The sequence below is a fragment of the Litoribacterium kuwaitense genome, from assembly GCF_011058155.1.
In the GTDB taxonomy this organism is placed as follows: Bacteria; Bacillota; Bacilli; order Bacillales; family DSM-28697; genus Litoribacterium; species Litoribacterium kuwaitense.
The window spans coordinates 1-115,343 of sequence record NZ_JAALFC010000001.1 but is presented as its reverse complement, the minus strand read 5'-3'; the positions used below and the strand labels follow the sequence as shown (position 1 = coordinate 115,343).

The window sequence follows — 115,343 nt, the reverse complement described above, 5'->3', positions numbered from 1 at the left end:
TTGACCAACCATGCTTAAAAAGCCATTGACGTAACGGTCTTTCTCCATTATTTGGTTGAAGAACCAGCCTTTGAACTGGAAGAACGGCATGGCCTGCCTCAAGAATTGTCGAAATGAGTACGCCCCCCATACCACAGATTGTAATACAATCGACTTCACCTTCACAAATGATTGAAAGCCCGTCTCCTTTTCGTACTGAAATATAATCTGCCAGCCCTAAAGAAGCCACCTGTTGCTTTGCCGATTGATAGGGGCCTTCATTCACTTCTCCAGCAATCGCATATGGAGCCCTCTTGGAAAGGACGAGCGCGCACGGTAAAAATGCATGGTCAGACCCTATATCTGCTACAACGAGCCCGCTCGGCACTTGCTCGGCAACGGCTTGCAAACGATGAGATAACTGAATCGCGTCCATTGACATGTCCCCTTTTTCAACCCTGTTATTATAGGTTCCTTTTAAATAAAAATAGCAAAAAGGCAGTTTTAGCAAACTGCCTTTTTACTCAAATATTACTGTTGTTCGCCAAGCCATTCTGCTAAAGCATCCAGCTCTTCTCCTTGAACGAGATTCGGTGGCATCATCTGACTTGGTGGTTCTTGAACAATTCCTTTGATCTCATCCGCAGAGTATTTACTACCAATCGCCTGAAGCGCTGGCCCGGAAGCCCCTTCAAGATTTTGTCCATGGCAACTAGCACAAGCTTGTGCATAAATTTCTTCAGGTGTCGCTGGAGTAGATTCGCCTTCTCCATCACCAGCTGCTTGTTGCGTCACTCCATATACTGACAATCCAAAGACAAGGATGATGCCTAGAACGGCAATCGTTAAAAATGGCATGAGTGGATTTTTCATTAATGCTCCCCCTTATGTACCCTCGTAACGAGGCGTTATTAAAACGCTCGCACAATAGTTATTTTACTCCAAATGAGCCTGTTTAGAAAGAGCTCATCCGTATGATTTACTTAAAGACACAAGATTGTACGAATTTCGTCGAAGAAAACATTGACAAAAATGTGCTATGGTCATTTGCAAAACAATTTAAGATTCAGTAAAATAAATACAAGATCGAAAAAACCAAACCGAAGAATGGTTTGCTCCTCTTGGAAGCAAACCACCCTTGCCCGTTACTTTACTCTAAAAAGTCTTTTAATCGCTTGCTTCGGCTTGGGTGTCTAAGCTTGCGTAATGCCTTTGCCTCTATTTGGCGGATACGTTCTCTTGTGACTCCAAACACTTTTCCAACTTCTTCAAGCGTTCGAGTCCGTCCATCATCCAAGCCAAAACGAAGTCGCAGTACATTTTCTTCACGATCTGTTAATGTATCTAGTACATCTTCCAGTTGTTCTTTTAGTAATTCATACGCTGCCGCATCGGATGGTGATGTCGCTTCTTGATCTTCAATAAAGTCACCTAAATGTGAATCATCTTCTTCACCAATCGGTGTTTCTAAAGAGACAGGCTCTTGAGCGATTTTTAAAATCTCTCGAACTTTATCCGGAGTCAGCTCCATATCTTTGGCAATCTCTTCAGGTGTCGGTTCACGCCCAAGGTCCTGCAGAAGTTGCCGCTGTACACGAACAAGCTTATTAATGGTTTCCACCATGTGAACTGGAATTCGGATCGTTCTAGCTTGATCGGCAATCGCCCGCGTAATTGCCTGGCGAATCCACCATGTGGCATATGTGCTGAATTTAAAGCCTTTGCGATAGTCAAATTTTTCTACCGCTTTAATTAAGCCCATGTTTCCTTCTTGAATCAAGTCTAAAAAGAGCATTCCACGCCCTACATAGCGCTTCGCGATGGAAACGACCAAACGAAGGTTTGCTTCTGCTAGTCTTCTCTTGGCTTCCTCGTCTCCTTGCTCAATGCGATTAGCCAATTGAATTTCGTCGTCAGCAGATAACAAATCAACCCTGCCGATCTCTTTTAGGTACATCCGTACAGGGTCATTGATTTTGACTCCAGGAGGCACGCTTAAGTCGTTGAGGTCAAATTCTTCTTCCTTGGACAATTGTTGCATATTGGGATCGTCTTCAGTTTCTCCAATCACCTCTATACCTTGATCGCCAAGATACTCGTAGAATTCGTCCATTTGATCGGATTCCATCTCAAAGCCTGCCATTTTTTCAGCAATTTCTTCATAAGTGATGGAACCGCGCTTTTTACCAACTTCAGTGATTTGCTCTTTTGCTTGCTCTAGGGTAAGCTCCCCGTCTACTTCTTTTGAACGAACTGGTTTTTCAGCCATGTGTCCGCCTCCTTCTAAAAAATCAAGCCTCGCCGTCGAAGGGTTAGGCAACGAATTATTCCCCATCTATACGGATCGCAAAGATTTTAGTTTGCGTTTTTGCAAAATGATATCCTGACCAATTTGAGCCGCCATTTTAAAATCATTGCGTTTTTCTGCTTCCTCTTTTTGCTTTTCTTTCTTTCTTATCATTAACCATTCTGGATAATTCAACACCTGTTGTATGCAATCAGAAAGCTCTTTTTCAGAAAGTGCCTCTTGACGCCCTGTCAATGCTAGTTCTGATACAAGGCTTTCCAACCGCGCATCATTTAAACGTGCAATGAACTGGGGAATGTCCATTGTGTCATACTCTTCATAGTATGCGTAAAGATGCGTGGCAATCGCTTGATGCGCTTCTACATAAAAAGACACACCTATTTTTTCGTATACACTTGCGGCATTATTAGCGTCTTTTAGCATATGGGTAAGCAGCAACCGCTCAGCATTTTCAAAAGCAGACCGCAGTGTTGTTTTTTTAGGAGTGACATGGCGTTGTAGCGCTGGCTCTTCAGGGAAAACATCGGTTTCAAGCTTATCTTTACGTAGCCGATTCATTTCTTTTCTTAAAACATCGACTGATATAGAAAATTCTTCTGAAAGCTGAGTTAAATAATGTTCTTTTTCAATTTCGCTATGAAGTTTTAATAAATCCTTTAAAATAGTTTCGATATAATGCAGACGTTCTCCTTCATCACGAAGGTTTTTACCTCTTCTCGCTAACTGCATCTTAAACGCCATCAATGTTTTTGTATTCCCTAGCACATCATGCTGAAAATAGGATGCCCCTTTCTTTCGAATACAATCGTCTGGATCAGTCCCCTCAGGAAGCTCAGCGATGCGCACTTCTACTCCCATTTCCTCGAGTAAGGATGCAGCCCTTATAGCGGCCTTACACCCGGCATCATCACGGTCATAGCAAAGGGTGACTTTTGAAGCAGCACGTTTGATTAGCAAAGCCTGGTGTTTTGTTAATGCAGTGCCTAATGTCGCTATAGCATTTGTAAAGCCAGCTTGATGCGCTGTGACAACATCAATGTTTCCTTCCATGAGCAAGAGGGCTTTCTCTTTCTGAACAGCCGGCCTTGCTAAAGTAAATGAGTAGAGGTTTTTTCCCTTTTCAAACCAAGGGGTTTCAGCTGTATTTAAAAATTTCGGCTCCATCTCCTGCGCAATCGCACGTCCGCCAAACGCAATAATCGTCCCATTCGTGTCAGCGATGGGAAAGATCAGACGGTTTCGGTACTTGTCATAATACCGTTCTTTGTGCTCTGAAAATCCGATCAATCCAGCTTTATGCATTAAAGCTAAATCATACCCTCTTTTCTCCAAAAATTGTACAGTGAGTTGCCACGAGTCGGGAGCATATCCTAAGCGAAACAGGTTGGCTGTTTCGAGATGAATATCGCGTTGCTGCACGTATTCTCTAGCTATAGCCCCTTCTTCTGTATTCATCAATAAATGATGATATAACTTTGTAACAAGCTCATAGGCTTCTTTCACGGCCTGTTGTTCAGGTGATTGTCGAGATGTGGGTACGTGTGACGCGTCAGGCAATGCGACATTTGTCTGTGTTGCTAATGATTGAACGGCTTCAACAAACGAAATGCCTTTATAATCCATTAAGAATTGAAAGGCATTTCCACCTACCCCACAGCCAAAGCAGTGAAAGATTTGCTTGTCTTCTGATACAGAGAATGAAGGCGTATTTTCTCCATGAAACGGGCAGAGTCCGAAATGGTTTTTACCTTGCTTTTTTAGTTGTACATACTCGCCGATGACATCGACAATATCCACCGATTGACGAATCGCCTCCACCGTTTCCTCCGGAATTCGTTGGCTCATCGTACCACCTCCGTTACTGTGGCCATTCATTGTCAATAAGTGAGTGCAACAGAGCTTGTAACCGTTCGACAAACTTCTGTTTATCTTCTTTTTTCAGCGCAGAAGGCCCTTTTGTTCGATAACCAGCATTTCTTGCTTTCTGGGCTAAAAATCGTTGCTCAAGGTAGGTATCAATGTTTCCTTCATGGATTGTTTTCCCTCTTGACGTCAATACATAAACGTTTCTAGGTACTAGCAACGAAGAAAGGCCATAATCATCAGTGATGACAATATCTCCTGTATGCACATGGTTGACAATATAGAGATCTGCGGATTCTTTAGTCGAATCGACGTATTTCCATTTACCTACGCGAGAAGGTGAATAATGAGCGTAAGACGCAACAAGAAATACATCGATTGCAAACGATCGTGCGACTTGCTGTATCTCATGCTTTACTGGGCACGCATCCGCATCCACATAAATTGACAACCTATTTTCGTCATAGTTTTCTATTCTACATCACCCCGAAGAATCCTTCTAGGCATTTTATGTTTTAACTTTCAGAAATTTGTCTTATAGTAAAGAAAATTGCGCTATTTGTCGAATTTTAGCGATTCAACAACCAGACGCAATTTCTTATTATAATACATCGTATCCTTAAAATCTATACATATGCTTACAAAAAAATGTAATGGGAGTGCCTGCTCCCATTATTTATGCTTTATTTGTATGTTCCACAACGGAAAGGATTAAATTTGCTGTTTCTTCAACGGCTTTATTCGTAACGTCTATGACATGGCAGCCAATACGCTGAATGACATCCTCAAAGTAGGCGAGCTCTTCATGGATTCGTCCAGGGTCTGCGTACCCTGCATTTTCTTTTAAGCCGAGCGATCTTAAGCGTTCACGCCGTATATCGTTCAATTTTTCAGGTTGAATCGTTAGTCCAATGCACTTGGCTGGTGATACATGAAATAGCTCTTGTGGAGGCTTTACCTCAGGAATCATTGGCACATTAGCGACCTTCATCTTTTTATGGGCAAGATATTGAGATAACGGTGTTTTACTCGTGCGTGATACACCAATTAAAACAATGTCAGCAAGTAAAACGCCTCGTTTATCACGTCCATCATCATAGCGAACAGCAAACTCAATTGCATCGACTTTTTGAAAATAATCTGCATCTAGTTTATGCACTAGGCCCGGTTGATTTTTAGGGACTTTATTGTACACCGTAGACATTTTTTGAATCAGCGGACCGATTAAGTCGACTACAGGGACATTGTGCACCGAAGCTTCTTTAAGCAGCGTCTCACGCATGCGCGGAATGACAAGTGTAAAACCAATGAGCGCATTTTGCTGTTTTGCAAGCTGGACAATTTCTTTTAGTGTGCCCTCATCTTCCACATAAGGAACACGCTTTAGCTCAAAGTACGAATGCTCAAATTGACTCATCGCTGCTTTAGCAACTAATTCCGCTGTCTCACCTACCGAATCTGAAACGATATAAACGATTGACGTCACAAGTGGCCTCCTTTATCAGCTCTTCGTGATTAAACATGAATATTGCGCATATCCGCATATGACAAAAACGCCGTTTGTAGCGTAGCCATTAAAGCAAGACGGTTCCTTTTAACCTTTTCGTCTTCTGCCATGACCATGACCTTGTCGAAAAACTGGGTAATCACTGGTGTGTAACGGCTTAGCACTTCCAAAGCTCGGGCAGCATCCTGTTGTTCAATCGCAATGGCTAGCTCAGCTTTGAGTGTTTCGTGGGCAGCAAACAATTGCTGCTCGTTCGGATCTTTCAAAAGGGTGGAATTTACTGTATCATCCGTACTTTTTTCCGCTAAATTTGCCACCCGTGCCATCGCTTCTACGTGAAGCTTGAAAGATGGATCATTGTTTCTTGCTTGTGTTAACGCATTTGCTTTAGCGAATGTCCAATGCACGCCTGACTGTATGTCAAGAAGAGATTCGACAATGTCGTGAGCAACCCCTTCATCCAATAGCAACGCCTTTAAGCGTTGAGTTAAAAAGGCAATCATTTCTTGTACTGTCTTTTCCCCAGCCGTTAATCCCCCTGCTTCAAGCCCTTGAACAGCCACCTGAGACAATTGGGCAAATGAAGTGGGCCACGTATAGTGGCGCAGAATTTGAACAACACCGTATGCTTGCCTTCTTAATGCAAATGGATCTTGTGAGCCAGTTGGAATCAACCCTTTCGAGAAGAAAGCGGCAATCGTATCCATTTTATCGGCAAGGGCGACGATGGCTCCTGCTTTTGTTTGAGGCAGTTGGCCTTCGGCGGATCGAGGGTTATATTGTTCATCGATCGCTTTGGCCACCAGCTCATTTTCGCCTTTAGCCAAAGCATATACTTCACCCATTTTACCTTGAAGCTCGCTAAATTCATCGACCATATACGTGACGAGGTCAAACTTTCCAATCTTGGCCGCGCGTGCTGCTGCTTGGGACGTCGCTTCATCAAACGATAGCTCAGTCGTCAACGTTCGAACAAACTTCTCATTACGTTCACTTTTATCAAACATCGTTTTCAAGTTCTCATGAAATACGACGGTTTTTAATTTCTCTTGAGCTTGGCCAATCGTCAGCTTTTGATCTTCATGATAGAAAAATTGGGCGTCTTTTAAACGAGCGTGAAGTACTTTTTCATTTCCGCGTTGAACATTGTCAAGATACGCGCTGTCTCCGTTTCGGACCGTAACAAAATATGGTGCCAACGTATCTTCTTCTGTTTTCACAGCAAAATAACGCTGGTGCTCCTTCATGGTCGTAATTAAAACGACCTCTGGCAACTCAAGAAACTCTGTCGCAAAACGGCCAAATAAAACTGTGGGGTATTCAACAAGATTGATGACTTCTGCAAAAAGGGCTTCGTCCCGTTGAATCTTCCACTGTTGCTTTTCTTCTATTTCTGACATTTGCGCTGTAACCATTTTACGACGCTCGTTCGGGTCTACAATAACGTACGCAGAACGGAGCAATTCTTCGTAATCTGATGCCTTCGCTAACGACACATCATGGCCTAAAAAGCGGTGTCCTCTTGAAATATGACCGCTCTGAACGCCTTCGATCGTAAAAGGAACGACGTTATCACCATACAAAGCAACAAGCCAGCGAATCGGCCGTAAGTACCGAAGTTCACTATTTGCCCAGCGCATACTTTTTGGGAATGACAGTTGCGTAATGACGTCTCGTATACCTGGAAGTAAGTCCTCCGTTGGCTGTCCATGCTCATGCACCTGTGCAAAGATATATTCTTGATCTTTGACAGACCGAACTGTCAAGTCAGCGACAGCCACGCCTTGACCTTTAGCAAACCCTTGAGCAGCCTTTGTCCAATTACCTTCTTCGTCTAAAGCAATTCGCTTTGCCGGACCGCGCATCTCTTTTTGTAAATCGCTCTGCTTTTCACTCAGCCCTTCAACGGCGACAACTAGTCTTCGTGGCGTCGAATATGAAAGGACGGATTGAAACGACAGGCGTTGCTCTTTCAGCCACGCTTCGATCGAATGTCGTAGATCTTGTTCCGCAGGCTGAACAAATTGAGCAGGAAGCTCCTCTAAACCGATTTCAAGTAAGAAGCGTCGTGTCATTCCTGATCCTCTCCTTCCTGTTTCAGCATCGGAAACCTCTTGCTTCTCGGTTATTATAATATGCCCGGGCGACCTTTCTCGCTAAATGACGAACTCTCGCGATATATCCCGTTCTCTCTGTCACAGAAATAGCACCACGAGCATCAAGCAAATTAAAGGTATGTGAGCATTTTAAAACGTAGTCGTATGCTGGAAAAACAAGCTCTAAATCAATAATACGCTCGGCTTCCTTTTCATACATAGAAAACAGATGAAACAACATGTCTGTGTCAGCTTCTTCAAAGGTGTATTTTGAGTGTTCGTATTCTGGCTGTAAAAAGATATCCTTTACAGTGACGCCGTTCGTCCACTCCAAGTCAAATACATTTTCTTTATCTTGAATGTAAGAAGCGAGCCGTTCGAGACCATACGTAATTTCCACGGAGACAGGATTCGCCTCTAAACCGCCGACTTGTTGGAAATAAGTGAACTGGGTAACTTCCATCCCATCTAGCCAGACTTCCCAACCTAAACCTGAAGCACCTAACGTCGGTGACTCCCAGTTGTCTTCAACGAAGCGTATATCATGTGCTAGGGGATTGATCCCCAATGCCTCTAATGATCCAAGATACCTCTCCTGAATATCATCTGGGGACGGCTTCATGACGACTTGAAATTGGTGATGTTGATACAAACGGTTTGGATTTTCACCGTATCGACCATCTGTTGGGCGCCGGGACGGTTCAACATACGCTACATTCCAAGGCTCCGGGCCGATGCTTCGTAAAAATGTCATCGGCGAAAACGTACCTGCACCTTTTTCAACGTCGTACGCCTGTGTCAGAATACAACCATGTTCTGACCAGTACGTTTGTAATGCAAGAATCATTTCCTGCAAGTTCATCAATAATCACCTCTTTTAAAATGACAAAACAAAAATCCGCCTCTATGCCCGAAGACATAGGGACGGATTGTATTCCGCGGTTCCACCCTATTTGCTGAGAAAATGAAACTACCCAGCCGCTTTCATTCCATGGTTCAGGAGCGCCTTTCGTCTGCTGGTCCGTATCTGGCTTCCACTATCCCAGACTCGCTTTATCGCACGCAACAGAGTACTTATTCCTTCATCACCGATATTTACTTACTAAATAAACTACACAAATCATAGCCAATCCACCCGAGCTTGTCAATGGTCGTGTTCATCATTCATGCGATCCAGCTGCTCTAAAAAACGTTTGGCTTTTAAACGGATTCCTGCTGCTTCGTCAAAATAAGTCGTTAAAATCTGACGAAGCATTCGCTTGTTCGCATCAGACACATTCACTTTTCCAAGCCGGTTTAAATCCACTTCCATAAATAAACGCAGCAAGTGTGGAATTGCCGGTGTTACATAAATTGCATATGGTTGTTTGGATGCACAACTGTTGCAGAGCATCCCGCCTTCGCTCGCTGAAAAAGCTGACAGGGGTTTATCCTGACGACAATGTGCACATTGATTTAAAATCAGTGCTATTCCTGCATATGTACTCAATTTTGTTTCATAAATTGCTAGAATCACCATTGGGTCAATCCCCTGTTGCAATAGGTGCAAAGACTTTTTTAACACCTCAAACAAAGCGGGATCCGAAACGTGATCTTCTGTCAAACGATCAGTCAACTCAACCATACACGCTGCAGCTGCCGTTTTTTCAAGATCCTCTCTAACCGCACGAAGTGATGTTGAAATTTCTCCTTGAATGAGTGTTCCCATGCCACGTTCTCCACGAATTGAGAAATGCCCGTGTGTAAATAGCTGAGTGACTGCAGTTAGCTTACTTTTGCTCTTCCTAGCACCGCGAGCCATCACGGCCCATTTGCCTCGTTCACGTGTAAATAACGTACAAATTAAATGAGTTTCGCCATAAGGCGTGCACCGTAAAACAATGCCTTCACACACATGGAGCATAAAGCGCACGCCTCCTATCCTTTTTTAAGACACTGGTTTATTACAGCTAATCATTGAGGCTTCGTCTTTCTTGTTTTGCTCACATTTTAAGCGCTCTGCTTCTTTTAACAAGAGATAAGCGTCTACGCTTCCCGTCTTGGCAAACACTTGCCATGATAATTGTAGCATAAGAACCCCACCTTTTTTAACGATCGCCTTTGTGTCCTTAGCTTAACTCGGATCGTCTCATTTCATGTTGCACAATTTTTGTCAATCCAAATACTCACGCTCATCAAAGCCGTATTCATGAAGATGATGCGGACGATTACGCCAGTCTTCTTTAACTTTGACCCACAGCTCTAAATATATTTTCGACCCAAGCAGACGCTCCATCTCAGTACGAGCGAGCTGCCCTATTTTTTTTAGCATGGCGCCTTCTTTTCCAATCAAAATACCTTTCTGGGATTTACGCTCCACGATAATGGTTGCGGCGGCATAAACCGCCCCACTCTCACGCTGCTTGACTTGGTCCATCACAACCGCGACCGAATGAGGAACTTCTTCTCTTGTGAGATAAAGCACTTGCTCTCGGATTAACTCCTGCATAATGAAGCGCTCAGGATGGTCGGTCACTTGGTCAGCAGGATAATATTGAGGACCCTCTGGTAATTTTTCTTGAATAGAAGATAACAACGCAGAGAAATGATTCCCTTCCTTTGCGGAAATTGGAATGATTTCATTAAAAGCATATAAACTGTTATAAGCGTCAATAAGCGGCAGTAAATCTTCTGGATGCACAAGATCGATTTTATTCATCACTAAAATGACTGGTGTTGATACGGATTGAAAGCGGTCAATGATCATTTGATCGCCTTTCCCAGGCTGCTCAGTTGCATTAACGACGAAAAGAATGACATCTACGCCAGTGAGCGTGTTGACGGCCATTTTTAACATAAAGTCTCCAAGTCGATGCTTCGGCTTGTGGATACCAGGTGTATCAATAAAAACCATTTGACTCTCTTCTGTTGTTCGTACACCTTGAATATTGTTGCGCGTCGTTTGTGGCTTATCACTCATGATGGCAATTTTTTGACCGACAGCGCGATTTAGCAACGTCGACTTTCCTACATTTGGTCGACCGATAATCGAAATAAATCCTGAACGATAACTCACGCTTCCATATCCTCCTTTGAAAAAGAGCCCGGAAGCAACTGACTGACCGTCGTTTCTTTGCACGCTCCTGCAAGATTATATAAATAAACAGGCATATCGGGTGGGCAAAATTCAGCCATGACCTGTCTGCACGCACCACACGGAGGCACTGGCTGCTTTGAATCTGCAACTACAGCTAAAGCTTTAAACGACGAATGACCATTCATTCGAGCCGAAAAAAATGCGGTACGCTCTGCACAGTTTGTCAAACCATACGAAGCATTTTCAATATTTGCACCAAGTACATGTTCTCCTGTTTCCGTTAAAAGAGCTGCACCGACCGGAAAATCCGAATAAGGTGTATACGCTTGCTCACGTGCCTTTAATGCTTTGTCAAACAATGAATCCTTTTTCATCAATAAGCAACCCTTCCTGCCTTTTGGGGGGCGTGTATTTTATTTTAATGGAAACCTTCTCATTCCGCATTAGTTCCCCTAAAACTTCCTAAAAAAACAAGAATTCACGACGATTCTACAAATTGAATGACATAGGGGAAAAAAATGACGAATCCGATGATGACAGAGGCCATCGCAGCGATGAAACAAGCTCCTGCAGCCACATCTTTCGCTTGTCTTGCCAAGACCTTCGTCTCTGTCGTCGTTAAATCAACCGCACGCTCGATGGCCGTGTTTATCAATTCAAGTGATAACACCATTGTGATGGTTAAGAGCAAAAGAAGCCATTCCATTTTCGTCACTTGAAAGAATAAGGCTGCGACGACCACAATGCTTGCCGCCAGTAAATCAACTTTAATGTTTCGCTCGGTTCGTACAGCATGGAATATACCACGACTTGCATCAACAAATGAATACCAAAAAGGCCTACGATTCCCCGGTTCTCTCGATCCCATAGCCACTTAAAAGCGCCTCCTGTAGTTTGAACATTTCACGCTCATCCGCTTCGTTCATATGATCATACCCTAATAAATGCAAAAGTCCGTGAACGGTTAGGAAAGACAGTTCCCTCTCTAAACTATGACCATACTCTTCCGCCTGACGTTTCGCTGTGTCAAGCGAGACGACAACATCACCAAGTAACATCGGTTCATCTATTTGCGCCTCATATGTATCTTCAGGAAGAGTCTCCTGCATAGCAAAAGAAAGAACATCGGTCGGTACATTTTTTTGGCGATACGTAGCATTTAACGATTGGATAGCCTCATCATCCACAAAGCTTAAAGACATTTCACTTTCCGAAGGGACGTTCATCTGTTTCGCACAATAGGTGAGAAGCTCTTCAAACGCCAAAAGCTCTTGCTCACCTAATGCGCCAGTCTCATCAATGACATCAATATTCATTTTCCTTATTTCACCTTTTTCTTTGCCATATCGGGGTATTCAATTCTTGAATGGAATATCCCTTTTAACGTTTCACAAATGGACCGTGCAACTTGATCGAGTTCTTTTAACGTCAAATCACATTCATCAAACTGACCATCCTGTAAGCGATCCGAAATAATAGACCGAACGATGGTCTCGATTTTATTTGGATTCGGCTTCGACAATGAACGAACAGCTGCTTCAACCGAGTCACAAATACCAATGATTGCCACTTCCTTCGTCTGCGCTTTTGGTCCTATATAGCGAAATTCGGCTTCGGAAATTTCTTTATCAGCTTGCTCATTGGCCTGATGGTAAAAATACTTAAGGAGCGTCGTTCCGTGATGCTGAGCTGCAATATCAACAATTTCTTTAGGCATTTTATGCGATCTCAGCATCTCTGCGCCATCGGTCGCATGGGCCGTAATAATTGTTTTACTTAATTGAGGAGCAATTTTATTATGCGGGTTTTCCATTCCCATTTGATTTTCAATAAAAAAGTGTGGACGCTTCGTTTTGCCGATATCATGATAATAGCTTCCTACACGTGCAAGTAATCCATTGGCTCCGACTGCTTCACAAGCTGCTTCGGAAAGATTAGCCACCATCACGCTATGATGATAAGTACCAGGAGTTTCGACTAAAATTTTACGAAGCAGTGGATGGTTCGGACTCGATAGTTCAATGAGTTTAATCGTCGAGAGAACGCCAAATCCTGCTTCAAAAAAAGGTAACAGGCCGAGCGTTAAAATCGATGAAGCGACTCCGGAAATAATCGCAAGTCCGACACCTAGCAATAAATCACTTACCTGATCATAGCCTACGAACGTTAATGCTGTGACGACGACTGCGTTAATAAAAGCAACAATGAGCCCTGCTTGTAAAATTTGCGAACGCTGGTTTCGCTTGCTTAAAAAGAGTGTACCTGCTAATCCGCTGGCTAAGTAATACAAAAATAAGTCATAATTAAAATTCCCTGGCACACTGCCGCTAAATATGAGGCTACCTGTAAATGCAAGTGCGATACTTGTAATGACTGCCATTCGATTGTTAATGAGTAACTTAATTAGCATTGTGCCTGCAGCTACCGGCACAAGGAGCCCAAGCTGATCTTGATTTTCAGGCTGAATAAAACTAATGATTTTCATCATAAGTAGCACGACAGAAAATATAATTAAATAGATGTATTGATACACTTGGACGGATCGCGTAGCATCTTTTAGGTCTTTTGCGTAATACACAATAAGTACAGCAAGAAGAACCGTTAATAAGGCAAGTCCAATAAAAGGGAGTAAATTTGTCGACTGATCAAGAACACCTACGAGCTCTAACATCCGATAGATTTCCCGATCAATGAGCTGACCTTCTTTAACGATCAGCTGACCCATCTGGATCATAACTGGCTCAATATCGTCACGAATTTCCTGCCGTTGTTTCGACGTTTCTTGTGGGTCATACACGTAGTTTGGAATAATCATTCCCGCCGCCAAATCTGAGACAGTCTGTTTTAACGCTTGCGGTAAGCTTGTATAAGATATTTCTCGGCGTACCTCTTCTTTGCGTTCTTCTAAATTTTCAACGGCGATACGTTGCTCCATGACACGATGAACAGATGTGATGCTCGCATCGCGTGCGATTTCTAACTGCTCAGGTGTTGTATCCAACAAACCTTTAATGGTTTCCTGTGAAAATTCGCCATAAACATCAGGTGACAACTGATCCTTGACATCTTTTACTGTTACAGCCTCTTCAGCAGTGGCTTCTGCCTTGTCTTCTTTTTGATGATCAGGATTATCTTTTTTCGACGCTTCGTCTTCCGCCGCTTCCTGTGCTTCCTTCGCCGCTGTGCGCTCATTTTCGATCGCTTGAAACAACTTCGATAACGTATCGACTTGATTTTGTGCATAATCCCTCTTTAGAGTATATTGATTCTCTACTTTAGAAAGTGCTTCTTCAACCTTCGCTTCTGTCGCTTCTTCATCTTCTGTTGTCACAGGCGAATAAATATCTTTTGGTGCAACAGAAAACAAACTGACGTCAAGCTTTTCTGGTTGTATATTTGTAAAAGTAGCTGCATACGTCACGATGGCGAGGATAGCAGCAAACAATACAAATCCGAATCGTTTTTGAAGCTGTTGAACACGTTTTGAAAATAATGGTTTCCATTTTTTCATTTTGTCCGTCCCTCCAAGCACAACAAAAGCACATGGACGCCTGCTTTAGATTCATACGTTGATCGTTACGAGCGCTTAATCTCATGTTGTGTTTCCAACAAATTCTTATACATCAGTCAGACTATCTTTTGAAAAAGAGACCCACGACCCGGGTCTCTTTCACATCAGCGTCAATCATCAAATTGATCATAAGCGTGAATAATCCGCTGTACTAAAGGATGACGAACGACATCTGATTCTTCGAGATAAACAAATGCAATTCCAGGCGTTGATTGTAAAATCTTTTTGGCAACTGTCAGCCCAGACGCCACTCCCTTTGGTAAGTCAATCTGTGTAATGTCACCGGTAATCATCATTTTAGAGCCAAAGCCTAAACGCGTTAAAAACATTTTGATTTGCGCCGAGGTTGTATTTTGCGCTTCATCAAGAATGACAAAGGCATCGTCAAGCGTTCGACCTCTCATATAGGCTAAGGGAGCGACTTCAATCGTACCACGGTCCATCAAACGGACAGTCTGCTCAACACCAAACACATCGTGCAATGCATCGTAAAGCGGGCGAAGGTATGGGTCTACTTTTTCTTTTAAATCCCCTGGTAAAAAACCAAGATTTTCACCAGCTTCGACAGCAGGTCTCGTCAAAATAATTCGTTTGACGTGACCTTCTTTTAATGCTTTCACCGCCATCACGACAGCTAAATACGTTTTTCCTGTTCCTGCAGGACCAATTCCAAAAATTAAATCGTGATTTTTAATTGCAGACACATATCTCTTTTGCCCAAGTGTCTTAACACGAATGGCTTTGCCTTTCGTATTTTTAAGCAACTCTTGTGAGTAGAGCTCTTCCATATGATCAAGCTCATCTTTTTCAGAAAGCTGAATAGCATATACGACATCTCGCTCCGAAAGAGAAGCCCCTTTTTTATTAAACGTTGCAACGTTTTTAAAATATTCTCGGTTTGTTTTGCTTTTTCTAAACTGCCGTTGACGAGAATTGACTCGCCTCGAGTAACCAATGAAATGTGTAGCGCATCTTCAATGAGTTTTAGAAATACGTCGTTTGTCCCAAATAATATTTGAGTTTCGTTAGCATCTAAAAGCTCTAGATGAATACGGTGAAGCTCTTCAGTCATGCGTCAGTCTCCTTGAACAATAGGTTTTGGTTCAGCAATGTTTTCCACCACTCGAAAATGTAAAGACAATTTCACTTTACCATTCTCCGTCTGCTCGTGCAAAACTTTTTCTTCAATGATCTCCGCATCTTTTCCTAAAGTTTGTAAAAGTTCAGTACGCGAACGCTCCAACGCTGCCTCCTTCGCTTCTTTAGCAGCGAGCTCAACCGTCTCTTCTTCCGCCTCATACGCGACGTTTTCTTCCAGAGATATAGGCAACTTCCACGGACCGACATAAACAGGTGTGACCTGTTCCTCTAAAAATTCGCCAGAAAATGGTTCAGTAAAAAACCCTGTGAATTGTACTCGCCACGGTCCTACGTGTAGATACCTTTTTGTGTAATGCTCTCCAGTGAGCGTCGAGATGCTCTTTTGCATCGGTGTCTCTACCGTCGTTCGATACCATGTTTCTGCAAAAATCGCTCCCCTAGCACTCGTCATTGACGCCTTCTCCCCATCACCTACTTGTCCTGAAACGAGAAGTTGTCCCTTTTTAACGTAGTCATGCAAATCGACCACAGCCTTCCCTTTTTCAACGAACATACGGACAATGACACCTTTTTTTGTGGCAACAAGATGTCCAGGTGTATATGTCTCCCGTTCTTTTAACGGTTCTTTCTCCGCAACCTGAATATGAAAAATTGTGCCCTTCCTTTGTACACCAATCCAAACCGCTGTGTCCAAAGCATCTAGCACATTCTTCTGAATCACTTCCGGTGTAGGTATTGAGAAAAAAGAGCTGCCTGTTTCAACACCTAATTCGTCTAACGCGAGTCTAATTTGGTGCTCATTTTCAGGTGAAGCGCCTGAAATCTCAATCCCCCACAACCGATTTGATAAAACAATAAGCAAGGCGATGAAGGCAAATACGCCAATCACAATTCCCCATTGTGCTCGATACCATTGTCTTACATTGGCTGTACCGTGTTTTTGTTGAAAATACACTTTTATGCCTGTCCCGCGAACATGCCTCCGAAAACGGGAAATATCTTTTGTATAGATACGCAAAAGCCAGAATTGCTCCTCTGGCTTTTGAATCCCCCAAACCTTCATGCCATCTCGAACACACTGGTTCACTAAGCGCTCAATTCCTTGTCCTTGCAGCTTTACGGTCACATACCCACGAATTTCGCTCCAATCTTTCACGTTGTCCCTCCTGCCCTTAAAGGGTTTCATGAATATAACGAACATTTTCAATGATGCCTTCTAAGACAAGCTCATCATGAAACATACTTTTAATAACAAATTCTTTTCCTTCGACGAGGAGCTGCCCCTGTGTCAAGCGAAGTCTTAATTCTTGCTCAGAATATACGAGCAGCCCTTTATGATTTTCTATATATAAATGCAGATGTCCGACCATCGTAATCCGGGGCAGATCCAACGTAACATCGGCCGGTAAATCAAGATATCGTGTCGCCCACTTGCGCCATTTCTTTGTTAGACTCAACACTTTTTGCCCCCCTTCCTTGCACTATATGAAAATAGGACTCCTTTTTAGAAGCCTTCTCTGTAAAATGATATGAATTCAAAAATTTTCTTAAATTAACGACACTAAGTGTTTATACATGTTTAGGCTTTCCTTCGACTCGCGTGTTTTTCTTCATCATATGATGATTGCTATCGGGGTAACTCTTCTTTCCGATCAATACTTTTAGTTTGTTATTCGTTTTCTCACAAATCTCATGCCTTGTACAACCCTCCTCACTTGCTCGTTAAAAGCTTCCATAAAAAAAGAGCGTAGACAAAGTCTTTTTCGACTTCACCTACACTCTGATGACTCTTATATCTCTTTAATGGCTAAGCGCCATCTTTCATGACGTTCGTTTATTTCTTGGGTAGACACTGTTTCGCCTCATCGCCTTTGGAGGACCTAGTATTTCTGCCCAGATGACGCCTTTGCTTGCATGCTTCGCAGAAAGATCATCTCTCAGTTTTTGGCTGGCTGCATTAGTTTGCACACGTTTTTGCTTTACAGGCCGTTCCACTTCACCTACAAAACTTTTCCCATCCTGTGACAATGTTTGAAGATGATTTGGCAATTGAAACTCACCGGAATATTTTTTTGCGTCACGCTCATAACGCCCTGTATCGATATCGCTTATCTCTTGTGCATTATCCACTGTGTCCTCTATTTTTCCTATCGGCTTTGCGCCAGTTTCCGCTCTATCCCCTTCGGATTTTTCATGCTGGTTCGCTTTTTTCAGGAAGGAGACAATGAAACCTAAAATAACGATCAGAGGAAGAAAACCTGACAACTCTTCAATTAATGCCTGCATCCTTTAACGTCCTTTCCTCGCGTTATTCTTCTTCCTCTCCTTCTTTATTCAACTTCCCAATTGCATCACGCATATCGGTGTCAGCATCAATATTTTTATAGTTCATGTAGTCCATGACACCTATTTTTCCAGAGCGTAATGCTTCTGCAAGTGCCAGTGGAACCTCAGCTTCAGCTTCGACAACTTTAGCACGCATTTCTTGAACGCTAGCCATCATTTCTTGCTCTTTCGCAACGGCCATCGCACGACGTTCTTCAGCCTTCGCTTGCGCAATATTTTTGTCGGCTTCTGCCTGATCGGTTTGCAGAACAGCACCGATGTTTTTACCAATGTCTAAGTCCGCAATGTCAATGGACAAAATTTCAAATGCTGTACCGGCATCCAGACCTTTTTTCAAAACCGTTTGTGAAATCAAATCAGGATGCTCTAACACTTTCTTATGATTATCACTTGAACCGATTGTAGAAACAATCCCCTCTCCGACACGTGCAATAACGGTATCTTCTCCGGCACCCCCGACTAAGCGGTCAATGTTCGCTCGGACGGTAATACGCGATTTCGCCTTAATTTCAATACCATCCATTGCTACACCGGCAATAAAAGGCGTCTCAATGACTTTTGGGTTAACGCTCATTTGCACAGCTTCTAGGACGTCTCGACCAGCGAGGTCAATAGCTGCACAACGCTCAAAGCTCAGCTCAATATTCGCTCTTTGGGCGGCGATCAAGGCGTTGACGACGCGATCGACATTCCCACCAGCAAGATAATGACTCTCAAGCTGATTTGTATTGACATCAAGTCCTGCTTTTGACGCTTTAATCAACGGATTAACAACACGCCTAGGAATAACGCGACGTAACCGCATTCCGATTAAAGTAAAAATACTAATCCTTACGCCAGCAGCAATAGCAGAAATCCACAGTGTTACCGGCACAAGTGTAAACAAAATAGCGATGACGATAACAGCAACAGCAATTAAAATTAACGGGCCAATTGATTCAAGTCCCATCCTTCTATCCCTCCCTATATTTGTTGCCAGAGTAAGTCATACGAGTCTTCTTACTCCGACTTCTAAAAAAAGATACGATTGACATGGAAAAAAGTTTCATGATTTATCGTAGTATTCAACCATTCTTAGCATTTTATTAATGGATATGTATCTTCTTTTGACCAGCATTGATGCTCGATGTCACCATTGATGCACAGCTTATCTTTAAAAAAGCATCCTACGATACGCAGGATGCTTTTTTAGTTGCTTTATTGCAACTCCTCTTGAACAATAGCACGGACGGCATTTCCGTCTGCCTTTCCTTTTACTTTAGGCATCACAGCGCCCATCACTTTACCCATGTCCGCAGAGGACGAGGCATTGACCTCTTGTACGATATTCTGAATCAGTTCTCGTAATTGTTGTTCAGAAAGCTGTTCCGGCATATATCGCTGCACAATGTCTAGCTCTCGCGCAGTTTGTTCTGCTAAATCAGAACGACCGGCTGCATCAAACTCACGGAGGGAGTCCTTGCGTTGCTTTGCCTCACGGGAAAGAACTTCTAAAGCCTCTTCCTCAGACAACACCGCCTTCCCAAGCTTGATGGCCTCATTTTGATAGCTTGCCTTCAGCATGCGAATAACGGCAAGTGTGTCTTTATCTCGACGCTTCATTGCTTCTTTCATGTGCTGATTCAGTTGTTCTAATAATTCCATGGCTTTCACTTCCTAGAATTTGCGCTTTCTAGCCGCTTCCGATTTCTTCTTACGTTTCACGCTTGGCTTATCGTAATATTCCCGCTTACGAACTTCTGCCATTGTGCCACTTTTAGAAACGTTTTTCTTAAAACGGCGGAGAGCATCCTCTAAAGATTCGTTCGGTTTCACACGAGTTCCGTTTGCCATGCTTATCCCTCCCTCCGAAAAGCCAGCTCTGTCCACTGATTTGGACAGAACCGACATGTATCTCCAAAAAGTATATAATACTCCTTCGATCAGGTCAATAATACCTGCTCTTTTTTATGTCATCGGAGAGAATTCCTTACATAGAATAGTGCAGATGCCCTTTTTGGACAAGGAGATGTGCCATGTACCCTTTAATCATTGAATTTGCTGTCTTTATCTCTTTGTTTTTATTTGGTATGACTTTACTCCGGACAGGCCTTTTATTTGCGGGAGAAAACCGAACAGCAAACTGGCTGGAGTCCGTGACAAACAATCCGATCAATAGTGTTTTTGTAGGAACAATTGCATCTGCCTTGCTACAAAGCAGTTCAGCGCTTCTCGTCATGACTGTTGCTCTCGTCGCAGCAAAACAGCTACGCTTTTCAAATGCTGTCGGTATCGTGCTGGGAGCGAACATCGGAACGACTGTAACCCTTGAAATTTTAGCATTTCGTGCGGATGCAATGACTGTACCGTTGCTTGTCGCAGGTGCATTCTTTTTAATGACCGGGAAAAAACGATGGATGCTGCCCGGTTCAATCGCATTTGGACTTGGTTGTATGCTCGTATCGATGAACGGCTTTGGGCAAATGGCTAATGATCTCCTCGGTTTCATTGACCAAGTGATGAGTATCGAAGAAGCGACCTATGGACAAAGCTTTTTGGCTGGGAATATTGCTACAATCATTATCCAATCGAGTTCGGCAGCGCTCGCCATTGTGATGACGATGCTCGAAACCGACGGCCTTTCCCTCGACCTCGCTTTATCTTTTATGCTCGGAACAAACATTGGCACATGCGCTACAGCATTCCTTGCTTCAATCGGAGCTGGACGGGCAGCCTTTTATGTTGCTTTAAGCCACCTCGCTATTAACGTGCTGGGCGCGATCATCTTTTACCCAATCCTCGGCGCGTTTACCGATATTTCAATGGCCTTGGCAACGGCACCGTCTGCCCAGCTTGCTCATGCCAGTGTCATATACAATATCGTGACGTCAGTTGTAGCTCTTCCGCTATTATGGCCACTGGCAAAAATGATTGAAAAACAGTTTAACTTGAAGTGACAATAGCGACAGATGCGCTTGCTCCGACGCGATCGGCACCGACTTCAACCATTGCCTGCATCGTTTGTCGATCGCGAATGCCACCGGAAGCTTTTACTTTTGCCTGCTCTCTTACAGCACCTTTCATTAATGAGACATGCTTCAAGGTCGCCCCGCCATCAGAAAACCCAGTCGATGTTTTGACAAAATCGGCTCCAGCTTTCACACTTAGCTCGCAGCCCTGCACAATGTCTTCATCAGTTAAATAGGAGGTTTCAAGGATTACTTTGACGATTCGGTCTCCTGCAGCTTCTTTGACAGCCGCAATATGTGTATAGGTCGTGTCATTGTCTCCTGACAGAAAAGCACCAATTGGAATGACCATATCAATCTCATCTGCACCTTCAGCGATCGCTTGCTTCGTCTCGAAAGCTTTGACTGAAGCAGGACTGGCACCTAATGGAAAACCGACAACTGTACAAACGCGCACGTCAGTACCTTCTAACGCTTTTTTGGCTGTCGACACCCAGATTGGATTAACACAAACAGAAAAGAATTGATAATCTGCTGCTTCTTTACAAAGCTTTAAGATATCATCTTTTGTTGCTGTAGCCTTTAGAAGTGTATGGTCAATTTTTTCAGCAAAATTCCGGCTCATCTTTTGCCCTCCAATTCGTTTTATGACGACGCGGTTTGCTCATAAATGTCTTCAACAGTGCGAACATAAACGCCTTCGCTCACTGGATAACCTGCTTTTACGAGCTTAACTTTCACGATATTGCCAATCATGTCTTCGTTCCCTTGAAAGCGGACTTTTAAATAGTTGTCCGTATATCCGACATACCAGCCTTCGGAGCCTTCTTTTTCTCGCTCTTCTGGGATCACTTCAACGACTTCACCTTCATATTGTGAGGCGTACTCTTTTGCCAGCTGATCAGAAAGTGCAATTAAACGACGGACTCGCTCATGCTTGACGTCATCGTCGACCTGATCATCCATACGAGCTGCGGGCGTTCCTGTACGCTGGGAATACGGAAATACGTGAAGCTCCGAAAAACGATGCTCTGCAACGAAGCGATAGGTTTCCATAAACTCTTCTTCAGTCTCTCCTGGGAAACCGACAATGACATCGGATGTAATGGCGAGCCCAGGGAACACTTTTTTAAGCTTTGTAATCGTGTCAGCAAACTGCTGCATCGTATACTTACGACGCATACGTTTTAATACCGAGTCCGACCCTGATTGGATAGGGATGTGTAAGTGAGGGACGACTTTTTCAGACGAATGAAGCACCTCAATGACTTCATCAGTAATTTGGCTCGCTTCAATGGACGAAATGCGGATACGTTTCAACCCAGGCACATCATTTTCAAGCGCCTTTAATAGCATCGCAAAATTATAGTCTTTCATGTCCTCACCGTAGCCGCCTGTATGGATGCCAGTCAGAACAATTTCTTTATAACCGGCTTCGACGAGCTGTTTTGCCTGAGTAATCACTGCTTCTGGCTCCCTTGAACGCAAAAGTCCACGTGCCCACGGAATAATGCAAAACGTACAGAAATTATTGCATCCTTCCTGAATTTTCAACGATGCCCGCGTGCGGTCGGTAAACGCTGGGACGTCCAGCTCTTCGTATACTTTCGCTTTCATAATATTTCCTACGCCATTTATCGGAAGCCTTTCCTGCTTGTATTGCTCAATGTAACCGATCATCTTTTCACGATCTTGCGTACCTACGACAATATCGACCCCAGGGATGGACATCACTTCAGCAGGTGAGGTCTGCGCGTAACACCCAGTCACGCAAATGACTGCATCAGGATTTCTACGAATCGCTTTACGAATCGCTTGACGGCTTTTTTTATCACCTGTATTTGTTACCGTACACGTGTTAATAACGTAAACATCCGCCCGCTTTTCATATTCCGTCCGTTCATAATCGGCAGACTGGAATATTTGCCAGATGGCTTCAGTTTCATAATGGTTTACTTTACAGCCAAGTGTATGAAATGCTACAGAAGGCATTGATTCTCACTCCATTTAAGATTCAAATTGATACGAAAGAGCTCCAAGAATATATAACGGAGCCGTTTCTGCGCGTAAAATTCTCGGTCCCAACCGGCACGTGTCAAAGCCAGCTGCGCGTAATCGGCTTATTTCATCGTCTGAAAAGCCTCCTTCAGGACCAAACATGACAAGAAGACGATCGCCCGGCATGAGAGATTGACATTGTTCTTTCAGTCCACCGTCTCCTTCACGGCGGGCTTCCTCCTCGTAAGCTACCCACTTTTTATCATATTCTTCAGCGTTCGTCAAAATTTGCGTGAATGAGTCAATCCCAGTAATGGAAGGAATCTTTTGCCGTTTACTTTGTTCAGCAGCTTCCTTCACAATCGTTTGCAAACGCACCCTTTTTTTATCCCATTTCTTCTCATCCCATTGCACGACTGCACGTTCAGCTTGAAGCACATGAAAATGCGAGGCGCCCATTTCCGTCGCTTTTTGTATCATCCATTCCATTTTATCACCTTTTAACAACGGATGAACGATCGTTACCTCTATAGACATTTCTGTCACATGTTCAATAAAGTCCAAAAGAACACACGTGACAATTTTGCTTTTGCTCTCGACAGCTTCGATTTCAGCCTTCCAAATAGATTGATTCGCAAAACCAATTTCGATTTGATCCTCAATACTTTGCCGCATGACTTGCAACACATGAAAGCTATCTGCTTCATTTAGCTGTACACGCTTCCCTGATTCCGGAGAGGTGATGTCACTAAAATATCGCTGCATATCATTTGCTTCCTTTCCTGCTAACCAATGCAACCCAGCCTTCTTCAAGTGCTTCTTCGAAGACGTCTAGCCCATTCCCTCGTAAGCTGTCAGCAACCATTTGCTTTTTATCTTCAATAATACCAGAAGCGATAAACACACCATCTGGAGCAAGTATACGAGCGACGTCAGGTGCAAGGTCAACGATGATTTCAGCAAGAATGTTAGCAACGATCAACTGTGCACGATCTTCAATTCCATGGAGCAAATGATTTTTCTCTACCGAAATGAGGCTGTCTACTTTATTTTCAGCAACATTTTGCCGAGCAACCTTGACAGCCACTTCATCAATATCATATGCCCGGACGTCATGTGCTCCTAATTGCGCCGCGGCAATGGCTAATATTCCTGAGCCCGTGCCAACATCTATGACTCGATCTTCTGGCTTTAAAAATCGATCAATCATCTGAACACATAAAGCCGTCGTAGCATGAGTGCCAGTACCAAAAGCCATCCCTGGATCCATGACAATACGGACATCCGCGTCTCCTTGGAAGGCTTCCCACGGTGGCTCTACAATCACTCGATCAGTCAAACGGATCGGATGGTAATACGTTTTCCATGACTCTTCCCAATTTTTTTCAGGAATTCTCTCTACTTTGATGGTCCATGCGCCAGTCGTTAGATGAACCTCTTCATTAACCTGGTGTAAAAATTGCTTGATTCCCTTCTCAATACTCTTTTCATCTCTGTGCTCAGGAAATATGCCTTGACATCAATCATATCGGGATCTTCCATAGGGTCAACGTCTTTAGGCAGCACGCCATACGGACGGTCTTTCGTTTCATACATATCTATAGGATCTTCCATAACGATACCGCTTGCTTCAAGTTCATCAAGTTTATACTGTAGCGCCTCAACGGCTTCACGATGCACATATACATTTAACTCAATCCATTCCAACAGTTGCGTCCTCCTTTTTCGCGACACTTATAGCATACATTTTTTCATAAGAGAAAAAAAGCAAGCGGATCTGCCGCTTGCTTCAGCCTGTTGACAAACGCACGTTTGCGCAGCCCACCCCTCAGTTCGATCGGGGTCCTCGTTCGACTCCGCGCTTAGTCCGTTAAGCGTTTTAAGTCAAACTCGGTAAAGTTGAACGCAAATACTTCTTGATCATAGACACTGCAGCAAGCGCTGCTCGCGCTTCCTTTTTATCAGTCTCCTTTAAACGCACGTTTCATTTGTCAAAGAAATGTCTTCCTGCTCGTCAATCTCTTCACCCTTGCCATGCGCAAAGTCACGTAACAACTGTTTCTGTTCAGACGTTAAATTTGTCGGCGTTACGACGCGAACAGAAATATGCTGATCCCCGTGACCGCGACCGTGCACATTCGGTACACCTTTACCCCGAAGTCGGAATTTCGTGCCTGTCTGTGTTCCAGCAGGCACTTTCAGCTTCACCCGACCATGCGGTGTCGGTACTTCAATTTCATCACCTAACGCTGCCTGTGAAAAAGTGAGCGGAACGTCGCAATAGATGTCGTCTCCATCCCGCTTGAAAAACTCGTGAGGCACAATATGAAAAACGACAAACAAATCACCAGGAGGCCCTCCGTTTTTCCCCGGCTCGCCTTGGCCAGATACACGCATTTGCTGACCATCATCGACACCTGCTGGTACGCGGACATGAATGACTTTGTCCTTCTTTACCCGACCGGCGCCGTGACATGTCGAACACTTCTCTTTAATGATCTTACCGGTTCCTTCACAATAATGACAGACACGGCGATTCACCACTCTCCCGAATGGCGTGTTCTGTGCTTCGTTTAACTGACCGGTTCCTTCACAGTGCGTACACGTGTCTGGTGATGTACCAGGCTTTGCGCCAGAGCCGTGACACGTCTGACATTCTTCATCTTTCGGAATCGTAATGTCAACTTCTTTGCCAAAAATCGCTTCCTCAAATTCAAGCGACAGCGTATATTGTAAATCTGCACCTTGCTGCGGTGCGTTCGGATCTCTTCTTCGACCACCACCGAAAAACATGTCAAAAATATCGCCAAAGCCGCCAAAGTCACCTTGCCCACCGAAGCCACCAAAGCCTTGCTGATTTGGATCTGCATGACCAAACTGGTCGTATTGTGCTCGCTTTTGTTCATCTGACAGAACTTCATAAGCTTCAGAGACTTCTTTAAACTTGTCATCGGCCCCTTCTTCTTTGTTGACATCAGGGTGATATTTCCTTGCCAGCTTTCGGTACGCTTTTTTTATTTCGTCCTTACCTGCGCCTTTTTCGACACCAAGGACTTCATAGTAATCTCGCTTACTCATCACATCCACTCCCAACTTCACTAGCTTTCATCGTATCACTAGTGCATTCGTCCCTGCAACTGTTCTTACAGGCGTTTCTCGTTTTGCATTTCTACTCATTTTTTGCTTAAAAAACAGTGAAAAAGCCAAAGCCGTACGTAGCGCGGTCTTTGGCTTTTTTCTCTGCTAACCTTTATTTATTGCTTACTGTCTTTATTGTCGTCTTTCACTTCTTCGTAATCAGCATCAACGACGTTGTCGTCTTGGCTCTCGCCGTTCTCTTGTTGTGCTTGCGCTTCTTGAGCTGCTTGCTCATAAAGCTTTACAGATAGCTGTTGAACGATCTCCTGAAGAGCGTCTTTCTTTTCTTTAATCGCGTCGTTATCTGTACCTTCAAGCGCTTCTTTCAGAGCGTCTTTTGCCTCATTTGCCTTCGTAACCTCTTCTTCTTCCACTTTACCTTCAAGATCTTTTAATGTCTTCTCTGTTGTAAAGATGAGTTGGTCACTTTCATTACGTAGGTCTACTTCCTCGCGACGCTTTTTATCGGCTTCCGCGTTTTCTTCAGCCTCTTTAACCATTTTTTCAATTTCTTCCTCTTCCAAGCCGGAAGAAGATTGGATCGTAATAGATTGCTCCTTGTTTGTACCTTTATCTACCGCACGAACGTTTACAATTCCGTTCGCATCGATATCAAAAGTGACCTCAATCTGCGGAATGCCACGAGGTGCAGGCGGAATATCAGTTAATTGGAAACGGCCAAGTGTTTTATTGTCCGCAGCCATTTCTCTCTCCCCTTGAAGAACGTGGATGTCAACCGCTGTCTGGTTGTCTGCCGCCGTTGAAAAGATTTGTGATTTACTCGTCGGGATTGTCGTATTACGCTCAATTAATTTTGTAGTAACGGCGCCCATCGTTTCGATCCCAAGAGAAAGTGGCGTTACGTCTAGTAATACTACGTCTTTTACGTCACCGGCAAGCACACCACCTTGGATCGCCGCTCCGACAGAAACAACCTCATCCGGGTTAACGCCTTTATGTGGATCTTTGCCAGTTTCTTTTTTGATGGCTTCTTGAACCGCTGGAATCCGTGTAGACCCACCGACTAAAATCACTTTGTCGATATCACTTGGACTCATTTTTGCGTCACTGAGTGCTTTACGTGTCGGAACCATTGTCCGTTCTACGAGTTCAGAAGACAACTCCTCAAACTTAGCACGTGTTAGATTCAATTCAAGGTGCTTTGGTCCACTTTCATCCGCTGTGATAAATGGTAGAGAAATTTGTGTCTGAGTTACACCAGACAAGTCTTTTTTCGCCTTTTCAGCAGCATCTTTTAAACGTTGCATCGCCATTTTATCTTTGGAAAGGTCAACGCCATTTTCCTTTTTAAACTCGCTGACTAAATGGTTGATGACTACATCATCGAAGTCATCTCCACCAAGACGATTGTCACCAGCTGTAGAAACAACTTCAAACGTACCGTCGCCAATTTCCAAGATAGAAACGTCAAACGTACCACCACCGAGGTCGTAAACTAAAATAGTCTGATCTTCATCTTCTTTATCAATGCCGTAAGCTAGCGCTGCAGCTGTCGGCTCGTTAATGATTCGTTTGACTTCAAGACCGGCAATTTTCCCAGCATCTTTTGTCGCTTGACGCTCTGCGTCGTTAAAATAAGCAGGAACAGTAATGACAGCTTCACTTACCGTTTCGCCAAGATAATCTTCAGCATAGGATTTCAAGCTCTGCAAAATAATAGCAGATACTTCTTGCGGCGTGTATGCTTTTCCCTCAATTTCCACCGTGTAGTCTGTACCCATATGGCGTTTAATTGATTGAATTGTATTTGGGTTCGTAATGCTTTGGCGCTTCGCGACTTCACCAACCTGGCGCTCACCATTTTTAAAGGAGACGACAGATGGTGTTGTTCGGTTACCTTCAGGGTTCGGAATAACCTTCGCTTCTCCGCCTTCCATAACAGCAATACAAGAGTTTGTTGTCCCTAGATCGATCCCAATAATTTTTGACATTGTGCATTTCCTCCTTGAATTCGACTGGTTTTATTATTCGTTAACTTTTACCATAGATGGTCGCAGGACGCGATCCTTTAGTGTATAACCTTTTTGCAATTCCTCGACCACTTCACCTGAAGCGATTCCCTCTTCAGAGACTTGCATCACCGCTTGATGGACATTCGGGTCAAACTGTTGTCCCACTGACTCAATTTCGGTGACACCCTCTTTTTCAAGAGACTGCTTCATTTGTTGATATACCATATCGACGCCTTTTAAAACGTTCGCTACTTCTTCGGATGTGCTGTCAACTGCTAAGGCTCTTTCAAAATTGTCAAGAACCGGCAGCAAATCCGTTACAAGACTTTGCGCACGATATTTTTCTTGCGCAATCGCTTCGTTTTTAGTTCGGCGACGGTAGTTATCATAATCTGCTTGCACTCTCAGCAAGCGTTGCTCGGTTTCTTCGAGCTTTTTTTGAAGTGCTTCGATCTCCACTGCTAGAATGTCTTCAGGTGCGCCTTGCTCGGTTGTTTCCGTTTCATTTTCTGACACATTGTCTATAGTCACACCTTCGTTCATTTCTTCATCAGTGTTATCGTATAGCTCTTCGGTCTCTTGCTCATTTACCACATCTTTCTTCAACTAAAACACCTCCTGAAGATGGCTGTCAGTTATTCTGTCTGCTGACGCTTAATAACATTTTGTAAATCTACTGAAAAGAAATCGAGCAGACTAATCACTCTTCCATATTCCATCCGGGTTGGCCCAAGCATGGCAATTGTGCCTGTTTGCTCGCCATCGATGGAGAAGGTAGCGGTAATTAAACTGCAATATGCCATCTCAGAGAATAGATTCTCACGGCCAATGCGAACACGGATGCCTTCTCCATCACCCTCTGGCTGCTTCATTAGTTCATACAACGGCTCTTCCTTTTCAATCATAGAGTATAACGCCTGCAACTTTTCAATATCATGGAAGTCAGGCTGGGTAAACAGGTTTTCTTTACCGCTGAAATATAACTTTGCATGCAGAGGGAGCCCAAATAGATGCCCAAACAGGTGATAAAGCTCTGTAGAATGCTCTAAGTGATATAAAAGCAGCCGCTCTTTTTCTTTTAAAATCTGGTTATAGAGATTTGTGATCGGCACCCCTGTTAACCGATCGTTTAATAGGTTGACAAGGCGCTCCAAATCATTCAGCTCAATATCTTTTGGAATCGAGACTGTCTGATGTTTGATAAAGCCTGTATCTGTCACCATAATCGCCACTGCGTGCGTGTTTGATACAGGGATGAATTGAATTTGCTTTAATGTAGCTGAATACATCTCTGGCCCACGCACAATTGACGTATAGTTGGTCAACATCGACATAATGCGAGCAGCTTCTTGAATCACCTTTTCAAATTCATAAAAGTCATGATCAAACAGCGCAGAAATGCCTTCTCTTTCTGATGGCTTTAATGATGCAGGTCTTAATAAATAGTCTACGTAAAAACGATAGCCTTTTTCTGAAGGCACACGCCCTGAAGAACTGTGGGTTTTTTCTAAGTAGCCAAGCTCCTCAAGATCTGCCATATCATTACGAATGGTTGCTGCGCTAAAATCGACTAAACCCGATTTTGCTAAAGTTCGTGATCCTACTGGCTGAGCCGTTTCAATATAATTTTCGATGATTGCCTGTAAGATGAACAACTGTCTTTCCGTCATTTCCATACCAGTCATCACCTCTGTTAGCACTCTAAATACTTGAGTGCTAAATCTAATAATAACCTACCAAAATCGATAGTTCATTGTCAACGCTCACGCACGAAAAGTTTTGAACTTTACACAGGAAGGTCCAAGCCTAAGAAGGATTGGAATACTTCATTTCCTAACAGTCGACCTTCATCCGTTAGTTTGACTGAACCATTCACTTCAGTCAGCAGCTTTTTCTCAATAAATGTCTGGATCGTATTCTGAAAAGGATCTGGCATTTCCATACCGAATTTGCCTTTGAATCGTTCATATGAAACACCTTCACTCTTACGAAGACCAAGAAAAAGCTCTTCTTCCATTCGTTCGCGCACGGTCACAGTATGCATTTCAAGATGCGGACTCCCTGCTCGAACCCCTTCAATATATTTAGCCACAGGGCGGATATTCACTGTTCTGACCCCTTGAATATAGCCGTGAGCACCTGCGCCTGCACCTAGATACTCATCGTTATTCCAATACGTCAAGTTGTGCCTGCTTTCACACCCCGGCTGCGCAAAGTTACTGATTTCGTACTGTGCAAAACCTGCTTCTGTCAACCGCTCCGTAAGCAGCTCAAACATATCAGCTTCATCGTCCTCAGGTGGCAACGGTAGCTTTCCACGCATGTGTAAATTGTAAAATACCGTTTTGGGCTCGACCTGTAATGAATAAGCGGAGATATGGTCAACATTTAAAGCAATGGCTTTTTGCAGAGACTCTTCCCAATCTGCGACGGTTTGTCCTGGCAATCCGTACATTAAATCAATGGAAATCTGCTCTATACCTACTTTTCGCGCCCGTTCAACAACATCGACAATATCATGGGCTCGGTGCGTTCGACCAATCGTTTGCAAAATGGCATCTTGAAACGCTTGCTGACCGATACTAAGCCGATTTACTCCCCCTGCTTTCAATTCACGCAGTGTCGCTAAGTTTAGGTCGTTCGGGTTGGCCTCTACAGTAAACTCCGCATCACTTTCACAGATAGGAAGCACGAGCTCCTGTACCGTCGATAAGAGTTTCTTAAGCTGGCTAATTTCGAGCGCAGTCGGTGTTCCTCCACCGATAAAAATAGAATGTAAAGGCGCATCTGGCGGGGAAAGCCGCAATGTGGCTTCGACCTCATCGTGCAGCGCATTGAGATAATCGTCTACCGGCTGATTTTCAATAAACACCTTGCTAAAATCGCAATAGTGACAGATTTGTTGACAAAATGGAACGTGAAGATAAGCTGCCTTCATGATCGACCTCCATTTCTTGAAAATATCGTAGCGTTGTCACTTACAACACTCTAGAAATACATATAAGAAAAAGCCGCAAGCCGAGGCCCGCGACTATTTTTCCTACTGGCTAATAATAAGGAGTTACTCATCGTCCATCTTAAGCACAGCCATAAATGCTTCTTGCGGCACTTCGACAGAGCCGACAGATTTCATTCGTTTTTTACCCTCTTTCTGCTTTTCAAGCAGCTTCCGTTTTCGGGAAATGTCACCGCCGTAACATTTAGCCAAAACATTTTTCCTGATCGCTTTAATCGTCGAACGGGCAATAATTTTATTGCCAATCGCAGCCTGTACAGGCACTTCAAAATGCTGGCGAGGGATGAGATCCTTCAGCTTTTCGACAATCTGCTTTCCACGATGGTAGGCATGGTCTCGATGGACAATAAATGACAACGCATCGACCTGCTCGCCATTCAGCAAGATGTCCATTTTAACGAGCTTAGACATTCTATGGCCTATAGGCTCGTAGTCAAAGGATGCGTAACCTTTTGTACTCGATTTTAGCTGATCAAAGAAATCATATACGATTTCAGAAAGGGGCATTTCATAGATGACATTGACACGAACATCATCAAGGTATTGCATGTCTTTAAATTCGCCTCGCTTCGCTTGGCAAATTTCCATGACAGCACCAACATAATCGTTCGGAACCATTATAGTCGAGCGGACAAAAGGCTCTTCAACTTGGTTGATTTTTTGACTATCTGGCATATTTGCGGGATTGTCGATATCCTGCACTGTGCCATCTGTCAACTCTACAGTATAAACGACGCTTGGTGCTGTTGTAATTAAATCGATTTGAAACTCTCTCTCGATGCGCTCTTGTATGATTTCCATGTGAAGAAGACCTAAAAACCCACAACGAAACCCGAAGCCAAGTGCTTGCGATGTTTCTGCTTCGTATTCTAAAGAAGCATCATTAAGCTCCAGTCTCTCTAAGGCCTCACGCAAATCGTTGTAACGTGAAGAATCAATCGGGTACAAACCACAAAAAACCATTGGCTTTAATTTGCGATACCCAGGTAAAGGCTCAGAAGCAGGTCGTTCTGCGCTTGTGATCGTATCACCAACACGAGAATCACCTACATTTTTAATGGATGCAATTAAAAAACCAACATCTCCGACAGTCAGCTCTTCCTGTGCGACCGGCTTCGGTGTAAACACACCCACCTCAGAAACCTCAAACTCTTTTCCTGTTGCCATCATTCGAATTTTATCTCCGGGACGCACTGTGCCCTCGACGATACGAATATAAGCAATAACACCGCGGTACGAATCGTATAAAGAGTCAAAAATCATTGCTTTTAATGGCGCATCCGGATCTCCTTCAGGTGGCGGAACTTTGTCAACGATTTGCTCTAAAATTTCTTCGATCCCAATGCCCGCTTTTGCAGAGGCCAGAACCGCATCAGAAGCATCTAAGCCAATGACATCTTCGACTTCTTTTTTGACACGTTCAGGCTCTGCACTAGGGAGATCGATTTTGTTGACTACGGTTAATATCTCCAAGTCATTGTCCAGCGCTAAATAGACATTTGCTAGCGTTTGCGCTTCAATCCCTTGGGCTGCGTCCACGACTAATATCGCACCTTCACACGCAGCCAAACTCCGTGATACCTCATATGTAAAGTCAACATGACCTGGCGTATCAATGAGATGGAATATATATGTTTCGCCGTCTTTTGCATCATATTTAAGCTGAACGGAATTCAACTTAATTGTAATGCCTCGTTCTCTTTCTAGATCCATTGCATCAAGCATTTGCTCTTTCATCTCTCGCTGTGTAAGCGCGCTTGTCGTTTCTAATATTCGGTCAGCTAGCGTCGATTTTCCATGATCGATATGGGCAATGATGGAAAAGTTCCGGATGCGCTGCTGCCGCTCTCGCTTATTTTCATAGTTCATTCAGCTTTTCAACTCCTACCTGATCAACAAGGTACACTACTCGTCATTATAACAAAAGGTCATGTCCCTGTCACCAAACGAAGCAGCTGGTTAACAACAGTATAAAAAGCTTCGCCTGCTTTCGCTCCGGCCTCGGATATAAAATGGCCGGAGGTTGCCTCTTCATAAGCTTTTTGTTTTTCCAACAAACGTTCCTCACTCCACTCTTCTCCAAGCACAGTCGCTTCCCACGACTCATCGTTCGCTGACCATTCAAGCGCTTCCTTAAACGATGAATCATCATAGCCTTTGATTTGATTCATCCCTTCATTTGATAGCTGCATTCCTAAAAGAACTCCAAAGAGAAGCAATGTAAGAAGCGCAAAGCATTTCAGCAAAAAACGAGTCATGGTTAGCCTCCTTCCGTTGATACTTTTTCTACTTCCCAATACGTTGATGCAAATACTTCTGCAATGACCTCTGCTGTACGGAACAATTCATCTTTTGTATTGTCAACACCACCAAACTCAATCAGAATAGCATTTGGCGACAAATCTTGATTGAACTTTCCATTAGTTCCTGGACCCGTCTTTGTCATAATGCCTCGTGACAGACCAGGATACTGCTCCTCTAAACGGTCATTAATATTTTTTGCCAACTGCAAGTTTTCTTCATAGCGGGCATGTTTTCCACCGATGACAAAAAAGACCCGAGCATACGTTTCGCCATTGATCGTTACAGTCGTTTTATCTTTTCGTAATGCGTCCCGATGTAAATCGAAGAAAAATGTCAGGTCTTCATTTCCAGCCATTGCTTCCTGGACGATCGACTTTGAATAATCATAAGAAGCGGCGTGCGTTTCACCATTTGCTAAAATGGCTTCTGTGACATCATGCTTATTTACCGAAGTTCCAATCCCTCTTTTTTCAAGCTCTTTACCTAGCTTTTCACCGACGAGCGTGATATTTGCCTCTGTGTGGTAAGCCTCATTAGGCTCAGTTACATCTGGAAGCATCGGCAAAAATGATTCACGTGCATGTGTATGGTAAACAAAAACGACATCACGATCACCTGTCGTCTGTGAAGGGGGCGGAGCTGACGATTCATCATTGTCTTGTTTTAAAGCATCTGCGGCAGCTTGTCTTTCTTGCAATAGCACTTCTAATGGCGGCGGAGATTCCATTGGAAGTGACGTATAATCCGTCCCTTCACCAGCGACCAGTACTTCACCATCAAAAGCTTTAAACCCAGGGAGCTCTTTTCCGAGCAAGCTACGATGGTCCTCAGGTTGTAAAGTCGAGATAGATTGCAACGCCAAGGAGCGGAGATTCGGTGGAGGGACTGGTGCAGCAGAGCGAAAATACTCGTTTTCCATACTTAGAACATGCATCAGTCCCCCGTTAGCCAAGGGATCTATATATTGTTGAAATGCTCGTGAACCAAAGCGCACGTCAGACTGAAAAGCAGTTAATATACTGGCAAAACAAAAGAAACCCCAAAATCCTAATAACATAAAAGCAAACCAACGTCTTCCAAATGTTCTTGCAGGGACAATGGTGCGGTTTGAATACAAAAGGATTCCCTCCCAAAGAAGCTTGTATTGCTAATCTATGACGTTCTTTGAGAGAGTAGAACGCAGAAATCTATGTTTTCTACGATTGATAAGAGGAAAGGTTGTCTTCTGTAATTGCCTCATGCAAGGCTAAATTCAGCCCATTTGCAAGGACATGAGCCGTGTCCTCAGCAAAAGCATCAACCTCTTTTGGGGTTACCATTAAGTTATGCCCCATAGGCGCTAACACTTCGTGAATGAAACGCCGCTTTTCTTGCTCATTTAATTGGCCAATCACTCCTAAGTAAACACCGCGCTCTTCCTCATCAGGCATATGTTCATCGGTCAATTCTTTCTTTTCACCAAATGTCATCGACGCAGGGGCCAGCGAACGACGAGGCGCGTCTCCTTCCTCTGCCTCCCTCCCGAAATGCTTTAGCATAAAGTCAATCGTATTACTCGTAATTGTTACGGCATCAACAACTGTCGGTACGCCAATAGAAATGACAGGAATGCCAAGCGTCTCTTTGGAAATCTCCTTGCGTTTATTTCCAACTCCCGATCCTGGATGAATCCCTGTATCAGACATTTGAATGGTGGCGTTGACGCGTTCAATCGAGCTTGCAGCTAGTGCGTCAATCGCCAAAACAAAGTCTGGCTTTGTTTTTTGGAGAACACCAAAAATAATGTCGCTCGTTTCAATTCCAGTTAAACCCATCACTCCAGGCGTTAAAGCTGACACAGAGCGAAATCCTTCAGATACTCGTTCTGGCTGTAAATGAAAGAGATGACGCGTAACGAGAAGACGCTCCATCACCAATGGCCCTAGCGCATCGGGTGTCACTTGCTTGTTTCCAAGCCCAATGACCATACAAGATGCATCCGGCCCTAATCCGGCTTCTTGTAAAACACTGCGTAATGTTTTTGCAAACACCGTCTCGACCGTTTTTTTGTGATCCGCATCTCCCGTGCGTAAGCCCGCAGACTCGAGCGTAATATACGTTCCTTTCTTTTTTCCGGTCCAATGCTCCCCTTCTTCTGATATAACAACCGTCGTTTCAGTAATACCATCAATGTCACGCGTTTTAGATGACACGCCGGTCTCTGATTGAACTCGTTCAACAGCCTCTACAGCCAAATCAGTGCGAATCCGATATTGCGACAAATCAAGCTCTGCCATAGTCAATTCCCCCATCCATTTTTATAAACAGTTTGTCCGCGAGAATGGAAATTCATTCATTTCTCAAATACATTCTATTGCGTAGATCGTGTCCATTTGGTAGAATAACGTATGGTTTATGCACGGCGAAAAACCGTGTGTGTAAGGAGGTGAACGGGATGCCAAATATTAAATCTGCGATTAAACGTGTTAAAACGACATCAGAACGCTATGAAAGAAACATGGCTTTGAAATCAGCAATGAGAACGGCGATGAAAAAGTTTGAAGCATCAGTTGCTGAGAAAAACACTGATCAAGCAAAAACTCTTTTTGCTGAAGCAGTTAAACATTTGGATAAAGCAGCGCAACGCAACATTATCCATAAAAATACAGCTGGTCGCTATAAATCTCGACTTGCGAAACAATTAAACAGCCTGTCTGCATAATGAGCAACCTCCCTACCAAGGGTGATTCTCCGACAGACGAATCGAGTAGAGGGAAAAGTTAAGTCACTTTTCGTCCCTCTTAACCCATCGTACGTACGGTTCCGTATACGGTGGTTCAATCGTTTGAGTGTACGAACTGGTATTGTAGAGCGATATCTTTATATCCTCTCGATGCCAGTTCTTTTTTTGTTCATGAACGATGAAGTACGTAGCTACTGGATATGAACCAGTAACCTTCCTTGTATTCGCCCATGCATCAGCTTTATGATTATCGATACCTAAGCGAATTAATTGTCCTCTACGTGCGTAGATTCTCCACTCTGTTTCCAGATTCATTGTCTAATGCTTCTGTTCGCCGGTTCAGGAGTTTGCGCCCGACTTCCTTCAGCCATTATCTCGCAATATCCACCTTGTCTTTCGCAAACATTTCCTGCCAAGCCTGTAATGGAAAATGGACTTTCACCACCTTGTATTCGCCATTGCAGGGCGCAACAAAAAACCATGAAAGAGCCGCCACCTCTTCATGCTTTTTATGTGAGTTACAACAAATTATTCTCCAATTCCTTCATTTCATAGAAAGACCCTTGTTTTTCCATCAATTCTGTAAATGTACCAACTTCCACGACTTTCCCTTCATCCATGACAATGATTTGATCCATTTTTTCCAATCCTGCTAAACGGTGACTAATGAGCACAACGGTGTCATCTGCCGTTTGCCTGAATAAGTGTTCATAGATGGCTTGCTCTGTAACCGCATCTAAAGAGGATGTTGGCTCATCCAATACCCAAAATGAGCCGCCTTTTAACATCGCTCGGGCAATAGCAAGTCGTTGTTTTTCACCGCCGGACAAGTTTTCTCCTCGTTCATACACTTTATCCTCTAAATGAAAATGCTCCAATTGCACAATAGCTAAAATGGATTGTAATTCTTCATCGGTAGCAGTATCATTAGCCAGCAATAAGTTATCGCGAATGGTACCATAAAAGAAATGATTCTCTTGTAAAACAACATTCGCTAATTGCCAAATACTTTCCTCATCCGCATGCGCTAATTCTATTCCATTTATCATGATCCTTCCTTCCTCCGGTGTAACCAAATAAAGCATTAACTGCATAAGCGTTGACTTCCCTGAACCGCTTGCCCCTACGAGTGCTGTTTTTGAACCGCTAGGAAGGTGAACATCTACCTGTTCAACAGCTCGCCGTTCTTCTCCAGTAAATGTAAAGCTAACATTTTCCAATGTGATTTCTGGTGGCTTATTGATCGTTAACGTTTTGGCAACCGAAACGTGCGCCTGTTCCTGTCCGTCTTTTTGCTCCATAATGGAAAATAACCGTTTGGCAGAACGACGACTATCGTTAAAATGAATCGGGAACACAGCCATTGCTGGCGCATCTTCAAACACAGTTAACGTAATCATAATCAGCATAGCAAGAAAAACTCCGTCCAATTCACCTGTCTCAATCAGATAAGCACCTACTGCTAATACGGCTGCTGTTACAAGTAAGGAGACGAATTGATTTAACGACTGATTAAATAACGTCGTCTTTTCTTCTTGTTCTTGCTCCGTAATGTAAGCATCAGAAGCTTGAAGTAACTGCTTTTCTTTATCGTCTAACTGCTGATAAATCTTCAAATCGCGAAATCCGTATAGTAATTCCGTGACCTCTGTAGAAAGAGCCGCTCTTTTCAAGCGTACCTTACTATCAATAGTCCGTTGACGTGCCGCAAAAATAGCTGGTATCACGATCGCAGTGAGTAAAAATCCGCCAAACAAAATTACTGCTGTTTCGATAGAATAAAACATTGTAAAAAAGATGGTACTCATAAATACGAGCGCCAATACAATCGGCGGATACACAACACGTAAAAAGAGATTTTGCAAACTCTCCACGTCACCGACAATACGAGATAGCAAATCCCCACTACGATATTTCTGGAAGATTCCTGGCGCTAATGGCTCTAATTTTTCATAAAAAGCCATCCGCAATTGGCTAAGCATCGTAAACGTACCTCGATGAGATACATATCTCTCACCATAACGACTAAACGCGCGAATAAAGCTTAATAATTTCACAGATGCAATGACAAGCATTAATGTGTAAAAAGGCGGGGCAAATGCTGCTTTTGATATTAAATAACCACTAGCAGAAAATAACAGCACGGCAGCCAAACCAGCAATAAATCCCAATATGATAGAAAGGACGATATCTTTTTTTTCTTTCATCATCATTCGCATGATAGAGGTTAATTCTTTCATCGCTGCAGCCCTCCTCGCTGTATGGTTACCATCTTCCGGTAGCCCTCTGCATGTTGCAGCAGTTGTGCATGCGTTCCTTCAGCAATTAACCGTCCTTGATCAAGGTATAGAATATGATCCGCATCTTTAATCGTGTGCAGGCGGTGTGCAACGGTAATGATAGTTGCTGTTTCCGACAATTTTTGAATGGAAGCCTGAAGAATACGCTCCGTCTTTAAATCAAGCCCAGTCGTCGGCTCATCAAATAAAACAATTGCCGGTTGTTTTAAAAAAGCTCTTGCTAAAGCTAAACGTTGCTTCTCACCACCAGATAGCCCTCTCCCACCTTCACCAACATGGGTATCATATCCATCTTCTAAAGCCATAATCATGTCAGCTAGCCCCGCTTCTTCTGCCGCACGTGTGATGGCTTCCCGTGTTGCTGTTGCCCGACTGCCTATGGCAATATTTTCAGCAATCGTTCCAGCAAATATATACGGATGTTGCGAAATATAACTCAGTTGAGCGAACCAATCGGCTTCCTTGTATGCAGATAATGGATTACCTCCTAGTAATATCTTTCCTGCATCTGGCACGACAATTCCCGCAAGCAAATGCAAAAGCGTTGATTTACCAGACCCTGTTTTTCCTACAATGGCGTTTTTAGATTTGGGAGCAAAAGTCGTACTTATAGGATGTAACGTAAACGCGTCTTCCCCATACTGAAATGTGACTTGCTGCAGTTCTAAACTTTTAGGTCCTGCTGTTTTAGAAAGTGGCTTTTCTCCCCACGTAACAGCAGAACCTTCATTTAACGCTAATTCATCTGCTACTTTTTTAGCTGCGCCCATACTACTTTTCCCATTATGAAATGCCGTGCCTAATTGTCGCAGAGAGGTAAAATATTCTGGTGCCAAAACGAGAACTAGAAATGCAGTAAAAAAAGAAATTCCGTCAAAAACGATCAGCTGTAAGGCCGCTTCTAAAGCAACCAAGCCGATGGCTAGCATCGAAATGAGCTCAAGCATAAACGAAGAAGTGAAGGCTACTTTTAATATCTCCATGGTTGCATCTCGAAATCGTAAACTGCTCGTTTGAATTGCCTTTTTTTGTTGTTTCGCTTTACCAAACAATTTTAACGTAACAAGCCCTTGCAACGTATCCAAAAATCGACCAGAAAAAGCAGCTAGCTCCTCCATTTGCTCTTCCGATTTCTTTTTTGTTTGCATACCAATGATCACCATGAACAACGGAATAAATGGGGAGGTAAACAACATGATGAGGCCAGAATTCACATGTTCCGTAAATACAACAATTAAAATGATGAGAGGAATAACAGACGAGCGAATGACTTGTGGAATATAGCTGCTAAAATAACTGTCCACTTCATCAATCGCATCCATCATAAGACTAACCTTTTGCCCCGATTGTCCTTTTAAAGAAGCTTGGACTGGGTTATTAGCAAAATGGCTCAGCAACTGCTTACGAAAATGGGTTTTCGCCGCTGTACCAAGGCGTATCCCGATCTTTCCACTCAAATAAGGAATGAAGCTTCTAGCTAGTAAAACAAAGAATAATCCTCCTATTAACGGAAGGATTTCTTGAAAACGCCACTCCCGCAAAAAACACCATCAATGATAGTGACGAGTAAATATGCCTGTACAATGATGGCACCGCCCATGAAAAGGGAAAGCAGCAGCAAATAGATCGCACTTTGTTTATTTTCATATAAATAATTCTTTATCTGATTCATGGAGACGCTCCTTCAGCACCTAAATTGTCATTTGTCTAACGATAGAAGAGTATAAAAATTGTTTGCTTTATCGTATAAGAAAAATAAAGGAGGAAAAAACACGAATGCCCAACCGACATATGGTGACGTTATCGTAGCTTCTTCCTTAATTAGTGCATTAACTCACATAATAATTACTATAAACGATTTTCGGATAAAATAGAGCGGAAAGCCATGACAAAAGTATGATAAACTTCAAACAAATATTTGTCCGATTCATTTTTCTAAAAATAAAACGCTTGTCATTTCTTGCTTTATACCATTTAGCGATCTAGTTTTTCTATTGGAAATAAATGTAAACGGTTAGAAAAAATGTTGCGTTATCATTATTAGATTACCTATTGTTGAGAATTTACTTAAGCAAATTAGATTTTCCTCTTTTTGTGCGTGAATTTCTCTACTGTTTCCCAGATATATTGTCTAATTCTTCTGTTTGTCAATTCAGGCGTTTGCGTCCGACTTCCTTCAGCCACGACCTCATGTTAGCAACTTTGTCTTTCGCTAACAGTTCCTTCTACCAAGCCTGTAGTATACTTTTACCACATGCATGGCGCACCCAAAAAGGGGATCCGCACAAGTACTGACTTGCGCAAATCCCCCATTTTTATAATCCTTAGCCAAATGACATCAGCTTTTAGTGCGAACATACATCGCAACGAACAACGGTAAACATCACTTGTCACTACACACAATATCAAGTGTATTGTAGAAAACTGCCAGCATGGCTTACTCGTCGATAACGCGAAACTCTCTAATTTGTGCCCAACTCGTTTGATTTGACCGAACGATGAAACGAATGAAGCGTGTTTCTATCGGTTGATCAAATGTGATAGATATATCTGTTTGCTTTTTATATTCGGCTATTTCCCTCCAGTTCGTCCCGTCTGTCGAGACTTGGATCGCGCCATGTTCAATGATATCGTTAGGCCTTGGCGCAGATCCGGTCGTTGAGCCCATAAATACATCTATTTGCTGAATCACTTTGCTTTCCCCAAGGTCAAGACCGATAAAATCTCCTTTTTTAGGTGGTCCATTGGTCCAATATAATGTATTGATATCGCCATCATTCATATGATCAAGTGTGTAGTTATCGTAAGCATCCATCGTAGAGAAAGGTCCCGCTTCCTCCCGACCGCCAAGCCATAAATCGTTCATTTTAATGGCTTGCTCAATAAAGGGCTCTATGACGCCATAAGCGTATGTTTTTGCATTTGGTATCAAATATGTCCCTTTGTCTGTCGTTATTGTGACAACCGATTCACTTATATTTACTTTCGAGCCGATGAGTGACTGCTTTGCAAGCCAATCTCCATCCCCTGCTGAATGAACGCTGAGCACATAACCGTCATCTGGAATGGATGAGTTGTTTCCTCCCAGCGCGGTAACCTTCCCATCCACGACCGTCACTTCAAACCCCCACTCATTCGTTTGCGTTGTCTCACCGTAATCGGAGGTGTACATGATAAGCTCCGCACTGCCCCTCTCCCGATTTATACCGTCTAGCACTCTTGAAGAGATGCGATCGTCAGCGACGGTGACTTCCGTTAAATCATTTCGGAGTTCTTCTTCTAATGCTGCGCGGTAAGCTTTCGTTTTGTCATGATCTCCACGTTGTTGTGCCATCAGCATATCAACTGCGATCGGACCACTTTCCCCGTAGTGCGCCATTTTATCTAGCCACGGCGCAACTTCTTGCAAAAATCGGTCGTTGTGAAATTGCGTTCTTATATGTTCAGACACGGCCGGCCAAGTCCGTAGCTCTTTTTTAATCGCAGCGCCCTCACTTGTCGCCTCGCCTACCGCAAACTCCTCCCAAAAATCGTCAATGAGCGGCGTAAGTGTAGGCGACTCATCTTCACTGAGCGGTGACGAGCGTGCGTTCTCACTAAAAGCAATGATTTCCTCTACATGATCTCCAGCGAAGGCTTCGATGCTATTCTGCCAGGAACGCTCTGCATGATAATCATCAGGGTTCCACGTATAGTCAGCGACTGTAAACAGTGGGATTTTCGACGCCTCGGCGTGCTCCATCGGGTTCGCTGTTAAACCGATGACGCCGTGCTCTGTCAAATCTGGGTCTCGGCCAGTTAACGGTCCGAGAAAAATTCGGTCACGAGCAAAGTCGGTTACAGGGAAGTTATCCCAAATCAAGAGCTCATGTTGAAAAATGTTTGAAATATGCTCAGCATCTTCCGCAGTGATTGTGTCCGTCGTTACGCCAATGCCTGTCCAGTATACGAGGAGGTCCGGATGAACGAGCTCCGCGAACTGCTCGCGATATGGTGACGTCCCCTCTTCATAATACTCGGTTGGTACAGTAATCAATGGACTTGCGCCTTTATGCGTTTCAACAAACTCTTGCTGAAAGCGATTAAGCACATGCGCCTGTGCAGCAGCGGCCGGACTAGGGCTTGCGCCAAACTGTTCTCGATCTGTCTCACAATTCAACTCTTGAAAAATGTCATCAAATAATATAGCAAAGTCGGTTACGCCGATCTCCCACATCATTTGTGCTTTATCCATGAGCCTTTGAAAATCTTCTTCACTCGAATAGCACATGTCCAATCCAGGCGAGATCGTAAAGACGAAGTCTACATGCTGTGAAGAGGCTTCATTCACCAGTTCTTCTAACTCCGCCAATTTTTCTTCTGGATATGGGACCCGCCATTTGTCACGGTGATAAGGATCATCTTTCGGTGCATACACATACGTATTCATCTTTTGTTCCCCATAAAAGCGCATTTGATCTAAACGCTTTTCATGAGACCAAGGCTCACCATAGAAACCTTCAATTGTCCCCCGCATAGGCATTACTGGCCAATCTTGAATGGCTACTCCCGGCACCCAATCCCTTCCTGAACGGTGCTCGATCAGCTGCCTAAAGGATTGCGCCGCATAAAACGTACCTCTGTCATCTTTGCCAGCAAGAATGATCATTTTCTGACCATCCGCATTTTTTCCTGACACAAGAACGTACCCTTCCCTCTCCAATTGTTCAAGCGCTTTAACGTCCAGCTCGCGAAGCGCTTCATTTACTAATGAAGCCTCCCCAATCTCACCAACCCAAATGGTTACGGGCGCGCGCGGAGGCGATTCATTAGGACCTGTTTGCACAATTTTTTTGACATCACTGTCGTGTAAAATCTGTTCAACTTCAGCGAGTGCACTTTCATCCACACCATCATCGACTACAAGACCAACGACTGGGGGCAGTGGGAATCCGTCTCCCCTTATGTCAAGGTGGTGTGGCGTTGGCGAAACTTGTATTTCTTCCTCCGCTGATACTTCTGGATATTGAATACACTAATGATGCACAACATGACGATACTGAAGCTGATGAAGTACCCTTGCAAGCAACTTTGTTTACAGTTGTTTTGATTGTTTATGATCATCACATCCTCTCCTTATCCTCTTTCGCATGCTCATTCATTTTGTTCGATTTTTTTAAATATTCTTCCTTCTTTTTGTAAACAAATGGCACTTTAGACATCATGCCCACTGTGCTCTAAATGGATAAAAGGTGCTACATCATCATGGAAATGGGCTCATTTTACTGTAGATTTACCCTTGTCATGGCAACCTTGAATCGAAAGCAAGCGACTTATCTGTACCTACAAAAGTAGACAGTCCGTATTGACAATTCCAAAATCCTTCGTTGCCGGAATTGGCGACTGTTCATTTGCAAAAAAGCAAGGTGACACCGCATAAAGGCTCCACATTCACAAAGTTTCAGATAGGAAGAAGCTCGTCTTTTGCTACGCTTAGAACGTAAAAAAAGACCAAAAGACGCCAATAGGTCATATCGACAGCACGATACACCTATTGGCGTTGATAAAAGCTATTTTTGTCCCTGCCGCGCTTATGCTTCAACAGTTGCGCCCCATTGTTGAACAAGAACTATCGTCAAAGAAAACTTTATGATTTATTCCTTAAAAGAACTTCAAAATCTTTAACATGGACCGCATTCCCTGTCACTTGAATATTGTATTGCTCATTGTTTCTAGCAACCTGTACTTTAACCCGACCATCTTTTTGAATTTCTTGTCCTTGCTCCACGATCAGATTTAGAGGGTCTTCAAAAGTGTCACCTTTTATGTATTTAGCAAAATATGCTCCCATGACTCCGGAAGCTGTACCGGTTACAGCATCTTCAATCGTCCCTGAGTATGGTGAAGAAAAATGTCTGGCATGCATATCAGCCACGGAATCAAATGTTTCCATACAAAATGGATGAACAGATGATTTCGGCATCTCCTGCAAAATCGCAGGGAAAAGCTTATTCCGAGGTGTCATTCTCTCAAAAGCAGCAATGCCTTTAATGGGAACTAATAAAGTCCAAGTACCTGTGCTGCCATACAATATTGGTAATTCACTCTCAATATCGCCCTCGTGTAACCCCATTGAATGAGCTAGTTCCTTCTTTGAGCCATTAAATTCTTTAAATTCTGGTGCAGCCTGTTGCATTGTAATAGATAGATCGCCATCAAGAGATTTTATTTTTATAGGTAGAACTCCCGCCCTCGTTTCAACGGTCAAATCCGTTTGATGACCTAGCAGCCCTTTCGTTTTTAAAGCATAGACCGTTGCCATAGTAGCATGACCACATAAATTCATTTCATGTCCTGGTGTAAAGAAACGTATTCTAACATCAGCTACATCAGATTTAACAGAAAAAGCGGTTTCGTTAAACCCGACTTCGTAAGCGATCTCTTGCATCTCTTGATCAGATAATTGATCGCCGTTTAAAACGACCCCAGCTGGATTTCCTTGATTAGGCACTCTACTAAAGGCATCGTAATGATGAACCATTATAGCTTTCATATGATTTCCCCCAATTATTTAATCAACTGGCCTCATTTGTTGAATGATAGTCGCAGCCTTCGCAAATCAGCAGCTAGCTGTACTCAGTCCAGCAACATTCAACCTTAGGTATAAAATAAGGAGAATTGCTCCTCCGCTCTCTTCACGCCGCTCCGGTGTATTTCAGTAAAAATAATTCCAACCCAAGAACTTTATCTATTTTTCCGGTTTTCATCTGAACATCTAATCTTCCCATATCACTAAGCATTGACGGAAAATCAGCCTGAGCTTTTTTTAATTGACCTGAAATTACTTTCACACGATAAGGGTGCATTTTCAATCGTTTAGCGACTTGGCTTTGTCCATATCCTTTTCTTAACAGCTCATTCACTTGTAACATCGCCCGAGCTTGACTTGCCAATAATAACAATAGCTTGATCGGCTCTTCCTTTTGTCGTAAGAGATCATGATAACGTTGAATTGCACCGGTCGCGTTTTTTTGTAGCAAATCATCCATGAGAGCAAACAAGTTTTGGTCAAGTGTACGCGGGACAAGGTTTTCCACCATTTCCAAGCTAATTTGCTCACCACCATATAACGACAGCTTTCTAATTTCCTCACGAAGCATGCGTAATGAAGGACCAATGCGATTTAACAAAGCGTTCCTTGCTCCTGGATCGATGAGGGAACCTTCTTTTTTTGCTGTCTGCTCGATCCATTGATAAAGCTCGTCTTCCCGTAATGGAGATGCTTCCTTAATCGTTCCGAGCTTCTTCAGTTGTTTAACAAGCTTTTTACGTTCATCTAACTTTGCATATCCAGCTCGGAAAATGAGAACTGTATACGGTGAAGGGTTGTTTATGTATTGGGTCAAAGCATCAAGATCATGGTCCGGTGCCCCCTTTGGCTTAAGCGACGTTAAGAAAAAAGGATGCTTTAGCAATATTACTTTTTGCTCATTCATCAGTGGAAGTGTCTCAGCATCTTCAAGAGCTGTCTGGATAGGGGTCTCCTCTAGATCAAATACGGAGAGGTCAAAAGGAGAGGGATCATTTCCTATCGTTGCTTGAAGAATTGCGTCCTCGTATTCGTCTAACAAAAATGACTCTTCACCAAAGAGTACATTAATATTTGCGTTTGCCTTCGCCAATATGATCACGTCCTATGAATAACTACTGTTATCGTAGCAGTAGAATGGAAAAAATCTAGATATACGGAAGGGATATTTGACGTGTAAACACCCCTTCCTTTATTTAAACATTCCACATGAAGGCCTAGGAAACTTCATTGGGAATGATTACGCCAACAGCTAGCTGTGCTTATAATATAACCGTCGCTTCACTTGATTATGGGTGTTAAGTCCTGTCAATTGAGGAGAAAAAGGATTGGGCATAGATTTTCAGGAGAACTTCTTATATACTACCGTTAAGGAGGTTGCCTCAATGAATGAATTTGAAAAAGATGTTCAAACGAAACGAAATGATGCAGTGGACTCCGGTGTAGGATTTGTAGTTTCATTTGCATTTTTCTCTTTGATTTTCTTCATCGGAGTTCTCGTTGACGTCATTGGATCGTAAGTGAGCGAAAAAAGCAGCGTAAGCTGCTTTTTTCATTGTTTAAACCGCTATCAAAACCTTATGTCTGATTTATCGTATGTCATGATGATGAAAAGGTGCGTGCTTGCTAATTAAAATTAAAAATGAGGGTTCCATGCAAGTCTGTCCTCCACACTGATATTCCTAGATGTCTCAGCCGCTCTAACACTTCTTCATGCGGGTGATTAAATCGATTATTCCTCCCAGCAGAAATGACTGCCCATTGTGGAGAAACGGCTTCAAGAAAAGACGCGGATGATGATGTACGACTACCATGATGGGCAATTTTCAAAACATCTGCTTTCAGATTCTGTGCCTTCAGTTCTTCTTCTCTTTCCTCCTCAATATCACCTGTAAACAGCCACGTTCTGTTTCCTAGAACCGCTTTAATAACAAGCGATTGATTGTTTTCACTGAAATGTTCGTTCTTGGACGGTATGAGTAAAAACGCCGTATCAAAATGGGTAAACCTTCTGTTCTTTTCAACGATTGTTACGATTGCCTGCTGAGCTGTCGCTTCTTTTTTTAGCATCTCGATTAACTCGCCTTCCTCACTTTTCCCTTGAGGAATAATGAGTTGCTTTGTACTAATTTGCTGTAAAATCGCCTTCATGCCCCCTGCATGATCTAAATCACTATGAGACAGGATTGCAGCATCAAGCTGACGTATTCCCCGGCTTCTTAAATAAGGAACAACAATTTGCTCCCCGGGATCGAACGTCTCTGAAAAACTTCCACCAGCATCAATCAAAAGAACTCCTTGTCGATAAGGAAGCTCAATGACAATACTGTCCCCTTGACCAACATCGAGGATAGCAACCCGGCCATTTGCAGATAACTCCCATTGAAAATAGTGTACAGTTAATAAAATGATTAAAGGGGCACTATATAGCAATCCTCTTCTAACAAAACCATATCGCTCTATAGCTTGAAAAGCATACGTTACCGCAAAAAACTCTATGACCGCAAGCCAAAGAGGTGGTTTACCAAACAACAAGACACCGTCGTAGAGGACATCTCCCATCTGCAACAAGCCATGAGCCAAGTCAATGATATACAAAGCTGCCTGAGCCAGCCACAAAGAAAGCGGCAGCGGAAGAAAGCTTACAAAAAAAATAATGACACTTGCTGGTAACATGACGACCGTATATAGCGGGACAAACAATATATTCCACAAAGGACTCAAAAGAGAAATTTCATAAAAATGAAATAATAAAATAGGTAATCCTGATAATTGAGCTATAGTAGCAATCGCGAACGACTGTAAAGCCCAATGGGAGGGCAGCTTCTTTAACAGAGGGAGAGAAAAAAGAAGGCTGTAAGTGACTGTGAAGGATAATTGAAAGGCAACATCTTTAATCATATATGGATTCCACAAAACCATAGCAAGAAAAGCAATGGTTACACCATCCACACTAGTTAACCGTTTTCGAAAAAATAGTAGCCATAAGATAACGATCTCTGCTTTTAAAACCGCTCGAATAACCGGGGGCTCGGCACCAGTGAAAAATGCATAAACAGGCAAGATAAACAGTAACCATTTGAGGCTTGTTTCCCTCGTCAAGAACAACGTTAAACTTATAAAAAACAGTGCGCTCATCACTCCCACATGGAGTCCTGAAATGGACAACAAATGACTAATACTATAACGGTTGTACATTTGCTGGATTTCAGGAGATAGCGATGATCGATCACCATACAAAAGCGCTTTTGCATACGGATAAAATCGAGCCGGAACATGCTCTTCTAGATGCCTCATCCCCTTTTCACGAAGCTGATAAAAAAGCCAGGAAACTGACAAATAGGGTGGTGGCTCACAGAGTGGCATTTCATCAGATATGAATTCCCAATGTATTTTTTGGTCATATAAATAGGTTTTATAATCGAATGCATTAGGTACTGTTCTCGGCATTGGCTGTCTGAGAGTCCCGCGCACCGTACACTGCTCGCCTCTTTGAATGACACGAGCATTCGTTTGATTTAATACAACTTGTACACGTTCAGCAAATTCCTCACTTTTTAGAACAAATCGAACGTTGTCATTCTTTTCCTGAACATCAGAAACCACTACACCTGTCAGCTTCTGAACGTCTGGTTCGATGATTGTCTGGTTGCTTTCATCTACGATATAAGCCCACCCTGCAAAAGCGACAGCAACAAAAGCCACGGCTAAGCATAGGTTTCTTTTGAACATCGTTCGCTTCCATTGCACGTAGAAGGCAGAAATAAAAACACATCCAGTAATAAACCACCCGGTAGAAAATCCCTCCAACGCCCACCACGTGCTTAAGAGCACAACAAACCCTAATAAAGGCATCAAGGGGCTGAGTCGCCTTCCAAATGTCGGATGATTTTTTCAAACGTTACCTCCCCAATGCCATCCACCTCTAATAGTTCCTCCGTCGTATGAAAAGAGCCATTCTTTTCTCGATACTGTAAGATCGCACCTGCTTTTTTAGGCCCAATCCCAGGCCATGACTCAATTGTTGCCTGATCAGACGTGTTTAGCTCGTTTAAAACAGGATCATAGCTTTGTACCTCAGGTTGAGAGGCTTGGCCTTCCTGGCTTAGTTTTACAGGGACAACGACGACATGTTCGTCCTGAAGACGCATCGCAAGATTCAATGTGCTCGTATCAGCATTGCTAGTTAAACCACCTGCCATCTCAATGGCATCTTTTACACGCTGGTCCGCTGACATGACGTAAACACCTGGCTCCACCACACCCCCTTTTATATCTACATAGACACGGGAGCCTGAGTGACCTTGTTCGTTTGCAGCTTTTTCTGCTTGTGCGTTTTGTTGATCTTCCTCTAAAAAAGGGCTAGATGGCGTTACCGGAATAGCACTGTTTGTTTTAAACCAAATCACGCCTAATAAGACTACAATAAGACACACGACCCACGTCATGTGCTTTCTTTGCAAGTTCACGTCGATCGATCACCTCAATCATGTATAGTTGACGAGCAAAACGCATATGGTGATTGTGTAAGCGCCGCATCGGAATGTGAGAGTCGTCGTAAAAGAGGAGGGGCTGCGATGAAGCTAGGATTTATAGGTACAGGAAATATGGGAAGTGCCCTTGTGCAAGCTTTTGTCGAGGGAAACGCCGTCTGGCCAGAGGATGTACACGTCTATAATCGAACTCCCGAAAAGCGCTTCGGTTAAAGGAACGGATACGCGGGATTCACGTTGAATCTCAGGCAATTGATACTGTAAGAAAAACAGATATTCATTTTATTTGTGTTAAGCCGTTAGATATTATTCCTGTCATTCAAAGCATTAAACCTGCACTAAGGAATAATTCAATTTTAGTTTCGATTACAAGTCCAGTCACAACAGAGGAAATTGAATCAATTGTGTCGTGTCACGTTGCACGTGTTATTCCGAGTATTACAAATCGCGCACGGTCTGGGCTTTCACTCGTTACCTTTGGAAAGTCGTGCACTGAAGCAGCAAAGGAAAAGCTTCTGCGCCTGCAACAAACGATTTCTCAGCCAATGCAAATCAACGATGATATTACCCGGGTCGCGTCTGACATTGCATGCTGCGGACCAGCATTTATCAGCTTTCTGCTCCAAAAAATGAATGATGCCGCCGTTGATACAACGTCCATTTCTAAAGAAGAAGCCGTAGCGCTATCGAGTGGAATGCTGATCGGTATGGGGAAGTTACTTGAAGAGAATGTGTATACGTTAGAGACACTTCAGGAAAAGGTGACCGTGCAAGGTGGGATTACTGGCGTTGGGTTAGAAGCATTAGAGGAAGGTGTTGGAGAGATGTTTCATCATATGTTCAGACGAACACATGAAAAATACAATCAAGAAAGGAAGCATATTGAACAGCAAAAAGTGAAATGAGTGGGCTTGCTCTATATCATTCGTCACGTTAACAGAAAATCCTTCAACATTCTGAAAAAATCGACTGTTATCCACGACACTGTCTATTCGAATAAGCAATCGTAGTAAAGGGCGCCCTGTGGAACACAAGACGCCCTCTTCATTTCCTTCATGAAACCTTTACATGTAAGGAGCATTATTTACCGCTTTTGACAGCAAAAAATCCACCGCTCCCCTTCATCAATTGACTTATTTGCCTCGAAATCAGTAAGTCTTTTTGTAATTTTAAAGCCAGATGAATAAACGACACCTTCAATTTCCGCATACTCAAATGTTCTTTGCTCATGGACCTCATCAAAACGATGATATTTGCATTCATCCTGCTCATCCTGAACAAAAATAGATAGTTCATGCGAGACACTAAGAGGCTCGCTCCCCTCAAAGGAATGCCAAATATATGAAATGTCGTCTTCAGCAAGAGCGTAAGTCCCATCATGAATAAAGCTCTCTATTTTTTGTGTGGCATGGACATCAAAGATCAACCATCCCTCAGGTTTTAAGTGGTTAAAAGCGGCCACAAGGGTTTGCTCCCATTCTTCAATGGACAGTAAATAATTAAGTGAGTCACACAAAATCGTGATTCCATCGTACGCCTGACCTACATCAAGCGCTCGCATATCTTGACAAATAAAAAGAGATTGCGGAAGGCGGCGTTTAGCAACTGTAAGCATTTCCTCAGATTGATCAACTCCGGTCACGTTAAAGCCTTCACGAATTAATCGTTCAGCAAAAACGCCGGTTCCACATGCGATATCCAAGATGTGTTGATCACGAAGGTTCTTCTCATGACATTCCTCTCGCACGAGAGCAAGCCACTCATCATAAGGAGCATCGATCATTAACGCGTCATATACGTACGCAAATTCACTATAACTCATCGTTTAATCACCTGGATATATATGAAGATGCAGCAGACGAAGGTGTTAAAAATTCGTCAATATTTACATAGGTAGCATCGCCCCAAAGCTTTTCCAATTGATAATGATGCCGTTCTTCGTGATGGAAAATATGACAAACAACACCTCCAAGATCGACAAGAACCCAGCGTGCGTGCTCATAGCCTTCCATTCGCTGAATACCTATCCCTTGCTCGTTTGCTTTATCTTTGATCGCTGTTGCAATTGCCTGAACCTGCTTTTCTGAATTACCATGACAGATAAGAAAATAGTCAGCAACAAGTGATATTCCTTGCATGTCTAAGACAACAATCTCATGGGCTTTCTTATCATCAGCAGCTTGTACAGGCATTTTTAAGAGTTGTGTATCGGTCAAAAAGCAATTCCCCTTTCGTTTTCAATTATGATTGTCTTTTCGAAGTCACTTCAACCCGCCATTTTCTCTGTAAAATTGTATCGTTATATGCTAAAAATGAATCTGGTGCCACCGTTTGGTTTGCATTCACTAAATAGCCAATCGTATTGGATAACGCTTGGATAATAGCAGCATCCAATGACTGTTCCGCTAAATCTCTTACGCCGTCCACTCCTTCAAAGCGACGGTTTGGCTCAATATAATCAGCTATAAAAATAATTTTTTCCAGCAAACTCATACCTGCGCGCCCAGTCGTATGATACCGAATAGCATGTATAATATCTTCATCATCAATACCTAACTCAACGAAAACCATATGAGCACCAACGACCGCATGCCAAGTATTGTGGTGAAACTGAAGAAGGTCATGCCCTATCCCTTTCGCTTGTAAATATTCCTTTTGTTCCTCAGGAGGCAGACACTTTGCTACATCATGCAGCATCGCTGCCAATGCTGCTTTGTCTTCATCAGCTCCATAACGCTTCGCCAATTCGACAGCTGCTTCCACTACGCCAAGCGTATGGTTTTTTCTGGCCTCCGTCAATTTTGGCGTTACATAATCCTCAGCCTTCTTTAAGCTGTACATATAAATCATGCTCCTTAATGTAAGACAAAACTTCTTCGCAAAGCATATATTTCACTGGTTTTTTCGTTCCCAAACGCTTTCTTAGCCAGGTGGATGATAACGCAATCTCCGGAGTGTCTACTTCCTTCAATGGGTACACGCTCCGTAAACAGTATCCTGGACGCTTTGCGACGATGAATTGAACTTTACTTATCAATCGATCAATGTCCTTCCACTTTGCTAGCCCTTCAACCATATCTGCACCGATGATAAAGGAAAACGTATATTCCGGCCATTTTTCTTGGAGCATAGTCACTGTGTCTACTGTATATGAGAGATCATGTTCAAACTCAATTTCATTAACATTAAAAAGCGGATTATGCTTTGTAGCCAGCTCAATCATCCGTAAACGGTGCTTTCCCTCTGTTGTTTCCTTATGTTGTTTATGAGGTGGTTTTCGGGCGGGAATGAACCAAATTTCATCGAGCTGACATGCCACCTGAACTTCCTGTGCAATCATCAAATGACCAATATGCGGCGGGTCAAAGGTTCCGCCAAACAGCCCGATGTGTTTCATGGCAATTGAATCGTTGGATTTTTCTCTGACATTTTATAAAGAACGATAACATTGCCAATCGTTTGCACAACCTCAGCGCCTGTTTTTTCCTCAAGTAGCTCAGCCGCTTCCTTCGCATCGACCTCTGCATTGTTTAATACGTTCATTTTGATTAATTCTCTTGCTTCTAATGCAAGACAAAGCTGCTTCGCCAATTCATCTGTGACACCTTGCTTACCTACTTGAAAAATAGATTGAAGATGGTGCGCCTTACTGCGTAAATATCGTCGTTGCTTATTCGTTAAAGAGTTCATTTCATCACCTTTTCAATGCTTGTAGTACAGTTTCCCGCATTTCTTTAACCGGTGCTTTTTGTGTCGTCCATCGCTCGAACGCTAATGCGCCTTGACCGACAAACATACCTACACCATCATGTATACGGCACTGCTTTTCTTCTGCGGTTTTTAAAAATGCTGTTTTTAAAGGATTATAGACGATATCACTAACGACTGTTCCAGGACGAACATTGGTTAAAGCAAGGGGTCGTTCCGCTGTATTTGGACTCATCCCAACCGCAGTTGTATTAATGATAACATCATATTCACCTGAACGCTGCTCTGCTTCATCATAAGAAAAAACGTGATGGACGGAAGGGTTCGGTGACGATTGGATCAGCTGCTCTGCCCTGTGCGACGAGCGATTTACGACGTCTAATACTTTGGGACGTTGATTGACCAACGTTAAAAACAACGCTTGTGCTGCCCCGCCAGCACCGAGCATTAATATTTTCAACGACTCGATTGGTGCTGGTAACTCAGGCTCAAGTGATCGCAAATACCCTACACCATCTGTATTATAACCAACAAACCGCCCATTCTCTCTCACAACAGTATTGACTGCACCTAATGCTTTTGCCTCTTCTGAAACCTCATCGAGCAAAGGCATGACATTCACTTTATGCGGTATCGTTACATTAAATCCTTCACAACCAAGCGCTTTTAGACCAGCGACCGCCGTAGTTAGATTTTCTGGTTTTACGTCATAGGCAATATAGATCCCTGGGAAATCAATGTGCTTAAACGCACGATTTTGCATCATGGGTGATAATGAATGGCCTACAGGATGCCCAATTAAACCAAATAACTTCAATTGCACAAAGCCTCCCCCTTTTAAATCAATGCTTCTCTTTTAAAAACCCCAACATTTTTTGGCGCATGTGCATGCACTTGTACAGATGATTTGGGTAAAATCGTCACCCAGCCAAGCCCGGAATAGACAATGTCCATTTTGTTGTCGATCATGCCAAAACTCGTTTCCTGAAGCGCCGGAAATGCCGATAAGTCAGCTTTAAAAGGCGGCTGCAGTAAATCACCGAGCTGCTTTTCATATAACTCACTTGCGTTATCAGTCTTTGTCCGGTGAATATACAGCTCATTGGAGAAATAGCAAATGACATCTGCTTCTCCTCCAGCTATATCTAGGCGAGCCAAGCCGGCAAAAAAGAGCGTTTGTCCTTCGTTCAGTTGGTATATTTTTGGCTTTATCTCTTTTTTAGGAAATACTTTTTTATACGCTTTTTGAGAGATGACATGAGCCATTTGATGATGATTAATGAGGCCCGGTGTATCAAACATCGTCCGATCATGATCTAAAGGAATATCAACGAGACCCAGTGTTGTACCAGGATGCGCAGAAGTCGTTAATGTCGCCTCGTCCTCTGCACCAAATGCTCGAATAAGCTGATTAATGAACGTCGATTTTCCAACATTCGTACAGCCGACAACATAGACATCCTTACCCGTAGCATATCGATCAATTTTCCCTGCTACTTCTTCCAACCCATTTCCAGTATCTGCGGAAATGAGCGCAACATCGCAAAGAGGAACGCCCCACTCTTTTGCCTGCGTTCTCATCCATTGCTCTACCTTTATCTTTTTGACTGACTTTGGTAATAAATCAGCCTTATTCGCAACAAGCAATATATCATTATTTCCTGCAAACCGTTTAATGCCTGATATCCAGCTTCCATGAAAATCAAAGACATCTACGATTTTCACAATTAATGCCTTCCTTGAAGCCAAGTCGTTGGCAATCGCCAGAAACTCCTTTTCACCTATAGACGTAGGGGTGACTTCATTATAATTCTTCAAGCGAAAACAACGCCGGCAAACAATCGTTTCTCTTTCTAATGCAGAAGCAGGAACATACCCTGGCTCTTTTTCGTTTTCTGTCTGGATATGAACACCACACCCAGCGCAATAGTGATCATTTACATATGTCAAAAGCTAATCCTCCCATTTGATCATACCTTTTTTCTTCATAAAGGCTAATATACGACGCTCTACTTGACGGTTAATTCTCGTAAAAAAACCGTCTGTTTTAGATACGGGGACTACGAGGATCGTGCGCATTCCTGCACGGTTTCCACCAACGACATCTGTCAACAACTGATCTCCAATGACGACGACCTCTTCTTTTTTTAATCCCATATCCTTCAACGCTTTTCTAAAGGCTTTTCCCATCGGTTTTCTAGCTTTATAAATAAAAGGAACGCCGACTGGCTCCGAAAAAACGTCACTCGTCCTTTAGAATTGTTGCTAATAATTGTTACTAGAATATGGTTGGACTGCATCGCACGAAACCATTCCTCCAACTCTGGAGTAGCGCTCTCTCGGTCCCATTCGACCAATGTGTTGTCCAAATCTGTAATAATACCTTTAATTCCTTGTTGCTTTAATTTCTTCGGAGATATTTCAAAGACATTCTGCACATGTTGATCCGGTAAAAACCATTTCATTTTGCTCACCCACCTCAATCACTGCTCTCTATAGTATCATATCGAATGACCGGTATAATGACAAAGAGAATCAGCACTTAGAACACACATTTCTCTGACTAAAAAACATGAAAACTTTTCGACAATTCTTGCAATATGTGTTTTGTGTATAAGTTTACTCACAATAACAACCTTGCCAGACTGCATTTAAAATGGCTTGTACACATTAAATTCACAGGTTATCCACTCACACCTGTGGATACAAGAACAGTTGTTCTGATGAATGATTCGTGCTATTGTAGTGAACATAATCATATAGAATATGCATCTTCATCGAATGTATGACGATTTTTTCAAAAAGGGAGGGTTTGGCATGAAGCATTTATCAGACGAATTGTTAGTTGAATCTTTTCTGAAAGCGAGCCAGCTGCAGTTAAACCCTGAATTTATCAAATTGATTGAAGAGGAAATTCGCCGTCGTTCATTGAAATTGAATTCGAATAAAATGATCACCACTTCATATTGACGTATAATAGAATCCTTCATCAGAGTGTAGATAAAATCCAAAGCGATTTTGTCTACACTCATTTGTTTATATCATCCTATCTATTGCTCCGTAATCTAGCAAGAAAAGAGGAACGAGCTACAACAAATGAGGATCTTAGTGTATCAATTACCATTCCCCTTTTTAAAAAGGGGTTTTTATTTTCAATAGCCATAGATAAAATATCGTCTTGATAAAGTTTTTTTATTTTATTTTAAAAGTTGGTTATATATATAGGAAGAGGAGCTATAGAAACCTTCTAAAATTCATCTTTAACCCCCGTTTGCTTCTTTGATTTAAACGTCTAATGCTTGTAATTCCAACACATTTCCGCGTAAAATAAACGTATTGCACGTCAGCTATTGAAGGAGGTTTTTGCGTATGCATTTACTGCATGTGGCAATCGTTTTACCACTTATGTATGCATTGTTTGCCGGATTGTTCGCCCGTTGGAAACGGACGATTCATACCGGATGGTTTATTTTGCCATTACCAGCTCTATTGTTCATTTATTTTATCTCAATTTTACCAGGAGTATCCCAGGCCCCGTTATTTGCCTCACTCCATTGGATTCCAAGCTTAAACATCAATTTTGATGTGTATGCTGATGGACTTGCGCTTCTATTTAGTCTTTTAATTACTGGAATTGGTTCGCTTGTGATCTTATATTCCATCTTTTATTTACATACTTCTGAAAAGCTAGGGCACTTTTACACATACTTACTTATTTTTATGAGTGCTATGCTCGGAATCGTATTGTCTGACAACCTCTTCGTGTTATACACATTCTGGGAGCTTACGAGTATCTCCTCGTTTCTTTTAATTGGTTTCTGGAACCACCGAGATAAAGCCAGATATGGTGCGCAAAAATCATTGCTTATTACGGTTGCCGGTGGCCTTTCAATGCTTGGAGCCTTTTTCATGCTTTCACACGTTACCGGAACAAGCTCCATTCGAACGTTGCTCTTACAAACTGAAACAATTCTTGAGCACCCGCTTTTTCCTGTCATGCTCATATTAATTTTGTTTGGAGCATTCGCTAAATCTGCTCAGTTTCCATTCCATATTTGGTTACCTGATGCGATGGAGGCACCTACACCTGTCTCTGCATATTTACATTCAGCGACAATGGTTAAAGCCGGATTGTATTTAGTTGCCCGTTTCTCAATGGCCTTTACGCCAAGTGACCTCTTCTTCATACTTGTTACTGGCGTCGGGTTACTCACACTGTGCTGGGGCTCTTACTTAGCACTTAAACAAACGGATTTAAAAGCGATCCTTGCCTATTCAACGATCAGCCAGCTTGGTATGATCATGGCCATGCTAGGATTTGGCTCAAGTACGGCAATTCTCGGCGCTGTGTTCCATATTTTCAACCATGCTACCTTTAAAGGAAGTCTTTTTATGGTGGCTGGAATTATTGATCATGAAACAGGAACTCGTGATATCCGCAGGCTGCGAGGCCTACTTACATTTATGCCGATTACTGCTACGCTTACGCTCATCGCGACCTTTTCCATGGCTGGCGTACCGATGCCGATCCTAAACGGCTTCTTAAGTAAAGAAATGTTTTTTACAGCAGCAACTGAGCTTGCCAAAGAAGGAAGCTTACAAGCAGCTGTTGCACCGTATGTTCCGATCTTTGCGGTCTTCGGTAGCATTTTCACCTTTGCCTACAGCATGTTTCTCTTCTTTAGACCATTCACAGGCTCTAAAGATGAGGCTGACTTTCCAAACAAGCCTCACGAAGCACCTGCTGGCATGCTCATTTCTCCTAGCATTCTTGTCGCGTTAGTGATCGTTATCGGTTTATTCCCTAACCTAATAGCTGGCGTTCTACTTGCCCCAGCAACAGAAAGTATATTAGGCGGAAAAGCAGTTACGGACATCTATTTTTGGCACGGCTTTTTCAATTTACCGTTCTTACTTTCTTGTCTAGTCGCTACCGCAGGAATACTTGTTTACTTCTTCCGTAAACGACTTGATGGAATGTATCGAATTCTCCCAGGCAAAGCGAGCGGTAACCGTTTATTTGACGGTTTAGTTTATTCTTTAGAAGCTGGTTCGTCACGAGTGAACGGTCGGATTATGACGGGCTCACTAACGGACTATTTCCAAATCATACTCGTTTTCTTTGTCGGTGTTGTCGGGTATACGATCGTCGAGAAAATGCCATTGGATTTCATGAGCAGTCAGCTTGCCTCAGTCGAATGGTATGAATGGTTGATTTTGCTCGTCATCGGACTAAGTGCGATTGTCACACTATTTATCCACCACCGCATTGCCTTAATTCTAGTCATTGGCGTTACAGGTTATGGCGTTGCCCTGCTTTTTGTCATGTTCCGGGCTCCCGACCTTGCTCTCACACAGCTTGTCATCGAAACTGTGACGGTAGCGTTATTCTTACTCTGTTTTGCACATATGCCACGTCTAGAAAAACCAGGTAAAAAAGCACCGATACGTAAAATATTACAAATCGTGCTCTCTGTTGGTGTAGGCGTGATTGTTGCAGTCACTGGAATCTCTTCTTTCCGGTTCGGCGATCAATTCGAAAAAATTTCTGCGTACTTTTTGGAAACATCGTATACACTTGGCGGCGGTAAAAACGTCGTAAACACCATTCTTGTCGACATGCGTGGACTGGATACAATGCTTGAAATTGCTGTACTCGGTCTAGCTGCGATTGGGATATACGTAATGATCAAAGTACGCGATCGAGAGGAGTTGAAATAGCGATGGAATATGCTGTCTCAATTCTTGCAGGACTTTTATTTGCTTCTGGAGTTTACCTGCTAATGGAAAAAAGACTATTAAAGGTCGTCATTGGAACGGTTTTGCTTTCACATGGTGCCCATTTAATGATTTTGACAATGGGGGGATTGAAGAAAGGGGCACCGCCTCTGCTTGATGATAGCATTTCGCAATACACGGATCCCTTACCACAAGCGCTAATTTTGACATCCATTGTCATTTCGTTCGGAGTCACATCCTTTTTACTCGTGTTAGCATACCGAACGTACAAAACAGTAAAAACCGATCAAGTTGATCAATTGAGAGGTACTGACGATGAATAGCAACCTAATCATTTTGCCAATTCTATTTCCTTTGATCGCAGCAATTTTGACAGCTTTTTTTCCTAAACGCATTCGTTTGAACCGTGGGATTACGTTCATTACGCTATGCTTAAGTTTGGCAGGAAGTGCCTGGATGGCTTATCGCGTTTTTACGGACGGTGCTTTCACCCTTGAATTTGGAGACTGGGTCGCACCTTATGGCATTGTGTTTGTCGCCGATCCGTTATCAGTCATTCTTGTATTAACGACGTTCATCATCGCATTCAGTTCATTTCTTTATGCTTGCATTTCATTAACAAAATTAATTGAAACGTCGTATTTCTACTTCTTCTTTCATTCATTAATTCTCGGTGTAGCAGGCTCGTTTTTGACTGGGGATTTATTTAACCTTTTTGTCTTTTTTGAAGTACTTCTTATGGCTTCATATGGTTTAATTGTACTCGGTGGAAAACGTGTCCAATTCCGAGAATCCGTAAAGTACATTTTGATTAACCTTTTTTCATCGATTGTCTTTGTAATGACAGTATCTTTCGTTTATAGCATGACTGGTACAGTCAATATGGCTCAAATTGCCGAACGTGTTCCACAGTTGAACCAACCTGGCACGATGACGGTCGTCGCAATTTTATTATTTACCGTCTTTGCTACGAAAAGTGCGTTGTTTCCTTTGTACACTTGGCTTCCGCACTCTTATGCCGCTCCGACACCGGTCGTATCTGCCCTATTTGGTGCGTTACTGACAAAGGTCGGCATTTATTCGATCATGCGAATGTTTACCCTCGTCTTCGTACAAGACACGTCATATACGCATCAGCTTTTTCTATACATTGCCGGCTTTACGATGATATTCGGGGTCATTGGCGCCCTATCAACTAAAAATGTGAAGCTGATTATCGCCTATAATATTATCCCTGCTGTAGGATATATCTTGTTAGGCATCGGGGTTGCAACCGAACTCTCTCTATCAGGAAGTGTGTTTTATTTAGTACATGACATGGTAATTAAAGCCGCTTTATTTATTCTCATCGGTTTGCTCGTTCAATACAGCGGTACATCAGATCTTCGACAAATTCAAGGTGTTATGAAAAAAGCACCGGGATTAGGTTGGCTATTTTTCATCGCTTGCCTTGCGTTAGCTGGAATACCGCCATTCAGTGGATTTATTGGTAAGTATCTGTTGCTGCAAAGTGCCGTTGAAGAAGGATATTATGTCTTAACAGGCATTGGCTTACTAACGAGTTTGCTAATATTATTTTCTGTTATGCGTATTTTTATCTGGGGATTTTGGGGCGAGACTTCTGAAAACATCGCTTCACTGCCACCTTTAAAAAGCCGTAAACTTACACCAGCCATCTTGCTTGTCTCACTATCAATTGTGCTCGGTCTTGGTGCAGAATGGTTTATGCCGGCAATTCTTGAAGTTGGTGGCTACTTGCTCGACCCAGAATCGTATATTCAATCTGTGTTAAAGGAGTAGACGTCCGATGGCCCTTCAAATGATGTTAAACGTCATCATCGCTCTTTTATGGATGTTTTTACAAGAGAGCTATACCTTTGTCACACTTACAGTAGGCTATGTAATTGGCCTTCTGCTCTTATTCATACTACGCCGATTCATTCCCGGGCGTTTCTACGGAAAAACATTGTGGGCTATGATCCGCCTCTTCTTCCTCTTTGTCCGTGAGCTGCTCGTTGCAAACTGGGATGTCGTCAAAGTCGTCTATTCTCCAAAGATGAATACTCAACCAGGGATATTTAGACTCCAAACGGATTTACAAAAAAATTGGCAGATTACGTTGCTAGCCAACTTGATCTCTTTAACCCCTGGCACACTGTCACTAGTCGTATCAGACGACCGGAAGATTATTTACATTCATGCAATGAATATTCAATCTACAGAAGCGGCTGCAAAAAATATTAAACAATCCTTTGAAAAACTCATTCTGGAGTTGATCTAAGATGACGGGAACACCAATCCTTATGGCTTCTACAAGTATTGGGTTAATTATCGTTAGCGTCTCTATTGCTATGCTGCTCATTCGTGTCATCATTGGTCCGACACTACCCGATCGAGCGGCAGCCTTAGATACTCTTGGTATTAACTTAATTGCTATGGCTGGTCTACTAGCCATCCGCTTATCAACGATTCATTTTAATGATGTTATTTTATTGATTGCCATTCTAACTTTCATCGGCACAGTCGCATTGGCGAAATTCTTAGTAAAGGGTGTTGTTATTGAGCGAAATTCTCGTTAGTGTTCTCATACTAATTGGCTGTTTCTTTCTCTTTTCGGGCTCCCTTGGTATGCTAAGGTTTCCTGATATTTATAATCGGCTGCATGCGGCAACAAAAAGTGCGACACTTGGCGTCATTGGTGTCCTGCTTGGAAGCTTTATCTACTTCCTTGCCATTGAAGGCATCATGAGTGGTAAATTACTCATCGGGATCATTTTTGTTACATTAACTGCACCTGTTTCAGCGCACATGATCGGCCGTAGTGCGTATTTAACCCATATCCCGCTATCAAGAAATTCTATACACAACGCTCTACATTCCGATGTAGAAAAAAAGCAAGCGAAAGAGAAAAAAAGAGGATAAAAAACCGCCATATTCGGCGGTTTTTTCACTTTCTGTAGCATGATATGTATTAAGGTGCCTTTCTGATCGTTAGATAACCGCCCAATATACTAAATTTTTTCTTGTTATGTTAGAGTCAACACACATTCTCTAGTAATCGCGACCAACAAAATATTTTCTTTTGATCACGATGTTCCCCTTCTGCTTACAAGTGTTTTGGCCCATCTCATTTATTTACAATTATCTGAGCTTTTTCATATCCTAATCTGTTCCAAGGATACAGTCAGCATATTTAGCGTTGGAGACCGCTAAAACTGCAGGCATAGCGTTTTCCATCATATTTGGGCTAGGAGTTGAAAAGTCATGGTGAACGAAAATAGCACTAATCAGAAGATAAACTACCTTGACCTATTCAGATACTAAGGTGGTTACGTCTTTAACTATGAGTACGGACAGTGTTTATTAAGGATAAGCACACCGATAATAGAAATGCTGTAGGCATGGGGAGATCACAGTTTTGCTTAAGGCATAATATCTAATTAAAAATTCCCAAAGTCTAAGGCAGTCAAAGAGTGAACAAGGTGACTTTAAGGGTTGGCAAATTATACACTGCCCTATTTATTAGTTAGCATTAAAACCAGTGAAATGGTAATCGTCACCAAAATTGATCGACTTTTTCATTGATCGTTTTATCCTAGTCTAGTCTTTATAAGCACATCGGATGCTAGTAATAATTCTGCTGCAAATACTTCAGAATTGAGGTTGCAAATGAGAAAACTATATTTAAACGCATCACCTTTAATCATGGTATCGATAGTACTGTTGCTTTCTTACCACATCTATTCCCTTAAATATCATACTTGGGCTGTTGCATCAACGCTCAATATATTAATTATCTTATTGTTGTTAATTTTAATCTCTATAACAGTTAATCTGATTAATTTAATGAAAAACCATAAGAAATTTCTATCATTTTAAATTTAATATTATCGTTCTTGATACTAGTCACAATTTTTGCAGGATTCTTTTTTCATACAATGTTCTCTCCTAATGTAACGTTTTTGGAATCTACAGTATCACCTCAAGGAGAAGTAACAATTGATATTTACCTTTACGAAGGCGGCGCTATGGGATCTAATCATTACGTATTTGAAAAGAATGGACCGCTATGGTTTACAAAGCAGATTTACAACTTAGCAAGTCAAAAACAAGAGATTGAATACGTTTGGAAGAATAACGACATAATGATCATTGAAGGCGAAGAAGTATCTGTGAATTGAACTCAGTAAGCATCTGGAATGAGCTCCACTCCGTCATGAGACTTAAGTACAACAAATTGTATAAAGAAGGCATTGTGGTAATTCAAACTTTTTGAACCGCGCAGTTATGTTGGTTTGCTATCTACTAAAATATAGACAAAATTATTGCCTTTGCTCGCTTTTATCAATCTTCCCATGAACATATATACCCACAGCCCCCTTCCTTATGCCCCTCACAAAGCACAATTTAAGCGGGACAGACACAGACGAGCCCAGCTTTGCATAGGGTAAAGGAAAAGGTCCTTGGGGGTGTGCTGACTGTTAATAACGTCGATTGGGCTTGCGATTAAAGAAATGCTTTTATTTGTTTCCTATGTGAAAAACAATGCATTTCCCCAGCCATTATCTCCAAAAGAGGAATCTTATTATTTAGACCGACTGGCTGAGGGAGATGAAGATGCAAGAAACCGGTTAATTGAGCACAATTTACGACTAGTCGCTCACATTGTTAAAAAGTTTGAAAACACAACAGAGGAGCAAGAGGACCTTATCTCAATTGGAACTATAGGTTTAATTAAAGCGATTGAAAGCTATTCGAAAGGCAAAGGAACGAAGCTCGCCACTTATGCAGCACGCTGTATAGAAAATGAAATACTGATGCACTTGCGCGCGATGAAGAAGACAAAAAAGATGTTTCCCTTCACGACCGATCGGACAGGATAAGGAAGGGAATGAATTCCCTCTTTGGGTTTATATATATATGGTTTGTATCAGCAAAAACCTCACTCTTCAAAAGGGCACTCAATAAGAACTGAGCAACAGCTTAGAAGGCTGAGGCTAATTGTAAATAAAAAAGGCAAATCGCCCCAAATATTATGACTATGTATTTCATTGAAAAAAGAGGAGTTATAAAAATTGCTCAAAATTAAGGCGGCATGTTATGGAATGAACGATACATTCTGCATATAATAATTGCCTAATCTAAAAAGCGTAATTGTATCGAAAACACGGGCAATCATAAACACGGATCTAGTAAACAATTAAAAATTCTTACAATTTAGTAAAATATAGTCAATCTTAGTCAATATTTCTTGTTTTTTGTAAATTTAATCAACTCCCTTGATCGACTACTCAAAACTTGTTAGAGTTCAGGCTGGTTTCAGCAATTATGTACAAAATGACTCCTAGTGATTCGTTAACTCTTCATATGAGCCGTGAATTGGCTCGAACTTATAAATAACTTCTTTACCACTGTAATTTACAGGAATCACGTACGAACCACCCCAATTCCAAAAACCCAAGCAAGGATCACGGATATTAAGCTATTCACCTTCCCCACCCTTTTCTTATAAAACTTTGATTTATACCCACTCCTTCCTTGAAGGAAATGCATTAACCGGCAGGCAATAAGAAATGTATTGATCAGTAAAGACCTACATTTAGGCAGGCCTATGACTACATCGTAACCATTTTAGAACTTTTTGTTAATTTTAACTACTTTAGCTGCTGGATCTTCAAATTTACTTTGAACGCAACATATCGAACATCTCATCTTTAACGTACCGCATCCTAGCGATTTTCCCTTCATCATCTAAATGAGCAACACCAATTACTTTTGCGACACCTTTTTCCCCATCGCCTTCATACGCTAAGCTTACAGAAAAATCATAACCGTTTTTGATCATATCGTGTTCACTTACAGCTACTTCTTCCACTTCTGTACGATAATTATGACGACTTACAAACCCATCAAAATAAGATGCATACGTGCGAGTGAATTCCTCGTACCCACTTTTTGTAAAGAAAGCCTTATAATTCTCTTCATAAAATTGAGTTAACTCAGTGTTTGCTTCTGGTCCGATGGGATCCTCTAAAATGTGCTGCAACTCCTCATTCGGAACAGTCAACTGCGTTGTTAACACTGTTTTAATTGCTTCCTTACGATCATTCGAATCATTAGAACAACCTACTGCTAAGGTGACAAACACCAAAATGAGACCAGTAACTAATTTTCTGGTTCGGTTTTTGTCTATCATCTAAAAGCCTCCCATTTTTTCACTCTTTCTTAATATACGAGTATGTGCTGAAATTGTTGCATATTTCTGGGAGTATATCAATTTTTCTAACGCAGGACACATGATAAACCTTGTAATGAACGAGGTTGTTAAGGATTTTCAAAATAAAGAATTTCTGTTTTGATTAGCAAAAGCCCCTGAATTGGGGCATTTTTAATATCCTCGGCTTATACTTAATTAATGACTTTCACCATTCCATACCCTCCAGCGATAAATGAGTTATATATTCCACAACAATGTAATGATCTCTAATTTCAACTGTCAGAAATATGTTGTCTAAGTTGCGCGGCACGCCAGATACTTCCTGGTACTGACCGTCCCTCTGTCTCCAAAACCGAATGGAAACCCTCGCCCCTTCCTCTACAGCTTTCTTTAGTAGTTGATAGTGCTCTTCAGCAAGCTCTTCTGCAATAGCTGGCGGCTCCTGCCTAGACGAGTCTTCGTAATAGCGTTGCAACGCCCGTTTATGCTCAGGCAATATGAACGAGCGTTCCCACAAGATATGATTAAAATCTTTATAATCACGAGGGTCTCTTTTCATGAAGCCGGTGCCACCTTTCGAACGCCAAGAATGTTCTCCTTCCGAAAGGTTCTTATTTTTCGCTTTGTTTGGCACATCCCTCTAATGTATTGATCAGTGACCGCCAGTATCTTAACTCTTCGCTTAGTAAAGCTGCCGTCGCCTGCCATGTATATGATATTGATCGTCTCACCTATTCGCATGGTTCAACCCCCAAAGAACGTTTGTTCTTATTATATGCGAATATTTGTTCTGTATTCAATGAGAATAATTAGGGGATCTTACTAAAAATTAGTTGAGTCCCAATACTATCAATAGTACCATCGGAGTATAAAGTAAGTAGTCCGAATCACATTCTTTTTGCGCTTATTTAAATCAAACTTTGGATAAAGCTCTGCGATCGTCTCAAGCACCTCGACAGCCTGTTCATTGGTCATTTGCTCCCTCCTTCCTCAGTTCGTCGAACAATGATTCATAGCGATTGCTCTGGTGTTTTCTAAAGGGAATGGTGTTGTCTTTACGCTTTCCCTTAGACTTCTCATATGCTCGAGCTTGATCAACAGTGCGGATATTGGCATTTGCCCAGTCTTTAAAAATCGTCTCCAAGTAGGCAAAGGAATTCCCACCTCGTTTAGCTGCTAGTTTCATGGCAGCAATCACAACTGGATCTGTTAAATCATCACACCAAGCGATCAGCAAAGCCCGCAGAATCGATTTTAAGATTCCGTCGGTTTTCAGAACGATTTGCAAACACTTGTCCAGCCAAGATTCAAGTAAAAGACGACAGCTGAAAACCTATACCAATGGGACATAACAGTGATTCTATGTCATTATGCCATTTGTTTGCCTGTATTTCTGAGAAACATCGTTAAGTAGCAAAGCAAAGTAGTTCTTTGATACAATAGCATGGACAAACAAAGAGAGATGAATCGACTCAGGAGGGCTTTTTTATGCATGTAGGAATTATTGGCGCTATGGACGAAGAAGTATCTGCTATCAAAGAAAAAATGACTGTCATCGAAGAAGAAAAAATTGCGCATTGTCAGTTTACCCGTGGAACGATTGACAGTGTGAATGTCACACTCGTCCAATCTGGCATAGGAAAAGTCAATGCCGCTATGAGCACAACGCTTTTAATTCACCATTACGCACCAGACATGATCATTAACACTGGTTCTGCTGGTGGTGTGGCAAGCGACTGCAACGTAGGCGATCTCGTTATCGCTGAACAAGTGCGTTATCACGACGTTGACGTCACCGCCTTCGGGTACGAATTAGGGCAGGTTCCAGGGTTGCCACCAGTATTTATCGCTGACCCAGACTATACTAAAAAAGCGCTTGCTATCGCTCATGACAATCAACTTCCTGGGATTCAAGGAGTCGTATCATCCGCAGATACGTTTATGCAGGAGGCTCAAAAGGTACAACAAGTAAAAGAGGCGTGTCCAGAAGTGATGGCTGTTGAAATGGAAGCCGCTGCAATTGCTCAAGTATGTCATCAATTTAATACCCCATTTGTTATGATTCGCGCCCTATCTGATATCGCAGGAAAAGCATCAAATGTATCTTTTGAACAATTTTTGCAAACCGCTTCGAAAAACGCTGCTCAGCTCATCGATGAATTTGTAAAAGGATTGGTGAAATGAATGACTAAAAAATTGAACGTTGAAAGCTTTAACTTAGATCATACGAAAGTGAAGGCGCCATACATTCGCTTGGCTGGGAAGGTGGAAGGGCATCACGGAGATGTTATTTATAAATATGATCTTCGTTTTTGCCAGCCAAACAAAGAACATATTGAAATGCCCTCGCTCCATTCACTCGAGCATATGATGGCTGAATTCTCAAGAAACCACCATGACGACGTTGTCGATCTCGGTCCAATGGGATGTCAGACGGGCTTTTATTTCTCTGTACTCAATGAAGACAATGTTGATCACATTTGTTCGGTTGTCGAAAAAACATTACAAGATGTTCTTCAGGCGACAGAAGTACCCGCATGTAATGAAGTGCAGTGTGGTTTTGCGGCAAGTCATAGCTTAGAGGGCGCACAAAAAGAAGCACAAGCCATGTTAGATCGTCGCGCAGAATGGAAAGAAGTGTTTTAAGTACCATCCTTTTGCTTCATTGCCTTTAACCCTCTCTCGGTTCACCAATGAATCTATGTTACATTGAATTTAATGGACATAAGGAGGGACGGCGTAACATGGAGTCAAAGCAAGCAAAAACATTGGAAGCAATTAAACTTGATTATAAACATTACGGTATGACGTTGCTCGCAGTTGCTGTATTTATGTATTTAGGTGTGTGGGTTCCAACTGCTTCTTCATTTGAACTATGGTGGATGATTGGCACGATGGTCGCACTGACGGGATCATTTTTCAGTTTTCGCCGTTCAGTGAAAGCACAAAAAGCACTCGATCAGCAAAATGAAGAAAATGTAGACTAATCTTTTACAAGCTGCACCTTAACGGTTGAATTGACAGAGCCGTTGAGGTGCAGCTTTTTGTTAAATACTCATTTCTTTTTGCACAGCTCCACTCAAGACGACTGGTTACGGTAAAACTCATGAAAAAGCTTCATCAGTGCCCGTTTTTCAATCCTAGAGACGTAACTACGAGAAATACCGAGAGCGTTCGCAATTTCCTTTTGCGTTCGTTCTTCCTCAACCCCAAGTCCAAACCGCTGCACAATTACATCTTTTCGCGCTCATCTAAAACATGTAAGTATGATTTCATCTTTTCCAATTCCATATGCAGCTGAATCATCTCCACGACGTCCTCGTCTTCTGCTCTTAAAATATCTAACAGGCTGATTTCGTTCCCAACTAGGGTTTATACATCGTCAAGAGACCCGATTTTAGGAAACAAATCCAAGTCGAACCTTTCCTTAGACCAGCCTTTTTCCTTTTTATAAACGGCCTTATTTAAAACCGCCTTCAGAAGGTTGTTTTTTTCATATACGTTGTCGGTCATGTGATAAGCATCGAGGACGTTTTGAATTTGCGGAATGATGTTGTTCTTTGCTTCATTCCTTCGGTGGAGGTCTCTAATTTCTTGCTTAGAATCTGTTATTCTACGTTCAGTTCGCGAAATCCGATCGGCCACCTTTGCCTGACGCTCGAGAAAGGTATCCTCATCGTAAATGCCACGTTCCAGGAAAGTGTAGAGATTGTCTTGCTGTTTACGAAGCTCTTCCAGTTCCTTTTCTGCCGCAGCGAGCGATTGTTTGACAACCTCAGTATCGTCTGTCGGTTTCACTTCACCAACCTCGACACTGTAATCCTTCATCCACGCACGTAAACCTTGAAGCATACGTCCCTCGACTAAATGTAGCTGAGACGACTTACTTCCACAGTGCTTCTGGTGAAGACAGAGGAGCTGCGTTGGCTGGGTTTTATGAGGCCGCCGTGTCATCGATCGTCCGCAATGTCCGCATTTGACAATGCCGGCAAGAGGATTCGTTAATCCTTTTCTATGCTTCTGAACAACATGGGACCATTGAGAAGCATATTTGCGAACGAGCGCAAAGGTCTCTTCATCGATCAACGCCTCGTGTTTTCCTTCAGCTGTCATGTAGTCCTTTTGTTTCTTAACAACATTTCTACCATCAGGCAGCCGTTTGTATTTCTTTTTTTGCCAGGTAACTTTGCCAGTGTATATAGGATTAGACAGGATCCCACGAACCATGGAAGGCTCCCACATAACGCCACGCTTTGAAGGAATACCTTCAGCATTCAGCCGGTTACAAATTTCTGCCGCACCAATGCGCATTTCTGGATCGGGATGAGTGTACCACTTGAAGATACGTTTTAGAACCTCAGCTTCGGTAGGGTGGGGCTTCAATGTCCGATCTTTCCGACCTCTGTTCCAAATGTCATAACCGTAAGGAGCGTACGTACCGAGATAGTTCCCTTGATCAATGCTCGCTGTTCGGCCACTTTGCATTCTCCGGGTGATCATCTTATATTCGCGTCGTCCCATGAAAGTCTCGAATTCACTGTAATCTTCGTCGAACTCATCATTCAGATCGTACGTCTTGTTGACGGTGATGATTTTCGTGTTCGATTCTTTGAAGGTCTCTAAGATAATTCCTTGATCCTTCATATTCCCTCTGCCTAAACGCTGCATATCAATACACAGCACGCCATCATATTGACGATCCTCCACATCCTTTAACAGCTGAATCATCTGCGGCCGGTGAATAATCGTGTCACCGGAAACAACCTCTTCGTACACTTTAACGATATTAAGCGACCGTTCTTTGGCCAACTTAAACAACCGCGTCCGGTGAATGGAAAGGGTGTCTTCACCTTCACGTTCCATCTCCACATCTTCACGGGATTTCCGTAAATACATTGCAATTCGTTCCATGCTGCCACCTCATTGAATTGAAGTTACTTGATATACGTATGAAAAATAAAAATGGTTCGTCCTCACCCAATACCAGCATATGCATTAGTGAGGTGAGGACATGGTTATACACGTCAATGAATCAGTCATCCGCATCCACGCCCCAGAAAAAAATGATAAAGAAACAATGCATAAAGCAGAGGAGGAGATCAAAGAAGCCGTGCGCTTGATTCTGATCAGAAGGAATCAGTCATCCGATTCTTCATGACCTATTTACGTAGGTCGTTTTTTTATGGGAGAGGGGTGTATACCTTATTTATAGTTGATTCGTTCAGGGATTAAGACAGTGTTTTTTAAATGTGGAATGTACGTTCGGTATGCGAAATGCTCACCAGTGCAATTGTGTTGTGGTATACGTTAATGTCCATAAACAATATGACTGGCTGGAAGAGTAGATTTAACGCGCGTAATGCTCTAGTGGAGCAGTTAACGAACCTTTCAAAACAGAGGGTGTCATCGATGCCCGAAAAAGCTTATTGAGCACAATTTAATTCGTTATGAAAAAGGTAAAAAGGGGCAAGCGCCGATCTATGAAATGGTCTCATTGGTCAACTCACTTGACCTATCACCAGACCAATCAGTTTTCAAACCCTTGTCCATACCTAAACATAAACAAAACTAATGCCGTAGCAGAAGAGCGCGCGAATGAGATTCATGAACAAGAAATCCCGTTTGCCGTTTATGAACAGAACTTCGGAAACATTTAAGCTGCCTATTAAAAAGAATGTACACAATCCATGTTAGATTTTGTGTACATTCTCAAATTCTATGCTTACTTAACAAAAAGGGCTCAGACCATTGGATCGCGAGCCCTCTTATAAACTGAAATTTTATTTAACATTTTAGCCTGCCTTTGTGCCTTAGCTGACAAGCACTTTCCAATGGAGAACCTCTATTCATTCTATTCCTAAAGCGAGGATTCTATGTTTTATTGATCATTTTCTTTTAAACGTTGCATCTCAGACACTTGCCATCCTTTATCAGGAACCCATTGCATATAAAGGCGGAAAAAAGCGGACTGGTCACTTGGGCTTACTGTTGCAACAACTTGATTTGTATTACCATTGTAGTTTCCGTTCCACCAAAGAATCATGTCATCTTCAGCAAGGCCTGTGGCAAGAGAAATGACTTCCATACGCTCCTGGCCGTCAACAGACGATTCATCAAAGTCGGTAAGGTGCTCTCCTGTTTGTGATGTTCCTACAGGGCCCCATGGACCTTCCATGACTTCAATAACATTTGGATCATCACTTGTATTAGGATCAAGCGGCTCAACTTCATCGTTTCCTTCTTCTTTGTCTGTATCTTCTTCGTCTGTATCTTCTTCGCGTACATCATCTCTAGAAGGACGTTCGTCAGAAGCTTCATCGTTTTCTACACGACCCGTATTCCCCTCTGTTGCATCACGGTCACGATCTGTTTCGCTCGCGTTCGTATCAGGGTTTTGCCTTTCCACAGAATTGTCTTGATCAAGCGTAGAATCTTCATCTTGGTCCATAGGAGCTTCATCTTCTATATTTACATCAGGCTCGTCAGTCACTTGATCTTCTGAGGATGGCGCGTTTTCTTGTTCGCCGCCGCTTGAATTTCCTTCTGTTGGGGCCGCAGTGTCCCCACCCAAACCAGGCCAAAGTGTAATTATAGCGAAAAACAAGATCAGCACGCAGACAAAGCCAATCAAACCATTTAAAATGCGATTCGCTGTCCTTTTTTTACGTTTTCGTTCAAAACGAGGCCCATCATATTTAGGCATAATATCCTCCTTCTCCCTTACAACCATCTTTTGTTTATTCTATCATTTTTTCGTTGCTGAATATAGATTTATTGCTGTCTACTTCCATCTTCACCCATGAGGTGGGTCGCTAGCATTTGGAAAGCATCGTAGGCAGATGGGTCCCCCTCATTCGTATCTAGTGAAACAGCGACAAGAGCATAGGTTGGGTTTTTGCGCGGAAAATAGCCGGCAAACCATTTGTGCACTAGACCTTCTTGCCCGGTCTCTGCTGTACCGCTTTTACCTGCAACGCCACCTTTAATATTTGCAAATGCTTGACCTGTGCCTTCGTCAACGACTGCTTCTAAGAGCTCTTGCAGTACACGATACGTATAAGGGGAAAGACCGCCAGATATTTTTTGACGAGAAAATGGGAAAAACAGCTGTTCATTCTTATACTGTATCTCTTCTACAGAACGCACGCGATAGACAGGACCTTGCCGGGCAATAGATGCCATCATATTCGCGACTTGAAGCGGTGTAGTGCGAACGTTTTTCTGTCCAATGGCTGTTTGAGCGATCGCTTTTTTCACTCGCTTATCTGTCTCATTCCCCCAGATGATCGGTGCACCTTCCTCGGGAAAATGAGCAACGTTTTCCAGGCGATAAATATCGCCGACCCAACCTGCTCGATTGGTAAGACCAAGCTGTTCTGCGTACTGATAAAGAATGTCTTCATTTGTTTCCATCATTTCTTGCAATAAGGTCGCAAAAGTGACATTACAGCTTTGGGCAAAACTTTGCTTAAATGTCAGTTGGCCGAGTTGACGTTGGGCTCCCTGCTCCCCGTATACATTTTGATTGCAATTAAAACGTCTCTGGTTCAGCTGAGCGTATTGGTCAATGGCAAGAGCAGCGGTAACGATTTTAAACGTTGAGCCAGGAAAGGCAGTCTGCACCATATAGTTGACAGCACCCCCGCCTTGCATAGGTTGTGCTTGGTCAATAGCGGGCACACTAACCATAGCTAAAAGGTCATTTGTTTGTACATCTAATAGAACAATACCTCCTTTTTGAATCCCAGCCTGTCGCACGAACTGCTCAGCATTTCGCTGTATAACCCCGTCAATTGTAAGTTTTGCACGCAAGGGATAAAACGAATTGCCTTCACCAATGTATTTCATATCAGAACCAAACATAGGACGCCCTAATAAGTCTTCATGGTAAAGAAGCTGTTCTTGGCCTCGAGAGATTAAAAGTGGATCGAGTGCTTTTTCCAAGCCGGTTAATCCGGTATCTGTTCCTTTTTTTATGTCAGCGCCATATTCATCTTCGTACCTTTGTTTCAGCAATGCTTCATTTTCACCAGTGATCCCAATAACGTGCTGGGCGATCTGTCTCGGTCTTTCGGGAGGCGCTGAAACCATTAACACACTGCCTGAACTTGCCATCGACAAGGGTAATGTTGTTTGCGAATCAACCGTCACGACTTCATTGTTATTTTTCAATAAAAATGGCAGCTGATGATCTTCAAGCTGGGAGACGATGTCGCTTTTCTCCATGGAAAGCCATTCACTGAGCTGAAGAATTTGTTCATTTGACTGCTGTAAAGATGGAAAAATCAGAATCGCTTGTCGGTTAAAACCAAGAGGTTGTCCATGCCGATCAATAAAATCCCCTCTCCCATCATGTAAAACTACAGATTGCGTACGTTGCGCTACACTCGCTTCAAGTAAATTAACGTCATGTTTTGAAAACTGTGTTGTACGAATGAGCTGAATATCGAGAAGACGACCACTTAAAAGAATGAGGATGCCTAAGAAAGCAACGGCGATGATGCGCAACCGTTGATGCACATTCGCTCCCCCCTTTCTTTTAACCAGTCTCGCCCAGTCTTTGTCTTTTCAGTCACAAAAAGCGTATCTCGTTTCTCAGAGATACGCCTTTCATTTCTTGTTATTTAATATCAATGATTTTAACTGCGATTTCCCCACCAGGTGTTTGTACACTGATTTCTTCATTTAAATGCTTTCCGATTAAACTCTTTGCCATCGGAGAGTCATTTGAAATCTTACCTTCAAAAGGGTCTGCTTCTGCGCTTCCGACGATCGTATAACTTTCTTCGTCTCCATCTGGCAGCTCTTTAAAAGTGACTGTTTTCCCCATCGTCACCGTATCAGAATTATTGTCTTCTTCAATGATCACAGCATTTCGCAACATATTTTCAATCGTAGCGATACGCGCTTCAACAAATGCTTGTTCGTCCTTCGCTGCATCATATTCAGAGTTCTCGGAGAGGTCTCCAAAATCACGCGCAACCTTAATACGTTCGACGACTTCTTTACGTTTTTCTGTTTTTAAGTGCTCAAGCTCATTCTCAAGCTTTTCCTTACCTTCTAATGTCATATAAAATTGCTTCTCTTCAGCCATCGTGCCTACACTCCTTCATATCAATCCATATCTCTCTTTATTGGGCACCAGCAGAGGATTGGTTCTCCTGTACGGCTTCCCATTCAGATTGGTATTGGTTTTTTATTGTATTATGCTCATTAAGGGTTTCTGAGAACAGTACTTCCCCATTTGGTCGTGCATAAAAGTAAAAGCTGTCCGTTTCCTCTGGGTTCATCGCAGCTTCTAGTGAGGACATCCCAGCGTTTGAAATTGGACCAGGCGGTAATCCTTGATTTTGATACGTATTGTACGGTGATTCTACAGCGAGATCGTCAAGATAAATCCGAACTTGGTGACGCTCTAACGCATATAAAACGGTCGGGTCTGTCTGCAAAGGCATCCCTGTATCTAATCGATTTTGAAAGACACCCGCGATTTTATGACGATCTACTTTTGCGGTCGCCTCTTTTTCAACTAAAGAAGCAAATGTCAGCCATTCATGCAAGCTGTATTCATCATGAGGTTGAAAGCGACTCACGACCTTGTGCGTTTGACTAACCATTTTTTCCAGCATCGCTTCAACAGTTGGTGTTGATTCATAGAAAGAATACGTTGCTGGGTACAAATAGCCTTCTAACGGATGCTTTACATCTTCAGCAAAAATATCATCGGGCAACACTTGTGGGTATTTTTCCTGTAAATATTTCACGGTTTCTGGATCATCCATCACTTGGATAATGTCTTCTGGTGAATGATCGACGTGCTTGGACATAATCTCTGCAATTTGTATGACTGTATAGCCTTCAGGAACCGTCATTTTGAATTCAGGCTCTTGAATAACCGTCCCTGTTTTTAACTGCGAAATAATTCCTTCAACATTCATCGAAGGACTCAACTGATAGTCGCCAGCTTGAAAACCTTGCTCATTTTTATATCTGACATAATATTTAAACACAGTAGCGTCTTTAATCAAACCATTATCTTCCAATATATGACCAATACTTCCAGCGGTCGATCCAATAGGAATGGACACATCGATAATTTCATCGCTTTCCGGCGCAACAGCCGTCAAAGACGACTTAATGTATACATAACCGCCGATTACGAGGCAAACGACCCCAATGATGAAAATAGCGAATAAAACAGAAACGATCTTTCTCACCGTTCCTGCTTCTTTTATTCGCCTTTGTTTTAAATCCTTTTTGTGGTTCATGGTGGATTCATCCATGGATGGCGTTCTCCTTTCGCCTGCCCTCGCCTATCGATGCAACAGACGATTGTCAAACGGGGCTTAATACAGATATGTTCACATGCGTCACTGATCCAACTCTCCGTCTGCATACGTATTTAACATCTCTTCAACGACTTCCCATTCCTCATCAGACTCAATTGGAAATAGGGAAAAATCTTCTGGTTCATCACCAGTCTCTTCATATCGAAAAGCAAATACCTCGACATCTTCGTTATCACCTTGCTGCTGTTCTGTTGGCGTCACTACGATATAAGAGGCATCTTTTTCATCAACATCAAACGTAAAGAGAACATCAAACAAATGTTCCTCGCCTGATTCATCAGGGATAATAATTCGTTCCTTTTTATCTTCACTCATCTGTTCCACCTCCGCTAATTTTTTGTGGATGAGCATCCAAATAAGACTGTAAAATAAAGACTGCCGCTATTTTATCAATCACTTGTTTTCGTTTTTTGCGACTAACATCAGCAGAGATCAATGTTTGTTCTGCAGATACAGTCGTTAATCGTTCGTCCCATAAAACAACAGGCAGTCCAGTTTTTCGCTCGATGCGCTCCGCAAACCGATGAATGGATTCTGCTCTCGGCCCTGTACTGCCGTTCATATTTTTAGGGTCGCCGACGATAATCTGACTCGGTTGATACAGTTCAATTAATTCTTTTAAACGCTTGATGCTGACATTAGGCTGTTCATCTCCAGAAGGTATGGTTTCTACACCTTGGGCCGTGAATCCGAGTTCATCGGACACGGCCACACCAATTGTTTTAGTACCAACATCTAAGCCTAGCCACCTCATGAACTCGAATCGTCCTTATGTTGATCTAGATAGAACTTAACGAGAGCCTCAATAAACTCATCTCTTTCCAATTTACGAATAAGGTTTCGGGCATCTTTATGTCTTGGGATATAAGCTGGATCTCCGGATAAAAGGTAGCCTACAATTTGGTTGATTGGCTGATAGCCTTTTTCCTGTAATGATTCGTAGACGGACAAAAGCACTTCACGTACTTCAGCATCTAGAGGTTCCTCTTGAAAATTAAACTTCATCGTTTTATCGGAACTCATGGGTATACCACGCTCCTATACGCTAGCTCGTTTTTCCCAGTTTTACACATCTCAAGCTTTCTGTAAAGTATGTCGAACAGTTGCTGGGACGGATTCAAGTGCCGACTGTAATTTCTCAGGCTGTTTCCCTCCAGCTTGAGCCATATCAGGACGACCGCCGCCACCGCCGCCACACTGACTGGCCACATCTTTAACTAAGTTTCCTGCATGAAGGCCTTTGCTGACTAAATCCTTTGTCACTCCAGAGACGATATGCACTTTGTCTCCAGTTGCACTTCCTAGAACAATGACCGCTGAGCCTAGCTTTTGCTTTAGTTGATCGACACGTTGACGTAATCCATCCATATCTATATTCTCTACCTTCACTGCAAGCACTTGAACACCTTCGACGTCTGCAACCTGATCCGTCAACTCCCCGCTCTCAAGAGCACTTAGCTTTCCCTTAAGTGATTCATTCTCACGTTCTAAAGCGCGAATGTCTTCGATTAATCCTTCTGCTCGTTCAACGACATTGGACGGATTCGTTTTCAAAACACGTGCAACCGCGTTGACTTTCTCATTTTCCTGCATGAGGCGCTCAAATGCCGCCTGTCCAGTTAACGCCTCGACGCGACGAATGCCCGCACCAATTCCAGACTCTGACTCAATCATAAACAAGCCAATTTCAGACGTGTTGGTCACGTGACAACCGCCACAAAGCTCAATGGAGTAATCGCCAGCAGAAACGACGCGGACAATATCTCCATACTTCTCACCAAACAAAGCCATTGCGCCTTTTTGACGAGCTGCTTCCAAATCCATTTCTTCAATAATGACGTCTTCAGCCTGCCAAATATGCTCATTGACAATCTGTTCGATTTGTTTTAGTTCCGCCGCAGAAATGGCATTAAAATGAGAAAAGTCAAAGCGGAGACGACCTGGTGATACGAGTGAACCTGCTTGATTGACATGTGTTCCAAGGACATCCTTTAACGCTTGATGAAGCAAGTGTGTCGCCGTATGATTTTTAACCGTACGATTCCTTGCCTTCTCATCAATCACAGCTTGTACTGTGGCACCTTGACGCAATGTGCCTTCTTCTACAATACCGTAATGAATGTGTTGTCCATTTGGCCCTTTTTTGACGTCTTTGACAAAAAAGCGGCCTTCTTCTGCCTCAATGTATCCTTGGTCAGCGACTTGACCACCACTCTCTGCATAAAATGGTGTTTCGTCAAGTACGACGACAACGTCTTGTCCTTCTGAAGCTGCTTCAATGATCTCATTCTGCTCTACCAAAGCGGTAATGGTCGCTTTCGTATGCTTGTTTGTATAGCCTACGAAGTGAGACGGCGTCTCAAGCTGACTGAGTGCGCCTCCTTGAACTTGCATCGAGCTTGCATCCTCGCGAGCTGTTCGCGCACGCTCTTTTTGCTTGCTCATTTCTTCTTCAAAGCCATTGTGATCAACGCCTAGCCCTGCTTCTTGAGCATATTCATCAGTGAGCTCAATTGGAAAGCCATAAGTGTCATATAGAACGAATGCATCTTCCCCTGAGAGTGAGGATGCCCCATTTTCCTTAGCATCATTTAATTTTTGCTGCAGGATGCGCAAGCCCTCAGTCAATGTCGCATGAAAACGCTCTTCTTCTGTTTTTACGACTTGCTTAATAAAATCCGTATTCTTATGGAGTTTAGGATAAAATTCTGCCATAATTTCCGCGACTACTGGAACAAGCTTGTACATAAACGGTTCTTCTAAGCCGATATCTTTCGCGAAGCGGACGGCACGTCTAAGCAGGCGTCTAAGTACATAACCGCGTCCTTCGTTCGACGGAAGTGCGCCGTCACTAATTGCAAACACAACTGTACGAATATGGTCAGCCACTACTTTAAAGGCTGTGTCCGTCGTCGCGTCTTTTCCGTATGAAACATCAACGAGTGATTCCGTGAATTGAATAATCGGTAAAAATAAATCTGTGTCATAATTTGTTTTTGCTTCTTGAATTACGCTGACCATTCTTTCTAAGCCCATCCCTGTATCAATGTTCTTTTTCGGGAGAGGTGTATATGTATCATCTGGATTATGATTAAATTGGGAAAATACGAGATTCCATATTTCTAGATAGCGCTCGTTTTCGCCACCAGGAAATAATTCAGGATCATCTGGGTCATTTCCAAATGATTCTCCGCGGTCATAAAAGATTTCTGTATTTGGTCCACTTGGCCCTTCACCAATGTCCCAAAAGTTTTCTTTTAGACGAATAATCTTTTCTTCAGGCAGTCCAACCTCTTCATGCCAGATCGTAAAAGCTTCATCGTCTTCTGGATGAATGGTCACCGCTAGCTTATCTGCATCAAAGCCGATCCACTTGTCACTCGTCAGAAACTCCCATGCCCAATGAATGGCTTCTTTTTTAAAATAATCACCGATGGAAAAATTACCAAGCATTTCAAAGAACGTATGATGCCGCGCTGTTTTCCCGACATTTTCAATATCGTTCGTCCGGATCGATTTCTGTGCATTGACAATTCGTGGATTATCAGGAATCACACGTCCATCAAAATAAGGCTTTAACGTTGCAACACCGGAGTTGATCCATAACAATGTCGGATCGTCTTGCGGTATTAAAGACGCGCTCGGTTCCACTTGATGTCCTTTTTCTTTAAAAAAATCTAGAAACATTTGCCTGACTTGATATGAATATAGCCACTTCATTGATTTACAACAACCCTTTCCCTGCCGGATAATGAAGACGCTCGCTATAGGGCTTTGCGATGCCTACAATCGATTATTTAGCTCGCCTTGTGCAAAAAACATGGAAAATTTTGCATCAAATCAGACGAAAAATAAAAAACACTTTCATTCCTTTGGAACGAGAGTGCTGCCGAGCTTAAAGCATCTCCTTCGTCGATTTGCAGCCTGAAATGCCCTAGTGGTATTGCAGGACTTCGCTCAGGGCAAATCAACACGCTATAGCGCTATAATCTGCGGATATTATAGTCAATTCCACCGTATTTGTCAATTACGCCCATGAATCCCGCGCATGGTTATAAATGATTCGGACGATTGCAGCTACAGGGATTGCAAAAACCATGCCAAGCAAGCCAAACCATTCGCCAGCTAAGAGCAGGACAAAAATAATGACGACCGGATGCATATGAAGGCTTTTTCCAACAACGAGCGGTGATAAAATATTGCTTTCTACGACTTGGATTCCAAAAATAACAGCTATAGCAAGCAACGCCTGCGTTCCAGAATCCATCATGGCGACACCGAGAGCTGGCACCGCGCCAATGAACGGGCCTACGTATGGAATCAAATTGGTGATTGCTGCTGCCAATCCTAATATGATTGGAAACTGCAGTTGTATAAGCCAAAAACCGATCGATGCCAATATACCTACAGCACCACACACAATGAGCTGTCCACGAATATAGCTTCCAAGCGAAAGATTAACGTCCTTTAGAAAATCGATTCCTTCTTTTCTCCATCGTTTCGGAATTAAAGTAAGCATAGCTTCTTTACATTTGGGATAATCTTTCAACAAGTAAAAGACGATAAAAGGGACCATGAAAAATAGAAAAATGTCACCTAGATGACGTTGCGCACTTGAAAGGATCGATTCTAAAAAAGAACTTGCCCATTCTTCTCCCCAAGAAATAATGGACCAAAGGCGTTGCTGCACTTCAACCGGGTAATGCTCCGTATGATCAATCACAAGTGAGATCAGCTCACGGTACGTTTTTGTTAACATAGGGATTTGTTCTGTAAAATCTTCGACTTGCTGAAAGACATAAGGAAGACCACGATAAATGGCATAGCCCGCGACGCTAAAAAACAGAAGATAAATGCTTGCTACAGATAATGTTCTTGACACACCTGCGCGCCGTAAAAATTCAATCAACGGATGAAGCAAGTATGTAATGACAAGCGCAATCAAAAACGGAATGAGTACCTTGCCAGTCTTGATGACATAAGGAACCCACACTTCGGACAGACGCCATAAAATAAACAATACGGACGCAACGAGCAGCGTATTTGTTAATCGGACGAGCCAAGTTAACGATTGTCCCAAAACACATACGTCCTTTCATACGCAAAACCGATCCTCACCTACCGTTTCTGGCAGGAGAAGAATCGGCTGCATCGTGTTGATTACTTCATCCACTGGCGCATTTGCTTCTTCCATTTCTTTTGCTTTGCCGGTCCAAACCAAGAAGCAAGAGCCGGCTTTCTCTCTCTTCGAAAGAAAATACCAGATAGCATGGCTGCACCTACTCCGGCAGCCACAGCAGAGATCGTTGTTCTCATGATGTCTCCTTACTGTCATCAAGGGATAGTTGACTTTCGGTAAATAAATCATCCAACGTGCTGAGGGTGCCGTCTTCTTCCACTTGATGAACATTCATTTTTTGTTGACTTACCGTTAATTCGATAAAGCAACCCCAACAGTAATATTGATGTACACCGATTTTGCCAATATCTTTTGAACTACAATTTGGGCAGCGCACAATCCTCACCCTTTCTACATACAGGAAGTTGTACGTCCATTTCTGCCCAAATTTTAAATTGACTATACGGTCTTCACCATAAACTGAGTGAAATAAGAAAAATGCCCGGTGATTACCGAACATTCATAGGTTAAGCTTTTTCCATAAAATCATACGGTGAAATATGTTCCATTCCTGGCTCATCAACAGACTGGAGAACAAACGCTTCATCCGGCGTTTTAGAACGCTCAAAGCATAGGGCAAGGCTCGTTTGCCGGCCGTCTTCATGGTCATCTGAAATCGCGTTTTTAAAAGCGTCAAATTGTCCACATAGAATCAAATATTCTTGACTGCGCGTAATCGCGGTATATAGTAGCTTACGCTTAAGCATCCGACGGTAAGCGAAGGAAACAGGAACGACAACGATCGGGTATTCACTGCCCTGTGACTTATGCACGCTACAGCAATACGACAACGTTAGTTGCGCAAGCTCTTGCTTCGTATAGATGACTTCAATTTCATCAAACTCCACGACAATCTGTTCCTGACGATCTGCGGTTTCTTTCGCTTTAAAAATTGCAACAATCTCTCCGATATCGCCATTGAACACTTGATCTTCTGGTCGATTGACGAGCTGAAGCACCTTATCCCCTGTTCTCAGAACGCCTCCCCGATGCGAAACCTCACGTTTTTGCTCATTTGGAGGGTTGAATGACATTTGTAAGCGAGCATTGATCGCATCAATGCCGGCTGGGCCTTTATACATGGGCACAAGCACTTGTATATCGTGAGGTGTATACCCTTTTTTTATAGCACTTTCACACACTTGAACAATGACATCCGTGAGTTGCGTCGGCGGACACGCAAAAAAGCGTCGGTCTTTCGTAGGCTTTAATATCTCATCGGAAACATGACCTTTCTTTAGTTGGTGAGCCAGCTGCACAATCGTTGATGACTCTGCTTGACGGTATATATCCGTTAAACGAATGACCGGTAGCGCATTTGCATCAATGAGATCTTTTAACACCTGTCCTGGGCCAACTGAAGGTAACTGGTCTTCATCACCAACGAAAATCACCTTCATATGATCGGGCAAGGCCTTGAGGAGTTGATTTGCCAAATAGACATCGAGCATCGACACCTCATCGATAATTAACAATGAACCATCTACAGGGTTTTCCTCATTTTTTGTAAATCCACCCTCGCCATCCCATCCTAGTAAACGGTGAATTGTCATTGCTGGCAGCCCTGTCGACTCGCCCATTCGCTTCGCTGCTCTTCCGGTCGGTGCAGCTAGTAAAATGGGGAACGGCTCGTCTTTTTTATAATCGGTTGGGTCTAAAGACAGGTCTTCCATTGTTGCAAACACTTCGACAATCCCTTGAATAACGGTCGTTTTTCCGGTTCCAGGTCCGCCTGTTAAAATCATCGCTTTCGTCGTTAATGCTGTCTCAACCGCATCACGTTGTTTTGCAGCATATTGGATGTCACGCTTTTCCTCAACGGCGCCAAGTGCTTTATAAAAAGCAGCTGACTCGACGACATCATCTTCGTGGTCCGCTTGTAAACGAACGAGATGATTCCGTACCCCTTGCTCAGCATAATAAACAGGAGCTAAATAGAGCCGATCATCCTCTTGAATCATCTTTTTAGCAGCGACGAGCGTCTGAATACATTGCGACACCTCTGGAATCTGTTGCCGTAATAGGCGATTCATTTGTTCGATGAGTTGATGCTCAAATAAATACGTGTGACCGTCACTTTGCGAGGCCTCCTGCAACGTATATAAGCAAGCTGCTTGGAGACGTTCTGGGGCATTGTCTTCAATGCCGATATGCTTGGCCAATTCATCCGCTCTATGGAAACCGATCCCTTCAATATCGTACATAAGCTGATAAGGCTGTCTTTGCACCATGTCCATCGTTTCATCTTGATAGGCTTGATATATTTTCATCGACAGCTGAGGTCCAAAGCCATATTCAGCTAAGGAGGCTAAAATATGCTCCATCCCCCGATGCTGACGAAGCCCCTCTTTAAGCACAGACGCTTTTTGTGCCGATAATCCTTGGATATTTGTAAGTGCATCGTCCTCATTTAAAATACGATGAATGGTGTTCAAGCCTAGTTTGGCAACGATTTTTTCAGCCGTTTTTTCACCGATTCCTGCGAATAAATCGCTAGATAAATAATGAATGAGACCTTGCTCAGTCGTTGGCATCTCTTTTTGATACGAATGCGCCTGATATTGCCAGCCAAATCGAGGATGCTGATGAAAATGGCCAAAAAATGTCACCGTTTCATCCTCAAGGAGCTGGGGAAAGTAACCTGTAACGACCGCGACATCCGAATTGTCCGGCATTTCCTCATTGCTTGTCTTCACATTCATTTTCACTACGGAGTACATCGACGTTTCATTATGGTAAATCAATGTGTCGAGCGTTCCTTGAATATATTTTCGCTCTTGTTCATGACTGTCAGCCATTTCCCCACCTCCTTGATGCTTTATTCTGAAGCGGTATTCATCGCTGCTAACGCATGTTTTGCCAGCACGTGATCATCCTGTACCTGAACGGTTTTCTCAAACGCCTTTCTCGCTTCTTCTAGTCGAGCGCCTGTGACGTGGGCAACGCCAATGTTGTACCAAGCATCCGCATGATCCGGTTCTTGTTCAACAACTTGTTCTAAATGAGCAAGTGCTTCTGAAATAGCTTCCGTTTTTGCAAGTGCCAAGGCCATTTGAAAACGTGCTTCCGTATCTTCTTCATTTAACTCAACCGCCTGCTGCAAATAAGGAAGCGCAAGCCTTGGCTGATCCATAAAATAAAGGCTTGAGCCAAGCATAAAATAAACATCACCATTGTTCAGCTGTGCGTCAAGCGCTTGCTTAAATTGTTGAGAAGCCTCTTGGTACCGCTCCGCTTCGTAAAAACCAATACCCTTCCCATAATAGGCAGCACCCGCAGTGGAATCCAATTCAATCGCTTTGTCAAAAAACGGAGTGCTTTGTCAGTCTCACCAACAGATTGTAGTAAGTTTCCAAAATTCACGTATCCGACAGGGTCTCTAGGCGATGTTTCAATTGCAGCGTTAAACGCTTCGGCAGCTTTTTCAAGCTCTCCATTATTTAAAAAATCAATGCCTTCCTCGTTATAATCTTTGGCCATTGACCATTCACTCCTTCGCTTTGATATTATTATTTTATGTATGACGTATATTTAAAAAGCAGGCTGGCAGACAATCGTTATGATATGCCTGTCAGCCTACGTGTGAAAGTAATGTCCCTTGGTTAAACACATGGTCGATCGTTCCGCCGCCAAGACAAACATCATCCTTATAAAACACCGCGGACTGTCCGGGAGTAACGGCTCTTTGTGCTTCAGCAAAGGCAACAGATGCCTTCCCATCCGCCTCAACTTTAACCGTGACCGGGGTATCTGGTTGCCGATACCTAAATTTCGCCATACACTGAAATTCCTTAGCTGGCGGTTCAATAATCCAGTTCACACCACTGACTTCGATGCTCGTAGAGTATAAAGCTTCATGATCATCACCTTGCTCGACATACAGCTCATTCTTTTCCACATTTTTTCCTACGACAAACCAGCGGTCTCCTGCCCCGCCGATGCCTAAGCCTCTGCGCTGACCAATCGTATAATACATTAAACCTTCATGGGTCCCTTTAACCTCTCCGTCCAAGGTCACCATAGAACCTGGCTGGGCGGGCAAGTAATTCTGGAGAAACTCTTTGAAATTACGTTCTCCTATAAAGCAGATACCCGTGGAATCTTTCTTCGTCGCTGTCGATAAGTGAGCCTCGTGGGCAATCTTTCGCACGTCTTGTTTTTGCATACCTCCAAGCGGAAACATCGCCCGCGACAACTGATCTGAGCTAAGCTGGTGCAGAAAATAAGTCTGATCTTTGTTCTCATCGATCCCTTTTTTAAGCAACACTTGCCCGTCCTCAACAGTCGTTTGCGCGTAGTGACCTGTAGCGATATAGTCGGCACCAAGAGTTAACGCATGGTCGAGAAATGCTTTAAACTTGATCTCTTTATTACAGACAACGTCGGGATTCGGCGTTCGGCCTGCTTTGTATTCATCAAGAAAATACATAAATACCCGATCCCAATACTCTTTTTCAAAATTAACTGCATAATACGGGATTCCTAAATCGGACGCCACACTCGCAACATCTTCAAAGTCTTCCGTTGCCGTGCATACCCCTGACTCATCGGTATCATCCCAATTTTTCATAAATAAACCGACAACATCATAACCTTGCTGCTGCAGTAAAAGGGCTGCGACCGAAGAATCGACGCCACCAGACATGCCGACGACCACTCTTTTTTTCGTCATACGTTTCCCTCCTTTTACTAAAATCGTGTACGAATGATCCTAGCTGTGATTTGTGCCGCACGTTGGATTTCTTCTTGCATCATCATATGTCCAAAGCTAAAACGAATCGACTGCGATGCACGCTCTGGATTCTCTGGATACATCGCCATTAACACATGGGACGGCTCAAACGTACCTGCCGTGCACGCAGAACCACTTGATGCAGCAACTCCTTCTAAATCAAGATTCATCAAGAGCTGATCGCTGCGGACTCCTGGAAAATAAAGGTTAGAGATTGAAGGAAGACTGTTTGCTAAATCTCCATTAATCTCAAAATGGATACCTTCAGCTTTCAAAGCCTCAAGAAAACCTTCCTTTAAAACCGCTAGCTTACTCAGTTTATCTTCTTTGGTCGCAAGCTCAACAGCCTTTTGCAACCCACAAAGACCGGGCATATTTTCTGTGCCAGCGCGGTGCTTTCTCTCTTGATAGCCACCAAACATACGAGGCTGTATGTTCATCGGCTCTTTAACATATAAAAAGCCTACGCCGCCAGGTCCGTTAATTTTATGCGCTGATACGCTCATCAAGTCAACGCCTAAAGCTTCGACATCAATTGGCAGCAGTGTATATGCTTGAACTGCATCTGTATGGAGTAACGCCTCATGATTTAAAAGACCTTGAGCGATGTCAGGAATCGGCTGCATCATACCTGTCTCGTTGTTCGCCAACATCATTGAAACGAGAACGGTATCCGGCCTTACAGCCGCTAACACTTGATGAGCGGATACGAAGCCATTGCTATCGGGGCGTATATAAGTGACCTCCCACCCCTCAGCCTCTAAAGCCGCAAATGATCGCAAAACCGCGTGGTGTTCAATCGCTGTCGTAATTAAATGCCGACCTTTCTTTTCTTGCGCTGCCGCTGCTCCAAAAATAGCTAAATTGTCAGCTTCTGTACCGCCACTCGTAAACACAATTTGTTTATGGTTTGCCCCAATGGACGCAGCGCACGCCCGGCGGACACTTTCCAGCTTTTGTTTCGCCGCTCTGCCAAATGAATGAGTACTGGACGGATTGGCGGTAAAGTTCAGCATCGCTTCCTGCATAGCGGTGGCTACCTCTGGATGCACGGGTGTTGTCGAAGCATGATCAAGGTATATTGGCATCATAGGCCACCCTTTCAAAAATTTTAAATGTAAAACATATACGGCTCTTGCTCAGAATTACTATCGTAGTTTGCCAAATCTTCCAAGGTTGTATGATCAAGTACATCCTTTACCGCATCACGAATTCGGATCCACAGATCCCGCTTCGCTGGTTCCTCGTCTTCAAGCACTTCAACAAGCTGAATCGGCCCTTCAAGGACGCGAATAATGTCACCTGACGTGATTTCTGCGGCATCCTTTGCAAGCATGTACCCTCCGTACGCACCACGAATGCTTTTCACAAGCCCTGCATTCCGTAATGGTGCAATCAATTGCTCAAGGTAGTGCTCAGACAAACGATGCTCCTGAGCAATCGATTTTAATGATGTAGGACCTTCCCCTGGTTTTTTAGCCAACGCGATCATAATGGTTAGCCCGTATCTTCCCTTGGTTGATATTTTCACGCAAATCTCTCCTGTCTACCAAATAATTCATCGCTTTTCGGCATAAAGGAATCGTTTGACCTACAACAATTCCGATTCCAAAAGTAACAAGCAAGGTACCCCAAAATACAGGGCCGCCTAAAAACCAGCCTACGGCTAGTACTCCGACTTCCATGGCACTTCTTATTTTGCCGACACCCCAATGGCTCCGTTCACTAAGCGCGAGCATTAGTGAATCTCTTGGACCGGCGCCATAATCTGCCGAAATGTAAATCCCCATACCCCAGCCCATAATTAAAACTCCCGCGATGAGCATCATCCATTGTCCTGGTAAGCTTTCTGGGGTATTTAGCCAAGGAAGCCATAAGAAAAAATCAATAAATATGCCGACCAACAGCATATTCAAGTAGGCACCTAATTTTGGCCAGGCTTTTGAAAGAAGCGCCGAAACCATTAAAATAAAGAAGCCAACGATAATGGACCACGTCCCGATCGTTAGACCAAACTGCTTATAAAGCCCAATATGGAGTACATCCCATGGTGCACTTCCTAGCTCAGCAATGATCATTAAAGCAATACCAAAGGCGAGCGTTCCCATTCCTAATATAAAAGCAAGAAAACGAATGAAACGTTTCAAGGATCATCGCTACTCCTTCCGTTCATGCACCTTGATGAAAAACCGTGCACATTATATCATGAAATGAATTACCAATGCATGCATCACATCAGCTCATTCCATATATTATAGCATTTCCCTCTAATCGTTGGCGCATCTAGCGTCGTTTTTCATTGGAGAAACCTTGCCGTTACGAACGATTGTCTTAAGAGAAAGGAAGATTAAAATGGATTTGTTCAGCGCCACAGAAGGTCGACGTCAAGGCGTTCCTCTTGCCTCGCGAATGCGCCCTAGAACGATCGACGAGTTTGTTGGCCAATCGCACATTATTGGAGAAGGCAAGCTTTTAAGAAGAGCTATTGAAGCAGATCAGCTTACACCAATGATTTATTATGGACCACCCGGCACCGGAAAAACAACCTTAGCCCGCGTCATTGCTGAAAGGACCTCCGCAGTTTTTAAACAGTTGAATGCAGTAACATCAGGTGTTAAAGACATTAGAGAGGTGACCGAGCGCGCTAAGGCAACACTCGACTTTGAAGAGCAACGAACCATTTTATTTATTGATGAGATTCATCGTTTTAATAAAAGCCAACAAGACGCATTGCTGCCGTATGTGGAAGATGGCACTATTATTTTAATTGGCGCAACGACTGAAAATCCGATGTTTGAAATTAATCGTGCCCTCCTCTCTCGTTCACGGCTGTTTGAATTTCGTCCGCTAACCGACGAAGAAGTCGCTCATTTACTTCATCAGGCGTTAAGCGACGAGGAGCGCGGCTTTGGTAAGCAAAGTATCAAAATGGATGAGCTGGCGACGAAGCATCTTGTCGATGTGTCTAACGGTGACGCCCGTACCGCACTAAATGCTTTAGAGCTTGCTGTCGTGACAACGATGCCTCAGGACGACGGGGTGATCTATATTTCGCTAGACATCGCCGAAGAATCGATCCAGAGACGAATGGTTCACTATGATAAAAATGGCGACGAGCATTATGATGTCATCTCGGCATTTATTAAAAGCATTCGCGGCTCTGACGTCGATGCGACGTTGTACTGGCTCGCAAAAATGATATACGCTGGGGAGGATCCTCGATTTATTGCACGGCGTTTAATGGTGCATGCAGCTGAAGATATTGGTTTGGCAGATCCGAACGCACTTTTAGTAACCACCTCCGCTGCACATGCGCTTGAGCATATCGGCATGCCGGAAGGACGTATTCCGCTTGCTGAAGCGGCGATGTATTTAGCGACCGCGCCGAAAAGTAACAGCGTAATTTCTGGAATCGATCAAGCACTACGCACCGTTGAAAAAGAAAAAAGCGGCGCCGTCCCTATTCATTTACGTGATACGCACTCAGCGTCGGCAAAAGTATTAGGAAAAGGTGAGGGTTATAAATATCCTCACGATTATGAAGGCGGCTATGTCCCGCAACAATATTTGCCAGACCATCTTGTGAAGCGCACATTCTACAAACCTACCGAACGTGGCTACGAAAAAACGATCCAAAAACGAATCGATTATTTTCAGGAGCGCAACAAGCGGGTATAAGGCAAACAAAATCCGGTCATAATGATCACTAGTAGAAATCTAATAAACTAGGAGTGATCAATCGTGGTTAAGGTTAGACAAGATGCATGGAGCCATGATGAGGATTTGTTGTTAGCTGAAACGGTGCTCAGACACATTCGCGAAGGAAGTACACAGTTAAAAGCGTTTGATGAGGTCGGAGATGCTCTAAATAGAACGTCTGCGGCGTGCGGCTTTCGCTGGAATGCCGAAATCCGCAATAAATATAACCAAGCCATCCAACTCGCTAAAAAGCAACGAAAAGAATATAAAAAAGCGATGGCCCAAGCCGAGATGCCTTCTTCAGTCAAAGCTGACCAGACGATTCCACCTGTTCAACAACATACAGAGAGTCAACCTGAGGAATTAAACGACACCGTAACTTTCGCTGACTATAGTGAGCTATCATTAACAGATGTCATTCAATTTCTGTCTAAGCTTAACGAAAATACAGCTCTCGACAGCTCAGTACGCGCTGAAAATGAACAGCTCAAGCAAAACTTAGATAAAGTAAACAAAGAAAAAGAGGCTCTCGCTCAAAGGTATTCTGCGCTACACGAAGACTATCAAAGCATTCAAGAGGATTATCAATCGTTCGTGCAGATGATGGAGCGCGCTCGTCGCATGACCCGCTTAGATCAAGCACCTTCTCCCGGCAGTTACCAAATGGATGAGGATGGAAATTTTACACAGATCGCAAAATAAGAGCATTGCCTGTTGGTCTTATCCATCAAGCAAGCCGAAAAGACGATACTGCCAGTGTGAAACGATATTCAATCGGAACACACTGGTTTAGTTTTTGCGAAATCTATATCTACCTACTACTCTTCTAGCACTTTGAAACTTTTGCTTTGATCAACTAGCTTCTCTGAAGCAAGGCGCAACAGAAAATAGAAAGCAGTAGGCATCTTTTTGACAATTTCCGCACAAAAAACACAGACTAGAGAAACGTTTTTTCTCGGCCTGTGTTTTTTTATTTGGTGCTGCTCAAACATGACTTATTATATGAATGATAATGCCACTAAGTAGATGTTTTATAGTCTTCATTTAAGTCAAAAATAATTCGGCACACGATAAAGATCACGTGACAGACGGTTTAAAATAAAAAAACATAAAAAAAGTCCCAACGGTGCCGTCTTCCTGTTGTTTTGAACCCGTTCATCACAGGGGGGGTGCTCTGTTCCCACCATGTATTGCTTCCTCGTTTTGTTGAGGCTTGCAGGCAGATGGGAAACGAGAGCTCCCTATTACACAATTGTTCGGTCAAAACGTTATAAGGAATTACGAGCACTTCAGGACTTTTATTGTAACGTTAGAATATCATAAACAGCGATAAAACACAACCGTTATCTGATTATTCCTACACATCCAATTTAATGTGCAAATCAGTGAGCTGATCGAGGCTTACAGAAGATGGGGCTGCTGTCATAGCATCCATTCCACTTGCTGTTTTCGGGAAAGCAATGACTTCACGCAAGTTTGTTTCTTCTGCCAGAATCATAACGAGACGGTCTAAACCGAATGCAATCCCACCATGTGGAGGCGTTCCGTATTCAAGCGCATCTAACAAAAAGCCAAACTGCTCATAACTTTCTTCTTCACTGAAACCGAGCGCTTTAAACATCTTGTTTTGCACGTCTTTATCGTGTATTCGCAGTGAACCGCCACCGACTTCATATCCATTTAGGACGAGGTCGTAGGCTTCAGCACGAACGGCTTCTGGCTGTTCTTCAAGCAGTTCAATATCAGACTCAACTGGCGACGTAAATGGGTGATGCGCAGCATAATAACGCTTCGTTTCTTCATCGTATTCAAGAAGAGGCCAATCGGTAATCCACAGTAAGTGAAAAGCACTTTCATCGATTAAATTGAATTCTTTTCCGAAGCGCGTACGAAGCGCACCAAGTGTATCTGCCACGACTGCAGGGCGATCTGCGACAAACAACAGGAGGTCTCCGACAGAAGCGTCAAAGCGCGCCTTTAATGCGTCCTGCTCGTCTTTAGAGAAGAATTTGACAATCGGTCCTTTTAAGCCGTCTTCTTCCACCTTCAGCCATGCCAAGCCTTTCGCCTTAAATTGAGCAGCAAAATCGGCGAGCTGATCAATTTCTTTACGCGAGTATTGCGCGCCAGCGCCTGGAACACAAATCCCTTTCACTTGGCCGTTGTTCTCAATTGCTTGGCGGAACACTTTAAAATCACATGTCAGCGCTAAGTCAGAGACGTCTTTAAGTTCAAGACCAAAGCGAGTATCTGGCTTGTCACTGCCAAAACGGTCGATCGCCTCTTGATAAGTCATTCTTGGAAAGGACTTTTCAATGTCGATGCCTTTAACGTCCTTAAAGACTTGCGCGATCATCTCTTCCATCATTGTGAATAGCTCATCTTTGTCAAAGAACGACATTTCTAAGTCAAGCTGAGTAAATTCAGGCTGACGGTCTGCACGTAAATCTTCATCTCGGAAGCATTTCGTAATCTGATAATACCTTTCGAGACCGGACACCATTAATAACTGTTTAAAAAGCTGCGGCGATTGTGGCAAGGCGAAAAATGAGCCAGGGTGTACACGGCTAGGTACGAGGTAGTCTCTCGCTCCTTCAGGCGTACTTTTCGTTAAAACCGGCGTCTCTACCTCTGTAAAGTCGAGCTCGTCTAAATAGTGACGAATTGTTTTAAAGGTACGATGGCGCAGCTTAAGGTTCTCCTGCATTTTTTGGCGTCGCAAATCGATATAGCGATACTTTAGACGGATGTCTTCACCTGTTTGCAAATCATCCTCAATTGGAAAAGGAGGTGTTTTCGCTGCGTTTACAACGTCGATTCGCGTCGCCTCTACTTCAATTTCTCCCGTCGGTAATTTCGGATTGACCGTTTCTTCGCTCCGGGCATTGACCTTGCCTTCGACGTGAAGTACATACTCGCCGCGTACTTTTTCAGCTGTTAGAAATGCTTCCTCAGCAATTTCCTGGTCAGCAACGATCTGGACGAGGCCTGAAGCATCACGAAGATCAATAAAGATGACCCCACCAAGATCTCTCCGGTTATCTACCCATCCTTTTAATACCACTGTTTCATCAATATGTTGACTCGTCAGTTTTCCGCAATGATGTGAACGTCCTCTAGTCATTTGCTTTTCCTCCTTGTTGAATATAAGGTACGACGTTGTCTAAGCTGACCTCTGTTTCTTCACCGCTGTCCATATGCTTGATTTTTGCCACTGCACGTTCAAGTTCATCCTCACCAACGATGATGACGAAAGATGCTTTCAGCCGATCTGCTTCTTTAAATTTACCTTTCATTTTCTTAGCGAGATAATCTTTATCAGCACTGATCCCTGCAGTTCTTAACTGCTGAAGCAATTTTACCCCTGTCGCTTGCGTTTCGTCTCCAAGACAGGCGACATAACAGTCTATCCCTTCCTGAATAGGTAATTCGATTCCTTCTTTTTCTAAAGCAATCAATAAACGCTCAATACTCATCGCGAATCCGATTCCAGCAGTTTCTGGACCACCTAGTTCTTGAACCATCCCGTTGTATCGCCCACCACCGCTTAAGGTCGTTGTTGCACCAAATCCTTCAGCCTCACTCATAATTTCAAAAGCCGTATGATTGTAATAGTCAAGACCGCGTACAAGTGTATGATCGACGACGTACGGAATCTCCGCAGCTTCAAGGTATGTCTTTACTTCTTGAAAATAAGCTCTCGATTTGTCGCTTAATTCTTCCAGAATAGACGGCGCACTTTCCATCAACGGATGCTCATGATCTTTCTTACAATCGAGAATGCGTAATGGATTTTGTTTTAACCGGGATTGACAGTCTTCACAAAATTCACCAATAGACGGTGTGAAGTGGTCAATTAATGCCTGTCGATGACGTTTACGGTCATCAAGATCCCCTAATGAGTTTAAAACGACCTTTAACTGCTTTAAACCAAAATGTGCGTAAGCTTTATACGAAAGCGCAATGACCTCAGCATCAATCGATGGGTCCATGCTTCCAAGCGCTTCAATGCCGAACTGATGAAATTGTCTCATCCGCCCCGATTGAGGCCGTTCATAACGGAACATTGGCCCAATATAAAACAGCTTGACCGGCTGTTGAGGCCACCCATGCATTTTTTGCTGAACGTACGATCTTGCGACAGATGCTGTATTTTCCGGACGCAGCGTTAAGCTACGTCCTCCTTTATCTTCAAAGGTGTACATTTCCTTTTGGACAATATCAGTCGTTTCGCCAACACCGCGCTGAAAAAGCTCTGTATGCTCGAAGATCGGTGTGCGAATTTCTTTATAATTAAACAAACGGGAGAGCTTGACGAGCTCATTTTCAACATACTGCCATTTTTCAGATTGACCCGGTATAATATCTTGAGTGCCTCGGGGCAATGTATAAGCCATATCTTCCAACCTCCTTAAAGTATGTGAGCCAAAAAAAATAAAAACCCGCCCCTAAAAAAGGGACGAGTTTTTAGCCCGCGGTACCACCCTCATGGGAACATCATGCTCCCACTCAAATGCAGTTAACGTCTGCTCAACGTTTGCTCCTACTCATATTCATTCAGAACAAAACCTCAAAAGTGTCGTTCACTAAAAGGTGCATGAAGAACTCACAGCCACGGTTCTTCTCTCTGGTAAATGCACAACATTTTAGCTACTCTCTTTTTCAACGGTGTTTCGTATTATTTTCTATATTTTAGCCATGTCTTTCGATCGTTGTCAAGGCGCTTCACCGTAGTTTTTATTTTGTGCACTGTGACCTTTGGCATAATTTCTTTTTTATCATAGGAATATTTAACATCTTGTCGAATTGTGTAGAGTACATCTTTTTTATCTATTATCTATTAAGGAGGAGTTTGCTTGAAGTTAAAAATAACGCTTTTTGCCATGTTATTTATGCTTCTTGCCATTCCACAGGCATTACAAGCAGCAACAAACGCGACCGTCCAAAAAGAAGGGCTGCAAGTTCGTGATACACCAGCCCTTTCTGGGAACATCATGACAAGCTTAAATGTCGGATCGTCCTTTCCAGTATTGGATGAAGAGTACGGCTGGGTTCAGCTTCAGATTGACCGTGATACGACTGGGTGGGTCGCAGGATATCTCGTGGAAATGTCGAACGACAAAGACAGATCTGTTGCTACATCTGCATCTGACGCAAACATAGCAACCGTCGCTGTTGATGAGCTTCGTGTCAGAAGCGATTCCTCCCGTACCAGTGAGATTTTAGGGTCACTCAATGCAGGGGAACAAATTGAAGTGACCGGCAGCAGTCATGGCTGGGCAGCCTTTTCTTATAAAGGGCATGATGCCTACGTAGCTGATCAGTTTATTACATATTCGTCCTCTGCACCTAAATCTGCCCCCAAAAAAGAAACGACCGAGCGGGTTGAAGACAAAAAGACGGTAAACGACGACGGATCGTATGTTCGTTCGATCGTGGAAGGGGCTCGCGTGCGAACAGAGCCTACGACGGACAGCCGCATTTTAACAACCCTCCAAAAAGGAGCAGAGCTTCATTATCTTGGATCGGAGGGTGACTGGTTTACAGTAGAAACGATGGATGGACAACAAGGCTTTATCGCCAATTGGATTGCTGAAGCTGTTCACTCCAGTCCTTCCATTGGAACGGCAAGCAGCATAGAAACGACCTCGATGGAAAAGAATGAACAGACAGAACAAAACTCAAGCGACGGTTTAAGCCTGCAAGGGAAAACGATTGTGATCGACCCAGGTCATGGTGGGAGAGAACCCGGTACAATTGGCAGCCAAGGAACACTTGAAAAAACGGTTACACTGCAAACCGCTCAACGCTTAGCAAATCAACTGAATGCGCTAGGCGCTACGGTCATACTTACTCGTTCTGCCGATGAATACGTCTCTTTACGAAATCGTGTCAACATATCTGAAAATAGTGCCGCCGATGCCTTCTTGTCGTTACACTTTGATGGCTATGAAGAAACAAAAGCAACGGGAATTACTAGCTTTTATATGAATGGCAGTGGGCGTCTGCTTGCAGAGTCCCTTCAGCCTGAGATGGTCGCACAAACGACAATGACTGACCGTGGGGCCCGTGAAGGAAATTACCACGTTCTCCGTGAAAATTCGCGTCCTGCAGTACTTCTTGAGCTTGGTTTTATGACGAATCCAGCGGATGAACTCAAAATCATTACATCCTCATATCAAAAAAACGTTGTCAAAGGCATTGTCAAAGGCCTCCAAGCTCATTTTTCAAACGTTCAATAACACGAAAACGCCTGTAAATGACCATTTTCGTCACTTACAGGCGTTTTTATTTTACTCTTTCTCGAGAAGCAATGTCACTGGTCCATCATTTTCAAGCTGTACATTCATATGGGCACCAAATGTGCCAGTCTCAACCGTTAACCCTTCTGACCTGAGAGCTTCATTAAATGCCTCATATAATGACTCTGCTTGATCTGGGCGAGCAGCATTTGTGAAATGAGGACGGCGCCCTTTGGAGGCATCACCGTATAACGTAAATTGCGAGATCGAAAGAATCGCTTTTGATGTATCTAGGAGACTTTTGTTCATCTTTTGCGCTTCATCTTCAAAAATACGGAGATTTGCAATCTTCGTGGCCAGCTTGGCAGCAGTTGCCACATCGTCCTCGTGTGTAATTCCGACGAAGGCCAGTAAGCCTTGATCAATCGATCCAACGATTTGTTCGTCCACCGTAACCGATGCTTGTCTGACTCGTTGAATTAATACTCTCACCTGAAGTCATCTCCTTTGTCATTGCAACACGCGTCGGACGGAGTACACATCTGGAATGTGCTTTATTCGTTCAGCGACCTTTTGTAAATGCCCGATGTCGTGAATCGATATCGACATATGAATTGTCGCCATCTTATTACGATCCGTTCTTCCTGACACTTGAGAAATATTTGTTCTTGATTCATTGACCGCTTGCAAAACTTCATTCAGTAATCCACGACGATCATAGCCGGTAATCTCGATATCGACATTATAATACTTGTTTTCGTCTGGACCCATCTCCCACTCAACCTCTAAGAGACGATGCTTCATATCCTCAGCAGTCACATTTGGACAGTCCGAGCGATGAACAGACACACCGCGTCCTTTCGTAATGTAACCGACAATGTCATCTCCCGGGACAGGATTACAGCATTTCGACAGACGGACAAGTAAGTTGTCAACGCCCTTCACTGTCACGCCAGAGTCTCTTTTTCTTTTTCTTGTTTCCGGACTTTTGACAGTGCTAATGTTTGAAACAGCTTCTTCAAGCGGCTGGTCTGCCTGGGCTTTTTCCTGTTCACTGCGAATTTTATCTGTTAAACGCGTTGCGACTTGTGCAGCAGTGATGCCATTATAGCCAACCGCAGCATACATATCTTCAGCGTCGGTAAATGTAAACTTATCGAGGACTCGATTAATATTGTCATCCGTTAATGCTTGTTTTGGTTCAATCCCATAAGCACGGATTTCCTTTTCAATCGCTTCTTTCCCCTTAATTACGTTCTCGTCACGACGCTGTTTTTTGAAAAACTGACGAATTTTGTTTTTCGCTTTTGACGTCTGCGTAATGTTGAGCCAGTCTTGGCTTGGACCATATGAATGCTTCGACGTCATAATTTCAATGATATCGCCTGTTTTGAGCTTGTGGTCTAAGGGCACCATTTTCCCATTGACCTTTGCACCGATCGTCCGATTGCCAATTTCGGTATGGACGCGGTAAGCAAAATCGAGCGGCACCGACCCCCTTGGAAGCTCATACACATCCCCCTTAGGAGTGAATACGAACACCATATCGGAAAATAGATCCATTTTTAAAGACTCGACAAATTCCTCGGCGTCCGAGGTTTCATTCTGCCATTCGAGAATTTCGCGGAACCAGCTTAGCTTTTTCTCGAAGTTTTGATTCGGTGCTGTAATGTTTCCTTCTTTATATGCCCAGTGAGCAGCAATTCCATATTCTGCAATTTGGTGCATTTCTTTCGTACGAATTTGAACCTCAAGCGGGTCTCCCTTGGGCCCGATCACAGTCGTGTGTAACGATTGGTACAAATTCGCCTTTGGCATCGCAACATAGTCTTTAAAACGTCCCGGCATTGGCTTCCAACACGTATGAATAATTCCAAGCACCGCATAACAATCTTTAATACTATCGACGAGCACTCGTACAGCTAACAAATCATAAATTTCATTAAATTGTTTGTTCTGTACCTTCATTTTTTTATATATGGAATAAATGTGCTTTGGTCGACCTGAAATATCCGCTTGGACGTTGATGTCTTCTACTTGATCTTCAATCTCCGTCATGACCTCATGGATATAAGACTCACGTTCTGCACGTTTTTGCTTCATTAAATTGACAATCCGATAGTATTGTTGAGGGTTTAAATACCGTAAAGCAGTGTCCTCAAGCTCCCATTTTATTGTCGAAATTCCTAATCGATGTGCAAGTGGAGCAAAGATTTCCAGTGTTTCTTTTGATGTTTTTCGCTGCTTTTCAGGCGGCATATGTTTTAGCGTCCGCATGTTATGCAGCCGATCTGCCAGTTTTATTAAAATGACACGCAAATCACGTGCCATGGCAACAAACATTTTGCGATGATTCTCTGCCTGTTCCTCAGCTTTTGATTCGTACTTAATTTGTTTAAGCTTCGTTACACCATCCACGAGCATAGCCACTTCTTCGTTAAACTCTCGGGCAAGATCTTCTTCTGTGATGTCCGTATCTTCGACGACATCATGAAGAAACCCCGCGGCAATCGTCTGCGGGTCCATTTTCAGCTCAACCAATATCCCAGCCACCTGTACAGGGTGGATGATGTATGGTTCTCCAGATTTTCGATATTGATCCTGGTGGGCTACTCTTGCATATTGATACGCTTTTTCCACCATATCTAATTCTGTCTTTGTTAGATATTCCCCGGCCATCTGAAGCACATTTTCAGAAGAGAGAATTTGATTTCCCGCCATCCCATCACCTGCGTTTCAAGCTTGTATAACCTCTATTATCTTGAAAAATAGAAGCGATGTAAAGAGAATTGCAATATTTTATCGATTATTGGCATTTTATAGGCAGACAACTTACGATCAAGCGCTGTTGAAAACTCTCTCTTATTATAAAATACGGGTATTCGGAATGTAGTGTAGTACTCCACGGACGTGTTCATTTGTGCAGTGTCTTTTCTCCAGGTTCAGCTTTTCTAAACTCCTTTTATTCTGAGTGATCAACCCGCTCTCTTAATCCCTATACAATTTTCTGACGAATGAACCAAAGGTTTGTATGTCCCATAACCGCTCCTGCTTGTCAACGATTTGTCTTCAGTCGTCTAACCCGATCATGGAAGAAAAGCTTGATTAATTTTCTAAACGATACTGTTTACTCTGGTTTAACAAGAACAACCAAAGATTTCTCCTCACGATCATTTGAACATCTAAAATAGTAAAAAAGCCGTGTCCCTATGACGGAACTACCGGCTTGTAAAAACCCTCTCTGTGACTAAGGATTCCTTATTTTTATTCATAATTCATTAATGACAAAATATCATATCCTGTTAATTTCTCACGTCCGTGTAAATAATCGAGCTCAATTAAAAATGCGAGTCCGACAACAATGCCACCAAGCGCTTCGACAAGATCAATGGCCGCTTTCATCGTTCCACCAGTTGCCAATAAATCATCCGTAATTAAGACGCGCTGTCCTGGCTGAATCGCGTCTTTATGTATCGTTAAAGCGGTCGTTCCATACTCCAAATCGTATTCCTGACGAATCGTCTCTCGTGGAAGCTTTCCTTCTTTCCGAACAGGAGCAAAGCCGATCCCTAAAGCGTAAGCAACTGGGCAACCGATAATAAAGCCCCTCGCTTCGGGCCCAACAATCAAGTCGACATTAAGCTCTTTCGCATAAGCAACAATATCATTTGTCGCCTGGCGATACGCTTCACCGTCTTCCATTAAAGTCGTAATATCTTTAAAGCGAACCCCTTGCTTCGGGTAATCAGGAACAATCGTAATATAGTCTTTATAGTTCATCTGCGTACAGCCTCCTCGTTTTTTAACTCCCCTGTCTTTAGCTTGTCCATCCAATCTTTTAAAGCATGGCTACTTGATGTACAAAACCATTCTTCTGCCTCCAATTGTTCCTTACGTGCTTGATATACTGAGGATTGCTGGATGTCTTTTTTCTCAGGCTGATCAACAAGCGAGAGCAGTCTTTCAGATTGTTTAACAAACTGTAAGTCGATAAACACATCGACTAGAAAACGCAAGTCTTTTTCAGAAACTCCTTTCGAATTCCCTGAACGTACGAGCTGATTCCAATCGACAGGCTGATGCTTAAGCAACACAGTATAGAGCCATTTAAAACGTTCTCGTGAAGGCATCGTTTCAAAAAGCTCTCCGGCTGGTTGACCCCATAGGTAAATGCGACCGGGCTTAACTTGATCAAACCATGCGCTAAACTGTCGAATAGACTTGGGCACATCCCACAGAAGCCAATCGCCTTGAAAAGACGGCGCTTCTGTTGATCCGTCTGCTTTTTGAAAGGAGTGAACGTGAATGTCGTGGTGATTGGATATGCGTTTTTGAATCGTCGCTTCTGGTAAACCGCGCCAGTCAAACAGCTGCCAATCCGCCACCTTTAGATCTCGCACAATGACTTGGGGCTTTTGGCTACCATTCCATTCATTGATCGATAGCTCGCCAACAAGCTCAACTTCATCTGTTGGCGCTAACTCCTCTGCAAGCGATCCCATCTGAAAGCCAATTGCTTCAAGTGATGTTGCTTCATCAGCAAAAGTTAGCTTCAAGTGCTGCTGATTGACGCCAAGCCTTTTTAAAGCAGCGAAATTTTTCTTTCTAAATGAAAACAGTGGCTTTGGGTTTCCCATACCAAAGGGTCGAAGCTGCTCCATCTCTTTGATGACCGCAAGCGTGACTTCCTCTAATCGTGTCTCTAGCGTAATATGAAGTGTTGGATGTAGCTCGTCCTCATTCATTTCCTCGACAACCATTTGTTGAAGTCTTCGTTCCAATTCCTCTATATCTTCTGCTGCCAATGACAGCCCCGCTGCCATCGCATGACCTCCAAAATGAGGGAGAATGTCACGATGCTTAGACAGCTGATCAAATAAATGAAAGCCTGCAACGGAACGCGCAGAACCTTTTAGCATATCTTTTTGGTCATCTTTACCTAAAAGTATACAGGGACGATAAAATTGCTCGACCAATCGCGAAGCAACGATGCCGACAACGCCTGGATTCCAATCTTCTTTGTACAGGACAAGTGCAGAAGGCAGTTCTCCTTTCGCTTTGACCATCGCTACGGCTTCATTCGTGATTTTTCGCACGAGCTGCTGTCGTTCTTTATTCGTGTCATCTAGTAAACGAGCGAGCTCTTCCGCTCGTTCATCATCGTTCGTCAACAGAAGGGCAACGGCTGGATTGGCATCCCCTAAGCGGCCTAGGGCATTTAGCCGCGGGCCAAGAGCAAACCCTACCTTCTCTTCATCTATATCACTCGGCTGAACTTGACATACACTCATTAACGCCTGTAAACCTAATGACTTTGTATTCTGTAATGCCTTTAGTCCTTTAGCGACGAGTACCCGGTTTTCACCTAAAAGAGGCACTAAGTCAGCAATTGTTCCGATGGCAGCTAAGCCAAGTAAGTCTTGAGGAAGCTCTCCAAGAACCGCCTCTGCCAATTTTACAGCAACCCCAACCCCTGCTAGATGCTGAAACGGGTACGTCTCACCTTCAAGACTGGGATGAATGGTCGCAAATGCGTTTGGTAATTCAGGACCTGCTTCGTGATGATCTGTCAAAATGACCGTTAAGCCGAGCTCATTTGCGTATTCGATTTCCTCGATGCCACTAATGCCGTTATCCACTGTGATGAGCAGGCGAACACCATCATCAGCGGCTTTTTCAAACGCTTTACGATGAGGACCATAGCCCTCTTTAAATCGATGCGGTATGTAATAGTCTACATTTGCTCCTTTGGACTCCAACGCTTTGACGAGTACAGCCGTGCTCGTGACGCCATCCGCGTCGTAATCTCCGTAAATCCTTATATGTTCATCATGGTGAATGGCTTCATGAATTCGCTGCACAGCCGCTTCCATTTCCCGGAATTCCAACGGACTATGCAACTGACCTTGCTCAGGATGCAAAAACGCATATGCATCATGCTTATTCGTAATGCCCCGTTGCTTTAACAGCGTACCGACTAAAGGTGATAGCCGAAGCTCATCGGCAATTGCTGCACCTTCTACATCTTCAGATGCTTCAGAAGGCAGCACCCACCGTTTCTTTGATTTCAACATAAAAAACACCCCTCGACTCATCTATTATACGGGAAAAGAGAAGGGGTGACAAACAAGTTATTTGTTTTTAACAGACGGATCGTTCTCTTTAGAAGAATCCTTATTTGACTTGTGATCATTCAGCTGATGGCCAGCAACCGGTGTAACATTGGGACGCTTCACATTTGTCTTAGTACGTTGCCCTTTATAAGACCGGATCAATGAAAATGATCCGACGATGAGCCCTCCTAGCAGTGCTGAGAATAAGATAACGAGGATGAGCGGGATGTCACTAGAGCCAAAGAAATAGTTCACCTGAACGGGATCGACATTAATAACTGCAAATGCGGCGACGATAAAAACGAAAACGAGTGCAAAAATGCCAGCATATTGACCTTTCATAAGCAACACCTCTTTTATCAGGGCTTTTTCTTCCAGATGCAAGCCATTCTCCTACTATTTTATTCCCAAAACTTCATTGTCAAAACACTGACAATGCACCCCCTCCTGACGACGCTCGCCAGGAGGGCGATCAGTATAAGCTTAAGATTCTTGCGGCTCAGGCTGCTTCTTCTGCTGTGCCTCTATTTGTTTTGTTTTCCAAACAAGCCACACTTGACTCGCTAAGAATATAGACGAATATGTTCCGGCAATGAGACCGATCAAGAGCGCCATCGAGAAGTTAAATATCGACTCACTTCCGAAGATCAATAAACAGACGACACCGATTAATACGGTGATAATCGTGTTTAACGAGCGCGTCATCGTTTGAACGAGACTGCGATTGACGACACGCTCTAAATCTTCACGACCGCGAATCTTTTTCTCGTAGCGCAAGTTTTCCCGTATTCGATCAAACGTAACAATCGTGTCGTTGATTGAGTAACCGATGATCGTTAACACGGCAGCGATAAAATTAATGTCAAGTTCGATCTGCAGCAGACTGAAGATGACGATAATGAAAAAGGCATCGTGAAGCAACGCTAAAATTGCTGACAGAGCAAACAAAATTTCGAAACGAATAGTGACGTAGATAATCATTCCAATTGAAGCTATTGCAACCGCAATAATCGCATTTTGTGTCAGCTCTTTCCCGACGACCGGAGATACTGTGCTGACGTTAGGATCAATGCCATACTCGTCCTGAAAATGATCCTTCACTGCGGTCGATTCTTCTTCTGTCATCGCTCCGACAAAGCTTACGGTCGCTCGCTTACTGTCTTCGCCATCAATTAACAATTCGTTCGGAGCTGGTAAGCCAAGGCTTGCAAACTCGCTTTTCACACTTTCTTCAGTGAGCTCCTCATTCGCCATCAGATCAACTCTTGTCCCTGCTGCAAAGTCAATTCCAAGGTTGAATTTAAATATAAACAGCGAGCTCAAACCGATGATGACGAGCGCTGCAGACGCGATGAAGAAGGCTCTCGTATGTTTAACGAAATTAATGTTCCGGAATGGACCTTTCAAACGTCGTTCAGATTCACTTTCCACCGCATGCAAATCGTCAATATCCGCACGCTTGACATTAAACCAGCCTGGCTTCTTTTTAAAGAGGCCACTTTCTACCCAAAGCCCTAACAATAGCCTTGATCCGTAGACGGCTGTAATGAAGCTGATCAAAATACTGATAATTAACATGGTCGCAAACCCTTTGACCGAGCTTGTCCCAAAGATAAACATAATGGTTGCTGCGAGCAACGTCGTTAAGTTTGCATCAAGGATTGTTCCTAATGATCGACGGTTCCCCGCTTTAAAAGCCGAACGGATCGATTTACCTGATTGAATTTCGTCTTTAATCCGCTCACTGGATATAATATTTGCGTCAACCGCCATACCAACACCAAGAATCAGCGCGGCAATACCCGGCAACGTGAGAACGGCGTTAAGTAATGTAAAGACGAGCATGATTAAATAAATGTAAAAGCTTAAGGTAATGACCGAAATCATCCCTGGAAGCCTGTACATGACGATCATATAAGCAAAAATGATTAAAATAGCAATGACACCGGCAAAAACCGTTTGCTCTAGAGCTTCCTGTCCAAATTGCGCACCGACAGATGTCAAATGGATTTCTTTTAAATCGACAGGTAGCGAGCCTGAGTTCAACAGATCAGCCAGCTCTTTCGCCTCTTCAGGTGTAAAGTTGCCCCCTGTGATGGACACTTGCGGCTGAAGAAAGACTTGGTCTACGTTTGCCACTGACAAAATCTTTGATTCTTGCGCTGGATCTTGATACTTTACATACTCCTCAGCAAACGAATCGCCCTCTTCGTAGTCAAGCCAAATCACCATTGGTTCTGCGGAGCTTGATTGACAATATGGCGTGTGGCTTCTGCCATCTTATCTGCGTCTTTAAGTTCCAAAGAAACGGAAGGACGGTTTTGCTCATCAAATGTTTGGCTTGCCCCGTTTTCCGCTAAGTCGCTTCCATCAAGAAGCAGCTCATCGTGTACATCACGAAAACTCAGCTCTGCTTGAGTCGATAAAAGCCGCCGAGCGGTTTCCTGATCCGTGACTCCCGCGAGCTGCACACGAATTCGGTCTTCGCCTTCAATTTGTATGCTAGGTTCACTTACCCCAAGCACATTAATTCGACGGTCTAGTGCCTGAGTTGTAGCAACCATCGTTTCTTCTGTAATGTCTTGACCTTCTTCATCCGCTTTGACTTGGTAAAGCACTTCAAATCCACCTTGAAGGTCCAAGCCTAAACTGACATCTTGAAGAACCGGCCGAATTGTCATACCGACAATTGCACTGAGCATCAGCACAATCACAAAAAAGCCGGCTATTCTTCCTTTTTTCATGCAGTCTTCCTCCTTCTCATCCAAACAACGATATCCGACAGTATGTCATTAAGTATAGCCTTACGTTAAGCCTTCAAGATCCATCTCAGGCGCTTTAAAAGCCTCTACCGTAAGAAAGCTCATATACTCATTGACTGACAGTCGCATCACATCTTCAACGAGCTGGTGCAAACGAACGTCTTCTTTTGGCTTCTTCCACTTCTTTTTTAAAAGACAGGCCCATACTTCAGCGGTCGTCGCTTCTGGATACCCAAGCAGTTGAAACTCCTCTGCTTTACTTAATAAAAAAGGCGAAAGCGTCTCGTGCCAAACTTCATATGGATGCGGCGCCAAAGGTCTCCCTCCCTTCACTTAAAAGCTTCATATACACGTATGTAAATGTTCCTCAAATTTACGCGATAAAAAATAACCTTGCAAAAAGACGAGCTAGTCATGTCTCGTCCTCCTAATAGCATATAGATAATTGAAATCGTTGTCCATATTTTTTACAAGAAAGCAGGGAACACTGTGACAAAACAAACCTTCTTAAAAGGGACGATCACGCTGATCGCCGCCGGTTTATTAATTCGGCTACTCGGCTTTGTAAACCGTATTGTGGTCGCGCGTTTAATGGGAGAAGAAGGCGTCGGCCTTTATATGATGGCTGTACCTACACTCGTGCTAACGATTACGTTAACTCAACTTGGGCTGCCAGTAGCGATTTCAAAACGGGTGGCTGAAGCAGATGCCCTTGGACAAACATCAAAAGTAAAACAGATTCTATCGGTGTCTCTTGCGCTGACCGGCATGTTAAGCATGATTTTCACAGCCGGAATGATTCTCTTGGCTCAATGGGTTTCCCAGCATTTACTCACAGATGAACGAACGATGTATCCACTGATGGCGATCGCCCCCATCGTTCCTATCATTGCGGTTTCTTCAGTGATTCGTGGCTATTTTCAAGGGAAGCAAAACATGCGTCCTTCCGCCATTTCTCAACTCATTGAGCAAATCGTCCGCATCTCACTCGTAGCCGTGTTAACGAGTTTGTTTTTACCGTACGGTGTTGAATTTGCCGCTGCAGGTGCGATGTTTTCCGTTGTCATCGGAGAATTAGCTTCCCTTTCGTACATGATGTGGCTTTTTAAAAGGCAAAAAACTGTGGCGATTCGAAAAGGTTTTTTGCGAGCCGTTCGGAGTGGTGGCGAGGCGTTGCAAGACTTGTTGCGCATTGCTCTACCGACAACGGGCAGCAGACTTGTCGGCAGTGTGTCCTATTTCTTTGAACCGATTGTCGTAGCACAAAGTCTTGCCATTGCAGGCGTCGCAACTGCTGTAGCTACAAAGCAATATGGTGAACTCACTGGTTTTGCAATGCCTCTTCTTTTTCTGCCGAGCTTTATTACCCATGCCCTTTCTGTTTCACTCGTTCCAGCGATCAGTGAAGCTGCAGCGAAACAGCAAACGAAGCTGATCCATTATCGCCTTCAGCAAGCTTTGCGTTTATGTATGGTATCAGGCGGCTTATCTGCGGTGGTTCTATATCTTTATGCAGTCCCATTAATGGAGCTCATGTATGGAACAAGTAACGGCGCACGCTTTATTGAATTGATGGCTCCACTATTTCTTCTCTATTATTTTCAAGGCCCACTTCAATCAACTTTACAAGCATTAGACTATGCGAAGGCAGCCATGATCAATTCCATTATTGGTACCCTTTTAAAAATGGTCGCTATCTTTGCTCTTGCTACACAGCCAAACTTCGGCATTATGGGTGTAGCCATAGCCATTATTGCGAGTACAATTCTCGTCACGCTGCTCCATTTTTTCACAGTAGCGAAGACCATTGGCTTTCATCTATATGCCAGGGATTTTATCAAAACCGTCGTAGCCATGGGCGCATCTATGACCGCAGGTGCGTATTGGTTTACGACTAACCCTTCAGCATTGCTTACATCAACCCTCATCGCCATCACCGCCACGACAGTGCTCTATCTGATTTTAATGGTTGTCTTTCGTTTAATTAAACGATCAGATGTTGCACGTATTCCTGTCATTGGCAAATGGCTGTTCGCTTTCCTGCCAAAAGGCTAAGGGCCACAAGCGTTTTATGTGGCCTCTTTTTTTTGCACAAATACCTTATCATTACTATCAATGGATAAATATAAAATGTTCTCTGGGTCATCAAGCTTGTTTTTCTTTAAAATCTTGGTTAGCCACGCTTCGTTTTTTCCAAAAATATGTAAGTGATCAGACTGAATGCGCCCGTCTAATATAAACGGCAACGTAAAGTCATTACTTTGAGACTGGTTGTCTTTTTTCTCAAAAACGGAGAGCTCACCCGAAGGCTCTAACACCGCAAAATCAACTTCACTGACATCGCTAATTTGCTCTTCTCTTAATTGCATTAACAAATCGTTTAAGTTGTATCTTTGTTTTCTCATTTCCCTCTCATTAATCTGACCATTACGGATTAGAATAGACGGCTTTCCATCCACGACGTCACGAAGCTTTTGATTTTTCAATTGAAAAAAAGCCATGCCGATTTGTACGATAACCAGTAACGTCATCGGGAGTAGCGTATTAATGATGGAACCAGAAGGCTCTTCAATCGCTGTAACAGCCAATTCAGCAATCATTACGTAAACAACAATGTCTAAAATTGACAGCTCGCCAATTTCGCGCTTTCCCATCCAACGAAATATGAACGCAATAATGGCATAAAACAATATCGTTCGTAACGCAATAATTAATAAATCCAAGAAGCTCATCTCCATTTCTAAGATGTCTTCATAGCATTCCCAAAACGAACAAAAAAATGCCTGCTACCAAAAAGGAGAGGCATAGCGCACGTACACGTATCCACTTGCAATGAGTAAGGTCAGAAGCACAATAGGGAAGCCAATGAGGAGAAAAGAGAAAAATGACATTTTCACATGATGCCTGAGGGCTAAACCAGCGACAATCATATTTGCAGACGAACCGATCAATGTCGCATTTGCTCCGAGCGAAGCACCGATTGCTAAAGACCACCAAAGTGGCACCATATCTTTGATACCGAACACACCTGTTTCAAAAACAACTGGGATCATCGCAGCCGTAAAAGGAACGTTATCTACAAAGCCTGAGATGAGACCTGCTGTCCAAAGTAAAAGAAACATACTTTCGTTCGACTGTCCATCGGTCAGATGAAAAAACGTCCACGCCATCCGATCGATCCATCCTGAGGCTTGTAAGCCGCCAACAAGCATAAAAAGACCGATTAAAAACAATAATGTACCCCAGTCAATAGCTCGAAATAGTTCGTTTGGGGCGTGCTCACCTGCGCAGAGAAGCATCATTAATAAAGCACCAGCGACAGCGACATTGGCCAATTCAACCCCATGAAAAGGCTGAAATAAAAATGCCATGAGCGTCAACAAAAGAACAGCCACCGAATGCAGTAACACAGGCGATTTAATGAGATAAGCTTGACCTTCTAAAAGAACAAGCTCAACCTGCTTCTTTCTCGATATCATAAGTTGCTTATGAAACAGTAGATAAAGTAATGGAACGACGATGATAAACAGAATGAATGATAAAGGAGCTAAATGATATAAGAAATCGTTAAAAACGAGTTCCTCTACTTCTTGTCCAATCAAGACGTTTGTTGGAGAGCCAATCAAAGTAGCCATGCCACCAATGTTTGCCGAGATGACTGTTGTAATTAAGAAGGGCAGCGGTGATACTTGTAATAGTTTTGTAATAGACAGCAAAATTGGAACAAATATCATGACCGTCGTCACTTGATCAAGCAGTGCAGACCCGACCGTCACGATGGCAGAAAAACAGAAAAACAGCCGTCCTGGCCGCCCTTTTGTCGTTTGAATGAGTTGAATTGCTATATATTGAAAAACGCCTGTCCGCTCAACAATCTTTAACATCAAAAACATACTCACTAATAAAACCATCGTCGGCCAGTCAATGTACTTTGAAAACACGGAAGACCAATCAATCACACCAATCCATATCATAAAGGTGCCTCCTGCGAGGACAATCAACGTTCGATTGAATCGATCGGTAAGTATTAAGAGACAACAAATGATAAATATGGCCAGAGCCATCCCTATGGAATCCCCCCTTTTTCACTACTATATGCACACGAGGACAAGGAATATTAATGTCTATTCCAAAGAAACGGTGCATATGTTTGTACAAGGACAAACTACGCTAGGAAGGGGATCTAAATTGATTACTTCACTTAAATCAATAGGCCGCGGCAGTCTTATCATCATTTTATGGATTATCGGGGCAAGCTTGTTCATTGCTACGCTCCTACGCTTCACGTCAGTGACAGAACAATCACTCGATTGGCTCTATGTAACAGCAGGATGCCTCGCCTTTTTCTTCGGTGGCTGGAGTGCAGGAACAGCCAACAAAGAGAAAGGGCTTATGATTGGGTTAACTACAGGCGTAGCCGTCAGTATGATCATTGCGATCATTCAATGGACAGGATACAATACCGGTCTCAGTCTTCATCAAGGCTTGTATCATTTATTGTATATTGCCCTTGCTTTAATCGGCGGGATTCTTGGAGTTAACCGAGTCACTGTTAACAAAAGGTAATCATTCCGTGAAAACAGATGCCCCGATAGAAAAAAGGCAGCCAATCGTCGTTGATCGCTGCCTTTTACTATTAATCTTTGTTTAACACTTCACGGACCGCCGAACGATCATACGTTAGCCTTGCTCCGTCTCCGCATTTTATAACCACTTTGTCATCATCTACTGCATCAATGGTGCCATGCAAACCACCGATTGTAACAACGCGGTCATTTCGCTGAATTTCAGAACGCATTTCATCAAGCTTTTTTTGGCGCTTTTGTTGCGGACGTATTAAAATAAAGTAGAACACCGCAAACATTAGTAGCAATGGCAATATCGAAATAAGTACTTCCACATGAATCCCCTCCTTTCTACAAAGAGGCAAGGAAATCAAAGCAACGTCTGATCCTGCATCGTCTCGTCTTTAGAAATTTTTCGCATCAGGTTGATTAAAACCGTAAGCTTCAAAAAAAGACTCCTTGAAATCGAGGAGGCGGTCTTCCTTGATCGCTTCCCTGACCTGATGCATTAATTTTAACAGAAAATAGAGGTTATGGTAAGTTGTAAGCCGAAATCCAAAAGTTTCGTCACACTTTATTAAATGGCGAATATAGGCTCTACTATAATTTCTGCATGTATGGCAATCACACGCTTCATCTATCGGCCTAAAGTCGGCCTTGAACTTCGCGTTTCGCACGACAAGACGCCCTTGACTTGTCATACACGTACCATTTCTAGCTATACGTGTTGGTAAAACACAGTCAAACATATCAATTCCTCTGATCGCCCCGTCAACGAGCGAGTCAGGAGAGCCAACCCCCATTAAATAACGCGGCTTATTTGCTGGTAAAAGCGGCGTTGTTTCTTCTAGCACACGATTCATCATATCTTTAGGCTCTCCGACAGAAAGTCCTCCAATCGCATACCCAGGAAAATCCAAGGACGTTAAATGTCTTGCACTCAAAGCACGGAGGTCTTCATATTCTCCTCCTTGAACAATGCCGAAAAGCCCTTGATCGTTAGGACGCTGATGTGCTTCCAGACACCTCTCCGCCCATCTGGACGTCCGTTCGACGGATGCCTTCATATACTCATGGCTCGCTGGATATGGCGGACATTCATCAAAAGCCATCATAATATCTGCGCCTAAAATATTTTGAATCTCCATTGCCTTTTCCGGCGACAAAAACAGCTTTTCTCCATTTAAATGGTTACGAAAATGTACGCCTTCTTCAAGGATTTCGCGAAAATCACTCAAGCTAAACACTTGAAAGCCGCCGGAATCTGTCAAAATGGGGTGCGACCAATTCATAAACCGATGTAAGCCGCCCGCCTCACGAATAATATCAGTCCCTGGTCGCAACCACAAATGATACGTATTGCTCAAAATGATCCCTGCACCCATTTGCTCCAATTCTTCTGGGCTCATCGTTTTTACGGTTGCAAGCGTGCCAACTGGCATAAACGCTGGGGTATCAAACGACCCGTGCGGTGTGTGAACACGACCAAGCCTTGCGCCTGTCTGTGCACACGTTTTGATATGTTCATAACGAATGGCGCTCATGGCTTCACTCCTTTCATCATTAACATCGCATCACCAAAGCTAAAAAAGCGATATTCTTTAGCAACCGCCTCTTTATAGGCGTTTAACACATGCTCACGTGAAGAAAATGCACTGACAAGCATGAGGAGCGTTGATTTAGGCAGGTGAAAATTTGTCAACAATCCATCGATGCCGCGAAATTCATAACCGGGGTAAATGAAAATCGACGTCCAGCCTGAGGAAGCCGCAAACGTCCCCGTCTCGTCCGCAATCGTTTCAAGCGTGCGGGCAGATGTTGTGCCGACGGCAATAATTCTTCCACCTTCTTGACGTGTTGCATTTAACAGCTCGGCGGTCTCCTCATTGAGGTCGAAAAACTCGCTATGCATGTGATGCTCTTCAATGGAATCTACACTCACAGGACGGAAAGTCCCTAAACCGACATGCAAGGTAAGGAACGCGAGCTTAACTCCTGCATTTTTGAGCTGCTCCAAAAACGGTTGACTAAAGTGAAGTCCTGCTGTCGGTGCGGCTGCTGAACCACTTTCCTTTGCATACACGGTTTGATAACGATCTGGATCATCCAAACGTTCTTTAATATAAGGAGGCAGTGGCATCGTTCCTAAGCTTTCCAAAATCTCTAAAAATACCCCTTTATAGGTGAACGTCATGAGCCGTTTTCCTTCCTCAAGCACTTCATCACATTCACAGCGTAAGAGCCCCTCACCAAAAGTGAGCACGGTTCCTTTTTTAATTCGCCGGGCCGGCTTCGCTAAAACCTCCCATTGATCAGGCTGGCCGGTTTCTTTTAACAATAGCAGCTCGGCGTGCCCACCTGTATCAGCCTTTTCGCCAAAAAGCCGAGCAGGGAGAACGCGCGATTCATTAAAGACAAGGCAATCGCCTTTTTTTACATAGCGCAGTAAATCAACAAATTGGCCGTCAACAGTCTCTCCTGTTTCACGATCTAACACCAGCAGCCTTGAGCTCGTCCGCTCTTTTAAAGGGTGCTGGGCGATTAAATGTTCGGGTAAATGAAAATCAAAATCTGTTACTTTCATGGTCTTCCGCGAACAGGTATATGACCTTCCGCGTCCTCCTCCTATCAAAATCTAACTGCAATGACTACTTGAAGAATCTCCCGAACAATGATAACACGATCGAAAGTACGATGCTAATGACAATAGACGTCACAATCGGAAAGAAAAAAGTCGTATTTCCTTTTTTAAAAACAATATCTCCTGGTAATTTGCCAATCAGTGACCAGGCAAGACCGATCACAATAAGAACAACGCCGGCAATGATAAGCCACTTGGAGATATCAGTCATCGGTCGGGGCCTCCAACTTAAAATATTCGTAGGCTGCTCGGGTCACCATTCTTCCTCGCGGCGTACGCTGTAAAAATCCAATCTGCATTAAATACGGCTCATACATCTCTTCAATGGTCGGAGACTCTTCTCCAATGGCTGCCGCAATCGTATCTAAGCCGACCGGACCACCTTGAAACTGCTCAATCATCCCAAACAACAGCCGTCGATCAACACCGTCTAACCCACGATCGTCTATTTGTAATGCCTCTAGAGCTCTGTTAGCAATGAGTGGGTTAATATGTCCGTTTCCAATCACTTGAGCAAAATCACGAATCCTTTTCACAAGTCGGTTTGTGATACGCGGTGTCCCACGGGAGCGACAAGCGATATGTACAGCCGCTTCTTCATCCATCGTGACACCAAATAAATCAGCTGTTCGCTTAGCAATCAGTGTTAATTCAGCGACTGTGTAAAACTCTAAACGTTCCGTTACCCCAAACCGGTCACGCAAAGGTGCTGACAAGCTCCCAGCTCTTGTCGTCGCACCGACTAAAGTAAACGGCGGCAAGTCTAGACGAACTGAGCGTGCTGACTCTTCTTTGCCAATCACAATATCAAGACAAAAATCTTCCATTGCTGGATAAAGCACTTCCTCAACGGCTCGTGGCAAACGGTGAATTTCATCGATAAACAAAACGTCTCCCGGTTCAAGCGCTGATAAAACAGCGGCTAAGTCGCCAGATTTTTCAAGAGCGGGTCCAGAGGTTGTTCGCAGCTGTACTCCCATTTCATTTGCAATCACAGCAGCTAACGTCGTTTTCCCTAAGCCAGGAGGTCCATATAATAGGACATGATCTAGCGCTTCCTCCCGTAGCTTTGCGGCATGAATATATATGGACAGGTTCTTTTTAATCGCTTCCTGTCCAATGTATTGCCCGAGGGATTGCGGTCGCAGTGTCTGTTCTTCCTCTGTTTCATCAGACAGTTTTTCCTGCTGAAGAATACGTTCTTCCTCATTCACGCTGATCACCTCCGTTTCCCTTCAAGCATTAATCTTAGTGCTTTTTTAACATATTCCTCCGCTGTCAGTGTCTCTTTTTGTAAGGAAGGCTTCAGTTTTTCAACTTCTCGCACTGAATAACCTAAAGCATAAAGCGCTTCTAACGCCTCTTCCAATTCTTTTTCTTTTGATTCTGCAAACGCAGCTTCAATATGTGTACCCTCAGTGTCCCCACAAAATTCGTCAACTTTGCCTTTTAAGTCTAAAATCATTTGTCGTGCTGTTTTTTTTCCAATGCCAGGAAACTTTGTCAGCATCGTTTCGTTTTCTTGCTCAATCGCTCTGGCAATATCTCGTGGACTGCCAGAAGCAACAATGGCAAGCCCACCTTTAGGTCCGATACCGGATACATTTAAAAGAAGCTGAAACAATGACCGCTCCTCACGTGACGTAAAACCATACAGGAGATTAGCATCCTCCCGGACGTAATGATGTGTATAGATCGTCGTGTCCTGGCCCTGCTTATGTTCAAATTGGAGTGGGTGTGGTGCATAAAATTGATACCCTATCCCCTGTACTTCAATCGTTACATATTGTGGACAGACAAAAGTGATTGTCCCTTTAAAATAATCATACATGATTTAACATCCCTTCACTGCCGAACATATATTCATATGATACCAAATTTATAATCGTTTTACGACGAGGGAGCAGTGAATCACGTTCAATAAGAAAACCTCAAAGGACATGCCTAAGAGGTTTGAGCATTAGAGATTTTGCAAAACGTCATCATCCGCATCTACGTTTGTATAAACAGCCTGCACATCATCATCGTCTTCGAGTTGGTCAATTAAAGCCATCACCTTTGTTGCGGTTTCTCCATCAACGTGTGCCGTCGTTTCAGGAATAAAGGTGACTTCCGCCAACGTTGGTGTGACCGTTTCCTTGACAACCGCTAATGCATCAGAAAAATCTTCTGGACTCGTATAAAGAACGTATTCATCCTCAGCCTTCTCATAGTCCTCTGCTCCAGCTTCTACAGCTTGAAGCATAAAATCTTCTTCATCTGTCACTTGCTCTACCGGTATATGAATGATTCCTTTGCGCGTAAACATAAACGATACACAACCGTTTTCACCAAGATTGCCTTGATTTTTTGTAAACGCATGTCGAACAGCAGCAGCAGTACGGTTTTTATTATCCGTCAAAACACGGACCATAACAGCTACGCCTCCTGCACCATAGCCCTCATATGTGAACTCCTCATAGTGTGCACCGTCTACGTCACCGGATGCTTTTTTAATCGCCCGCTCGATATTATCATTTGGCATGTTTTGGTTCCTAGCTTTATCTACAATGTTACGCAAAGATGAATTTGTCGCTAAGTCCGATCCGCCTTCCTTTGCTGCAACGTAAATCTCTTTTGCAAGCTTCATAAACAGCTTGCCTCGCTTTGCATCCTGTGCATTTTTACGGTGTTGGATGTTTTTCCATTTTGAATGTCCTGCCATTTGAAACAACCCTTTCTCATACCATTGATTCTCTTTTACTATATCACAGGCGACGCCATCCACCAATCAACCAAGTGTCTTCCGCACATCAGCAATAAATCGCAGCCTTTTTTCAAAAGAATGCATTTTTAAAAACCATTGTATCGAACGGTGCGACTTCTTTTGTTGAGATACATGCCAATCTCGATACACGTCAGAAGGATACAAAAGGCCGGCTAAAAACCATGACTGGTCCATGTAAGGGGCAAAGTAAGGTTCTTCCGCGAGTGCGGCAAAAGACCAGTCGAGCCAAGGGAGAAATCTCGTGGCCAGCTGAAGCCAATCATAACCGACTGGTCCAGTAGACGCCAAGTCAAAGTCAATGAGGTAATATTGATTTTCAGATATAATAATAAAATTATGACTCGCTGTATCACGATGAATCCACTGCTTTTGCCGCACCGCTTTTTTCTCCATCTCTCGTAACGGCTCTTTTTGTAACCTGTCTAATGCTTCATCACCCGCTTTTAATAGCGCCTTCGTCGTATGCCCTCCTAAAGCTTCATTAAATTGACTTAAACTATGAGACTTCGTAAAACGATCAAAACGTCGCTCCCAATGTGAAAGCAACGCATATGCCGGTAAATCCAAAGATTGAATCTGTCGTGCCTCTTTATGAAACCGATGCAATAATTCACTAACCCCTTGACGATCCTTACTTGAGCGAAAGTGAACCTCTCTTCTTTTTTGCAACTGCTCCATACATAGCCAATACAGCCCTTGCCCATAAACAATATATTTCCCCGATGGAAACCGTTGATAGGTAAGCCCCTTCGAGAAGCCTTCCTGCTTCAATGCCTTTGCAATGTTCAACTGCCGTAAAGCTCGCTCCTCATCGTCATATCCTTTAATGACCCAAGACGCCCCTAAGCTTTCAACTAAAAAAATGTGTCCTTTCAATGCCGCCACTTTTGGGTGATAAAAACCAAATGCTTGATTGGCTTCAAAAAAAAGACGATTCCTCTTGAAATCGCCTTCGGACGTATTACTCATCATCTTCTTGACCCTCATCATATCCAGGATATGGATATGTGTAATTTTGCGGTGCCGTATAAGGTTGTGGATCTTCTGCTTCATTTTGTGTTCTATATTCTGCCTGCGGCCACCCAGAGTAATCGTAAGGCATATATTGAGCGTTAGGGTCAGCCATTTGACCTGGCATCATCTGACCATACTGACCATACGGATCGCCCATTTGGCCTGGCAGCATCTGATCATATTGACCGTACGGATCGCGCATTTGGCCTGGCATCATCTGACCGTACTGACCATACGGATCGCCCATTTGACCTGGCATCATCTGACCGTACTGACCATACGGATCGCCCATTTGACCTGGCATCATCT

112 protein-coding genes, 1 other RNA gene, 9 pseudogenes and 1 other annotated feature (1 of these 123 running past the window's edge) are annotated in these 115,343 nt (G+C 43.2%); of the genes and pseudogenes, 23 read left to right on the top strand and 99 right to left on the bottom strand.

The window, feature by feature from the left end:
• From G4V62_RS00595 to rpsU, 22 genes and pseudogenes are all read right to left on the bottom strand, one after another.
• Positions 1–415 carry the 5' portion of a tRNA (adenine(22)-N(1))-methyltransferase gene (locus G4V62_RS00595; protein WP_165198842.1) on the bottom strand. The gene continues 281 nt to the left of window position 1, outside the view, so the window shows 415 of its 696 coding nt (coding positions 1–415); the start codon lies at positions 413–415; its stop codon lies beyond the left edge, outside the window.
• A gap of 95 nt (positions 416–510) precedes the next feature.
• Positions 511–852, bottom strand: a complete 342-nt coding sequence (locus tag G4V62_RS00590; protein WP_165198841.1) for a c-type cytochrome — start codon at positions 850–852, stop codon at positions 511–513.
• A 277-nt stretch (positions 853–1,129) separates the two neighbouring features.
• Positions 1,130–2,248, bottom strand: a complete 1,119-nt coding sequence (gene rpoD / locus G4V62_RS00585) for an RNA polymerase sigma factor RpoD (RefSeq protein WP_165198840.1) — start codon at positions 2,246–2,248, stop codon at positions 1,130–1,132.
• A gap of 66 nt (positions 2,249–2,314) precedes the next feature.
• On the bottom strand, positions 2,315–4,132 hold the full coding sequence (gene dnaG / locus G4V62_RS00580) for a DNA primase (protein ID WP_165198839.1): 1,818 nt from the start codon (positions 4,130–4,132) through the stop codon (positions 2,315–2,317).
• A 13-nt stretch (positions 4,133–4,145) separates the two neighbouring features.
• A complete protein-coding gene (locus G4V62_RS00575; protein ID WP_212508608.1) occupies positions 4,146–4,601 on the bottom strand; it encodes a YaiI/YqxD family protein in 456 nt (151 codons plus the stop codon).
• Between the two features lie 225 nt (positions 4,602–4,826).
• Entirely contained in the window at positions 4,827–5,636 is an 810-nt protein-coding gene (locus G4V62_RS00570; RefSeq protein ID WP_165198838.1) for a pyruvate, water dikinase regulatory protein, read from the bottom strand.
• Between the two features lie 29 nt (positions 5,637–5,665).
• The gene (glyS, locus tag G4V62_RS00565) at positions 5,666–7,732 is read right to left on the bottom strand and encodes a glycine--tRNA ligase subunit beta (protein WP_165198837.1); all 2,067 of its coding nucleotides are present in this window, start codon (positions 7,730–7,732) and stop codon (positions 5,666–5,668) included.
• A pseudogene (gene glyQ / locus G4V62_RS00560) lies at positions 7,729–8,615 on the bottom strand (glycine--tRNA ligase subunit alpha). The gene glyS and the pseudogene glyQ overlap by 4 nt, the downstream one beginning before the upstream one ends.
• Before the next feature lie 282 nt (positions 8,616–8,897).
• Positions 8,898–9,656 carry a DNA repair protein RecO gene (recO, locus tag G4V62_RS00555; protein WP_165198835.1) on the bottom strand — a complete coding sequence of 253 codons (759 nt, stop codon included), beginning with the start codon at positions 9,654–9,656 and terminating at the stop codon, positions 8,898–8,900.
• Between the two features lie 24 nt (positions 9,657–9,680).
• Positions 9,681–9,824: a YqzL family protein gene (locus G4V62_RS20220; protein ID WP_165198834.1), complete on the bottom strand. Its 144-nt coding sequence runs from the start codon at positions 9,822–9,824 to the stop codon at positions 9,681–9,683.
• An 81-nt stretch (positions 9,825–9,905) separates the two neighbouring features.
• The gene (gene era, locus G4V62_RS00545; RefSeq protein ID WP_165198833.1) at positions 9,906–10,808 is read right to left on the bottom strand and encodes a GTPase Era; all 903 of its coding nucleotides are present in this window, start codon (positions 10,806–10,808) and stop codon (positions 9,906–9,908) included.
• Entirely contained in the window at positions 10,805–11,203 is a 399-nt protein-coding gene (locus tag G4V62_RS00540; RefSeq protein ID WP_165199073.1) for a cytidine deaminase, read from the bottom strand. The genes era and G4V62_RS00540 overlap by 4 nt, the downstream gene beginning before the upstream one ends.
• Positions 11,204–11,307: 104 nt before the next feature.
• Positions 11,308–11,697, bottom strand: a complete 390-nt coding sequence (locus G4V62_RS00535; RefSeq protein ID WP_165199072.1) for a diacylglycerol kinase family protein — start codon at positions 11,695–11,697, stop codon at positions 11,308–11,310.
• A complete protein-coding gene (ybeY, locus tag G4V62_RS00530; RefSeq protein ID WP_165198832.1) occupies positions 11,669–12,145 on the bottom strand; it encodes an rRNA maturation RNase YbeY in 477 nt (158 codons plus the stop codon). The genes G4V62_RS00535 and ybeY overlap by 29 nt, the downstream gene beginning before the upstream one ends.
• A 5-nt stretch (positions 12,146–12,150) precedes the next feature.
• Positions 12,151–14,340 carry an HD family phosphohydrolase gene (locus G4V62_RS00525; protein ID WP_165198831.1) on the bottom strand — a complete coding sequence of 730 codons (2,190 nt, stop codon included), beginning with the start codon at positions 14,338–14,340 and terminating at the stop codon, positions 12,151–12,153.
• A gap of 170 nt (positions 14,341–14,510) precedes the next feature.
• Positions 14,511–15,472, bottom strand: a pseudogene (locus G4V62_RS00520) (PhoH family protein).
• A gap of 3 nt (positions 15,473–15,475) precedes the next feature.
• Complete coding sequence (gene yqfD, locus G4V62_RS00515; RefSeq protein WP_165198830.1) at positions 15,476–16,657, bottom strand: sporulation protein YqfD; 1,182 nt, start codon at positions 16,655–16,657, stop codon at positions 15,476–15,478.
• A 16-nt stretch (positions 16,658–16,673) separates the two neighbouring features.
• Positions 16,674–16,961 carry a sporulation protein YqfC gene (yqfC, locus tag G4V62_RS00510; protein WP_165198829.1) on the bottom strand — a complete coding sequence of 96 codons (288 nt, stop codon included), beginning with the start codon at positions 16,959–16,961 and terminating at the stop codon, positions 16,674–16,676.
• A gap of 361 nt (positions 16,962–17,322) precedes the next feature.
• Positions 17,323–17,787: a YqfB family membrane protein gene (locus G4V62_RS00505; RefSeq protein WP_165198828.1), complete on the bottom strand. Its 465-nt coding sequence runs from the start codon at positions 17,785–17,787 to the stop codon at positions 17,323–17,325.
• Between the two features lie 22 nt (positions 17,788–17,809).
• On the bottom strand, positions 17,810–18,796 hold the full coding sequence (gene floA / locus G4V62_RS00500; protein ID WP_165198827.1) for a flotillin-like protein FloA: 987 nt from the start codon (positions 18,794–18,796) through the stop codon (positions 17,810–17,812).
• 248 nt (positions 18,797–19,044) lie between these two features.
• A complete protein-coding gene (locus G4V62_RS00495) occupies positions 19,045–19,491 on the bottom strand; it encodes a GatB/YqeY domain-containing protein (protein WP_165198826.1) in 447 nt (148 codons plus the stop codon).
• A gap of 12 nt (positions 19,492–19,503) precedes the next feature.
• Complete coding sequence (rpsU, locus tag G4V62_RS00490; protein ID WP_165198825.1) at positions 19,504–19,680, bottom strand: 30S ribosomal protein S21; 177 nt, start codon at positions 19,678–19,680, stop codon at positions 19,504–19,506.
• A gap of 182 nt (positions 19,681–19,862) precedes the next feature.
• On the opposite strand from rpsU, the gene G4V62_RS00485 reads away from it, so the two are divergent.
• On the top strand, positions 19,863–20,783 hold the full coding sequence (locus G4V62_RS00485) for a Na/Pi symporter (RefSeq protein WP_165198824.1): 921 nt from the start codon (positions 19,863–19,865) through the stop codon (positions 20,781–20,783).
• Here G4V62_RS00485 and deoC read toward each other — a convergent pair.
• The 14 genes and pseudogenes from deoC to gpr all read right to left on the bottom strand — a co-directional run bounded on the left by deoC (position 20,770) and on the right by gpr (position 35,500).
• A complete protein-coding gene (gene deoC, locus G4V62_RS00480) occupies positions 20,770–21,420 on the bottom strand; it encodes a deoxyribose-phosphate aldolase (RefSeq protein WP_165198823.1) in 651 nt (216 codons plus the stop codon). The genes G4V62_RS00485 and deoC overlap by 14 nt on opposite strands.
• Before the next feature lie 20 nt (positions 21,421–21,440).
• Positions 21,441–22,787 (bottom strand): tRNA (N(6)-L-threonylcarbamoyladenosine(37)-C(2))-methylthiotransferase MtaB, encoded by a 1,347-nt coding sequence (gene mtaB / locus G4V62_RS00475; protein ID WP_165198822.1) that lies wholly within the window; start codon positions 22,785–22,787, stop codon positions 21,441–21,443.
• A gap of 15 nt (positions 22,788–22,802) precedes the next feature.
• Positions 22,803–23,558 carry a 16S rRNA (uracil(1498)-N(3))-methyltransferase gene (locus G4V62_RS00470; RefSeq protein WP_165198821.1) on the bottom strand — a complete coding sequence of 252 codons (756 nt, stop codon included), beginning with the start codon at positions 23,556–23,558 and terminating at the stop codon, positions 22,803–22,805.
• Position 23,559: 1 nt separating this feature from the next.
• A complete protein-coding gene (gene prmA / locus G4V62_RS00465; RefSeq protein WP_376768249.1) occupies positions 23,560–24,201 on the bottom strand; it encodes a 50S ribosomal protein L11 methyltransferase in 642 nt (213 codons plus the stop codon).
• A 17-nt stretch (positions 24,202–24,218) separates the two neighbouring features.
• Positions 24,219–24,500: a 50S ribosomal protein L11 methyltransferase gene (locus tag G4V62_RS20215; RefSeq protein WP_165198820.1), complete on the bottom strand. Its 282-nt coding sequence runs from the start codon at positions 24,498–24,500 to the stop codon at positions 24,219–24,221.
• A gap of 254 nt (positions 24,501–24,754) precedes the next feature.
• Positions 24,755–25,871: pseudogene (gene dnaJ, locus G4V62_RS00455) on the bottom strand (molecular chaperone DnaJ).
• A 176-nt stretch (positions 25,872–26,047) separates the two neighbouring features.
• Positions 26,048–27,883, bottom strand: coding sequence for a molecular chaperone DnaK (dnaK, locus tag G4V62_RS00450; RefSeq protein WP_165198818.1), 1,836 nt, complete (start codon positions 27,881–27,883; stop codon positions 26,048–26,050).
• A 33-nt stretch (positions 27,884–27,916) separates the two neighbouring features.
• Entirely contained in the window at positions 27,917–28,498 is a 582-nt protein-coding gene (gene grpE / locus G4V62_RS00445) for a nucleotide exchange factor GrpE (RefSeq protein ID WP_165199070.1), read from the bottom strand.
• A gap of 41 nt (positions 28,499–28,539) precedes the next feature.
• Positions 28,540–29,580, bottom strand: a complete 1,041-nt coding sequence (gene hrcA / locus G4V62_RS00440; RefSeq protein ID WP_246218171.1) for a heat-inducible transcriptional repressor HrcA — start codon at positions 29,578–29,580, stop codon at positions 28,540–28,542.
• A gap of 110 nt (positions 29,581–29,690) precedes the next feature.
• Positions 29,691–30,842, bottom strand: coding sequence for a radical SAM family heme chaperone HemW (gene hemW / locus G4V62_RS00435; protein WP_212508607.1), 1,152 nt, complete (start codon positions 30,840–30,842; stop codon positions 29,691–29,693).
• 123 nt (positions 30,843–30,965) lie between these two features.
• Positions 30,966–32,789, bottom strand: a complete 1,824-nt coding sequence (gene lepA / locus G4V62_RS00430; protein WP_165198817.1) for a translation elongation factor 4 — start codon at positions 32,787–32,789, stop codon at positions 30,966–30,968.
• Positions 32,790–32,848: 59 nt separating this feature from the next.
• A complete protein-coding gene (locus G4V62_RS00425) occupies positions 32,849–33,178 on the bottom strand; it encodes a DUF3679 domain-containing protein (RefSeq protein ID WP_165198816.1) in 330 nt (109 codons plus the stop codon).
• A 2-nt stretch (positions 33,179–33,180) separates the two neighbouring features.
• Positions 33,181–34,341: a stage II sporulation protein P gene (gene spoIIP / locus G4V62_RS00420; protein WP_165198815.1), complete on the bottom strand. Its 1,161-nt coding sequence runs from the start codon at positions 34,339–34,341 to the stop codon at positions 33,181–33,183.
• A 79-nt stretch (positions 34,342–34,420) separates the two neighbouring features.
• Entirely contained in the window at positions 34,421–35,500 is a 1,080-nt protein-coding gene (gene gpr / locus G4V62_RS00415) for a GPR endopeptidase (protein WP_165198814.1), read from the bottom strand.
• A gap of 158 nt (positions 35,501–35,658) precedes the next feature.
• Here gpr and rpsT point away from each other — a divergent pair, with 158 nt between their 5' ends.
• The gene (gene rpsT, locus G4V62_RS00410; RefSeq protein ID WP_165198813.1) at positions 35,659–35,925 is read left to right on the top strand and encodes a 30S ribosomal protein S20; all 267 of its coding nucleotides are present in this window, start codon (positions 35,659–35,661) and stop codon (positions 35,923–35,925) included.
• 63 nt (positions 35,926–35,988) lie between these two features.
• Here rpsT and G4V62_RS00405 read toward each other — a convergent pair whose 3' ends face one another.
• The 5 genes from G4V62_RS00405 to G4V62_RS00390 form a co-directional block, all read right to left on the bottom strand.
• The gene (locus G4V62_RS00405) at positions 35,989–36,261 is read right to left on the bottom strand and encodes a hypothetical protein (RefSeq protein ID WP_165198812.1); all 273 of its coding nucleotides are present in this window, start codon (positions 36,259–36,261) and stop codon (positions 35,989–35,991) included.
• A 203-nt stretch (positions 36,262–36,464) separates the two neighbouring features.
• Positions 36,465–38,186, bottom strand: coding sequence for a thiol reductant ABC exporter subunit CydC (gene cydC, locus G4V62_RS00400; protein ID WP_165198811.1), 1,722 nt, complete (start codon positions 38,184–38,186; stop codon positions 36,465–36,467).
• Positions 38,183–39,787, bottom strand: coding sequence for a thiol reductant ABC exporter subunit CydD (gene cydD, locus G4V62_RS00395; RefSeq protein WP_312855396.1), 1,605 nt, complete (start codon positions 39,785–39,787; stop codon positions 38,183–38,185). Before cydD ends, cydC begins: the two co-directional genes overlap by 4 nt.
• Positions 39,751–39,918: a hypothetical protein gene (locus G4V62_RS20485; RefSeq protein WP_312855395.1), complete on the bottom strand. Its 168-nt coding sequence runs from the start codon at positions 39,916–39,918 to the stop codon at positions 39,751–39,753. The genes cydD and G4V62_RS20485 overlap by 37 nt, the downstream gene beginning before the upstream one ends.
• Positions 39,919–40,683: 765 nt before the next feature.
• Positions 40,684–43,170 (bottom strand): glycoside hydrolase family 84 protein, encoded by a 2,487-nt coding sequence (locus G4V62_RS00390; protein ID WP_246218185.1) that lies wholly within the window; start codon positions 43,168–43,170, stop codon positions 40,684–40,686.
• A gap of 38 nt (positions 43,171–43,208) precedes the next feature.
• Here G4V62_RS00390 and G4V62_RS00385 point away from each other — a divergent pair, with 38 nt between their 5' ends.
• Entirely contained in the window at positions 43,209–43,427 is a 219-nt protein-coding gene (locus tag G4V62_RS00385; protein WP_165198809.1) for a hypothetical protein, read from the top strand.
• Between the two features lie 445 nt (positions 43,428–43,872).
• On the opposite strand, the gene G4V62_RS00380 is transcribed toward G4V62_RS00385, so the two are convergent.
• On the bottom strand, positions 43,873–44,778 hold the full coding sequence (locus tag G4V62_RS00380) for a PhzF family protein (protein WP_165198808.1): 906 nt from the start codon (positions 44,776–44,778) through the stop codon (positions 43,873–43,875).
• 142 nt (positions 44,779–44,920) lie between these two features.
• Positions 44,921–45,907 carry a DNA polymerase III subunit delta gene (holA, locus tag G4V62_RS00375; RefSeq protein WP_165198807.1) on the bottom strand — a complete coding sequence of 329 codons (987 nt, stop codon included), beginning with the start codon at positions 45,905–45,907 and terminating at the stop codon, positions 44,921–44,923.
• A gap of 292 nt (positions 45,908–46,199) precedes the next feature.
• Between holA and G4V62_RS00370 the strand changes: the two genes are divergently transcribed.
• Positions 46,200–46,334: a YqzM family protein gene (locus G4V62_RS00370; protein WP_165198806.1), complete on the top strand. Its 135-nt coding sequence runs from the start codon at positions 46,200–46,202 to the stop codon at positions 46,332–46,334.
• Between the two features lie 106 nt (positions 46,335–46,440).
• Here the strand turns inward: G4V62_RS00370 and G4V62_RS00365 are convergent, their stop codons facing one another.
• Together G4V62_RS00365 and G4V62_RS00360 are read right to left on the bottom strand one after the other, a co-directional pair.
• Positions 46,441–48,669: a DNA internalization-related competence protein ComEC/Rec2 gene (locus tag G4V62_RS00365; protein WP_246218184.1), complete on the bottom strand. Its 2,229-nt coding sequence runs from the start codon at positions 48,667–48,669 to the stop codon at positions 46,441–46,443.
• Entirely contained in the window at positions 48,669–49,283 is a 615-nt protein-coding gene (locus G4V62_RS00360; protein ID WP_165198804.1) for a helix-hairpin-helix domain-containing protein, read from the bottom strand. Before G4V62_RS00360 ends, G4V62_RS00365 begins: the two co-directional genes overlap by 1 nt.
• Before the next feature lie 108 nt (positions 49,284–49,391).
• Between G4V62_RS00360 and comER the strand changes: the two are divergent.
• Positions 49,392–50,212 (top strand): annotated as a pseudogene (gene comER / locus G4V62_RS00355) (late competence protein ComER).
• A 179-nt stretch (positions 50,213–50,391) separates the two neighbouring features.
• Here the strand turns inward: comER and G4V62_RS00350 are convergent.
• From G4V62_RS00350 to G4V62_RS00315, 8 genes and pseudogenes are all read right to left on the bottom strand, one after another.
• Positions 50,392–51,129, bottom strand: a complete 738-nt coding sequence (locus G4V62_RS00350) for a class I SAM-dependent DNA methyltransferase (RefSeq protein WP_165198803.1) — start codon at positions 51,127–51,129, stop codon at positions 50,392–50,394.
• Between the two features lie 7 nt (positions 51,130–51,136).
• Positions 51,137–51,523, bottom strand: a complete 387-nt coding sequence (rsfS, locus tag G4V62_RS00345; RefSeq protein ID WP_165198802.1) for a ribosome silencing factor — start codon at positions 51,521–51,523, stop codon at positions 51,137–51,139.
• A 25-nt stretch (positions 51,524–51,548) separates the two neighbouring features.
• A complete protein-coding gene (gene yqeK / locus G4V62_RS00340) occupies positions 51,549–52,148 on the bottom strand; it encodes a bis(5'-nucleosyl)-tetraphosphatase (symmetrical) YqeK (RefSeq protein WP_165198801.1) in 600 nt (199 codons plus the stop codon).
• On the bottom strand, positions 52,126–52,704 hold the full coding sequence (locus G4V62_RS00335) for a nicotinate-nucleotide adenylyltransferase (RefSeq protein WP_165198800.1): 579 nt from the start codon (positions 52,702–52,704) through the stop codon (positions 52,126–52,128). The genes yqeK and G4V62_RS00335 overlap by 23 nt, the downstream gene beginning before the upstream one ends.
• Positions 52,701–52,997 (bottom strand): ribosome assembly RNA-binding protein YhbY, encoded by a 297-nt coding sequence (yhbY, locus tag G4V62_RS00330; RefSeq protein WP_165198799.1) that lies wholly within the window; start codon positions 52,995–52,997, stop codon positions 52,701–52,703. The genes G4V62_RS00335 and yhbY overlap by 4 nt, the downstream gene beginning before the upstream one ends.
• Before the next feature lie 4 nt (positions 52,998–53,001).
• Positions 53,002–53,838 (bottom strand): shikimate dehydrogenase, encoded by an 837-nt coding sequence (gene aroE, locus G4V62_RS00325; RefSeq protein ID WP_312855394.1) that lies wholly within the window; start codon positions 53,836–53,838, stop codon positions 53,002–53,004.
• A gap of 14 nt (positions 53,839–53,852) precedes the next feature.
• The gene (gene yqeH, locus G4V62_RS00320; protein ID WP_165198798.1) at positions 53,853–54,965 is read right to left on the bottom strand and encodes a ribosome biogenesis GTPase YqeH; all 1,113 of its coding nucleotides are present in this window, start codon (positions 54,963–54,965) and stop codon (positions 53,853–53,855) included.
• A 3-nt stretch (positions 54,966–54,968) separates the two neighbouring features.
• Positions 54,969–55,480 (bottom strand): annotated as a pseudogene (locus G4V62_RS00315) (YqeG family HAD IIIA-type phosphatase).
• A 352-nt stretch (positions 55,481–55,832) separates the two neighbouring features.
• Between G4V62_RS00315 and G4V62_RS00310 the strand changes: the two are divergent.
• The 9 genes and pseudogenes from G4V62_RS00310 to G4V62_RS00270 all read left to right on the top strand — a co-directional run.
• On the top strand, positions 55,833–55,985 hold the full coding sequence (locus tag G4V62_RS00310) for a sporulation histidine kinase inhibitor Sda (protein WP_165198797.1): 153 nt from the start codon (positions 55,833–55,835) through the stop codon (positions 55,983–55,985).
• A gap of 399 nt (positions 55,986–56,384) precedes the next feature.
• Positions 56,385–58,736 carry a hydrogen gas-evolving membrane-bound hydrogenase subunit E gene (gene mbhE / locus G4V62_RS00305; protein ID WP_246218170.1) on the top strand — a complete coding sequence of 784 codons (2,352 nt, stop codon included), beginning with the start codon at positions 56,385–56,387 and terminating at the stop codon, positions 58,734–58,736.
• Positions 58,737–58,738: 2 nt separating this feature from the next.
• Entirely contained in the window at positions 58,739–59,077 is a 339-nt protein-coding gene (locus tag G4V62_RS00300) for a Na(+)/H(+) antiporter subunit C (RefSeq protein ID WP_165198796.1), read from the top strand.
• Positions 59,070–60,554 carry a Na+/H+ antiporter subunit D gene (locus G4V62_RS00295; RefSeq protein ID WP_165198795.1) on the top strand — a complete coding sequence of 495 codons (1,485 nt, stop codon included), beginning with the start codon at positions 59,070–59,072 and terminating at the stop codon, positions 60,552–60,554. Before G4V62_RS00300 ends, G4V62_RS00295 begins: the two co-directional genes overlap by 8 nt.
• 7 nt (positions 60,555–60,561) lie before the next feature.
• Positions 60,562–61,035 (top strand): Na+/H+ antiporter subunit E, encoded by a 474-nt coding sequence (locus G4V62_RS00290; protein WP_165198794.1) that lies wholly within the window; start codon positions 60,562–60,564, stop codon positions 61,033–61,035.
• A gap of 1 nt (position 61,036) precedes the next feature.
• A complete protein-coding gene (locus G4V62_RS00285; protein WP_165198793.1) occupies positions 61,037–61,333 on the top strand; it encodes a Na(+)/H(+) antiporter subunit F1 in 297 nt (98 codons plus the stop codon).
• Entirely contained in the window at positions 61,305–61,676 is a 372-nt protein-coding gene (gene mnhG, locus G4V62_RS00280) for a monovalent cation/H(+) antiporter subunit G (RefSeq protein WP_312855393.1), read from the top strand. The genes G4V62_RS00285 and mnhG overlap by 29 nt, the downstream gene beginning before the upstream one ends.
• A gap of 941 nt (positions 61,677–62,617) precedes the next feature.
• The gene (locus G4V62_RS00275; protein ID WP_312855410.1) at positions 62,618–62,935 is read left to right on the top strand and encodes a DUF5412 family protein; all 318 of its coding nucleotides are present in this window, start codon (positions 62,618–62,620) and stop codon (positions 62,933–62,935) included.
• 333 nt (positions 62,936–63,268) lie between these two features.
• A pseudogene (locus G4V62_RS00270) lies at positions 63,269–63,659 on the top strand (sigma-70 family RNA polymerase sigma factor); the annotation flags it as partial.
• 775 nt (positions 63,660–64,434) lie between these two features.
• Here G4V62_RS00270 and G4V62_RS00265 read toward each other — a convergent pair.
• The 5 genes from G4V62_RS00265 to G4V62_RS00250 all read right to left on the bottom strand — a co-directional run bounded on the left by G4V62_RS00265 (position 64,435) and on the right by G4V62_RS00250 (position 66,259).
• Positions 64,435–64,950: a hypothetical protein gene (locus tag G4V62_RS00265; RefSeq protein ID WP_165198790.1), complete on the bottom strand. Its 516-nt coding sequence runs from the start codon at positions 64,948–64,950 to the stop codon at positions 64,435–64,437.
• A 226-nt stretch (positions 64,951–65,176) separates the two neighbouring features.
• On the bottom strand, positions 65,177–65,530 hold the full coding sequence (locus tag G4V62_RS00260; RefSeq protein WP_165198789.1) for a YolD-like family protein: 354 nt from the start codon (positions 65,528–65,530) through the stop codon (positions 65,177–65,179).
• Positions 65,527–65,712, bottom strand: a complete 186-nt coding sequence (locus G4V62_RS00255) for a transcriptional regulator (RefSeq protein WP_165198788.1) — start codon at positions 65,710–65,712, stop codon at positions 65,527–65,529. The genes G4V62_RS00260 and G4V62_RS00255 overlap by 4 nt, the downstream gene beginning before the upstream one ends.
• A gap of 108 nt (positions 65,713–65,820) precedes the next feature.
• Entirely contained in the window at positions 65,821–65,946 is a 126-nt protein-coding gene (locus G4V62_RS20210; RefSeq protein WP_281357959.1) for a hypothetical protein, read from the bottom strand.
• The gene (locus tag G4V62_RS00250) at positions 65,936–66,259 is read right to left on the bottom strand and encodes a DnaD domain-containing protein (RefSeq protein ID WP_165198787.1); all 324 of its coding nucleotides are present in this window, start codon (positions 66,257–66,259) and stop codon (positions 65,936–65,938) included. The genes G4V62_RS20210 and G4V62_RS00250 overlap by 11 nt, the downstream gene beginning before the upstream one ends.
• 200 nt (positions 66,260–66,459) lie before the next feature.
• Here G4V62_RS00250 and mtnN point away from each other — a divergent pair, with 200 nt between their 5' ends.
• The 3 genes from mtnN (at position 66,460) to G4V62_RS00235 (ending at position 67,958) form a co-directional block, all read left to right on the top strand.
• Positions 66,460–67,155, top strand: coding sequence for a 5'-methylthioadenosine/S-adenosylhomocysteine nucleosidase (gene mtnN, locus G4V62_RS00245; RefSeq protein ID WP_165198786.1), 696 nt, complete (start codon positions 66,460–66,462; stop codon positions 67,153–67,155).
• The gene (locus G4V62_RS00240; RefSeq protein WP_165198785.1) at positions 67,156–67,617 is read left to right on the top strand and encodes an S-ribosylhomocysteine lyase; all 462 of its coding nucleotides are present in this window, start codon (positions 67,156–67,158) and stop codon (positions 67,615–67,617) included.
• A 98-nt stretch (positions 67,618–67,715) separates the two neighbouring features.
• A complete protein-coding gene (locus tag G4V62_RS00235; RefSeq protein WP_165198784.1) occupies positions 67,716–67,958 on the top strand; it encodes a YrhC family protein in 243 nt (80 codons plus the stop codon).
• Positions 67,959–68,050: 92 nt separating this feature from the next.
• Here the strand turns inward: G4V62_RS00235 and G4V62_RS00230 are convergent.
• Together G4V62_RS00230 and G4V62_RS00225 are read right to left on the bottom strand one after the other, a co-directional pair.
• A pseudogene (locus tag G4V62_RS00230) lies at positions 68,051–68,334 on the bottom strand (sigma-70 family RNA polymerase sigma factor); the annotation flags it as partial.
• 9 nt (positions 68,335–68,343) lie between these two features.
• Complete coding sequence (locus G4V62_RS00225; protein WP_165198783.1) at positions 68,344–69,882, bottom strand: recombinase family protein; 1,539 nt, start codon at positions 69,880–69,882, stop codon at positions 68,344–68,346.
• 100 nt (positions 69,883–69,982) lie between these two features.
• On the opposite strand from G4V62_RS00225, the gene G4V62_RS00220 reads away from it, so the two are divergent.
• Positions 69,983–70,129, top strand: coding sequence for a hypothetical protein (locus G4V62_RS00220; protein WP_165198782.1), 147 nt, complete (start codon positions 69,983–69,985; stop codon positions 70,127–70,129).
• Positions 70,130–70,849: 720 nt separating this feature from the next.
• Here G4V62_RS00220 and G4V62_RS00215 read toward each other — a convergent pair.
• The 18 genes from G4V62_RS00215 to G4V62_RS00135 form a co-directional block, all read right to left on the bottom strand.
• A complete protein-coding gene (locus G4V62_RS00215) occupies positions 70,850–71,674 on the bottom strand; it encodes a YrrS family protein (RefSeq protein WP_165198781.1) in 825 nt (274 codons plus the stop codon).
• A gap of 68 nt (positions 71,675–71,742) precedes the next feature.
• Entirely contained in the window at positions 71,743–73,491 is a 1,749-nt protein-coding gene (locus tag G4V62_RS20480) for a penicillin-binding transpeptidase domain-containing protein (RefSeq protein ID WP_165198780.1), read from the bottom strand.
• A 100-nt stretch (positions 73,492–73,591) separates the two neighbouring features.
• Positions 73,592–74,065, bottom strand: coding sequence for a transcription elongation factor GreA (gene greA, locus G4V62_RS00205; protein ID WP_165198779.1), 474 nt, complete (start codon positions 74,063–74,065; stop codon positions 73,592–73,594).
• Positions 74,066–74,102: 37 nt separating this feature from the next.
• Complete coding sequence (gene mltG / locus G4V62_RS00200; protein WP_165198778.1) at positions 74,103–75,254, bottom strand: endolytic transglycosylase MltG; 1,152 nt, start codon at positions 75,252–75,254, stop codon at positions 74,103–74,105.
• Positions 75,255–75,341: 87 nt separating this feature from the next.
• A complete protein-coding gene (locus G4V62_RS00195; RefSeq protein ID WP_165198777.1) occupies positions 75,342–75,635 on the bottom strand; it encodes a DUF1292 domain-containing protein in 294 nt (97 codons plus the stop codon).
• Positions 75,628–76,074, bottom strand: coding sequence for a Holliday junction resolvase RuvX (gene ruvX, locus G4V62_RS00190; RefSeq protein WP_165198776.1), 447 nt, complete (start codon positions 76,072–76,074; stop codon positions 75,628–75,630). Before ruvX ends, G4V62_RS00195 begins: the two co-directional genes overlap by 8 nt.
• Positions 76,071–76,343, bottom strand: a complete 273-nt coding sequence (locus G4V62_RS00185; protein WP_165198775.1) for an IreB family regulatory phosphoprotein — start codon at positions 76,341–76,343, stop codon at positions 76,071–76,073. The genes ruvX and G4V62_RS00185 overlap by 4 nt, the downstream gene beginning before the upstream one ends.
• Positions 76,344–76,394: 51 nt before the next feature.
• Entirely contained in the window at positions 76,395–79,040 is a 2,646-nt protein-coding gene (gene alaS, locus G4V62_RS00180) for an alanine--tRNA ligase (RefSeq protein WP_165198774.1), read from the bottom strand.
• A 307-nt stretch (positions 79,041–79,347) separates the two neighbouring features.
• The gene (locus tag G4V62_RS00175) at positions 79,348–80,400 is read right to left on the bottom strand and encodes an AI-2E family transporter (protein WP_165198773.1); all 1,053 of its coding nucleotides are present in this window, start codon (positions 80,398–80,400) and stop codon (positions 79,348–79,350) included.
• Positions 80,401–80,480: 80 nt separating this feature from the next.
• The gene (locus G4V62_RS00170; protein WP_165198772.1) at positions 80,481–80,636 is read right to left on the bottom strand and encodes a hypothetical protein; all 156 of its coding nucleotides are present in this window, start codon (positions 80,634–80,636) and stop codon (positions 80,481–80,483) included.
• Positions 80,633–80,839 (bottom strand): YrzR-like zinc ribbon domain, encoded by a 207-nt coding sequence (locus tag G4V62_RS00165; RefSeq protein WP_312855409.1) that lies wholly within the window; start codon positions 80,837–80,839, stop codon positions 80,633–80,635. Before G4V62_RS00165 ends, G4V62_RS00170 begins: the two co-directional genes overlap by 4 nt.
• Before the next feature lie 127 nt (positions 80,840–80,966).
• The gene (gene recD2, locus G4V62_RS00160; RefSeq protein WP_165198770.1) at positions 80,967–83,297 is read right to left on the bottom strand and encodes an SF1B family DNA helicase RecD2; all 2,331 of its coding nucleotides are present in this window, start codon (positions 83,295–83,297) and stop codon (positions 80,967–80,969) included.
• A gap of 20 nt (positions 83,298–83,317) precedes the next feature.
• Entirely contained in the window at positions 83,318–83,788 is a 471-nt protein-coding gene (locus G4V62_RS00155; protein ID WP_376768237.1) for a tetratricopeptide repeat protein, read from the bottom strand.
• Positions 83,677–83,979: a tetratricopeptide repeat protein gene (locus G4V62_RS20755; RefSeq protein WP_376768236.1), complete on the bottom strand. Its 303-nt coding sequence runs from the start codon at positions 83,977–83,979 to the stop codon at positions 83,677–83,679. Before G4V62_RS20755 ends, G4V62_RS00155 begins: the two co-directional genes overlap by 112 nt.
• A gap of 91 nt (positions 83,980–84,070) precedes the next feature.
• Positions 84,071–85,171 (bottom strand): tRNA 2-thiouridine(34) synthase MnmA, encoded by a 1,101-nt coding sequence (mnmA, locus tag G4V62_RS00150; RefSeq protein WP_165198769.1) that lies wholly within the window; start codon positions 85,169–85,171, stop codon positions 84,071–84,073.
• Between the two features lie 17 nt (positions 85,172–85,188).
• The gene (locus tag G4V62_RS00145) at positions 85,189–86,322 is read right to left on the bottom strand and encodes a cysteine desulfurase family protein (RefSeq protein WP_165198768.1); all 1,134 of its coding nucleotides are present in this window, start codon (positions 86,320–86,322) and stop codon (positions 85,189–85,191) included.
• Between the two features lie 20 nt (positions 86,323–86,342).
• Complete coding sequence (gene cymR, locus G4V62_RS00140) at positions 86,343–86,762, bottom strand: cysteine metabolism transcriptional regulator CymR (protein ID WP_165198767.1); 420 nt, start codon at positions 86,760–86,762, stop codon at positions 86,343–86,345.
• On the bottom strand, positions 86,707–87,378 hold the full coding sequence (locus G4V62_RS00135; RefSeq protein ID WP_165198766.1) for a YczE/YyaS/YitT family protein: 672 nt from the start codon (positions 87,376–87,378) through the stop codon (positions 86,707–86,709). The genes cymR and G4V62_RS00135 overlap by 56 nt, the downstream gene beginning before the upstream one ends.
• A gap of 205 nt (positions 87,379–87,583) precedes the next feature.
• Between G4V62_RS00135 and G4V62_RS00130 the strand changes: the two genes are divergently transcribed.
• Together G4V62_RS00130 and G4V62_RS00125 are read left to right on the top strand one after the other, a co-directional pair.
• The gene (locus G4V62_RS00130) at positions 87,584–88,909 is read left to right on the top strand and encodes an AAA family ATPase (RefSeq protein ID WP_165198765.1); all 1,326 of its coding nucleotides are present in this window, start codon (positions 87,584–87,586) and stop codon (positions 88,907–88,909) included.
• A gap of 63 nt (positions 88,910–88,972) precedes the next feature.
• Positions 88,973–89,632: an RsfA family transcriptional regulator gene (locus tag G4V62_RS00125; protein ID WP_165198764.1), complete on the top strand. Its 660-nt coding sequence runs from the start codon at positions 88,973–88,975 to the stop codon at positions 89,630–89,632.
• A 411-nt stretch (positions 89,633–90,043) separates the two neighbouring features.
• On the opposite strand, the gene ssrS is transcribed toward G4V62_RS00125, so the two are convergent.
• The 3 genes from ssrS to hisS form a co-directional block, all read right to left on the bottom strand.
• Positions 90,044–90,229, bottom strand: a non-coding RNA gene (ssrS, locus tag G4V62_RS00120) — 6S RNA.
• A 58-nt stretch (positions 90,230–90,287) separates the two neighbouring features.
• Positions 90,288–92,054, bottom strand: a complete 1,767-nt coding sequence (gene aspS, locus G4V62_RS00115; protein ID WP_165198763.1) for an aspartate--tRNA ligase — start codon at positions 92,052–92,054, stop codon at positions 90,288–90,290.
• Entirely contained in the window at positions 92,047–93,327 is a 1,281-nt protein-coding gene (gene hisS, locus G4V62_RS00110) for a histidine--tRNA ligase (protein ID WP_165198762.1), read from the bottom strand. Before hisS ends, aspS begins: the two co-directional genes overlap by 8 nt.
• 55 nt (positions 93,328–93,382) lie before the next feature.
• Positions 93,383–93,605: a binding site (T-box leader), on the bottom strand.
• 181 nt (positions 93,606–93,786) lie between these two features.
• Between hisS and G4V62_RS00105 the strand changes: the two genes are divergently transcribed.
• Positions 93,787–95,172, top strand: coding sequence for an N-acetylmuramoyl-L-alanine amidase family protein (locus tag G4V62_RS00105; RefSeq protein ID WP_165198761.1), 1,386 nt, complete (start codon positions 93,787–93,789; stop codon positions 95,170–95,172).
• A gap of 51 nt (positions 95,173–95,223) precedes the next feature.
• Here G4V62_RS00105 and dtd read toward each other — a convergent pair whose 3' ends face one another.
• The 7 genes and pseudogenes from dtd to G4V62_RS00070 form a co-directional block, all read right to left on the bottom strand.
• Complete coding sequence (gene dtd, locus G4V62_RS00100; protein WP_165198760.1) at positions 95,224–95,664, bottom strand: D-aminoacyl-tRNA deacylase; 441 nt, start codon at positions 95,662–95,664, stop codon at positions 95,224–95,226.
• 18 nt (positions 95,665–95,682) lie between these two features.
• A complete protein-coding gene (locus G4V62_RS00095) occupies positions 95,683–97,893 on the bottom strand; it encodes a RelA/SpoT family protein (protein WP_165198759.1) in 2,211 nt (736 codons plus the stop codon).
• Positions 97,894–98,436: 543 nt separating this feature from the next.
• The gene (locus G4V62_RS00090) at positions 98,437–98,952 is read right to left on the bottom strand and encodes an adenine phosphoribosyltransferase (RefSeq protein WP_165198758.1); all 516 of its coding nucleotides are present in this window, start codon (positions 98,950–98,952) and stop codon (positions 98,437–98,439) included.
• Complete coding sequence (gene recJ, locus G4V62_RS00085; protein ID WP_165198757.1) at positions 98,949–101,246, bottom strand: single-stranded-DNA-specific exonuclease RecJ; 2,298 nt, start codon at positions 101,244–101,246, stop codon at positions 98,949–98,951. The genes G4V62_RS00090 and recJ overlap by 4 nt, the downstream gene beginning before the upstream one ends.
• Positions 101,247–101,303: 57 nt before the next feature.
• Complete coding sequence (locus tag G4V62_RS00080) at positions 101,304–101,627, bottom strand: LapA family protein (protein WP_165198756.1); 324 nt, start codon at positions 101,625–101,627, stop codon at positions 101,304–101,306.
• Positions 101,628–101,768: 141 nt separating this feature from the next.
• Positions 101,769–104,029 (bottom strand): annotated as a pseudogene (gene secDF / locus G4V62_RS00075) (protein translocase subunit SecDF).
• Positions 104,030–104,089: 60 nt separating this feature from the next.
• Positions 104,090–104,362, bottom strand: a complete 273-nt coding sequence (locus tag G4V62_RS00070; RefSeq protein WP_165198755.1) for a post-transcriptional regulator — start codon at positions 104,360–104,362, stop codon at positions 104,090–104,092.
• Between the two features lie 174 nt (positions 104,363–104,536).
• Between G4V62_RS00070 and spoVB the strand changes: the two genes are divergently transcribed.
• Positions 104,537–106,102: a stage V sporulation protein B gene (gene spoVB / locus G4V62_RS00065; RefSeq protein WP_165198754.1), complete on the top strand. Its 1,566-nt coding sequence runs from the start codon at positions 104,537–104,539 to the stop codon at positions 106,100–106,102.
• Between the two features lie 14 nt (positions 106,103–106,116).
• On the opposite strand, the gene G4V62_RS00060 is transcribed toward spoVB, so the two are convergent.
• Together G4V62_RS00060 and G4V62_RS00055 are read right to left on the bottom strand one after the other, a co-directional pair.
• Positions 106,117–106,779, bottom strand: a complete 663-nt coding sequence (locus G4V62_RS00060) for a DUF421 domain-containing protein (RefSeq protein WP_376768248.1) — start codon at positions 106,777–106,779, stop codon at positions 106,117–106,119.
• Between the two features lie 54 nt (positions 106,780–106,833).
• Complete coding sequence (locus tag G4V62_RS00055; protein WP_165198752.1) at positions 106,834–108,111, bottom strand: ArsB/NhaD family transporter; 1,278 nt, start codon at positions 108,109–108,111, stop codon at positions 106,834–106,836.
• Positions 108,112–108,235: 124 nt separating this feature from the next.
• On the opposite strand from G4V62_RS00055, the gene G4V62_RS00050 reads away from it, so the two are divergent.
• Positions 108,236–108,613, top strand: coding sequence for a TIGR04086 family membrane protein (locus G4V62_RS00050; RefSeq protein ID WP_165198751.1), 378 nt, complete (start codon positions 108,236–108,238; stop codon positions 108,611–108,613).
• Positions 108,614–108,683: 70 nt separating this feature from the next.
• On the opposite strand, the gene yajC is transcribed toward G4V62_RS00050, so the two are convergent.
• From yajC to G4V62_RS19525, 9 genes and pseudogenes are all read right to left on the bottom strand, one after another.
• Positions 108,684–108,947, bottom strand: a complete 264-nt coding sequence (gene yajC, locus G4V62_RS00045) for a preprotein translocase subunit YajC (protein ID WP_165198750.1) — start codon at positions 108,945–108,947, stop codon at positions 108,684–108,686.
• A gap of 69 nt (positions 108,948–109,016) precedes the next feature.
• A complete protein-coding gene (gene tgt, locus G4V62_RS00040; RefSeq protein WP_165198749.1) occupies positions 109,017–110,156 on the bottom strand; it encodes a tRNA guanosine(34) transglycosylase Tgt in 1,140 nt (379 codons plus the stop codon).
• Positions 110,153–111,196: a tRNA preQ1(34) S-adenosylmethionine ribosyltransferase-isomerase QueA gene (queA, locus tag G4V62_RS00035; RefSeq protein ID WP_165198748.1), complete on the bottom strand. Its 1,044-nt coding sequence runs from the start codon at positions 111,194–111,196 to the stop codon at positions 110,153–110,155. Before queA ends, tgt begins: the two co-directional genes overlap by 4 nt.
• Positions 111,197–111,260: 64 nt before the next feature.
• Positions 111,261–111,464, bottom strand: a complete 204-nt coding sequence (locus G4V62_RS00030; protein ID WP_165198747.1) for a DUF2905 domain-containing protein — start codon at positions 111,462–111,464, stop codon at positions 111,261–111,263.
• Complete coding sequence (gene ruvB, locus G4V62_RS00025; RefSeq protein WP_165198746.1) at positions 111,457–112,467, bottom strand: Holliday junction branch migration DNA helicase RuvB; 1,011 nt, start codon at positions 112,465–112,467, stop codon at positions 111,457–111,459. The genes G4V62_RS00030 and ruvB overlap by 8 nt, the downstream gene beginning before the upstream one ends.
• Positions 112,468–112,472: 5 nt before the next feature.
• Positions 112,473–113,084: a Holliday junction branch migration protein RuvA gene (gene ruvA, locus G4V62_RS00020; protein ID WP_165198745.1), complete on the bottom strand. Its 612-nt coding sequence runs from the start codon at positions 113,082–113,084 to the stop codon at positions 112,473–112,475.
• Between the two features lie 129 nt (positions 113,085–113,213).
• Positions 113,214–113,957, bottom strand: coding sequence for a YebC/PmpR family DNA-binding transcriptional regulator (locus tag G4V62_RS00015; protein WP_165198744.1), 744 nt, complete (start codon positions 113,955–113,957; stop codon positions 113,214–113,216).
• Positions 113,958–114,023: 66 nt separating this feature from the next.
• The gene (locus tag G4V62_RS00010; protein ID WP_165198743.1) at positions 114,024–114,992 is read right to left on the bottom strand and encodes an aminoglycoside phosphotransferase family protein; all 969 of its coding nucleotides are present in this window, start codon (positions 114,990–114,992) and stop codon (positions 114,024–114,026) included.
• Positions 114,982–115,343, bottom strand: a pseudogene (locus G4V62_RS19525) (hypothetical protein); the annotation flags it as partial. The gene G4V62_RS00010 and the pseudogene G4V62_RS19525, both read right to left, overlap by 11 nt.

What these genes read in the sequence shown, in the direction of transcription:
- G4V62_RS00235 (WP_165198784.1), top strand. Translation starts at nt 67,716, where the DNA reads ATGGAGTCAAAGCAAGCAAAAACATTGGAAGCAATTAAACTTGATTAT.
- G4V62_RS00185 (WP_165198775.1), bottom strand. Translation starts at nt 76,343, where the DNA reads ATGAGTTCCGATAAAACGATGAAGTTTAATTTTCAAGAGGAACCTCTA.
- G4V62_RS20220 (WP_165198834.1), bottom strand. Translation starts at nt 9,824, where the DNA reads ATGCTACAATTATCATGGCAAGTGTTTGCCAAGACGGGAAGCGTAGAC.
- G4V62_RS00350 (WP_165198803.1), bottom strand. Translation starts at nt 51,129, where the DNA reads ATGAGTTATAGTGAATTTGCGTACGTATATGACGCGTTAATGATCGAT.
- G4V62_RS00060 (WP_376768248.1), bottom strand. Translation starts at nt 106,779, where the DNA reads ATGAGCTTCTTGGATTTATTAATTATTGCGTTACGAACGATATTGTTT.
- G4V62_RS00260 (WP_165198789.1), bottom strand. Translation starts at nt 65,530, where the DNA reads ATGAAAAGAGACCCTCGTGATTATAAAGATTTTAATCATATCTTGTGG.
- G4V62_RS00535 (WP_165199072.1), bottom strand. Translation starts at nt 11,697, where the DNA reads ATGGGATCGAGAGAACCGGGGAATCGTAGGCCTTTTTGGTATTCATTT.
- ruvX (WP_165198776.1), bottom strand. Translation starts at nt 76,074, where the DNA reads ATGAGGTGGCTAGGCTTAGATGTTGGTACTAAAACAATTGGTGTGGCC.
- recD2 (WP_165198770.1), bottom strand. Translation starts at nt 83,297, where the DNA reads ATGGCTGACAGTCATGAACAAGAGCGAAAATATATTCAAGGAACGCTC.
- mbhE (WP_246218170.1), top strand. Translation starts at nt 56,385, where the DNA reads ATGCATTTACTGCATGTGGCAATCGTTTTACCACTTATGTATGCATTG.
- G4V62_RS00130 (WP_165198765.1), top strand. Translation starts at nt 87,584, where the DNA reads ATGGATTTGTTCAGCGCCACAGAAGGTCGACGTCAAGGCGTTCCTCTT.
- floA (WP_165198827.1), bottom strand. Translation starts at nt 18,796, where the DNA reads ATGGGACTTGAATCAATTGGCCCGTTAATTTTAATTGCTGTTGCTGTT.
- G4V62_RS00380 (WP_165198808.1), bottom strand. Translation starts at nt 44,778, where the DNA reads ATGAAAGCTATAATGGTTCATCATTACGATGCCTTTAGTAGAGTGCCT.
- G4V62_RS00290 (WP_165198794.1), top strand. Translation starts at nt 60,562, where the DNA reads ATGGCCCTTCAAATGATGTTAAACGTCATCATCGCTCTTTTATGGATG.
- gpr (WP_165198814.1), bottom strand. Translation starts at nt 35,500, where the DNA reads ATGGCAGAGCTTGATTTGTCGCAATATCGGATTCGCACTGATTTGGCT.
- G4V62_RS20485 (WP_312855395.1), bottom strand. Translation starts at nt 39,918, where the DNA reads ATGAATCAGATAAAGAATTATTTATATGAAAATAAACAAAGTGCGATC.
- G4V62_RS00335 (WP_165198800.1), bottom strand. Translation starts at nt 52,704, where the DNA reads ATGAAACACATCGGGCTGTTTGGCGGAACCTTTGACCCGCCGCATATT.
- G4V62_RS00265 (WP_165198790.1), bottom strand. Translation starts at nt 64,950, where the DNA reads ATGATAGACAAAAACCGAACCAGAAAATTAGTTACTGGTCTCATTTTG.
- G4V62_RS00310 (WP_165198797.1), top strand. Translation starts at nt 55,833, where the DNA reads ATGAAGCATTTATCAGACGAATTGTTAGTTGAATCTTTTCTGAAAGCG.
- G4V62_RS00370 (WP_165198806.1), top strand. Translation starts at nt 46,200, where the DNA reads ATGAATGAATTTGAAAAAGATGTTCAAACGAAACGAAATGATGCAGTG.
- G4V62_RS00240 (WP_165198785.1), top strand. Translation starts at nt 67,156, where the DNA reads ATGACTAAAAAATTGAACGTTGAAAGCTTTAACTTAGATCATACGAAA.
- G4V62_RS00285 (WP_165198793.1), top strand. Translation starts at nt 61,037, where the DNA reads ATGACGGGAACACCAATCCTTATGGCTTCTACAAGTATTGGGTTAATT.
- tgt (WP_165198749.1), bottom strand. Translation starts at nt 110,156, where the DNA reads ATGAGCGCCATTCGTTATGAACATATCAAAACGTGTGCACAGACAGGC.
- glyS (WP_165198837.1), bottom strand. Translation starts at nt 7,732, where the DNA reads ATGACACGACGCTTCTTACTTGAAATCGGTTTAGAGGAGCTTCCTGCT.
- mtaB (WP_165198822.1), bottom strand. Translation starts at nt 22,787, where the DNA reads ATGCCTTCTGTAGCATTTCATACACTTGGCTGTAAAGTAAACCATTAT.
- alaS (WP_165198774.1), bottom strand. Translation starts at nt 79,040, where the DNA reads ATGAAGTGGCTATATTCATATCAAGTCAGGCAAATGTTTCTAGATTTT.
- G4V62_RS00505 (WP_165198828.1), bottom strand. Translation starts at nt 17,787, where the DNA reads ATGCAGGCATTAATTGAAGAGTTGTCAGGTTTTCTTCCTCTGATCGTT.
- G4V62_RS00295 (WP_165198795.1), top strand. Translation starts at nt 59,070, where the DNA reads ATGAATAGCAACCTAATCATTTTGCCAATTCTATTTCCTTTGATCGCA.
- G4V62_RS00220 (WP_165198782.1), top strand. Translation starts at nt 69,983, where the DNA reads ATGGTTATACACGTCAATGAATCAGTCATCCGCATCCACGCCCCAGAA.
- rpsU (WP_165198825.1), bottom strand. Translation starts at nt 19,680, where the DNA reads ATGGCAAACGGAACTCGTGTGAAACCGAACGAATCTTTAGAGGATGCT.
- G4V62_RS00080 (WP_165198756.1), bottom strand. Translation starts at nt 101,627, where the DNA reads ATGAAAGGTCAATATGCTGGCATTTTTGCACTCGTTTTCGTTTTTATC.
- hrcA (WP_246218171.1), bottom strand. Translation starts at nt 29,580, where the DNA reads ATGGAAATGACGGAAAGACAGTTGTTCATCTTACAGGCAATCATCGAA.
- rpoD (WP_165198840.1), bottom strand. Translation starts at nt 2,248, where the DNA reads ATGGCTGAAAAACCAGTTCGTTCAAAAGAAGTAGACGGGGAGCTTACC.
- G4V62_RS00470 (WP_165198821.1), bottom strand. Translation starts at nt 23,558, where the DNA reads ATGCAGCGATATTTTAGTGACATCACCTCTCCGGAATCAGGGAAGCGT.
- G4V62_RS00145 (WP_165198768.1), bottom strand. Translation starts at nt 86,322, where the DNA reads ATGATGCCAATATACCTTGATCATGCTTCGACAACACCCGTGCATCCA.
- yhbY (WP_165198799.1), bottom strand. Translation starts at nt 52,997, where the DNA reads ATGAACTCTTTAACGAATAAGCAACGACGATATTTACGCAGTAAGGCG.
- mtnN (WP_165198786.1), top strand. Translation starts at nt 66,460, where the DNA reads ATGCATGTAGGAATTATTGGCGCTATGGACGAAGAAGTATCTGCTATC.
- G4V62_RS00590 (WP_165198841.1), bottom strand. Translation starts at nt 852, where the DNA reads ATGAAAAATCCACTCATGCCATTTTTAACGATTGCCGTTCTAGGCATC.
- ybeY (WP_165198832.1), bottom strand. Translation starts at nt 12,145, where the DNA reads ATGAATATTGATGTCATTGATGAGACTGGCGCATTAGGTGAGCAAGAG.
- mnmA (WP_165198769.1), bottom strand. Translation starts at nt 85,171, where the DNA reads ATGACGAAAAAAAGAGTGGTCGTCGGCATGTCTGGTGGCGTCGATTCT.
- G4V62_RS00425 (WP_165198816.1), bottom strand. Translation starts at nt 33,178, where the DNA reads ATGACTCGTTTTTTGCTGAAATGCTTTGCGCTTCTTACATTGCTTCTC.
- queA (WP_165198748.1), bottom strand. Translation starts at nt 111,196, where the DNA reads ATGAAAGTAACAGATTTTGATTTTCATTTACCCGAACATTTAATCGCC.
- G4V62_RS00215 (WP_165198781.1), bottom strand. Translation starts at nt 71,674, where the DNA reads ATGCCTAAATATGATGGGCCTCGTTTTGAACGAAAACGTAAAAAAAGG.
- hemW (WP_212508607.1), bottom strand. Translation starts at nt 30,842, where the DNA reads ATGAAGGCAGCTTATCTTCACGTTCCATTTTGTCAACAAATCTGTCAC.
- G4V62_RS00255 (WP_165198788.1), bottom strand. Translation starts at nt 65,712, where the DNA reads ATGCGAATAGGTGAGACGATCAATATCATATACATGGCAGGCGACGGC.
- rpsT (WP_165198813.1), top strand. Translation starts at nt 35,659, where the DNA reads ATGCCAAATATTAAATCTGCGATTAAACGTGTTAAAACGACATCAGAA.
- G4V62_RS00030 (WP_165198747.1), bottom strand. Translation starts at nt 111,464, where the DNA reads ATGACTGATATCTCCAAGTGGCTTATCATTGCCGGCGTTGTTCTTATT.
- G4V62_RS00095 (WP_165198759.1), bottom strand. Translation starts at nt 97,893, where the DNA reads ATGGCGGGAAATCAAATTCTCTCTTCTGAAAATGTGCTTCAGATGGCC.
- G4V62_RS20210 (WP_281357959.1), bottom strand. Translation starts at nt 65,946, where the DNA reads ATGACCAATGAACAGGCTGTCGAGGTGCTTGAGACGATCGCAGAGCTT.
- G4V62_RS00055 (WP_165198752.1), bottom strand. Translation starts at nt 108,111, where the DNA reads ATGGCTCTGGCCATATTTATCATTTGTTGTCTCTTAATACTTACCGAT.
- G4V62_RS20755 (WP_376768236.1), bottom strand. Translation starts at nt 83,979, where the DNA reads ATGGCCAAAGATTATAACGAGGAAGGCATTGATTTTTTAAATAATGGA.
- G4V62_RS00225 (WP_165198783.1), bottom strand. Translation starts at nt 69,882, where the DNA reads ATGGAACGAATTGCAATGTATTTACGGAAATCCCGTGAAGATGTGGAG.
- G4V62_RS00540 (WP_165199073.1), bottom strand. Translation starts at nt 11,203, where the DNA reads ATGAAAAAGGATTCATTGTTTGACAAAGCATTAAAGGCACGTGAGCAA.
- deoC (WP_165198823.1), bottom strand. Translation starts at nt 21,420, where the DNA reads ATGAGCCGGAATTTTGCTGAAAAAATTGACCATACACTTCTAAAGGCT.
- G4V62_RS00485 (WP_165198824.1), top strand. Translation starts at nt 19,863, where the DNA reads ATGTACCCTTTAATCATTGAATTTGCTGTCTTTATCTCTTTGTTTTTA.
- hisS (WP_165198762.1), bottom strand. Translation starts at nt 93,327, where the DNA reads ATGGCTTATACATTGCCCCGAGGCACTCAAGATATTATACCGGGTCAA.
- G4V62_RS00015 (WP_165198744.1), bottom strand. Translation starts at nt 113,957, where the DNA reads ATGGCAGGACATTCAAAATGGAAAAACATCCAACACCGTAAAAATGCA.
- dnaK (WP_165198818.1), bottom strand. Translation starts at nt 27,883, where the DNA reads ATGTCAAAAATTATTGGGATCGATCTAGGGACAACAAACTCTTGTATT.
- aspS (WP_165198763.1), bottom strand. Translation starts at nt 92,054, where the DNA reads ATGACTAGAGGACGTTCACATCATTGCGGAAAACTGACGAGTCAACAT.
- G4V62_RS00495 (WP_165198826.1), bottom strand. Translation starts at nt 19,491, where the DNA reads ATGGAATTATTAGAACAACTGAATCAGCACATGAAAGAAGCAATGAAG.
- G4V62_RS00300 (WP_165198796.1), top strand. Translation starts at nt 58,739, where the DNA reads ATGGAATATGCTGTCTCAATTCTTGCAGGACTTTTATTTGCTTCTGGA.
- mltG (WP_165198778.1), bottom strand. Translation starts at nt 75,254, where the DNA reads ATGGATGAATCCACCATGAACCACAAAAAGGATTTAAAACAAAGGCGA.
- ruvA (WP_165198745.1), bottom strand. Translation starts at nt 113,084, where the DNA reads ATGTATGATTATTTTAAAGGGACAATCACTTTTGTCTGTCCACAATAT.
- G4V62_RS00405 (WP_165198812.1), bottom strand. Translation starts at nt 36,261, where the DNA reads ATGAATCTGGAAACAGAGTGGAGAATCTACGCACGTAGAGGACAATTA.
- yqeK (WP_165198801.1), bottom strand. Translation starts at nt 52,148, where the DNA reads ATGTACAGCTTAAAGAAGGCTGAGGATTATGTAACGCCAAAATTGACG.
- recO (WP_165198835.1), bottom strand. Translation starts at nt 9,656, where the DNA reads ATGCTCCATGTGTGTGAAGGCATTGTTTTACGGTGCACGCCTTATGGC.
- G4V62_RS00195 (WP_165198777.1), bottom strand. Translation starts at nt 75,635, where the DNA reads ATGAGTGAAGATAAAAAGGAACGAATTATTATCCCTGATGAATCAGGC.
- greA (WP_165198779.1), bottom strand. Translation starts at nt 74,065, where the DNA reads ATGGCTGAAGAGAAGCAATTTTATATGACATTAGAAGGTAAGGAAAAG.
- G4V62_RS00525 (WP_165198831.1), bottom strand. Translation starts at nt 14,340, where the DNA reads ATGAAAAAATGGAAACCATTATTTTCAAAACGTGTTCAACAGCTTCAA.
- G4V62_RS00365 (WP_246218184.1), bottom strand. Translation starts at nt 48,669, where the DNA reads ATGCCTTTATTAGGGTTTGTTGTGCTCTTAAGCACGTGGTGGGCGTTG.
- lepA (WP_165198817.1), bottom strand. Translation starts at nt 32,789, where the DNA reads ATGAACTATGAAAATAAGCGAGAGCGGCAGCAGCGCATCCGGAACTTT.
- G4V62_RS00170 (WP_165198772.1), bottom strand. Translation starts at nt 80,636, where the DNA reads ATGAGAACAACGATCTCTGCTGTGGCTGCCGGAGTAGGTGCAGCCATG.
- dnaG (WP_165198839.1), bottom strand. Translation starts at nt 4,132, where the DNA reads ATGAGCCAACGAATTCCGGAGGAAACGGTGGAGGCGATTCGTCAATCG.
- G4V62_RS00090 (WP_165198758.1), bottom strand. Translation starts at nt 98,952, where the DNA reads ATGAACTATAAAGACTATATTACGATTGTTCCTGATTACCCGAAGCAA.
- G4V62_RS00010 (WP_165198743.1), bottom strand. Translation starts at nt 114,992, where the DNA reads ATGATGAGTAATACGTCCGAAGGCGATTTCAAGAGGAATCGTCTTTTT.
- cydC (WP_165198811.1), bottom strand. Translation starts at nt 38,186, where the DNA reads ATGAAAGAATTAACCTCTATCATGCGAATGATGATGAAAGAAAAAAAA.
- recJ (WP_165198757.1), bottom strand. Translation starts at nt 101,246, where the DNA reads ATGTTGAAATCAAAGAAACGGTGGGTGCTGCCTTCTGAAGCATCTGAA.